At 66.6% G+C, this 115,343-nt stretch carries 94 protein-coding genes, 2 tRNA genes and 1 pseudogene (2 of these 97 running past the window's edge); 30 read left to right on the top strand and 67 right to left on the bottom strand.

Going from position 1 to position 115,343, the window contains the following annotated elements; genetic code table 11:
- On the top strand, nucleotides 1-1,696 hold the 3' portion of the coding sequence (gene recQ / locus IB227_RS10795) for a DNA helicase RecQ (RefSeq protein ID WP_192287417.1). It extends 107 nt beyond the left edge of the window; 1,696 of the gene's 1,803 nt are visible here — the last part of the coding sequence; the start codon falls outside the window, past its left edge; it ends in the stop codon at nucleotides 1,694-1,696.
- A 4-nt stretch (nucleotides 1,697-1,700) separates the two neighbouring features.
- Here the strand turns inward: recQ and IB227_RS10800 are convergent, their stop codons facing one another.
- Both IB227_RS10800 and IB227_RS10805 read right to left on the bottom strand, forming a co-directional pair.
- Nucleotides 1,701-4,445, bottom strand: coding sequence for a serine/threonine-protein kinase (locus IB227_RS10800; RefSeq protein ID WP_192287418.1), 2,745 nt, complete (start codon nucleotides 4,443-4,445; stop codon nucleotides 1,701-1,703).
- Between the two features lie 22 nt (nucleotides 4,446-4,467).
- On the bottom strand, nucleotides 4,468-5,019 hold the full coding sequence (locus tag IB227_RS10805) for an ECF-type sigma factor (protein WP_165931196.1): 552 nt from the start codon (nucleotides 5,017-5,019) through the stop codon (nucleotides 4,468-4,470).
- A 292-nt stretch (nucleotides 5,020-5,311) separates the two neighbouring features.
- On the opposite strand from IB227_RS10805, the gene IB227_RS10810 reads away from it, so the two are divergent.
- Nucleotides 5,312-6,385: a DUF5694 domain-containing protein gene (locus tag IB227_RS10810; RefSeq protein WP_192287419.1), complete on the top strand. Its 1,074-nt coding sequence runs from the start codon at nucleotides 5,312-5,314 to the stop codon at nucleotides 6,383-6,385.
- 177 nt (nucleotides 6,386-6,562) lie between these two features.
- Here the strand turns inward: IB227_RS10810 and IB227_RS10815 are convergent.
- The 18 genes from IB227_RS10815 to aspS form a co-directional block, all read right to left on the bottom strand.
- Nucleotides 6,563-6,638 (bottom strand) — tRNA-Lys (locus tag IB227_RS10815).
- A gap of 61 nt (nucleotides 6,639-6,699) precedes the next feature.
- A complete protein-coding gene (queC, locus tag IB227_RS10820; RefSeq protein ID WP_192287420.1) occupies nucleotides 6,700-7,368 on the bottom strand; it encodes a 7-cyano-7-deazaguanine synthase QueC in 669 nt (222 codons plus the stop codon).
- Between the two features lie 76 nt (nucleotides 7,369-7,444).
- Complete coding sequence (queE, locus tag IB227_RS10825; protein WP_132865326.1) at nucleotides 7,445-8,134, bottom strand: 7-carboxy-7-deazaguanine synthase QueE; 690 nt, start codon at nucleotides 8,132-8,134, stop codon at nucleotides 7,445-7,447.
- 41 nt (nucleotides 8,135-8,175) lie between these two features.
- Nucleotides 8,176-8,991, bottom strand: coding sequence for a tol-pal system protein YbgF (ybgF, locus tag IB227_RS10830; protein WP_192287421.1), 816 nt, complete (start codon nucleotides 8,989-8,991; stop codon nucleotides 8,176-8,178).
- Between the two features lie 3 nt (nucleotides 8,992-8,994).
- Entirely contained in the window at nucleotides 8,995-9,513 is a 519-nt protein-coding gene (gene pal / locus IB227_RS10835; RefSeq protein ID WP_132865328.1) for a peptidoglycan-associated lipoprotein Pal, read from the bottom strand.
- Nucleotides 9,514-9,576: 63 nt separating this feature from the next.
- Nucleotides 9,577-10,896, bottom strand: a complete 1,320-nt coding sequence (gene tolB / locus IB227_RS10840; protein WP_192287422.1) for a Tol-Pal system beta propeller repeat protein TolB — start codon at nucleotides 10,894-10,896, stop codon at nucleotides 9,577-9,579.
- A gap of 162 nt (nucleotides 10,897-11,058) precedes the next feature.
- The gene (tolA, locus tag IB227_RS10845) at nucleotides 11,059-12,135 is read right to left on the bottom strand and encodes a cell envelope integrity protein TolA (RefSeq protein WP_192287423.1); all 1,077 of its coding nucleotides are present in this window, start codon (nucleotides 12,133-12,135) and stop codon (nucleotides 11,059-11,061) included.
- Nucleotides 12,125-12,553, bottom strand: a complete 429-nt coding sequence (gene tolR / locus IB227_RS10850; RefSeq protein ID WP_132865331.1) for a protein TolR — start codon at nucleotides 12,551-12,553, stop codon at nucleotides 12,125-12,127. The genes tolA and tolR overlap by 11 nt, the downstream gene beginning before the upstream one ends.
- A gap of 41 nt (nucleotides 12,554-12,594) precedes the next feature.
- Nucleotides 12,595-13,374, bottom strand: a complete 780-nt coding sequence (gene tolQ, locus IB227_RS10855) for a protein TolQ (RefSeq protein WP_192287424.1) — start codon at nucleotides 13,372-13,374, stop codon at nucleotides 12,595-12,597.
- A 20-nt stretch (nucleotides 13,375-13,394) separates the two neighbouring features.
- A complete protein-coding gene (gene ybgC, locus IB227_RS10860; RefSeq protein WP_192287425.1) occupies nucleotides 13,395-13,817 on the bottom strand; it encodes a tol-pal system-associated acyl-CoA thioesterase in 423 nt (140 codons plus the stop codon).
- Nucleotides 13,810-14,847 carry a Holliday junction branch migration DNA helicase RuvB gene (ruvB, locus tag IB227_RS10865; protein WP_192287426.1) on the bottom strand — a complete coding sequence of 346 codons (1,038 nt, stop codon included), beginning with the start codon at nucleotides 14,845-14,847 and terminating at the stop codon, nucleotides 13,810-13,812. The genes ybgC and ruvB overlap by 8 nt, the downstream gene beginning before the upstream one ends.
- Before the next feature lie 102 nt (nucleotides 14,848-14,949).
- Nucleotides 14,950-16,866 (bottom strand): potassium transporter Kup, encoded by a 1,917-nt coding sequence (locus IB227_RS10870; protein WP_132865335.1) that lies wholly within the window; start codon nucleotides 16,864-16,866, stop codon nucleotides 14,950-14,952.
- Nucleotides 16,867-16,907: 41 nt separating this feature from the next.
- The gene (gene ruvA / locus IB227_RS10875) at nucleotides 16,908-17,495 is read right to left on the bottom strand and encodes a Holliday junction branch migration protein RuvA (protein WP_192287427.1); all 588 of its coding nucleotides are present in this window, start codon (nucleotides 17,493-17,495) and stop codon (nucleotides 16,908-16,910) included.
- 136 nt (nucleotides 17,496-17,631) lie between these two features.
- Nucleotides 17,632-18,153, bottom strand: coding sequence for a crossover junction endodeoxyribonuclease RuvC (gene ruvC / locus IB227_RS10880; protein ID WP_132865337.1), 522 nt, complete (start codon nucleotides 18,151-18,153; stop codon nucleotides 17,632-17,634).
- Nucleotides 18,154-18,220: 67 nt separating this feature from the next.
- Nucleotides 18,221-18,949, bottom strand: a complete 729-nt coding sequence (locus IB227_RS10885; RefSeq protein WP_132865338.1) for a YebC/PmpR family DNA-binding transcriptional regulator — start codon at nucleotides 18,947-18,949, stop codon at nucleotides 18,221-18,223.
- 64 nt (nucleotides 18,950-19,013) lie between these two features.
- Nucleotides 19,014-19,664 carry an alpha/beta fold hydrolase gene (locus tag IB227_RS10890; protein WP_192287428.1) on the bottom strand — a complete coding sequence of 217 codons (651 nt, stop codon included), beginning with the start codon at nucleotides 19,662-19,664 and terminating at the stop codon, nucleotides 19,014-19,016.
- Between the two features lie 93 nt (nucleotides 19,665-19,757).
- A complete protein-coding gene (locus tag IB227_RS10895) occupies nucleotides 19,758-20,273 on the bottom strand; it encodes a GNAT family N-acetyltransferase (protein ID WP_192287916.1) in 516 nt (171 codons plus the stop codon).
- A 118-nt stretch (nucleotides 20,274-20,391) separates the two neighbouring features.
- Complete coding sequence (gene aspS, locus IB227_RS10900) at nucleotides 20,392-22,146, bottom strand: aspartate--tRNA ligase (protein WP_192287429.1); 1,755 nt, start codon at nucleotides 22,144-22,146, stop codon at nucleotides 20,392-20,394.
- Nucleotides 22,147-22,304: 158 nt separating this feature from the next.
- On the opposite strand from aspS, the gene IB227_RS10905 reads away from it, so the two are divergent.
- Complete coding sequence (locus tag IB227_RS10905) at nucleotides 22,305-23,288, top strand: DUF3011 domain-containing protein (RefSeq protein ID WP_192287430.1); 984 nt, start codon at nucleotides 22,305-22,307, stop codon at nucleotides 23,286-23,288.
- Between the two features lie 40 nt (nucleotides 23,289-23,328).
- Here the strand turns inward: IB227_RS10905 and IB227_RS10910 are convergent, their stop codons facing one another.
- From IB227_RS10910 to bla, 5 genes are all read right to left on the bottom strand, one after another.
- Nucleotides 23,329-23,961, bottom strand: coding sequence for a hypothetical protein (locus tag IB227_RS10910; RefSeq protein WP_192287431.1), 633 nt, complete (start codon nucleotides 23,959-23,961; stop codon nucleotides 23,329-23,331).
- Nucleotides 23,962-24,004: 43 nt separating this feature from the next.
- Complete coding sequence (locus IB227_RS10915; protein ID WP_192287432.1) at nucleotides 24,005-24,628, bottom strand: hypothetical protein; 624 nt, start codon at nucleotides 24,626-24,628, stop codon at nucleotides 24,005-24,007.
- Between the two features lie 96 nt (nucleotides 24,629-24,724).
- Nucleotides 24,725-27,481 (bottom strand): protein kinase, encoded by a 2,757-nt coding sequence (locus tag IB227_RS10920; RefSeq protein ID WP_192287433.1) that lies wholly within the window; start codon nucleotides 27,479-27,481, stop codon nucleotides 24,725-24,727.
- Between the two features lie 74 nt (nucleotides 27,482-27,555).
- A complete protein-coding gene (locus tag IB227_RS10925) occupies nucleotides 27,556-28,791 on the bottom strand; it encodes a cation:proton antiporter (RefSeq protein WP_192287434.1) in 1,236 nt (411 codons plus the stop codon).
- A 67-nt stretch (nucleotides 28,792-28,858) separates the two neighbouring features.
- Nucleotides 28,859-29,749: a class A beta-lactamase gene (gene bla, locus IB227_RS10930; protein ID WP_192287435.1), complete on the bottom strand. Its 891-nt coding sequence runs from the start codon at nucleotides 29,747-29,749 to the stop codon at nucleotides 28,859-28,861.
- Nucleotides 29,750-29,915: 166 nt separating this feature from the next.
- Between bla and IB227_RS10935 the strand changes: the two genes are divergently transcribed.
- A complete protein-coding gene (locus IB227_RS10935) occupies nucleotides 29,916-30,785 on the top strand; it encodes a LysR family transcriptional regulator (RefSeq protein WP_192287436.1) in 870 nt (289 codons plus the stop codon).
- Between the two features lie 298 nt (nucleotides 30,786-31,083).
- On the opposite strand, the gene IB227_RS10940 is transcribed toward IB227_RS10935, so the two are convergent.
- A complete protein-coding gene (locus IB227_RS10940) occupies nucleotides 31,084-32,961 on the bottom strand; it encodes an ATP-binding cassette domain-containing protein (RefSeq protein ID WP_132865349.1) in 1,878 nt (625 codons plus the stop codon).
- A gap of 314 nt (nucleotides 32,962-33,275) precedes the next feature.
- Here IB227_RS10940 and IB227_RS10945 point away from each other — a divergent pair, with 314 nt between their 5' ends.
- Nucleotides 33,276-35,681 carry a TonB-dependent receptor gene (locus tag IB227_RS10945; protein ID WP_192287437.1) on the top strand — a complete coding sequence of 802 codons (2,406 nt, stop codon included), beginning with the start codon at nucleotides 33,276-33,278 and terminating at the stop codon, nucleotides 35,679-35,681.
- Between the two features lie 184 nt (nucleotides 35,682-35,865).
- On the top strand, nucleotides 35,866-37,572 hold the full coding sequence (ybaL, locus tag IB227_RS10950; RefSeq protein WP_192287438.1) for a YbaL family putative K(+) efflux transporter: 1,707 nt from the start codon (nucleotides 35,866-35,868) through the stop codon (nucleotides 37,570-37,572).
- 201 nt (nucleotides 37,573-37,773) lie between these two features.
- Here ybaL and IB227_RS10955 read toward each other — a convergent pair whose 3' ends face one another.
- Nucleotides 37,774-38,655, bottom strand: a complete 882-nt coding sequence (locus IB227_RS10955) for a GyrI-like domain-containing protein (RefSeq protein WP_132865352.1) — start codon at nucleotides 38,653-38,655, stop codon at nucleotides 37,774-37,776.
- A 42-nt stretch (nucleotides 38,656-38,697) separates the two neighbouring features.
- Entirely contained in the window at nucleotides 38,698-39,621 is a 924-nt protein-coding gene (locus tag IB227_RS10960) for a LysR family transcriptional regulator (protein ID WP_192287439.1), read from the bottom strand.
- Between the two features lie 124 nt (nucleotides 39,622-39,745).
- Between IB227_RS10960 and IB227_RS10965 the strand changes: the two genes are divergently transcribed.
- Nucleotides 39,746-40,396 (top strand): NAD(P)H-binding protein, encoded by a 651-nt coding sequence (locus IB227_RS10965; RefSeq protein WP_192287440.1) that lies wholly within the window; start codon nucleotides 39,746-39,748, stop codon nucleotides 40,394-40,396.
- Between the two features lie 168 nt (nucleotides 40,397-40,564).
- Here IB227_RS10965 and IB227_RS10970 read toward each other — a convergent pair whose 3' ends face one another.
- From IB227_RS10970 to IB227_RS11000, 7 genes are all read right to left on the bottom strand, one after another.
- On the bottom strand, nucleotides 40,565-41,323 hold the full coding sequence (locus IB227_RS10970; RefSeq protein WP_192287441.1) for a hypothetical protein: 759 nt from the start codon (nucleotides 41,321-41,323) through the stop codon (nucleotides 40,565-40,567).
- Between the two features lie 238 nt (nucleotides 41,324-41,561).
- Entirely contained in the window at nucleotides 41,562-42,848 is a 1,287-nt protein-coding gene (locus IB227_RS10975; RefSeq protein WP_192287442.1) for an aminotransferase class I/II-fold pyridoxal phosphate-dependent enzyme, read from the bottom strand.
- Nucleotides 42,849-43,108: 260 nt separating this feature from the next.
- Nucleotides 43,109-45,697 carry an ATP-dependent chaperone ClpB gene (gene clpB, locus IB227_RS10980; protein WP_132865357.1) on the bottom strand — a complete coding sequence of 863 codons (2,589 nt, stop codon included), beginning with the start codon at nucleotides 45,695-45,697 and terminating at the stop codon, nucleotides 43,109-43,111.
- A gap of 175 nt (nucleotides 45,698-45,872) precedes the next feature.
- Nucleotides 45,873-46,700, bottom strand: a complete 828-nt coding sequence (locus tag IB227_RS10985) for a DUF3014 domain-containing protein (protein ID WP_192287443.1) — start codon at nucleotides 46,698-46,700, stop codon at nucleotides 45,873-45,875.
- A 76-nt stretch (nucleotides 46,701-46,776) separates the two neighbouring features.
- Complete coding sequence (locus IB227_RS10990; RefSeq protein WP_192287444.1) at nucleotides 46,777-48,357, bottom strand: hypothetical protein; 1,581 nt, start codon at nucleotides 48,355-48,357, stop codon at nucleotides 46,777-46,779.
- A gap of 64 nt (nucleotides 48,358-48,421) precedes the next feature.
- Nucleotides 48,422-49,309 carry an SH3 domain-containing protein gene (locus IB227_RS10995; RefSeq protein WP_192287445.1) on the bottom strand — a complete coding sequence of 296 codons (888 nt, stop codon included), beginning with the start codon at nucleotides 49,307-49,309 and terminating at the stop codon, nucleotides 48,422-48,424.
- A gap of 54 nt (nucleotides 49,310-49,363) precedes the next feature.
- Nucleotides 49,364-49,834, bottom strand: coding sequence for a DUF3574 domain-containing protein (locus IB227_RS11000; protein WP_192287446.1), 471 nt, complete (start codon nucleotides 49,832-49,834; stop codon nucleotides 49,364-49,366).
- 185 nt (nucleotides 49,835-50,019) lie between these two features.
- Between IB227_RS11000 and IB227_RS11005 the strand changes: the two genes are divergently transcribed.
- The 4 genes from IB227_RS11005 to otsA all read left to right on the top strand — a co-directional run bounded on the left by IB227_RS11005 (nucleotide 50,020) and on the right by otsA (nucleotide 56,622).
- Nucleotides 50,020-52,458, top strand: coding sequence for a TonB-dependent receptor (locus IB227_RS11005; RefSeq protein WP_192287447.1), 2,439 nt, complete (start codon nucleotides 50,020-50,022; stop codon nucleotides 52,456-52,458).
- A gap of 167 nt (nucleotides 52,459-52,625) precedes the next feature.
- The gene (gene otsB, locus IB227_RS11010) at nucleotides 52,626-53,372 is read left to right on the top strand and encodes a trehalose-phosphatase (protein WP_132865363.1); all 747 of its coding nucleotides are present in this window, start codon (nucleotides 52,626-52,628) and stop codon (nucleotides 53,370-53,372) included.
- Between the two features lie 50 nt (nucleotides 53,373-53,422).
- Nucleotides 53,423-55,204, top strand: a complete 1,782-nt coding sequence (locus tag IB227_RS11015; protein WP_192287448.1) for a glycoside hydrolase family 15 protein — start codon at nucleotides 53,423-53,425, stop codon at nucleotides 55,202-55,204.
- Nucleotides 55,201-56,622 carry an alpha,alpha-trehalose-phosphate synthase (UDP-forming) gene (gene otsA / locus IB227_RS11020; protein WP_192287449.1) on the top strand — a complete coding sequence of 474 codons (1,422 nt, stop codon included), beginning with the start codon at nucleotides 55,201-55,203 and terminating at the stop codon, nucleotides 56,620-56,622. Before IB227_RS11015 ends, otsA begins: the two co-directional genes overlap by 4 nt.
- Nucleotides 56,623-56,659: 37 nt before the next feature.
- Here otsA and IB227_RS11025 read toward each other — a convergent pair whose 3' ends face one another.
- From IB227_RS11025 to rluD, 4 genes are read right to left on the bottom strand one after another with little or no spacing between them, the layout of a single operon-like run.
- Entirely contained in the window at nucleotides 56,660-57,064 is a 405-nt protein-coding gene (locus IB227_RS11025) for a thiol-disulfide oxidoreductase DCC family protein (RefSeq protein WP_192287450.1), read from the bottom strand.
- Nucleotides 57,061-57,600, bottom strand: a complete 540-nt coding sequence (locus IB227_RS11030) for a DUF4166 domain-containing protein (protein WP_192287451.1) — start codon at nucleotides 57,598-57,600, stop codon at nucleotides 57,061-57,063. The genes IB227_RS11025 and IB227_RS11030 overlap by 4 nt, the downstream gene beginning before the upstream one ends.
- Entirely contained in the window at nucleotides 57,597-58,376 is a 780-nt protein-coding gene (gene pgeF / locus IB227_RS11035) for a peptidoglycan editing factor PgeF (protein WP_192287452.1), read from the bottom strand. The genes IB227_RS11030 and pgeF overlap by 4 nt, the downstream gene beginning before the upstream one ends.
- Entirely contained in the window at nucleotides 58,376-59,377 is a 1,002-nt protein-coding gene (rluD, locus tag IB227_RS11040; protein WP_192287917.1) for a 23S rRNA pseudouridine(1911/1915/1917) synthase RluD, read from the bottom strand. The genes pgeF and rluD overlap by 1 nt, the downstream gene beginning before the upstream one ends.
- A 103-nt stretch (nucleotides 59,378-59,480) precedes the next feature.
- Here rluD and IB227_RS11045 point away from each other — a divergent pair, with 103 nt between their 5' ends.
- Entirely contained in the window at nucleotides 59,481-60,365 is an 885-nt protein-coding gene (locus IB227_RS11045; protein WP_132865370.1) for an outer membrane protein assembly factor BamD, read from the top strand.
- 332 nt (nucleotides 60,366-60,697) lie between these two features.
- Here the strand turns inward: IB227_RS11045 and IB227_RS11050 are convergent, their stop codons facing one another.
- The 5 genes and pseudogenes from IB227_RS11050 to sucC all read right to left on the bottom strand — a co-directional run bounded on the left by IB227_RS11050 (nucleotide 60,698) and on the right by sucC (nucleotide 68,133).
- The gene (locus IB227_RS11050) at nucleotides 60,698-63,307 is read right to left on the bottom strand and encodes a TonB-dependent receptor (protein ID WP_192287453.1); all 2,610 of its coding nucleotides are present in this window, start codon (nucleotides 63,305-63,307) and stop codon (nucleotides 60,698-60,700) included.
- Nucleotides 63,308-63,827: 520 nt separating this feature from the next.
- The gene (locus IB227_RS11055; RefSeq protein ID WP_192287454.1) at nucleotides 63,828-65,465 is read right to left on the bottom strand and encodes an NAD+ synthase; all 1,638 of its coding nucleotides are present in this window, start codon (nucleotides 65,463-65,465) and stop codon (nucleotides 63,828-63,830) included.
- A gap of 1 nt (nucleotide 65,466) precedes the next feature.
- Nucleotides 65,467-65,848: pseudogene (locus IB227_RS11060) on the bottom strand (endonuclease domain-containing protein).
- Nucleotides 65,849-66,066: 218 nt separating this feature from the next.
- On the bottom strand, nucleotides 66,067-66,942 hold the full coding sequence (gene sucD / locus IB227_RS11065; protein WP_132865374.1) for a succinate--CoA ligase subunit alpha: 876 nt from the start codon (nucleotides 66,940-66,942) through the stop codon (nucleotides 66,067-66,069).
- A gap of 21 nt (nucleotides 66,943-66,963) precedes the next feature.
- Nucleotides 66,964-68,133, bottom strand: coding sequence for an ADP-forming succinate--CoA ligase subunit beta (gene sucC, locus IB227_RS11070; RefSeq protein WP_132865375.1), 1,170 nt, complete (start codon nucleotides 68,131-68,133; stop codon nucleotides 66,964-66,966).
- A gap of 261 nt (nucleotides 68,134-68,394) precedes the next feature.
- On the opposite strand from sucC, the gene IB227_RS11075 reads away from it, so the two are divergent.
- Both IB227_RS11075 and IB227_RS11080 read left to right on the top strand, forming a co-directional pair.
- Nucleotides 68,395-70,017, top strand: a complete 1,623-nt coding sequence (locus IB227_RS11075) for an ATP-binding protein (protein ID WP_192287455.1) — start codon at nucleotides 68,395-68,397, stop codon at nucleotides 70,015-70,017.
- 63 nt (nucleotides 70,018-70,080) lie between these two features.
- Nucleotides 70,081-71,478 carry a sigma-54 dependent transcriptional regulator gene (locus IB227_RS11080; protein ID WP_192287456.1) on the top strand — a complete coding sequence of 466 codons (1,398 nt, stop codon included), beginning with the start codon at nucleotides 70,081-70,083 and terminating at the stop codon, nucleotides 71,476-71,478.
- A 97-nt stretch (nucleotides 71,479-71,575) separates the two neighbouring features.
- Here the strand turns inward: IB227_RS11080 and pilB are convergent, their stop codons facing one another.
- Nucleotides 71,576-73,306 carry a type IV-A pilus assembly ATPase PilB gene (gene pilB / locus IB227_RS11085; protein WP_132865378.1) on the bottom strand — a complete coding sequence of 577 codons (1,731 nt, stop codon included), beginning with the start codon at nucleotides 73,304-73,306 and terminating at the stop codon, nucleotides 71,576-71,578.
- Nucleotides 73,307-73,474: 168 nt separating this feature from the next.
- On the opposite strand from pilB, the gene IB227_RS11090 reads away from it, so the two are divergent.
- The 3 genes from IB227_RS11090 (at nucleotide 73,475) to IB227_RS18620 (ending at nucleotide 76,683) form a co-directional block, all read left to right on the top strand.
- The gene (locus IB227_RS11090; protein ID WP_192287457.1) at nucleotides 73,475-74,332 is read left to right on the top strand and encodes a glycosyltransferase family 2 protein; all 858 of its coding nucleotides are present in this window, start codon (nucleotides 73,475-73,477) and stop codon (nucleotides 74,330-74,332) included.
- A complete protein-coding gene (locus IB227_RS11095) occupies nucleotides 74,325-75,494 on the top strand; it encodes a glycosyltransferase family 4 protein (RefSeq protein WP_192287458.1) in 1,170 nt (389 codons plus the stop codon). Before IB227_RS11090 ends, IB227_RS11095 begins: the two co-directional genes overlap by 8 nt.
- Nucleotides 75,495-75,582: 88 nt before the next feature.
- A complete protein-coding gene (locus IB227_RS18620; RefSeq protein ID WP_192287459.1) occupies nucleotides 75,583-76,683 on the top strand; it encodes a glycosyltransferase in 1,101 nt (366 codons plus the stop codon).
- Between the two features lie 11 nt (nucleotides 76,684-76,694).
- Here the strand turns inward: IB227_RS18620 and IB227_RS11105 are convergent, their stop codons facing one another.
- The 8 genes from IB227_RS11105 to IB227_RS18630 form a co-directional block, all read right to left on the bottom strand.
- Nucleotides 76,695-78,092 carry a hypothetical protein gene (locus IB227_RS11105; protein ID WP_192287460.1) on the bottom strand — a complete coding sequence of 466 codons (1,398 nt, stop codon included), beginning with the start codon at nucleotides 78,090-78,092 and terminating at the stop codon, nucleotides 76,695-76,697.
- Nucleotides 78,093-78,245: 153 nt separating this feature from the next.
- The gene (locus tag IB227_RS11110; RefSeq protein ID WP_192287461.1) at nucleotides 78,246-78,917 is read right to left on the bottom strand and encodes an NTP transferase domain-containing protein; all 672 of its coding nucleotides are present in this window, start codon (nucleotides 78,915-78,917) and stop codon (nucleotides 78,246-78,248) included.
- Entirely contained in the window at nucleotides 78,893-79,495 is a 603-nt protein-coding gene (locus IB227_RS11115; protein ID WP_132865384.1) for an HAD family phosphatase, read from the bottom strand. The genes IB227_RS11110 and IB227_RS11115 overlap by 25 nt, the downstream gene beginning before the upstream one ends.
- A complete protein-coding gene (locus tag IB227_RS11120) occupies nucleotides 79,492-80,253 on the bottom strand; it encodes a class I SAM-dependent methyltransferase (protein ID WP_192287462.1) in 762 nt (253 codons plus the stop codon). The genes IB227_RS11115 and IB227_RS11120 overlap by 4 nt, the downstream gene beginning before the upstream one ends.
- A gap of 16 nt (nucleotides 80,254-80,269) precedes the next feature.
- Entirely contained in the window at nucleotides 80,270-81,508 is a 1,239-nt protein-coding gene (locus IB227_RS11125) for an oligosaccharide flippase family protein (RefSeq protein ID WP_192287463.1), read from the bottom strand.
- A 233-nt stretch (nucleotides 81,509-81,741) separates the two neighbouring features.
- Nucleotides 81,742-82,104 carry a prepilin-type N-terminal cleavage/methylation domain-containing protein gene (locus IB227_RS18625; RefSeq protein ID WP_192287464.1) on the bottom strand — a complete coding sequence of 121 codons (363 nt, stop codon included), beginning with the start codon at nucleotides 82,102-82,104 and terminating at the stop codon, nucleotides 81,742-81,744.
- Between the two features lie 74 nt (nucleotides 82,105-82,178).
- A complete protein-coding gene (locus IB227_RS11135) occupies nucleotides 82,179-84,044 on the bottom strand; it encodes a hypothetical protein (protein ID WP_192287465.1) in 1,866 nt (621 codons plus the stop codon).
- 117 nt (nucleotides 84,045-84,161) lie between these two features.
- Complete coding sequence (locus IB227_RS18630; protein WP_192287466.1) at nucleotides 84,162-84,524, bottom strand: prepilin-type N-terminal cleavage/methylation domain-containing protein; 363 nt, start codon at nucleotides 84,522-84,524, stop codon at nucleotides 84,162-84,164.
- Nucleotides 84,525-84,934: 410 nt separating this feature from the next.
- Between IB227_RS18630 and IB227_RS11145 the strand changes: the two genes are divergently transcribed.
- The 3 genes from IB227_RS11145 to coaE all read left to right on the top strand — a co-directional run bounded on the left by IB227_RS11145 (nucleotide 84,935) and on the right by coaE (nucleotide 87,693).
- Nucleotides 84,935-86,137: a type II secretion system F family protein gene (locus IB227_RS11145; protein WP_225591845.1), complete on the top strand. Its 1,203-nt coding sequence runs from the start codon at nucleotides 84,935-84,937 to the stop codon at nucleotides 86,135-86,137.
- 7 nt (nucleotides 86,138-86,144) lie between these two features.
- Nucleotides 86,145-87,011 carry an A24 family peptidase gene (locus tag IB227_RS11150; protein ID WP_132865390.1) on the top strand — a complete coding sequence of 289 codons (867 nt, stop codon included), beginning with the start codon at nucleotides 86,145-86,147 and terminating at the stop codon, nucleotides 87,009-87,011.
- A 67-nt stretch (nucleotides 87,012-87,078) separates the two neighbouring features.
- Entirely contained in the window at nucleotides 87,079-87,693 is a 615-nt protein-coding gene (gene coaE / locus IB227_RS11155) for a dephospho-CoA kinase (protein WP_192287467.1), read from the top strand.
- Between the two features lie 18 nt (nucleotides 87,694-87,711).
- Here the strand turns inward: coaE and IB227_RS11160 are convergent, their stop codons facing one another.
- The 6 genes from IB227_RS11160 to IB227_RS11185 all read right to left on the bottom strand — a co-directional run bounded on the left by IB227_RS11160 (nucleotide 87,712) and on the right by IB227_RS11185 (nucleotide 93,502).
- Complete coding sequence (locus IB227_RS11160; protein ID WP_225591796.1) at nucleotides 87,712-89,055, bottom strand: HAMP domain-containing sensor histidine kinase; 1,344 nt, start codon at nucleotides 89,053-89,055, stop codon at nucleotides 87,712-87,714.
- Nucleotides 89,048-89,725 carry a response regulator transcription factor gene (locus IB227_RS11165; RefSeq protein WP_132865393.1) on the bottom strand — a complete coding sequence of 226 codons (678 nt, stop codon included), beginning with the start codon at nucleotides 89,723-89,725 and terminating at the stop codon, nucleotides 89,048-89,050. The genes IB227_RS11160 and IB227_RS11165 overlap by 8 nt, the downstream gene beginning before the upstream one ends.
- Nucleotides 89,726-89,856: 131 nt before the next feature.
- Entirely contained in the window at nucleotides 89,857-90,321 is a 465-nt protein-coding gene (locus tag IB227_RS11170) for a hypothetical protein (RefSeq protein WP_192287469.1), read from the bottom strand.
- A gap of 218 nt (nucleotides 90,322-90,539) precedes the next feature.
- Nucleotides 90,540-91,415: a 30S ribosomal protein S6--L-glutamate ligase gene (gene rimK, locus IB227_RS11175; protein WP_132865395.1), complete on the bottom strand. Its 876-nt coding sequence runs from the start codon at nucleotides 91,413-91,415 to the stop codon at nucleotides 90,540-90,542.
- 79 nt (nucleotides 91,416-91,494) lie between these two features.
- A tRNA-Gly gene (locus IB227_RS11180) sits at nucleotides 91,495-91,568 on the bottom strand.
- 128 nt (nucleotides 91,569-91,696) lie between these two features.
- Nucleotides 91,697-93,502, bottom strand: coding sequence for an autotransporter domain-containing protein (locus IB227_RS11185; protein ID WP_192287918.1), 1,806 nt, complete (start codon nucleotides 93,500-93,502; stop codon nucleotides 91,697-91,699).
- Between the two features lie 167 nt (nucleotides 93,503-93,669).
- Here IB227_RS11185 and thiS point away from each other — a divergent pair, with 167 nt between their 5' ends.
- The 4 genes from thiS to IB227_RS11205 all read left to right on the top strand — a co-directional run bounded on the left by thiS (nucleotide 93,670) and on the right by IB227_RS11205 (nucleotide 97,438).
- A complete protein-coding gene (gene thiS / locus IB227_RS11190) occupies nucleotides 93,670-93,870 on the top strand; it encodes a sulfur carrier protein ThiS (RefSeq protein ID WP_192287470.1) in 201 nt (66 codons plus the stop codon).
- 160 nt (nucleotides 93,871-94,030) lie between these two features.
- A complete protein-coding gene (locus IB227_RS11195) occupies nucleotides 94,031-94,825 on the top strand; it encodes a thiazole synthase (RefSeq protein ID WP_132865398.1) in 795 nt (264 codons plus the stop codon).
- On the top strand, nucleotides 94,825-95,559 hold the full coding sequence (trmB, locus tag IB227_RS11200; RefSeq protein WP_132865399.1) for a tRNA (guanosine(46)-N7)-methyltransferase TrmB: 735 nt from the start codon (nucleotides 94,825-94,827) through the stop codon (nucleotides 95,557-95,559). Before IB227_RS11195 ends, trmB begins: the two co-directional genes overlap by 1 nt.
- 28 nt (nucleotides 95,560-95,587) lie before the next feature.
- Nucleotides 95,588-97,438 (top strand): SLC13 family permease, encoded by a 1,851-nt coding sequence (locus IB227_RS11205; protein WP_132865400.1) that lies wholly within the window; start codon nucleotides 95,588-95,590, stop codon nucleotides 97,436-97,438.
- A gap of 183 nt (nucleotides 97,439-97,621) precedes the next feature.
- On the opposite strand, the gene IB227_RS11210 is transcribed toward IB227_RS11205, so the two are convergent.
- The gene (locus IB227_RS11210) at nucleotides 97,622-97,975 is read right to left on the bottom strand and encodes a Rieske (2Fe-2S) protein (RefSeq protein ID WP_192287471.1); all 354 of its coding nucleotides are present in this window, start codon (nucleotides 97,973-97,975) and stop codon (nucleotides 97,622-97,624) included.
- A 176-nt stretch (nucleotides 97,976-98,151) separates the two neighbouring features.
- Between IB227_RS11210 and IB227_RS11215 the strand changes: the two genes are divergently transcribed.
- The 3 genes from IB227_RS11215 to mscL all read left to right on the top strand — a co-directional run bounded on the left by IB227_RS11215 (nucleotide 98,152) and on the right by mscL (nucleotide 99,693).
- Nucleotides 98,152-98,439 carry a hypothetical protein gene (locus IB227_RS11215; RefSeq protein WP_192287472.1) on the top strand — a complete coding sequence of 96 codons (288 nt, stop codon included), beginning with the start codon at nucleotides 98,152-98,154 and terminating at the stop codon, nucleotides 98,437-98,439.
- A 77-nt stretch (nucleotides 98,440-98,516) separates the two neighbouring features.
- Complete coding sequence (locus IB227_RS11220) at nucleotides 98,517-99,218, top strand: fumarylacetoacetate hydrolase family protein (protein WP_192287473.1); 702 nt, start codon at nucleotides 98,517-98,519, stop codon at nucleotides 99,216-99,218.
- 58 nt (nucleotides 99,219-99,276) lie between these two features.
- The gene (mscL, locus tag IB227_RS11225; protein ID WP_132865404.1) at nucleotides 99,277-99,693 is read left to right on the top strand and encodes a large-conductance mechanosensitive channel protein MscL; all 417 of its coding nucleotides are present in this window, start codon (nucleotides 99,277-99,279) and stop codon (nucleotides 99,691-99,693) included.
- Between the two features lie 65 nt (nucleotides 99,694-99,758).
- Here mscL and IB227_RS11230 read toward each other — a convergent pair whose 3' ends face one another.
- Nucleotides 99,759-100,751: a hypothetical protein gene (locus IB227_RS11230; protein WP_192287474.1), complete on the bottom strand. Its 993-nt coding sequence runs from the start codon at nucleotides 100,749-100,751 to the stop codon at nucleotides 99,759-99,761.
- A 249-nt stretch (nucleotides 100,752-101,000) separates the two neighbouring features.
- Here IB227_RS11230 and IB227_RS11235 point away from each other — a divergent pair, with 249 nt between their 5' ends.
- On the top strand, nucleotides 101,001-102,428 hold the full coding sequence (locus tag IB227_RS11235; RefSeq protein ID WP_132865406.1) for a M28 family peptidase: 1,428 nt from the start codon (nucleotides 101,001-101,003) through the stop codon (nucleotides 102,426-102,428).
- 173 nt (nucleotides 102,429-102,601) lie between these two features.
- Here the strand turns inward: IB227_RS11235 and IB227_RS11240 are convergent, their stop codons facing one another.
- The 6 genes from IB227_RS11240 to cysD form a co-directional block, all read right to left on the bottom strand.
- Complete coding sequence (locus IB227_RS11240; protein ID WP_192287475.1) at nucleotides 102,602-103,447, bottom strand: TrmH family RNA methyltransferase; 846 nt, start codon at nucleotides 103,445-103,447, stop codon at nucleotides 102,602-102,604.
- 15 nt (nucleotides 103,448-103,462) lie between these two features.
- Entirely contained in the window at nucleotides 103,463-104,965 is a 1,503-nt protein-coding gene (locus tag IB227_RS11245) for an alanine/glycine:cation symporter family protein (protein ID WP_192287476.1), read from the bottom strand.
- A gap of 297 nt (nucleotides 104,966-105,262) precedes the next feature.
- Entirely contained in the window at nucleotides 105,263-108,388 is a 3,126-nt protein-coding gene (locus IB227_RS11250) for an efflux RND transporter permease subunit (protein WP_192287477.1), read from the bottom strand.
- Nucleotides 108,385-109,473, bottom strand: a complete 1,089-nt coding sequence (locus IB227_RS11255) for an efflux RND transporter periplasmic adaptor subunit (RefSeq protein ID WP_192287478.1) — start codon at nucleotides 109,471-109,473, stop codon at nucleotides 108,385-108,387. Before IB227_RS11255 ends, IB227_RS11250 begins: the two co-directional genes overlap by 4 nt.
- A gap of 303 nt (nucleotides 109,474-109,776) precedes the next feature.
- Nucleotides 109,777-111,660, bottom strand: a complete 1,884-nt coding sequence (gene cysN / locus IB227_RS11260) for a sulfate adenylyltransferase subunit CysN (RefSeq protein ID WP_192287479.1) — start codon at nucleotides 111,658-111,660, stop codon at nucleotides 109,777-109,779.
- The gene (cysD, locus tag IB227_RS11265) at nucleotides 111,660-112,571 is read right to left on the bottom strand and encodes a sulfate adenylyltransferase subunit CysD (RefSeq protein ID WP_192287480.1); all 912 of its coding nucleotides are present in this window, start codon (nucleotides 112,569-112,571) and stop codon (nucleotides 111,660-111,662) included. The genes cysN and cysD overlap by 1 nt, the downstream gene beginning before the upstream one ends.
- A 197-nt stretch (nucleotides 112,572-112,768) precedes the next feature.
- On the opposite strand from cysD, the gene IB227_RS11270 reads away from it, so the two are divergent.
- Nucleotides 112,769-114,607 (top strand): assimilatory sulfite reductase (NADPH) flavoprotein subunit, encoded by a 1,839-nt coding sequence (locus IB227_RS11270; RefSeq protein ID WP_192287481.1) that lies wholly within the window; start codon nucleotides 112,769-112,771, stop codon nucleotides 114,605-114,607.
- A gap of 79 nt (nucleotides 114,608-114,686) precedes the next feature.
- Nucleotides 114,687-115,343, top strand: partial view of an assimilatory sulfite reductase (NADPH) hemoprotein subunit gene (gene cysI / locus IB227_RS11275; protein WP_192287482.1) — the beginning only. It continues 1,050 nt past the right edge of the window; 657 of the gene's 1,707 nt are visible here — the first part of the coding sequence; the start codon lies at nucleotides 114,687-114,689; its stop codon lies beyond the right edge, outside the window.

Genomic DNA, 115,343 nt, shown 5'->3' on the forward strand with positions numbered 1-115,343 from the left:
GCTGGTGCTGATGCCCACCGGCGGCGGCAAATCCCTCTGTTACCAGATCCCGGCATTGCTGCGTGATGGCTGCGGCATCGTCATTTCACCCCTGATCGCGCTGATGCAGGACCAGGTGGAAGCGCTGCGCCAGGCCGGCGTGCGTGCCGAGTTCCTGAACTCCACGCTGGATGCAGAGACGGCCGCACGGGTCGAGCGCGAACTGCTCGACGGCGAGCTGGAGCTGCTCTACGTCGCCCCCGAACGGCTGCTCACCGGCCGCTTCCTGTCGCTGCTGGGGCGCAGCCGGGTCGCCCTGTTCGCCATCGACGAGGCCCATTGCGTGTCGCAATGGGGCCATGACTTCCGCCCGGAATACCGGCAGCTGACCGTGCTGCACGAGCGTTGGCCGCAGGTGCCGCGCATCGCGCTGACCGCCACCGCTGACCCGCCGACCCAGCGCGAGATCGCCGAACGCCTGGACCTGGCGCAGGCGCGCCACTTCGTCAGTTCCTTCGACCGTCCCAACATCCGCTACACCGTGGTGCAGAAGGACAACGCCAAGCGCCAGCTGCTGGATTTCCTGAAGGCGCACCGCGGCGAAGCCGGCATCGTCTACTGCATGTCCCGGCGCAAGGTCGAGGAAACCGCGCAGTTCCTGTGCAACGAAGGCCTGCAGGCCCTGCCCTACCACGCCGGCATGCCGGCGGAAGTGCGTGCGGCCAACCAGCGCCGCTTCCTGCACGAGGACGGCATCGTGATGTGCGCCACCATCGCCTTCGGCATGGGCATCGACAAGCCGGACGTGCGCTTCGTCGCGCATACCGACCTGCCCAAGTCGATGGAAGGCTATTACCAGGAGACCGGCCGCGCCGGCCGTGACGGTGAGGCCGCCGAGGCGTGGCTGTGCTACGGGCTCGGCGACGTGGTACTGCTCAAGCAGATGATCGAGCAATCCGAGGCCAGCGAGGAGCGCAAGCAGCTCGAGCGCGCCAAGCTCGACCACCTGCTCGGCTACTGCGAATCCATGCAGTGCCGCCGCCAGGTGCTGCTGGCCGGTTTCGGCGAGACCTACCCCAAGCCCTGCGGCAACTGCGACAACTGCCTGACCCCGCCGGCTGCATGGGATGCCACCGTGCCGGCGCAGAAGGCATTGAGCTGCGTGTACCGCAGCGGCCAGCGCTTCGGCGTGGGCCACCTGATCGACATCCTGCGCGGCAGCGACAACGAGCGCATGCGCCAGCTCGGCCACGACAAGCTCAGCACCTACGGGATCGGCAGCGACCTGGATGCGCGCAGCTGGCGCAGCGTGTTCCGCCAGCTGGTCGCGGCCAGCCTGCTGGAAGTCGACCCGGAGGCGCACGGCGGGCTGCGCCTGACCGACGCCAGCCGCGACGTGCTCAAGGGCCGTCGCCAGCTGATGATGCGCCGTGAGAGCCCGGTGGCGCGCGAACGCGAACGTGGCGGCCAGCGCAGCGGCCTGCCGGTGCAGGCCGGGGACCTGGCCCTGTTCAATGCCCTGCGCGGGCTGCGCGCGGAACTGGCGCGCGAGCAGAACGTGCCGGCCTTCGTCATCTTCCACGACAGCACGCTGCGCAACATCGCCGAGCAACGGCCGACCAGCATCGACGCGCTGGGCCGGGTCGGCGGCATCGGTGGCAGCAAGCTGGCCCGTTATGGCCAGCGGTTGGTGGACATCGTGCGCGAGCAGGGCTGAGCCGTCAGCCGCGTCCACCGCGGGCCAGCAACAGCAGCCCTTCGACCTTGCGCCGGTCCGGCGAACCATCGACCTGCATGCGGCTCAGCACCGGGGCCACCTTGTCCAGCTCGGCCAGCGCCTTGCCGGCATGGCCGAACTGCAGCTGCGTTTCCGCCAGTGCGATGCGGTTCTGCAGGGTCTCCATCTTGTCCTGGCCGTACACGCTGATCGACAGTCCCAACGCCGCGTCACGCAGGGCCAGCGCGGATTTCCCTTCACCGCGCCGCGCGGCCAGGTCCGCGCGCACCTGCAGCAACTGCAGCGACAGCGTCGGCGTTGCCTGCGCGCCAATGGGCTCCAGCAACGCGTTGGCCTGCTCCAGTTCGTTCTGGCGGACATGCCAGGCGATGCGGTACAGCCGCACTTCCTGCCGCCCGGGTGCATCGGCCGGCAGCGCGGCGGCCATCCCAAGGTCGGCGTGCTTGAGGTGGGTTCCGGCCGCTTCCATCCGCCCCTGCCGCATCAGCAACCGCCCCAGCCCGCTTTCGGCGCGCATCGTCACCGGCGCCTGCGCCCCGAGCTGGTCGCGGCGGATTTCCCAGGCGCGTTGATACATCTGCTCCGCCGCATCCAGGTCACCGCGCTGCTCGTGCAGGGTGCCGTAGTTGAACAATCCCATCGAGTAGCGCACCGACGCTTCGCCATCGATGATCGCGCTCAGCCGTTGCCGTGCCCGGAACTGCTCCTCGGCCGCGGTGAAGTTGCCCATGTCCTGGTACAGGTCGGCCAGGGCCTCGTGCTGCACCAGCACGAAGCTGTTCTCGGCGCCATACAGTGCGATGGCCTGCTGCATGCCGGCCTGCAGCAATGGCAGTGCCTGCGCGTAGTCGCCCTGCTCGCGCAAGATCTGCGCCAGCCGGGTTTCCGCGGCCAGCGCCAGGCTGGTGCGCCGGCCGTGCAGGCTGTCGATCACCTGCCGGAAGTGACGCGCGGCGTCCTGCGTGCGTCCCCAGCGCAGGTACATCAGGCCGGTGTTGTAGACCAGCTCGTGCAGCTGCGCCTCGTCATCGGTGCCGGACAGCCCCGCATAGGCCGCGCGCGCCTGCTTGAACGCCACCTCCGCACGGTCGAACAACTGCTGGTTGGTATAGGCCAACGCACGCGCCGCCAGCAGGCGTGCCTTCACTTCCGACGTCGCCGCGCCATCGACCAGCGCCAGGCCGCGCTCGGCCAGTTGCTGCCCCTTGGCACCGTCACCTTCACCCGTCTTCAGCGTGGACAGGCTGGCCAGCACCGACGCGGCATCCTCGCGGCGGTTCACATCCGTGCGCATGAACCCTTCGTACGCCCGCTGCAGCAACCGCTCCGCCTGCAGCGGCACCCCCGAGTTCTGGTAGGCCGCACCCAGCACCGCCTGCATCCGCGCACGCTCCACCGGCGCCTCGCGCAGCTCGTTGTCCACCTGCAATGCCGCACGATCCAGCAGCTGGCGTGCGGTCAGTTCCTCCTCCCCCCGCTCGGTGCGCAGGAACGGGTCGGCCGTCTCGAACACGCCCACCATGAACTTGCTGACCTGGCGGGCGACGGCTGCCTCCTCCTGCGCCTGCCGGCGTGTCTGCACCAGGCCGATCACGAACGCCAGCAGCAGCACCAGCAAGCCGCTGGCCGCTGCCACGCCCTGCCAGTTGCGGCGCAACGCCTTGCGCACGCGGTACAGGCGATCAGCACGACGGGCCTGCAGTGGCTGCTGTTCCAGGTAGCGACGCACATCGCCCATCAACGCCTCGGCGGTACGGTAGCGCTCGCCGACATCCAGCGCGCAGGCACGCCGGACGATGGCATCCAGGTCACCGCGCAGGCGCCGGCGCCACGGCAACTCCGCCGGCGCATGCTCGCTGGGCAATGGCACCGGCACGTCCACGTCACCGGGCTCGCGCAGGCAGGGCCGGGTCGATACCAGCTCCAGCAGCATCACGCCCAGGCTGTACACATCACCGGCGGCACCGACCATTTGCCCGCGGATCAACTCCGGGCTGGCATACGACGGCGTGCAATAGCCCGAATCCCGCTCCTGGCGCACCTCGCTGAGCATCCGCGCCAGGCCGAAATCCAGCAGCACCGGCTGCCCGTCGCCCTGCACCAGCACGTTGCTCGGCTTGAGGTCGCAATGCAGCACCAGCCGTTCGTGCGCGGACTGCACGATGCCGCAGATGTCCAGGAACAGCGCCAGCCGCGCAGGGAGGTCCAGTTGCTGTTCGCTGCACCATTGGTCCACCGGCTTGCCGTCGATGTACTCCATCACCAGGTACGGATGGCCATCGGGCGTGGTGCCGCCGTCGTACAGCCGCGCCACGTGCGCCAACTGCAGGTCGGCCAGCACCTGCCGCTCGATCGCCAGCCGCTCCACTTCCATGCCGCCGGGCAAGCCGTGCAGCAGCTTGATCGCGACCACCCGCTGGTACACGCCGTCGGCACGCTCGGCCTTGAACACCGTGCCCATGCCCCCCTGGGCGACGCGCTCGATCAGCCGCCACGGTCCCAGCCGGTCACCGATGCCGAACTCCGGGGCCATCGCCCGGGCCAGCGCGATGTCCAGGCGGTTGCTGACCCGGCTGAGCCCCACCGTCTGCGCACCCAGCAGCTGCAGCACCTCCTCCCGCACCTGCGGGTCATCGCAACGCTCGGCCAACGCGGCGGGCCACTGCTCACGCGGCAGCTCACACACCGCATCGAACAGTTCCCGTACCCGCTGCCAGTGCTCCTTCACCCTGCCCCCGGCGTGCGCGGTTTCAGCGCAGTTCCCGGTTCAACCACGCCCGCGCGAAACGCAGGTCGCGGTCCACCGTCGGCACCGAGACATCCAACACCAATGCGATCTCGTCCCGGCTCATGCCGCCGAAATAGGTCAGCTCGATGGTGCTGGCCGCACGCGGCTCCAGCTCGGCCAGTTTGTTCAGCGCCTGGTGCAGGGCCAGCACGTCATGGCCGATGGTGTCCTCATCGCTCATGTCCTGCGCATGCGAAAGCGTGAGCTGCTCGGCGTTGCCACCGCGCTTGTCGGCAGAGCGCGCGCGCAGGTGGTCGACCAGCACCGAGCGCATCTTCAGCGCGGCAATAGCGATGAAATGGGTACGGTCCTGGTAGTCGGCGTCGCTGCCAAGCAGGCGCATCAGTGACTCGTTGACCAGCGCGGCCGGTTGCAGCGTGCCGTTGGTCTGGTTGGACAGGCGGCTGCGCGCGATCTGCATCAGGTCCGCATACAGCGCCTGGAACAGGTGCTCACGCGCATCCAGGTCGCCTTCGCGCCAGCGATGCAGCAATAGCGTGATCTGTCTGTCCAAACGTGCCCCCGGGCCGCCATCGGTGTCGCCATCCGCCTGCCGTGGGCGCCGGATGCCAAGCCGCATGGTAGGCCGAGCGCCCATCCACTGCCAGCCATCGCCGGCATGGCGATGGCGCGCGTCGTCCCCCAGCGGCAGGTGAGGCCGGCATCCTGCGCTGTCCGTCGATGACCTTGGGCACCGTGAAACATGGCCATTGACAGCCCCTCGGGCAGACAGGAATCCTCGCCAGCTTGCGCCGAGCTGGCGCTTCAACGGCAAAACCACCATGGGCCAGGGAGTGATACAGGGAATGTTGGGACGAAACCTACTGATCGGGACGGCGCTGGCCGGATGCCTGCTGGCAGGCGCAGCACAGGCGCAGGGCTTTGAACCGCGCGCACACAAGGGGCCCCGGCACGGGGTGCCGAACGAGGTCGCGGTACTGGGTACCGCCCATCTGGCAGGGCTGCCGGACACGTTCGACCCCGCATCGCTCGCCGGCCTGCTCGACCGCTTGGCCAACTGGCAGCCACGGGCCATCGCCATCGAGGCCGTCTCGGGCCTGCAGTGCGACATGCTGAGCCGCCAGCCCTCCCGCTACGCGCTGACGATGCACGACTATTGCCCTGATGTCTCGGCCGCGGCCAAGGCCACCGGGCTCGACATACCGGCCGCGAACGCGGCGGCGGAAACCCTGCTGGCCACATGGCCCGCGCAGCCCACGGCAATGCAGCGCCGCCGCTTGGCGGCCACGTTCCTGGCTGCCGGCGAGCGCGATTCCGCGCTCGTCCAGTGGCTGCGGCTTCCCGCCGCCGAACGGCACGCCGGCGACGGCCTGGACGAGGAACTGGTGAACGCACTGGAAGCCCTGCGTGCCAGCCGCAATGAAAACACGGTCATTGCCGCCACACTCGCCGCACGCCTGGGCCACGAGCGGCTCTGGCCGATGGATGACCACAGTTCCGACCGCTACGGGCCCGATCCCAAGGCCTATGCGGCAGCCATCCGCAAGGCCTGGGACAACCCCGCCAACGCGCGCCGGTCGGCGATGTTCGGGGGCATCGAAGCGCAGATCGACACACCGGAAAAGGCGCTGGCGCTGTATCGCCACTACAACGGTCCGGAGATGGCGCCGATCGCCTTCGAGGGCGACTACGGCGCTGCCCTGGAGGAACCCTCGCCGCAAGGCTATGGCCGCCTCTACGTGACCTCGTGGGAAACCCGCAACCTGCGCATGGCGGCCAACATCCGCGACCTGATGGGACCGACGCCGGGCATGCGCACGCTGGTGATCGTCGGCGCCTCGCACAAGGCCTACCTGGACACCTACCTGGACCAGATGCACGACGTGCGCATCGTCGATGTGCCGACGCTGCTGAAGTAACCGCGCATCCAACGCCGCCTCACCGCCGGGATGGCGGACAGGTGGGCAGGTACCGAACGGAAAAGGCACCGCCATGCGGTGCCTTTTCCGTAACCCGAACGAATTCACCTGCCGAGCAGCGTTCATTCAGCGGCCCACAAAAAAGGGCTCCGGAATCTCCGGAACCCTTGGCAATGCTGGTGGGCCGTGAAGGATTCGAACCTTCGACCAAAAGATTAAAAGTCTTCTGCTCTACCGACTGAGCTAACGGCCCAAACAAAGACCCGGCCGTAGCCGGGGTGCGCATTCTAGCGCAAGAAGCAGCAAACCGGAAATCAGGCGTAGTGCGTGGGATCGGCCAGGCCGGCGGCGGCGAAGCCGTCCGCACGCAGGCGGCAGGCGTCGCAATGGCCGCAGGCTCGGCCGTTCATGTCGGCCTGGTAGCAGGACACGGTCAGCCCGAAGTCCACGCCCAGGCGCTGTCCTTCGGCGGCGATCTGCGCCTTGCTCAGGTACTGAAGCGGCGCGTGCACGACGATGCCCGCCCCTTCCACGCCGGCCTTGGTGGCCAGGTTGGCAAGCGCCTGGAAGGCGTCCACGAACTCGGGCCGGCAGTCCGGGTAGCCGGAGTAATCCACGGCGTTCACGCCGCAGAAGATGTCGTTGGCGCCCAGCACCTCGGCCCAGCCAAGCGCCAGCGACAGCATGATGGTGTTGCGCGCCGGCACGTAGGTCACCGGGATGCCGGCACCGCCGGCCTCGGGGACGTCGATGTCGTCGGTCAGCGCCGAACCGCCGATGCTGCGCAGGTCGACGTCGACCACCTTGTGCCCGGCCACGCCCAGCGCGGCCGAGACCCGCTTGGCCGCTTCCAGTTCCGAGGTATGCCGCTGGCCATAGCGCACGCTCAGCGCGTACACCTCGAAGCCCTGTTCCTTGGCGATGGCGACGACGGCGGCCGAGTCCATGCCGCCGGAAAGAAGCACGACTGCTTTCTTCTTCATGTGTTGATCCGGTTGGGGGAGGAATGCCAGCACGCTGTCCCGCGCCGGGGTTGAAGCCATGAACGACGTGCGGGCCTCAGCGCCCGGGCTCGTCGTTCCAGAGGATCTTGTGCAACTGCATCTGGAAACGCACCGGCAGGCGGTCGGCGACGATCCAGTCGGCCAGCTCGCGGGCGCTGACCTGCGACTTGCTGGGCGAGAAGAACACCGTGCAGCGCGCCGGCAGGCCATGCTCGGCCACCATCGCACGCGCCCATTCGTAGTCGCCGCGGCTGCAGATCACGAACTTGAGCTGGTCGCGCGCGGTCAGCAGCGGCAGGTTTTCCAGCCGGTTGCGCGCCACCTCGCCCGAATCCGGGGTCTTCAGGTCGACCACGCGCGACACCCGCGCATCCACCGCGGCGATGTCCAGCGCGCCGGAGGTTTCCAGCGAGACATCCAGCCCGGCGTCGCACAGCTTCTGCAGCAGGATCAGGCAGCGCTTCTGCGCCAGCGGCTCGCCGCCGGTCACGCAGACGTGGCGCACGCCCTGCTGGAGCACCTCGGCGACGATGGCGTCGATGTCCCACCACTCGCCGCCATGGAAGGCGTATTCGGTGTCGCAGTACAGGCAGCGCAGTGGGCAGCCGGTCAGGCGCACGAACACCGTCGGCCAGCCGGCGGTATCGGCTTCGCCCTGGAGGGACAGGAAGATTTCAGTGATCTTCAATCGCGGCAACGGCGACTGCACGATCTCGCTGGGGACAGCGGCGGCGGGAGAATTCATGGCTGCTCAACCGCCCCGCGATGACGCGGTGGCGGCTCCAATCAACGCAGTTGCTGGCCGAGCCGGATCGACTGCAGACGATCCTGGGCGGTGCGGGCCGCATCACTGCCGGGAAAACGGGAAATCACCTGCTCCAGCGTCTGCTGCGCCTGGGCGGCATTTCCCTGACCGTATTGCGAAAGACCCAGCTTCAGCAGGCCACCGGCGGCCTTGTCGTGGGTCGGATAGCGGGCCACGAGATCATTGAACTCGGACTCGGCCATCTTGAAATTGCGGGTGGCGTAATAGCTCTCGCCCAGCCAGTACAGCGCGTTGGGCGTGTAGGCCGCATTCGGGTACAGCTCCAGGAAGCTCTGGAACAGCTGCGCCGAATCGTCGTAGTTGCCGGCCTTCAGGGCATCGAATGCCACGTTGTAGGCGGCGCGCTCATCGCCTGCAGCCGCCAGGCTGCTGGCATCGCCGCGCACGGTCGGCGCACGTTCGCCGCCGGTTGCCGCTGCCGGTTTGGTGACCGGAGCGGCCGGGACTGCCGAGACCGGCTCCGCACCCGTGGCCGCCGGTGCACCGCCCTCAAGGCGGTTCAACCGACCATCGAGGTCGAGGTACTGGTCGCGGTTGCGCTGCTTCAGCTGTTCGTTCTCGTGCTGGAGCTGCTCGATCGTGCCCTGCAGTGCCTGCATCTCCGTGCGGAGCTGCTGCAGCTGGTTGAGCATGTCGGTGTTGGCCTGGCTGTTGTTGACCTGCTGCTCGAGCACGCCGACGCGGTCAGCCAGACTTGCACGCTGCGCGTACGCGGGCGCGGCAGCCACGAGGGCTGCCGCAACCGCGAGCATCAGTCGATTGATGCCGATACGCATCGATTACTGCGCGGTGTAGACGATTTCAACGCGACGGTTCTGCGACCAGCAGGACTCGTTCGACTCGGTGCAGACCGGACGCTCTTCACCGTAGGACACGACGGTCAGCTGCGAAGCCGAGCCACCGTTGGCCTGCAGCGCCGAGTTGACGGCGTTGCCACGACGCTCACCCAGGGCCTGGTTGTAGGCGCGGCTGCCGCGTTCGTCGGTGTTGCCCTGCAGGGTGATGCGCGAGGACGGACGGTCACGCAGGTACTTGGCGTGGCAAGCCATGATCTGCTGGAACTCCGACTTCACTTCTTCCTTGTCCAGGTCGAAGTAGACAACGCGCTGACGCAGGCAGGCATCGGTGTCCAGATCGCCCGGGCCGTACAGGCCGGAGGTGGACGGAGCGGTCGGCTGGGTCACACCCGCGCCGTTGTCGACCGGCGGAGCCGGCTGTTCCTTGACCTTCTTCGAGCAGCCGGCAAGCGCGGCTACGGACAGCAGCGAAACGAGCAAAACGCGAGTGGACTTGTTCATGGCGATACCTGGAGGCTCCTGGGCCAATGTTGGGTTTAATGCGAGTGGGATATTAACATTTTATCAACGGGCGGTGCGGTATGGCCCCCAAGCCGGCTCACGAACATCACCGTCGGCCAGGACCAGCCGCTGGCGGACGCGGCCGTCAGCGGACACCTCGTACAGAACACCTCGGCCACCCTCACGGGCGGCGTACAGCACCATGCTCGCGTTGGGCGCGAAGCTGGGAGATTCATCCAGCGAGCCCACCGACAGCGTGCTCCAGCGCGCAGCGCCCAGGCTGCTGTCCATCAGGGCGATCTTGTAGCTGCTGCCACTGCCCTGGGCGGTGACGATCTTCTTGCCATCGTAGGACACGCTGGCCTTGGCGTTGTAGTTGCCCTGGAAGGTCACGCGGCTGGCGCTGCCGCCACTGGCCGAGACCTGGTAGATCTGCGGGCGGCCACCACGGTCGGAAGTGAAGTAGACCGAGCTGCCGTCGGCCGCCCAGGTCGGCTCGGTGTCGATGCCGAAATGGTTGGTGAGCTGGGTCAGCTGCTTGCTGCCCAGGTCCATCACGTAGATCTCCGGGTTGCCGCTGCGCGACAGCGACAGCGCCAGACGGCGGCCATCGGGGGAGAACGACGGGGCGCTGTTGATGCCGCGGAAGCTGGTCAGCAGCTCACGCGCACCGGTGGCGATGTCCTGCACGTAGATCGAGGAGTTGCCGCGCTCGAAGCTCACGTAGGCCAGCTTGCGGCCGTCCGGGCTCCAGCTCGGCGACAGCAGCGGCTCGGCCGAACGCACGATGGTCTGCGGGTTGAAGCCGTCCGAGTCGGCCACCATCAGCGCGTAGCGCATGTTCGCGCCGCTGCCGCTGGCGGTGATGTAGGCGATGCGGGTCCAGAACGCGCCGCGCACGCCGGTGATCTTCTCGTAGATGGCGTCGGCCATCTGGTGGGCGACGTCGCGCATGGCATTAGAACGGGCGGTCATCGCCAGGCCGAGCGTGCGCTCGCCCTTGGCCACGTCGAACAGCTCGTACTCCACGCGGTAGGCACCGGCGCCGGCGTCCAGCACGCGGCCGACCACCAGGTAGTCCTGCTTGAGCGCGCGCCAGGTCGGGTACTGGACTTCGCTGCCGCGGGTCGGGTGCTCCACGATCTGCGCCTCCGGCAGGCTGCGGAACTGGCCGGAGCGGTCCAGGTCGGCGCGCACCACGGCCGCGACGTCGGTCGACGGCGCGCCGGCCGTGCCCTGGTACGGCATCGGCACCACGGTGATCGGCGTGGCCGACGGATTGCCGCCGACGATATTGATTTCCAGTGCCCCCTGCTGGGCCATTGCCACGAACGGCAACAACAGGACAGTAAGGGCGACCAGCCAGCGTGAGGGTTTCTTCATGAGGCGCTCAGCAGTACGGAAAGGCAGGAGGGATAGCAGCAAGCGGATGAACAGTTTCGCAATCATTAACGAAGATAGTGTGAAGCGCCCTTGAATCTGAATGGCATGACGGTTTCATCCGAAATCATGCCCGGAAACAACGGGCGCGCACGTTCGTCGCGCTCAGTCCTGTGCGGTGAAGGTGAACATCAGCTCACGCCGGAACACCGACTCGAAACCACGGAACGGGAGCGGCTGGGCGCGCAGCACGGCACGCTCGATCGAGTCGCGCGCGGCCGCATCCATCGAGCAACCCGACTGTACCTGGGCACTGACCACCTCCCCGCCCGGCAGCTGCCGGATCAGGATGCGGCAGCGGGTACCGTTGGGCACGTTGTCCGGCTTGTTCCATTGGGTGACGACGGCCTGCTGGATGGCGGCGGCGTACTTGGCGGTCAGGTCATCGCTGGTGCCGCCCTGCCCCGGCGTCGCCGGCGTCTGGCCGCCGGTGTTGCTGGAGGCCGCCGGCGCACTGGTAGCGGCGCGGGCACGGGCATCGGCCACCTGGCGCAGGCGCTGTTCGGCCTGCCGGGCCTCGCGCTCGGCCTGCTCGCGCCGGCGCCGCAACTCGGCGATCTTCTGCTGGCGCTCCTGCTCGGCCTGGGTCTCGTTGGCGCGGCGCTGCTCGTCGGCCAGCTTCTTCTGGCGGTCGGCCTCTTCCTGCTGGCGGGCCAGGCGCGCCTTCTGCTCGGCCTCTTCCACGCGCTTGCGCTCGGTCAGGTCGATCTGTTCCTGGCGACGCTTGGCTTCCTGCTCCTGACGGGCCTTTTCTTCGGAGATGGCCAGCGCGCTGACCCGCTCCTGGTCCACCTTGTCAGGCTGGGCCACGCGCTCCTGCGCATTGTGCTGCTGCGGGCTGAGCGCATCCTGCGGCCGGGGCTCGGGAAGCGGCTGCGGCGGGGTCACGGTGTCTTCCGGCACCGGCTCCGGGGGCACTTCCTCGACCGGCTCGGGCAGGTCGGGCAGCTTTTCCGAGGCGCGCAGCGCCTGCCGAGCGGCGGTGGCCTCGGCGGCGGACAGCTCCAGGCTGGCTTCCACCGCCGGATCCCCGGCGGCAGCCTCGGTGTCGCGCGAGGGCGACCACAGCCAGGCGACGATGAACACCGCCGCCACCAGCAGGTGGACCAGCAGCGCCAGCGCGACCGCCCGGCCCCAGTCGTCGCGGTGATCGTGCGGCGGTGGCAGTGCGTCAGCGTGCATCGGTCGCCAGACCCACCTTCTCGATCTTCGCGGCCTTGATCACGTCCATCGCGGCCACGACCTTTTCATAGGCCACGGTCTTGTCGGCGGCCACGATCACGCGCAGGTTCTTGTCCTGCGAGGCCAGCGCGCCGAGCTGTGCCTGCAGCGCACCACTGTCCATCGCCTGCGGCTCCTTGGCCTCGGGCAGCTTGAGGCTGAGCTGGCCGTCGGCACGGACCGAGACGATCACCGGGTCCTGCTTGCTTTCCAGTGCCTTGGCGGTGGAACTGGGCAGGTCGACTTCGAAACTGAGCGTCAGCAGCGGCGCGGTCACCATGAAGATGATCAGCAGCACGAGCATCACGTCGATGTACGGCACGACGTTGATCTCGGACTTGAGCTTGCGGCGCTTGCGGCGGGGAATGGCGGCAGTCATGTATGGGTGCTCCTGCGGGTCAGAGTGAAGTGCGGGCGCACTTACTCGTCACCGCCGGCCTGGCGCTGCAGGATCGAGCTGAACTCTTCGGCGAAGGTTTCATAACGCACCGACAGCCGTTCGACGCGGGTGGTGAAGCGGTTGTAGGCCCACACCGCCGGGATCGCCACGAACAGGCCGATGGCGGTGGCGAACAGCGCTTCGGAGATGCCCGGGGCGACCGAGGCGATGCCGGCCTGCTCACCGCTGCTGATCATGTCGTGCATGGTCACCATGATGCCGAACACCGTGCCGACCAGGCCCACGTACGGGGCGGTCGAGCCGATGTTGGCGAGCAGTTCCAGGTTGCGTTCCAGGCCGTCCACTTCGCGGGCGAAGGTGGTGCGCATGGCGCGCTGGGCGCCTTCCAGCTGGGTGCGGCCGTCCAGGCCACGGCGGCCGTGCAGGCGGGTGTACTCGCGGAAGCCGGATTCGAAGATCGACTCCAGGCCGTCCACCTGGCGGTTGCGGTCGGTGGCCGAGGCATACAGCTTGCCCAGGTCGGCGCCGGACCAGAAACGGTTCTCGAAATCGTCGGCCGAGCGGTCGGCTGCCTTGAACACGCGCGCCTTGCGGAAAATGATCACCCAGCTGATGAACGAGCCGGCCAGCAGCAGCAACACGATCAGCTTGACCGGGATGCTGGCCTTGATCATCAGGTCCAGGTAATTGATGCCACCGCCATGGCTGGCCTGTGCCACGGTCTGCGCGGCAGCGGCACTTACATCGGCCGGCAACGCCTCGGTCACGGTGGCCTGCAGGGCCAGAAGCAAAGCGATCATCCGATCTTCCTCAGTCTTACTTACGCGTGTTTGGTTTGTAGGGGGTGGAGCGTTGCGTACAGCGTGTCATCAATGGCTTGTGGCTTGAAATCGCGGGCGCCAACCGCTGCCAGGCGGACCTGCGAGGTGACCAGCACCTCCTCGCCCCGCATCACCGACTGTTCCATCAGCAGGCTGGCCCGACGGCATTGCACCAGTTCCACCGTGACGGACAGGGCATCGTCAAGCTTGGCCGGCTTGAGGAAATCCAGCGTCATGGCGCGGACCACGAACACCTGGCCGTCACCGCTGCGCATGGCTTCCTGGCCGTAGCCCAGGGCGCGCATCCATTCGGTGCGTGCCCGTTCCATGAAGGCCACGTAGCGGGCGTGGTACACCACGCCACCGGCGTCGGTATCTTCCCAGTAAATGCGTGTCGGCCAACTGAACCGGGCCTCACTCATCGGATTGCTCCGCGAACAGGTCAGCCGGCGCGGCCTTCGGCTTGAGCCCCATGTGCCGGTACGCCTTGTGCGTGGCCATGCGGCCGCGCGCGGTGCGCACCAGGAAGCCCTGCTGGATCAGGTAGGGCTCGACCACGTCCTCCAGCGTGCCCCGCTCCTCGGACAACGCCGCGGCCAACGACTCGATGCCGACCGGGCCACCGTCGAAGTACTCCACCATGGTGCGCAGCAGGCGCCGGTCGAGCTCGTCGAAGCCTTCCGGGTCGACCTTGAGCATCTGCATCGCGGCCTGTGCCACGGCATGGTCGATGTGGCCGTCGGCCTTGACCTGGGCATAGTCGCGCACGCGTCGCAGCAGGCGGTTGGCGATGCGCGGGGTGCCGCGCGAGCGGCGGGCGATCTCACCGGCGCCTTCGGCGTCGCAGTCGATGCCCAGGATGCCGGCCGAACGCCGCACGATGCGGGTCAGCTCCTCGGCCGAGTAGAACTCCAGCCGTTGCACGATGCCGAAGCGGTCGCGCAGCGGCGCGGTCAGCAGGCCGGCGCGGGTGGTGGCGCCGATCAGGGTGAACGGCGGCAGGTCGAGCTTGATCGAGCGGGCCGCGGGGCCTTCGCCGATCATGATGTCGATCTGGAAATCCTCCATCGCCGGGTACAGCACTTCCTCGACCACGGGCGAGAGGCGGTGGATCTCGTCGATGAACAACACGTCGTGCGGCTGCAGGTTGGTCAGCAGCGCGGCCAGGTCACCGGCCTTCTCGATCACCGGGCCGGAAGTCACCCGCAGGCTGACCCCCAGTTCGTTGGCGATGACATGGCTGAGCGTGGTCTTGCCCAGGCCCGGCGGCCCGAAGATCAGTACGTGGTCCAGCGCCTCGCGGCGTGACTTGGCGGCCTGGATGTAGATGTCCAGCTGCTCGCGCACCGGTGCCTGGCCGAGATAGTCGGCCAGGCTGCGGGGACGGATGCTGGCGTCGGCCGCCTCGTCCTCACGGGTGGCGCCGGCGCCGATGATGCGGTCGTCAGTCATCGGACTATGGTACGTCCTGAAACGCCTGAATAGGAACGAAAAGCTGGCGAAAACGCCGCCCGGCGCCGGCCACCCGCCGGCCGGGCGGCGTTGCCCAGGCGGTCAGATCTCAACCTGCGCCCCCAGCTCCACCAGCCGGTTGCCCGGGATCCGGAAGAAGCCGGTGGCCGGGGCGGCATTGCGGTGCATGAAGGCGAACAGCTTGTCGCGCCAGATCGGCATGCCGCGGTTGGCGCTGGCCACGATGGTCTCGCGGCTGGCGAAGAAGGTGGTGTCCATCGGGTCGAAGTAGATGCCGCCGTGGTCACACGAGCGCATCAGCGCCAGTGGCACGTCCGGGGTCTCCATGAAGCCGAAGCGGATGTAGATGCGGTGGAAGTCATCGCCGACCGATTCGATCTTCAGGCGCTGGCCTTCCTGTGCGTACGGCACCGGCAGGGTTTCCACGTGCAGGAACACGTTGCGCTCGTGCAGCACCTTGTTGTGCTTGAGGTTGTGCATCAGCGCATGCGGCACCACGGCCGGGTCGGCGGTGAGGAAGATCGCCGTGCCCGGCACCCGCACCGGTGGGGCCAGCATCAAGCCCGGCAGGAAGCTGTCCAGGCGGATGCCGTCCTTGCGGATCTCGTCGCGCAGCAGTTCACGTCCACGGCGCCAGGTGCGCATCATGGTGAACAGCACCAGGCCAAGCACCACCGGGAACCATGCGCCCTGCAGCAGCTTGGCGCCGTTGGCGACCACGAAGCACAGGTCGATGATGAAGAACACCACGCACAGGGCGAGGATGCCATGGTGCGCGCGCGGCCACAGCGCGCGCGCGACCAGCGCCAGCAGCAGGGTATCGATCAGCATGGTGGCCGACACCGAGATGCCGTAGGCCACGGCCAGGTTGCTGGAACTCTGGAAGGCCAGCACCAGCCCGAACACCAGCGCCGCCAGGCCCCAGTTGATGCCCGGGATGTAGATCTGGCCGATGGTGTCGTGCGAGGTATGCAGGATGCGCATGCGCGGGATGTAGCCCAGCTGCATGGCCTGGCGCGACACCGAGAACGCACCGGTGATCACCGACTGGCTGGCGATCACCGCCGCCATCGTGGCCAGGATGATCATCGGGTACAGCGCCCACTGCGGCACCGCCTCGAAGAACGGGTTGGCCACCGCGTCCGGGCGCTCCAACACCAGCGCGCCCTGCCCCAGGTAGTTCAGCACCAGGCACGGCAGCACGAAGAAATACCAGGCATGGCGGATCGGCGGCACGCCGAAATGGCCCATGTCCGCATACAGCGCCTCGCCACCGGTGACCGCCAGCACCACCGCGCCGAAGATGAAGATGCCGTGCCAGCCATGCTCCATGAAGAAGCGGGCGGCCCACATCGGATTGAACGCCTTGAGCACCTCCGGCGTGCCGATCACGTTGTAGATGCCGATGGCCGCCAGCGCCAGGAACCAGATGATCATCACCGGCCCGAACACCTTGCCGACCTTCTCCGTGCCGAAACGCTGCGCGGCGAACACCGCCGCCAGCACCACCAGGGTGATCGGCACCACGAAGTGGCCCAGCCCCGGCGCGGCCACCTTCAGGCCCTCCACCGCGCCCAGCACCGAGATGGCCGGGGTGATCACGCCGTCGCCGAAGAACAGCGAGGCGCCGAAGATGCCGAGGATGCCGACCACGTAGGCCGTGCGCGAGCCATTGCGCAGGGTGCGCTGGGCCAGCGCCATCAGCGCCATGATGCCGCCCTCGCCGTCGTTGTCGGCGCGCATGATGATGGTCACGTACTTGAGCGTGACCACCATGTTCAGCGCCCAGAACGCCAGCGACAGCACGCCCAGCACGGTGTCGTGGTCACTGTTGAGCCCGTAGTGCGGCGAGAACGCCTCCTTCAGGGTGTACAGCGGGCTGGTGCCGATGTCGCCGAACACCACGCCGATGGCACCGATGACCAGTGCCAGGCCACCGGCGGCGCCGTGGCCGCCCGTGTGAGCGTGGGATTCAGACGGGGAAGAAGCGTGGGACATGGCGTTCTCGATATGGCGTCATGCGGCCGTGGATGAAGGGTTCAGCGCAACGCCGATTGCAGCGCCTTGCGGATCACCGTGGCGACATCGTCGCCCTCGGCTGCCGCATCGCGCGCCATCTTGGCCGCCTCGGCCGGTTTATAGCCCAGTTGCTGCAAAGCCACCGTCGCCTCGGAGACCGGGTCGGCGGCCAGCTGGCCGGCGATGGGCACACCGCCGCCGGAAAAGTGGGCGGCACGGTCGCGCAGCTCCACCACCATGCGCTCGGCGGTCTTCTTGCCGATGCCGGGGATGCGGGTCAGCGCGGTGATGTCGCCGGCCTGGATCAGCCGCGCGAACTCGTCCACGCTCACCCCGGACAGCACCGCCAGCGCGATCTTGGCGCCGATGCCGGTGACCTTCTGCACGTCGCGGAACAGCCGCCGCTCGCCCTCGCGCAGGAAGCCGTACAGCGACACGCTGTCCTCCTTCTGCGCGTAATGGGTGTACAGCACGACCTCGCGGCCCACGTCGGGCAGGTCGTAGAAGGTGCTCATCGGCGCTTCCAGCTCATAGCCGACGCCGTTGACGTCGATCATCAGCCACGGCGGTGCCTTGTAGGCCAGGATGCCGCGCAGTCGTCCGATCATGGGGCAGCCCTCCGGGCGGGAAAACGGGAAACAGGCAACGGCGCATGATGGACCACGGCGTCGACGGCGATGTGATAACCGGAACCGGAAGCACCGTCACTGCCGGCGCCCCGCTCCCCCTGCCCTGTTTTCAGATTCACTTTCGACTCCAAGCCTTGCGCACGTCCACGCCCAGCCGGTTGGCGGTGGCGCGCACATGCGCGTGGGTGATGGCCACCGCCAGCGCATCGGCGGCGTCGGCCTGCAATTTGGTGTGCAGGTTGAGCATCAACCCGACCATGTGCTGTACCTGCTGCTTCTCCGCGCCACCGCGGCCGACCACGGCCAGCTTGATCTCGGTGGCGGCGTACTCGCTGACCGGCAGGTCGCGCATCACCACCGCGCACAGCGCCGCGCCGCGTGCCTGGCCGAGCTTGAGCGCCGAGTCGGCGTTCTTGGCCATGAACACGCGCTCGATCGCCACTTCCTGTGGCTGGTACTCCTCGATCAGCGCGTGCAGCCCCTGCACCAGCAGCTTGAGCCGCTGCGGGAAGTCGGCCGCGCCCAGCAGCACCAGCGGGCAATGGTGGACATGCCGCGCCTTGCCGCTGGCATCGATGTCGATGATGCCGACGCCGGTACGTTGCGAGCCGGGGTCGATGCCGAGGATGCGGGTCATGGGGATGCCTGTGGAAGAAAGACGGCGCGCAGCATCGCAGGGCGCCGTCTCACCTGCCGGGACCGAATCAGCCTTCCAGGCTGGCCTGGTCCACGTTGGAGTACACGTCCTGCACGTCGTCCAGGTCTTCCAGCATGTCCAGCAGCTTCTTGACCTGCAGCACCGTGTCGCCTTCCACGGCGATGTCGTTCTCGGCGCGGAAGGTGATCTCGGCGTGGTCGGGCACCAGCCCGGCCGCTTCCATCGCTTCCTTCACCGCCTGGAACGATTCCGGCGCGGTGATGACGTCGATGGAGCCGTCGTCCGGGTAGACCACGATGTCGTCGGCACCGGCCTCGATGGCCGACTCGGTGGTCTTTTCCTCGTCGGCGCCCGGCGCATAGGTCAGCACGCCCAGGCGCTTGAACATGAAGGCCACCGAGCCTTCCGTGCCCAGGTTGCCGCCGCACTTGCTGAAGGCATGGCGTACGTCGGCCACGGTGCGCACACGGTTGTCGGTCAGGCAGTCGACGATGACCGCCACGCCGCCCGGGGCATAGCCTTCGTAGCGGATTTCCTCGTACTCGACGCCTTCCAGCTCACCGGTGGCCTTCTTGATGGCGCGCTCGATCACGTCCTTGGACATGTTGGCGGCCAGGCCCTTGTCCATGGCCACGCGCAGCCGCGGGTTGTTGTTGGGGTCGCCTCCACCGCCGCGAGCGGCAACGCCGATCTCACGGATGATCTTGGTGAAAATCTTGCCGCGCTTCGCGTCAGACGCGTTTTTGCGGGCTTCGATGGAAGGACCTCTACCCATGGGATTTACCGTACATCTGTCAGGAACAGGGGGCGAATTCTACCTGATACCCTCGCCGCGGCCGTCATCCGGCGTAACGCGCCGCCTCGCTGGGGAAGCGCCCCTGGCGCAGGAAGGCCGCCGTCATGGCCACCACCTCGGCCGAGAGCACCATCCCGGTGTGGCTGACCGGCACCACGCAATGGTCGGTCAGGCCCGGCAGGCGGGTTTCCTCCAGCCCGACGGTCCCGTCCGAGTCACCGTGCAGGGCGCCCATCAGGGTGCCCAGGCCGTGGGCGACGTTGCCGGCGACCAGGCCCACTTCCGCGCGGCCATGCCATTCCGGCAGGCCATGCAGCAGCAGGCTGCCGCTGCGGCCCAATGCCTTGGACCAGCCATGCTCGGCCAGCGCGCGGGCGGTGCCGCTGCCGCACAGCGGCGAGCCCAGGCAGACCACGCGGGGAACGTCGAGATCGGGCGCCTGGCGCAGCGCCTCCAGCGCCACCAACCCGCCCAGGCTGTGCCCGACCAGGTGGATCGGGCCGCTGCCCCGCAGCCGCTCCACCAGCGACGGCACCGCGATGTCGGGGCCGCCGAAGACGCTGGGATAGCCGAACAGGTCAACCCGGAAGCCCTGCTGGCGCAGGCGCAGCGCCAAGGGCATCAGCCAGGATCGGGGGTTCCAGATGCCATGCAGCAACAGCACACGCGGCTGGCGCGAAGAAGAATGCGACATGGAGGGAGTCTGGACGAAGTTCCGGGGAGCGCCAAGCGGTGGTGGTTGCCGGTGAGGATGGGCGGGGCCTGCTTCTGGCCAATCCCGATGCGTTCAGCCCAACGTGCGGCGCAGGATGAACTCCTTGTCGCGCACCTGGCCCACCGGGAACTCGTAACTGCCCACCGGCACGAACCCCTGCCGGCCGTAGAAGCGCTGCGCGCCGAGGTTCTCCGACCACACGCCGATCCACAGCGCCTGCCCGCCCCGCGCCTGCAGCCATTGCAGTGCTTCGGCGAACAACTGCCCGCCGCGGCCACCGTTCTGGTGCTCGCGCAGCACGTACAGGCGTTTCAACTCGCCGTCACCGGGCTGCACGTCGGCGTGCGGCAGGCCACAGGGGCCGGCGAAGGCAAAGCCCACCGCTTGCCCGTCCACTTCCAGCAACCAGGCTGCGTAGTCGCCCGATGCCAGCTGCTGGCGCTGCCCGTCCACCGGATAGGCAGTGGCCAGGTAATCGGCCAGGTCCTGCGGCGGGTACAGGTGGCCGAAGGTCTCCACGAAGGTACGTTCGGCCAGCGCGCACAACAGCGCGGCATCGTCGGGGGTGGCGCGGCGGATGTTCATCAGGTCAGGAGTGGAAAAGATAGGAGGAGGAACCACTGCACGGCGCCCTCATCCGCCCTCCGGGCACCTTCTCCCGCGAACGGGAGAAGGGAGCGGTATTCTCGCGCCTCGTTGATCCGACTCAGTCCTTGGTCTTTGGGCGGACCTGGATGTGCACTTCGGCCAGCTGCACGTCGGCGATCGGCGACGGGGCGTCGGTCATCAGGCACTGCGCGCCGGTGGTCTTCGGGAACGGGATCACGTCACGGATGGACTCGGTGCCGGCCATCAGCGCGGCGATGCGGTCGATGCCGAAGGCGATGCCGCCGTGCGGCGGCGCGCCGTAGTTCAGCGCGTCGAGCAGGAAGCCGAACTTGGCGCGGGCCTCTTCGGCACCGATGCCCAGCAGCTCGAACACCGCGCTCTGCATCTCCGGGCGGTGGATACGGATCGAGCCGCCACCGATCTCGTTGCCGTTGAGCACCATGTCGTAACCGCGCGAGACGGCGGTCCGGGCATTGGCGCGCAGGTCGGCCACGTCGTCCACCGCCGGGGCGGTGAAGGGGTGATGCAGGGCGACGTAACGCTGTTCTTCCTCGTCCCATTCGAACATCGGGAAGTCGGTGACCCACAGCGGGCGCCAGCCCTCGGCCACGCGGCCGAAGTCCTTGCCGGCCTTCAGGCGCAGCGCGCCCATGAAGTCGGACACTTTGTTGTAGCCACCGGCGCCGAAGAACACGATGTCACCGTTGCCGGCACCGACGTGCTTGAGCAGCGCGGCGAAGGCGTCCTCGGCGAAGAACTTCTGGATCGGCGAGCTGACCTCGCCGTTGTCGGCGATCTTGATGTAGGCCAGGCCCTTGGCGCCGTACTTGGCGGCGTGGGCGGCGTAGTCGTCGATCTGCTTGCGGCTGAGCGTGGCACCACCGGGGATGCGCAGCGCGGCCACGCGGCCGTCGGCGTCATTGGCCGCGGCGGTGAACACGGCGAACTCGCTGCCCTTGACCAGCTCGGCCACGTCGACCAGCTCCAGGTCGATGCGCAGGTCCGGCTTGTCCGAGCCGTAGCGGCGCATCGCCTCGGCCCAGGTCATGCGCGGGAACTGGGCGTCGAGCTCGACGTCGACCACTTCCTTGAAGATCGAGCGGATCATGTCCTCGACGAAGTCCTGCACGTCGCGCTCGCGCACGAAGGCGAACTCCATGTCCAGCTGGGTGAACTCCAGCTGGCGGTCGGCACGCAGGGCCTCGTCACGGAAGCAGCGGGCGATCTGGTAGTAGCGGTCGAAGCCGGCCACCATCAGGATCTGCTTGAACAGCTGCGGGCTCTGCGGCAGGGCGTAGAACTCGCCCGGATGCATGCGCGCCGGCACCAGGAAGTCGCGTGCGCCTTCCGGGGTGGCCTTGGTCAGGATCGGGGTCTCGATGTCCTGGAAGCCGCGCACGTCCAGGTGGCGGCGCAGCGCCTGCACCAGCTTGATGCGGGTGCGCTGCATGCGCTGCATTTCCGGGCGGCGCAGGTCCAGGTAGCGGTACTTCAGGCGGGTGTCCTCGCCCGGATTCTCATGGGCGTGGAACGGCAGCGGCGCGGCCTTGTTGAGGACGGTGATGGCGGTGGCGATCACCTCCACCTTGCCGGTGCGCATCTTGTCGTTGACCGCATGACGGGCGCGCACCACGCCTTCGACCTGCAGCACGTCCTCGTAGCCCAGCGACGCGGCCACGGCGAACACCTCGGCGTTGTCGATCTCCACCGTCACCTGCACGATGCCCTCGTGATCGCGAAGATCGATGAAGCAGACGCCGCCCTGGTTACGGGCCACGTCGGTCCAGCCGGCGAGGGTCACGGTTTGGCCGATCAGGGTCTCATCGACCAGGCCGCAGAAATGGGTACGCATGGAAAACTCCGCAGGGGGACGCCGGCGCGGAAGCGCGCCGGTCAGCCCCGTATTTTGCGGCCGACGGCAGGCCGGGGCAAATCCGCCATTCAGTCACATGGGCTTAAGCGGGCTTGCCCCTATAGTTCCGCCACCTAAACCTGAACAGGGATGACGCCATGCATCGCCACCTTCTGCTCACCAGCCTGACCGCCCTGATGCCCCTGGCACTGCTCGCCGCGCCGGCCCACGCCCAGTCCTATGGCTACGACGGCGACACCATCCGCTGCGAGAGCAACAGCAACCGCCAACGGACCTGCGTGACCGGCTGGCGCGGCGCCACCGTGGTCCGCCAGCTCTCCGACACGCGCTGCGTCGAGGGCCGCAACTGGGGCATCAACAACGGCACCATCTGGGTCAGCGGCGGTTGCCGCGCCGAATTCGCCGAAAGCCGCGGCAACTGGGGCGGCGGCGGTGGCTGGGGCGGTGGTGGCAACCCCGGCAACAGCGGCACCATCCGCTGCGACAGCAATGACAACCGCCAGCGCGTCTGCAACACCGGCTGGCGCCGCAGCGTGCTGGTCCGCCAGCTGTCCAAGAGCCAGTGCGTGGAAGGCCGCAGCTGGGGCAGCAGCAACGGCAACGTGTGGGTGAGCAATGGCTGCCGGGCCGAGTTCGCCGAGGGCCGTGGCGGCAACTGGGGCAACTGGGGCGGCGGTGGTGGCGGTGGCGGCAACTGGGAAGGCAACGCCGGCACGATCCGCTGCGAAAGCAACTCCAGCCGCCAGCAGGTCTGCCGCACCGGCTGGCGCAGCGCCACGCTGGTGCGCCAGCTCTCCGATACCCGCTGCATCGAAGGCCGCAACTGGGGCAGCAACAACGGTTCGATCTGGGTCAACGGCGGCTGCCGCGCCGAGTTCGCCGAAGGCCGTGGTGGCGGTTGGGGCGGCGGCGGTGGCTGGGGCGGTGGCAGCAACTACGTCGTCGAATGCGCCAGCGATGGCAACCGCATGCGCTCGTGCGCATGGGAGCGCCGCGCCGGCCGGCCGGTGGTGGTCCAGCAGTTGTCCAGCTCGCCCTGCATCGAAGGTCGCAGCTGGGGCTACAACGGCAACAGCCTGTGGGTGAACAACGGCTGCCGGGCCCGCTTCGGCGCCCGCTGAACCCGCGCCTGCCGCGGACGGAAACATGGAAAGGGCGCCGTCAGGCGCCCTTTTCCGTCGTGTCGCTGCCCCACGGCGGTGGCGGCGGCGTGATCGGACGACTCAGGTCGAATTCAACCTGGAACAGGCGTCCGTCCGGCCGTGACAGCTCGTAGAGGAAGCGGCGGCCGGGCTCGATCTCCATCGCCCAGGTGTTCTGCAGCGATGCGGCCATGCCCTCGGCGCTGAACATCGCCACCGATGCGGCATCCACCGGGAACTGCTGGCGCACGGCGGTGCCGGCGGCGACCGTGTCGCCGCCATAGTGGGTCACCGCATCCGGCGTGCCGTCTTCGTGGCGATGGTCGTGCTTCAGGCGCAGGCCGTCCCGCTGGCGGGTCAGCACCCAGGTCCGCGAGCGGTCCCCGCCGACATGGAACGGCAGCCGCAGTTCGCTGGCCGGCGCATCGCAGCCCCGCACGTGCATGACCAGCGCCTTGCCTTCGAACGGATCCGGGGTGGCTGACGCCGGCACGTTGCGGACCACGCGCCCGGCAAAGGCCTGGCCGCAATGCGTGGCCACGGCGGCCATGAAGCGGTCGGCGGGGGCGGCATCGTCCGCCAGGGCAGGCTGGACGGGAAGCGCTGCAACCAGCAGCAGGCAGGAAAGGAGACGACGGGATGGACGGTTCATGCCCCGACCCTAGCCGTTGCCCCCCTGCCCCGGCAAGCCGCGGTCAGGGCGCCTGCGCCGGCAAGCCCCACGGCGGCGGTGGCAACGCCACCGGCCGGCGCAGATCGAACTCCACCCGGAACACCCGCCCGTCCGGCCGCGACAACTGGTAGCTGAAGCGTTGCCCCGGCTGCACGTCCACCGTCCAGTGGTTCTCCAGCGACGCCGGCAGGCCGATCCGCCGGAACATCGCGATCGACGGCGCGTCCACCGCGAACGCCTGCCGCCGCGCGCTCCCCGGCGGCAACGACAGGCCGCCGAAGTCACTGACCTCATCCGGGCTGCCATCCGCGCGCCACTGGTAGTGACGCAGCCTTAGGCCCTGTGCGACGCGGGTGAACACCCAGGTCCGGGAATGGTCATCGCCCACGTGCAGGGGCAAGCGCACCTCCTGCCCACCACGCGTGCATTCGGCAACATGCAGCACCGGTGGCTTGCCCTCGAAGGGGTCGGGCACGCTGGACGCCGGCTCGTTGACCGTCACCCGCCCGGCGAAGGCCTGCCCGCAATGGCTCGCCAACGCCTTCATGAAGGCGTCGGCGGAGCGCGAGTCCTCGACACGGGCCGTGCAGGCGCTCGTCAGCAGCACTACTGCGCCCAGCGCTACGAACAGGGGGTTCCGTTGCATGCCCGCGACCCTAGCCACGCACGCGGCACCCGGCAATCGGACTGCAGCGCGATCATGGGGCACACCCGCGCAGGAGGCCAGTTGGACTGGCCAATCCTAGCCGGCCGCGCACCCCGACCCCGCCAGCAGCGACTGTGCACGCCGGCGAAGCGTGCTGGCCGGCAGCAACTCGCCTTCCACCGCCGTCCAGGCGATGCGCGCCTGTTCCTGTGCCGCCCTGCACTGCCCCGCTGCGGCCTGCGCGTCGGCCAGACGGACCCGCTGCTGCGCCGTCTCCACCGAATCGCGGCCGACCTGGCTTTCATACAGGCCCACCAGTTGCTGCAGGGTCTGCGCCGCGGCAGCGGCATCACCGGCCTTGCGTTGCCGCTCGGCCAGCACCGACAGGTAGCGCCGCTCCACGCGGATGTCATTGCCCTGCAGCTGTGCCTTGATCGCCGCCAGCGATTGATCGGCGCCGGCAAGGTCACCTTCGGCCACCAGCAACTGCACCCAGATCGCCTCGGCCAGCAACCGGCGCGGATGCTCGGCCGCCACCTGCCGTGCCCAGCCCGCGCGTGCATGGGCGATCAATGGCCGCGCCTGCTGCAGCTGCCCTTCCTCGACCAGCAGGCGTGCCAGGTTGGCCTCCACGATCCACACCGGCGGCACGTCATCGCCCACGATCGCGCGGCGGATGGCCAGGCTGCGCCGGAACAGCGCATCGGCGCTGGCCGCGTCACCGCGCGCCTGCTCCAGCCCGGCCAGATTGTTGAGCGTGACCCCAGCATCCATGGTCTGCGCCACGTCCAGCCGCACGTACTGGTCCAGGCCCTGCCGGTACTCGGCGGCGGCCTCGGCGTAACGCCCCAGGTCCTGCAGCGAGGCGGCGCGTTCGTTGTGGATCGAAGCAACGTTGTCGTTGACCTCGCCGAACAGGTGCCGGGCCAGCCCCAGCACTTCACCGCTGACGTCGAAGGCCTCCTGGTAACGGCCCTGGGCGGCGATGGCGCGCATCAGCACGTACTGCCCCGACCACCACTCAAAGGTCCGCGTGCCCCACGGGCGGCGCAGCTCGGCCGCATGGCGCAGCATCTTCTCGGCCGGCACGTAGTCGCCCTTCTCGATGTACATCAGCGCCTTGTTCTGGTTCACCGTGGCGATCCGCAGCGGGCTGCTCCCCAGCGCGTGGTGCATGGTCAATGCCTGGTCGAACGCCTGCTCGGATTCATCGAAGCGACGTTGTATGTTCAACGCCAGCCCCAGCGAGTTGTAGGCCTGCGCGATGCGCAGCTGGCCGGGACGCGGGGCATCCAGTGCCAGCGACTGGCGGGCGAACTGCTCGGATTCCTTGCCGCGCTGCGCGTTGGCCAGCAAGGTGGACAGCTCGTTGAGCGACACGGCGGTGATGTCGCGGCTGCTCGCCCCCGCCGCGGCGAGTACCGGGATGGCATCCCGGTACAACGCTTCGGCGCGCTTGACCTGGCCGATGTTCTGGAAGGCCTGGGCCAGCACTGACTGCAGCCGGGCCTTGATCACCGGCGAGGTCCATTGCTGCTGGTCGATGCGTGCCTGGCTGGCCTCGAGCACCTCGCGCGCGGTGACGTCATTGCTGCCCCGCAGCTCTCCCTTGCGGGGGTTGGCGGCGTCGAACGAGGAGACCAGGAAGTCGCTGACCTCCTGGGCGACGCGCGCCTCCTGCTCGGCGCGCGCACGCGCCTGGTCCAGCCGCCAGACGAACCAGGCAACCAGCAGCAACACCACCAGCAGCATGCCGGCGCCTTTCCAGTAGCGCCGGAACCAGCGCCCGGTGCGATACAACCGCCCGCCATTGCGCGCCTGCACCGGCCGATGCTGCTGGTAACGGGTGATGTCGGCGGCCATCGCTTCCACCGACGGATAGCGCAGCTCGGGCGACACCGCGCCGGCGCGGACGACGATGGCGTCCAGGTCACCACGCAGCGCCTTCGGCCACGGGCAATCGGCACCGGCGACCCGGCTGGGGGAGGCCACCGCCTGGCCGGCGTCGAGCGCGCCGCGTCGCCCGCCCTTGCCGGCCAGCAGCTCCAGCAACAGGCAGCCGAGGCTGAACACATCACCGGCCACCCCGACCGACTGCCCGGACTGCAGCTCCGGTGCCGCGTAGGCCGGGGTGAAGAACTGCCCGCGGCCTGCATCCTGTTCCTCCTCCAACAGGCGCGAGACACCGAAGTCCAGCAGCACCGGCTCGCCGTCGGCGCGCACTAGGATGTTGGCGGGCTTGAGGTCGCAATGCAGTACCAGGCGCGCATGCGCGGCCTGCACGGCGCTGCAGATCTTCAGGAACAGGGTCAGGCGCTGCTGCAGGTCCAGTTGCTTCCGGTTGCAGTACACGTCCAGCGGCTCGCCGCGCACGTACTCCATCACCAGGTAGGGCTGGCCCGCCGGCGTGCTGCCACCGTCGTACAAGCGCGCGATGTTGGGATGCTGCAGGCTGGCCAGGATGCGCCGCTCCGCTGCCAGCCGCTCGGCCACGCGCGCACCCGGCGCGCCCTGCAGGAACTTGATCGCCACTTCCTGGACGTACAACTCATCGGCGCGCTCGGCGCGGAACACAATGCCCATGCCACCGCTGGCCAGCCGCTCGCGCAGGCGCCAGGGGCCGATGCGGTCACCTTCGGCCAGCTCCGACGCGATCACCGCACCGAGCAACTGCTCCAGTGGCTCGCGTGCGCTGCTCAACTCGCGCGTCTGCGCGTGCAGCAATTCCAGCGCCTCGGCGATCACTTCCGGATCGCCACTCAGGCGCGCGAGTTCAGCCCGCCACTGCGACGGTTCCATCTCGCACACCGCATCGAACAACGCCCGCACCTGCTGCCAGCTGTTCCGTTCCATCGCCATCCCCCAGGGCTGCGTCGTCCGGGCGACGAGGCATGCCGGCAGCGATCATAACGGGACGTTCGGCGTGATCAGGCGTCTCTTACGGCGGCCTGTTCGGTTCCGGGCATTGCGTCGGGGTCTCTTACGGCGTCGTCGTGCAACGTGTGATCGGCGCTGGGGTCGGACTCGTTCTGCAGCGGATCCACGTCCAGCGGGCGGCGGAATACCAACGACGGCAGCAGCGTGGTCAGCGCCGCGTACAGCAGCAGTGCACCAAACAATACCGCCGGAATGGCGAAGCGCTCGCGCATGATCGCGGCCAGCACCAGGGTGAAGATCAACGTCGGCGACAGTGCCAACGCCACCCGCAGGCTGGAACGGAAACTCTCGCCGAACATCAGCCGGCGCTGCAGCCAGACCACGCCGATGCGCAACGGCAGCACCACCAGCGTGATCACCAGCCCCAGCCCCAGCGCCTCGAAGCTCAGGGCTTCGCTCGGCACCTTGGTGCCGGCATTGAAGAAGTAGAACGGCACGAAGAACGAGGCGAACAGGCGCAACGCATGCAGGTTGTCATGCGAGGCCAGCGAAGGCATGCGCTGCTGCAGCAGGCGCGCCACCAGCCCGGCGATGAAGGCGCCCACCAGGTAATACACGCCCAGCGAATAGGTGATGTAGGCCGCGAGCATGCCCACCATCACCAGCAGCGAGAACTCCGAGCCGGGTGCATGCGGCGCCACCCAGCGGCCCAGGGCGATGAACAGCAACGGCAGGCCGACCATCATCGCGATCAGGGCCAGGCTGGACAGCCCCATGTGCAGCGGATCCCCGGCCTGCAGCACGACGAACAGCGCCGCCAGCGCCAGCAGTTCACCGGCAATGGCCTTGCTGCTCACCCAGAACCGTTCGGCCTCGTCCAGCCCGAGCTGCGACAGCGAATCCATGATGAAGCCGGTCGACGGCGTCAGCAGCGCCAGCGCCAGCAGGGCCGCGGCCTGCCACGGGAGGCCGGCGTAATGCCAGGCCAGCCAGGCCACGCCGGTGAGCGTGGCGCTGCGGATCACCAGATGCGCCAACAGCGGCCACATGCCCTTGCGCAGGTCCGCCAGGTCGACCTCCAGGCCGGCGAACAGGAACAGCGAGGAGATGCCCAGCGTGGCCAGCAGGCCGACCACCGGGTCGTGTGCGCTGTTGCCCAGCCACAGCATCGCGGCGATGCCGAACACCAGGCAGCTCAGCGGGGCGGGAATGCTGAAACGCTGCAGCGCGCGCGGGATCACCAGCAACGCGAAGATCAACAGCAGGTAGATGAGTTCCTTGCTCATGGGAGCCTTTTGATTGCGACCGGATGCGCGGGTTGCGCGCACCGGCCACTGCCCCGCGACGAACCCGTCAGCGCAGGCGGGCGCCAGCAAGCTCCCCCACGCGACGCAGGATGCCATTGCGGCCGTCATCGTCCAGTGCAGAACCCTGCAGGTAGCTGGCCAGGATCCACGGTGAACCGCCCGCGGTTGGCCACAGCACGGCGATGTCGTTGGTGGTGTCCCTGCCGTTGCTGCCGGTCTTGTCACCGACCCGCCAGCCTTCGGGCAGGCCGGCCCGCAGGCGGGCATCGCCGGTTTCGTTGTCGATCAGCCAGTCCGCCAGCTGCTGGCGCGCAGCGGCGCCGAGCGCATCACCGAGCACGAACCGCTGCAGGTTGGCGGCCATCGCCGCCGGGCTGGTGGTGTCACGCGGATCGTCCGGTGCGAAGCGATTGGCTTCCGGCTCGTAGCGTGCGGTGACGGTCACCGCATCGCCCTGCGCGCGCAGGAACGCGGTCAGCCCGGCCGGCTCGCCGACCAGCGGCAGCAACAGGTTGGCCGCCGCGTTGTCGCTGACGATCATCGTGGTCCGGCACAGGTCACGCACGGTCATGTCCTTGCCGACATGGCGCTCGGTGCCCGGCGAGTTGCTGAGGATGTCCTGCGCGCGTACCGGCACGCGCCGGTCCAGCGACAGCTGCCCCTGGTCGGCGGCATGCAGCACCGCTGCCGACAACAGGAACTTGAAGGTGCTGCACATCGGGAAGCGCTCCTCCATGCGGTGACCGATGCGCACGCCGCTGTCCGGATTCCACAGGCATACGCCGAGCCGACCGCCACTGAGCGCTTCCAGCGCCGCGAAGTCATCGCCCGCCGGCGTCGCGCCGGCGCCCGCCCCAAGGCGCGCCAGCGCAGGCATGGCCACGCTGCTGAGCAGGGCGGCACCTCCGAACTTCAGGAATTGGCGGCGGGCAAGCATGCGGACGCTCCTTGGCAATGAGTGGGCGTGAGTATTGGAAACCCGCCCCCTCGCCACCAGCGCGAATAATCAGCAGGAGCCATTAGATAAATTTGTGGCAATCACCCAAAACGGATCGCGGGAAGCGGAATAATGCCCCCGTCCATCATCACGCGTTATGGCTGCCATGATCCGCCCCCAGCTCCCGCTCAATGCCCTGCGTGCCTTCGAGGCGGCGGCCCGGCACCTCAACTTCACCCGTGCGGCGCTGGAACTGTGCGTCAGCCAGGCCGCGCTGAGCCACCAGATCCGGACACTGGAGGACCGCCTGCAGGTCAGCCTGTTCCATCGCCTGCCGCGTGGGGTGGCACTGACCGACGAGGGTGCGGCGCTGTACCCGGTGCTGACCGAGGCCTTCGACCGCATGGCGATCGCACTGGACCGCTTCGTCGGTGGTCGCTTCCGCGAAGTACTGACGGTGGGCGTGGTCGGCACCTTCGCCACCGGCTGGCTGCTGCCGCGGCTGGTCGATTTCGAGGCCGCGCATCCGGACATCGAACTGCGCGTGCAGACCCACAACAACCGCATCGATCTGGCTGGCGAAGGCCTGGATTTCGCGATCCGCTTCGGCGACGGCGACTGGCAGGGCCAGGACTGCACGGCCATCGTCGATGCCCCGTTCGCACCGGCCTGCGCCCCGGCGCTGGCGCGCCGGCTCAAGCGTGCGCGCGACCTGGCCAACGTACCGTTGCTGCGTTCGTACCGCGGCGATGAGTGGCCGCGCTGGTTGCAGGCGGCCGGTGTCAGTGGCGTGGAAGCCCGCGGGCCGATGTTCGACTCTTCGCTGACGCTGGCCAGCGCGGCCGCGGCGGGGACCGGCGTGGCCTTGCTGCCGCTGCGCATGTTCGAGCAGGAACTGGCCGAGGGGCGGCTGGTGCAACCGTTCGCGCAGACACTGGCGCTCGGGCGTTATTGGTTGACGCGGCTGCGCTCGCGCGAGGAGCGGGAGGCGATGAAGCGGTTCCGGTTGTGGTTGGTGGGGCAGGAAGGGGGTTAGGCCGGTGGCTGGCCTTGGGTGACGTGACGGGAGCAAAGGCAGGAAGCGGGGAACGAGAGCAGAAGCTACCCCTCCCCAGCCCTCCCCTTGGCTGCGCCAAAGGGAGGGGGCAAGAGCGGGCTTGGCGGCGCGCTGCCAGATCGCATGAACCGCCCCCTCCCTTTGGCGCAGCCAAGGGGAGGGCTGGGGAGGGGTCGGCTTTGGCTTTGGCTTTGGCTTTGGCTTTGGCTGTTGCAGTTGCCGGGAATGCCTTTATTCCAGCGCTCTCGGCGTCGCGGCCCAGCCCGCACCTGCCGCGTCAGTCGCCCAGCAGTTCCATCCAGGCGGCCTCGGCTTGTTCGAGCTGCTGCGCCAACACCTCGCGTTCGCCGCCGAGCTTGCCCATCTTCGCCGCGTCGGCATAGTTGGCCGGGTCGGCGAGCTGGCGGTCGATGTCGGCCAACGATGCGCCCAGCTGCTCCACCTTCTTCTCGGCCGCTTCCAGCTTGTGCGGGTTGACCGGCTTCTTCGCCGTCGCCGGCTTGGCCGGGGCTACCTGCTGCACCGGGGCCGGTGCGGGTGCCTTCTCGACGCGGTCGGACTTGTTGCGTGAGCCCTGCGCGCTGGCACGGGTACGCAGCCATGCGGCGTACTCGTCCAGGTCACCGGCGAACGGCTCGACCACGCCGTCGGCCACGCGCCAGAAGGTGTCGCAGACCAGGCCGATCAGGTGGCGGTCGTGCGAGACCATCACGATCGCGCCTTCGAAAATGCTCAGCGCTTCGGCCAGGGCTTCGCGCATTTCCAGGTCCAGGTGGTTGGTCGGCTCGTCGAGCAGCAGCACGTTGGGCTGCTGCCAGGCGATCAGCGCCAGCGCCAGGCGTGCACGTTCACCGCCGGAGAACCCGTCCACCGGCTCGAACGCGCGGTCACCCGGGAAATTCCACTTGCCCAGGAAGTCGCGGAAGTTCTGGTTCACGCCGTCCGGGTCGATATCGCGGAAGTGGTCCATCGGCGTGGCCCCTTCGCGCAGCGACTCGACCGTGTGCTGGGCGAAGTAGCCGATCTTCATGTCCGGGTGCGCGCTGCGCTCGCCGGCCAGCGGCGACAGGTCGCCCACCAGGGTCTTCACCAGCGTGGTCTTGCCGGCGCCGTTCGGCCCGAGCAGGCCCACGCGCTGGCCGGCCTCCAGGCCGAAACCCACGTCCTTCAGGATCACCGCATCGTCGCCATAGCCGGCGTTGACGTGGTTCAGGCGGATCAGCGAGAACGGCAGCTTGGCCGGCTCGGAGAACTCGATGCGGAACTCGCGCTCGGCGCGCACCGCTTCGGTGCCAGCCATCTTGGCCAGGCGCTTCATGCGGCTCTGCGCCTGGGTGGCCTTGCTGGCCTGCGCCTTGAAGCGGTCGATGAAGCTCTGCAGGTGGGCCCGCTCGGCCTGTTCCTTCTCGTGCGCGATCTGCTGCTGGCGCAGGTGCTCGGCGCGCTGGCGCTCGAAGTCGGTGTAACCGCCCACGTACAGCTTGGCGCTGCCGCCATGCAGGTGCAGGGTGTGGGTGGCCACGTTGTCCAGGAACTCGCGGTCATGCGAGATCAGCAGCAGCGTGCCCGGGTACTTGAGCAGCCACTGCTCCAGCCAGTACACCGCGTCCAGGTCCAGGTGGTTGGTGGGTTCGTCGAGCAGCAGCAGGTCGCTGGGCATCATCAGCGCGCGGGCCAGGTTCAGGCGTGCGCGCCAGCCACCGGAGAACGCCGCCACCGGACGGTTGTGGGTCTCGGCCGGGAAGCCCAGGCCGTGCAGCAGCTTGCCGGCGCGTGCCTCGGCGTCATAGGCGCCCAGCTCGGCCATCTTCTGGTGGGCATTGGCCACCGCTTCCCAGTCCTCGCGCTCGGCGGCGGCCGCTTCCTCGGCTAGCACCGCGGCCACCACGTCATCGCCACCCAGCACGAAGTCGATGGCCCGATCGGGCAGCGCGGGGGTTTCCTGCGCCACGTCGGCGATGCGGATCTTGCCCGGCAGCGACACGTCGCCCTTGTCGGCTTCCAGCTCGCCGCGCACGGCGGCAAACAGGCTGGATTTGCCGGCACCGTTGCGGCCCACCACACCGACGCGGTAGCCGGCATGCAGGGTGAGGTCGACGTTGGACAACAGCAGGCGCTCGCCCCGGCGGAGGGCGAAATTACGAAGGGCAATCATGAGGGGGTCCGTTATAACGAAAAGGAATGTAGACGTAAGGAACATTCCTGCGACGCGATTCTAGCGTTAACGAATACTTGACTCACTTCCCATTGCCGCATTGCACCCTTCCGCGCGCATGGGAAACCGGTACTTGCCCGGTCAGATGTCTGTCACCCGATCCAATATTGCTTTCAAAAGCAACGATTTAGACGCGGCGAAACGGTTTGACACGAGGTAAATTTTTGGTTAATCCGTTAATGGCGCACCGCAGAGATCCGCGAAACGCATCACCTTTCGCCCGGCGCCGCCCCCACAATCGGAGCTGCAATCTGATGAATCGCAAGTCCAGTACGCTCGCCATCGCCGTCGCAATCGCCCTGTCCACCCCGGCCCTGCCCGCCCTCGCCCAGTCCGGTGCCCAGACCCTGGACACCGTGATCGTCACCGGTACCCGCGTGGCCGACCGCACCGTCGCCGAGTCGCAATCGCCCATCGACATCATCACCCCCGAGGCCCTGCAGTCCACCGGCACCTCGGAGCTGGCCACCGCGCTGTCGCGCGCCCTGCCCTCGCTGAACTTCCCGCGCCCGGCGCTGACCGACGGCACCAGCGGCATCCGCCCGGCGCAGCTGCGTGGCCTGTCCCCGGACCAGGTGCTGGTGCTGGTCAACGGCAAGCGCCGCCACACCTCGGCGCAGATCAACGTCAACGGCACCATCGGCCGTGGTTCCTCGGCGGTGGACATCAACGCCATCCCGATCGCCGCCATCGAGCGCGTGGAAGTGCTGCGTGACGGCGCCTCGGCCCAGTATGGCTCCGACGCCATCGCCGGCGTGGTCAACATCGTGCTCAAGGGCAGTGGCAGCGGCGGCAGTCTGGCGGTGGACTACGGCCAGTATTCGGCCGGCGATGGCAACAAGTACCAGCTCTCCGGCGACGCCGGCATCGGCTTCGCCGACGACCGCGGCAGCCTGCACGTGGCCGGCCAGGTCAGCCAGCAGGACGAGAGCAACCGCGCCGGCCCGTACCAGGGCACCTCGCCGAACACCGGCAACTTCCCGGACATCGGCGAGAAGACCTTCGTCGTCGGCGACCCCCGCGTGGATGCCACCGCGGTGTCGGCCAACCTCACCTTCAATTTCAGTGACAACGTCACCGGCTACGCCAACGCGCTGCTGAGCAACCGCGACATCACCTCCTTCGCGTTCTACCGCTCGCCCAACCACAACAACCAGGGCGCGCTGCTGGCGCAGGTGTACCCGAACGGCTTCACGCCGCAGATCAACCAGTACTCCCGGGACCGCTCGATCGTGGCCGGCGTCAAGGGCAGCACCGAAGGCGGCTTCAGCTGGGACGTGAGCGCCAACCATGGCGAGAACACGCTGGATTTCCACACCCGCAACAGCATCAACTACACCTACGGCCCGGGCAGCCAGACCAGCTTCTACGACGGCCGCCTGGAGTACAGCCAGGACATCCTCAACGCCGACTTCACCCAGGCGCTGGACTGGGGCCTGGCGTACCCGGTGACGCTGTCCTTCGGCGCTGAGTACCGCAAGGAAAAGTGGAAGCAGCTGCCGGGCGAGGCGGCGTCCTACAACGACGGTGGTCTGGGCATCCCGGGCTCGCTGTTCGGCGCGCAGGGCTTCGGCGGCTTCACGCCGAACAACGAAGTGGACGCCGACCGCCACAACTACGCGGTCTACGCGGGCCTTGAAGCCGACCTCACCGACAAGTTCTCCGCCGGCCTGACCGGCCGCTACGAGGACTACTCCGACTTCGGCGACAAGTTCTCCGGCAAGCTGTCCGCGCGCTATGCCTTCACCGACAAGGTCGCGCTGCGCGCCACCGCCTCCACCGGTTTCCGCGCGCCGTCGCTGGCCCAGCAGAGCTACCAGGCGGTGACCAGCTCGATCACCGACGGCGTGTTCTACGAGAAGGGCACGTTCCCGGCCAACAGCGCCGCGGCGCGGGCGCTGGGCTCGGCGCCGTTGAAGGCCGAGTCGTCCACGTCCTACAGCGCCGGCCTGGTGCTGCAGCCGGTGGACCGCCTGTACGTGACCGTCGATGCCTACCAGATCGACATCGACGACCGCATCATCCTGTCCTCCAACATCAACAGCACCCCGGCCGCGCAGGCGCTGCTGTCCGGCCTGGGCCTGCCGCAGGTCACCCAGTTCGCCTACTTCACCAACGGCCTGGACACCCGCACCCGCGGCGTGGACGTCGTCTCCAGCTATACCGTGCCGTTCAGCGCCAGCAGCCTGGAGCTCACCGCCGCCTACAGCTACAACGAGACCGAGGTGAAGAAGTTCGCCGCCTCGCCGGCCGCCTTCGCGGCGCTGGGCATCACCCAGTCACTGATCGGCCGCGACGAGATCGGTCGCATCGAGGACAGCTTCCCGCGTGACAAGGCGATCCTGAGCGGCACCTGGCGCTCGGACCGCTGGGAGCTGGGCCTGGCAGCCACCCGCCACGGCAGCTTCACGGTGCGCAACTCGGCCAGTGCCGCCCGCGACCAGACCTACGATGCCAAGTGGATCGTGGACGCCTCGGCCAGCTTCAAGCCGAGCGAGAACTGGAAGCTCACCGTCGGCGCGGACAACCTGCTGGACGAGTACCCGGACCGCGTCGAGAACCTGGTGAACTCCACCTACGGAATGATGCCGTACAGCAACTACTCGCCGTTCGGCTTCAACGGCGCCTATGTCTACGGCCGCATCAGCTACCGCTGGTAAGGACGCCCCCGCGTCGTGAAAGGAAGGTGCCCCGGGAGACCGGGGCATTTTCCTTTGTGGGCGACGGGGCTCACCCTTCCACCCGCGCAACAAAGAAAATCCAGATTTTTCATCCACTTTGCCGCATGAAAAGCAATGCGGCCTTTAGAATCGAGGCATCCCCCACCCAACCCCGCGAGCCCTGATGCACCATGACACCGCCCTGATCAACATGATTGCCATCGGCCTGGGCCTCGCCTTCGTGCTCGGCGCCCTGGCCAACAAGGTGCGGCTGTCGCCGCTGGTTGGCTATCTGATCGCAGGTGTCATCGTCGGCCCGTTCACCCCCGGCTTCGTCGCCGACCAGGCGCTGGCCAACCAGCTGGCCGAGATCGGCGTGATGCTGCTGATGTTCGGGGTGGGCCTGCACTTCTCGCTGAAGGACCTGATGGAGGTCAAGACGATCGCCATCCCCGGTGCGATCGGCCAGATCCTGGTCGCCACCCTGCTCGGCTGGGGCGTGGCCACGCTGATGGGCTGGCCGGTGCTGCACGGGGTGATCTTCGGCTTCTCGCTGGCCACTGCCTCCACCGTGGTACTGCTGCGCGCCATGGAGGAACGCCGCCTGCTGGAAACCACGCGCGGCAAGATCGCGGTGGGCTGGCTGATCGTGGAAGACCTGGCCTGCGTGCTGGCCCTGGTGATGATGCCGGTGATCGCCGAGGTGTTCGGCCCGGAGGCCAGCGGCAAGAGCCCCTCGCTGATGGGGCTGCTCGGCTCGATCGGCTGGACGTTCGTGCAGTTGGGCCTGTTCGTGGTGGTGATGCTGGTGGTCGGGCGCCGGGTCATCCCGTGGGTGCTGGAGAAGGTCGCCGGCACCGGTTCGCGCGAACTGTTCACCCTGAGCGTGCTGGCCATCGCGCTGGGCGTGGCCTTCGGTGCCGCGGCGCTGTTCGGCGTGTCGTTCGCGCTGGGCGCGTTCTTCGCCGGCATGATGCTCAACGAGTCCGAGCTCAGCCACAAGGCCGCGCACGACTCGCTGCCGTTGCGCGACGCCTTCGCGGTGCTGTTCTTCATCTCGGTGGGCATGCTGTTCAACCCGATGATCATCGTCGAGCACCCGTGGCAGGTGTTGGCCACCGTGCTGATCATCATGTTCGGCAAGTCGGCCGCCGCCTTCTTCATCGTGCGCGCGTTCGGCCATTCCAAGGGCACCGCGCTGACCATTTCCGCCTCGCTGGCGCAGATCGGCGAGTTCGCCTTCATCATCGCCGGCCTGGGCGTGGCGCTGAAGATCCTGCCGCCGGAAGGCCAATCGCTGGTACTGGCCGGCGCGCTGGTCTCGATCATGCTCAACCCGCTGGTGTTCGGCCTGCTCGACCGCTGGCAGGCACGCCACAAGGAAACCACGCCGGTGCCGGAAGTACCGGACATCCCGCCGGGCCCGTCGCTGGACCTGCACGACCATGCCATCGTCATCGGCTATGGCCGCGTCGGCAGCGAGCTGGCGCAGGTGCTGCGCGACCGCGGCGTGCCGGTGCTGGTGATCGACGACAACCGCGAGCACGTCGAGCGCGCGCATGCGGCCGGCATCCCCGGCATCCGTGGCAGTGCAGCGGCCGACCGCGTGCTGGCCGAAGCCCATCCCGAGCGCGCCAAGATCGCCGTGCTGGCGATCCCGCAGCCGCTGGAATCGGGCGAGGCACTGGCCAAGCTGCGCGCGATCAACCCCAACCTGACCCTGCTGGCACGCGCGCACAGCGACGCCGAAGTCCGCCACCTGCTCGAGCACGGCGCCGATGGCACGGTGATGGCCGAGCGCGAGCTGGCCTACTCGCTGGCGGAGATGATCCTGTCCACCCCGCCCTATCGCAGCCTGCGCCCCGGCGCGGCGGCCACGCTCGGCGCCTGACCCAGCGCCAGCAGGGCGATGGAACGTCGGTGTATCGGGTGAGCCCGGGCCTGCGTTCACGACCCAAGCCGTAGGAGACACAAGCGACCTCGGTCGCGAAGCTGGCTGCCCATACTGCGATGGAAGCGCTGCAACTGCAGCCACGCGGCGGCCCGTTGCATCCTCGGCTTCGCGGCCAAGGCCGCTCCTGCCTCCGCGCTTTCAACCCACCAGCGGCAGGTGGATGTCGGCGCGCAGGATCGCCTCGGGAGTGTGCTCCGGGTCATCCAGAAAGTGGTAATGCAGCGGCACATCGCGCAGCGCATGACCACTGGCCGGCAACCACTCCGCCAGCAACCGGTCGGTTGCCTCCTCAAGCCCGGAATAGCTGCCGACATGGCGCAGTCGCGCCCATTGACCACCGCCCATGCGTCGCAGCTGCAGCGGCTCGGGCAGGGCGGGGATCGTCGCGTCCAGGGCAAGCGCGCAGTCGAAGCGCAACGCTTCGGCCGGCAGTTCGCGATGGTCGTCCACCGGGATACCAATCAGCTGCTGCAGCTGCTCGACCAGCCCCTGCTCCGCCGCCCAGCCGAACAGCAGGCCGAACGCACCGTCCAGGTCGTCGAACGCCCCCTGTGCACGCATCGCAACCACTTCGAACGGCTCCAGCGTCACCACCTCCACGCTCAGCGGTGCCGCCGCTGCGGTGGATCCGCTGGCGGGCCGGGAGAGCCCGGCGACATGCCGCTCCAGCAGGCCCGGGTCAGCACGCAGTTCGGTGGGGCTGGCATTCAACGTTTCGCGCAGCACCCGCGCCAGTGCCTGCGGGGTGTCATAACCGGCCAGCAATGCGATCTCGGTGACGCTGGCATCGCTTCGGCCAAGACGCTGCAGGGTCTTGAGCAGGCGTAGCCGCTGCACCGTGCGACCGATGGTCTCACCGGTCAGCGCCCGGTAGACGCGGTGGAAATGGAACGGCGAGTAATGCGCCACCGCCGCCAGCGCTTCCAGGTCCGGCAGCGGGCCACCGTCGTTGACCGCCTGCTGCAGGCAGGCAACCACGCGATCGAGCCGGGGCAAATGGGAGACGGCCTGCGTTTTCATGATCGAACTCCGTTGAAGGTGGTCCCATTCCAGCAGCCGTGCTCAGCGCCGGCGTTTCCGATCTTGCGCAATCGGCACCGCCCCCGGGATACCGGCCAGGTGCGCCTCCAGCAACGCGATGGCCTGCTTCACCTTGGCCGGCTGGCATTGACGATGGGGGGTAACCGCCCACACCGGCAGCGACGGCACCTCCCACCCCGGCAACAGGCGCTGCAGCGTGCCATTGGCCAACTGCGCGCTCACATCCAGGCAGGTCAGCACCGCCACGCCCAGGCCGGCCATGCACAACTGGCGGACCGCCGGCTGGTTCTGGCTGACGATGCGCGGATGCGCCGGCACCAGGCGCTCCTGGCCGCTGGCCGGATGCCGCCAGACCAGCCCCGGCACCTGCGCCAACCCCAGCCAATCACCGGCCGGCACCTGCAGTGGATCGGTCGGCATGCCATGGGCCTGCAACCATTGCGGCGCGGCGCAGGGCCAGCGCTGCAGGGTGCCGATGCGCTGCGCCATCCAGTCGCTGTCCGGCAGCTGGCCGAAGCGCAGGGCCACGTCGATGCGCGCCTGCAGCAGGTCGGTCCAGCCATCGTCGAAGTACAGGTGCACGCGCAGCTGCGGGTTGTCGTGCAACCACTGGCCCAGCGCCGGGCCAATCTGGTCGGCCATGCCCAGCGGCGCGGACACCCGCAGTTCGCCGACCGGCTCCTGCCGGGCCGCCGACAATTCCGCCTCGGCCTCGCCGGCCGCATCCAGCAGGCGCGCGCAGGCCGCGTAATAGCGGCTGCCGACATCGGTCAGCGCCAACCGCCGCGTGGAGCGGTGAAGCAGCGGTACCCCGGCTTCACGCTCAAGCACGCGCAACTGCTGGCTGACCGCCGAGGTACTCATCCCCAGCGAGCGCGCCGCCGCACTCAACGAACCGTGCTGCACCACCCGGGCGAACAGGGCCATGCGTTTCAAACTGTCCATCGGCCACCTCCTTGCCGCCCATTGTGAAGCATGGCTTCAAGGTGGTTGTGGATTTTTGCGACTGCCACCGGCCCGGCTCCGGGAGGACACTGTCGCCAGACCCACACAACACCAGGTACCCACCATGAAAGTCGCATTGATCGGCGCCACCGGTTTCGTCGGCCAGGCCCTGCTGGAAGAACTGCTGGCCCGTGGCCATGACGTCACCGCACTGGCCCGCCATCCCGAGAAGCTGGCCGCCCACCCGCACCTGCGCACGGTCAAGGCCGACGCCCAGGACGCCGCCCAAGTCCAGGCTGCGGTGGCCGGCAACGATGCCGTCATCAGCGCCTTCAACGCCGGCTGGAGCAACCCGGACATCTACCGGGATTTCATGAGCGGCACCCGCGCCATCGTCGCCGGCACCAAGGCCGCCGGCGTGAAGCGCTACATCGTGATCGGTGGCGCCGGCAGCCTGTACGCACCGGACGGTACGCAGCTGGTGGATTCGCCGAACTTCCCGGCCGCGATCTTCGATGGCGCCAACGCCGCGCGCGATGCGCTCAACGAGCTGCAGCAGGAAACCACGCTGGACTGGACCCAGCTCAGCCCGCCGGTAGCCTTCCACGGCGGCGGCCCGACCGAGCGCACTGGCCGTTATCGCGTCGGCGGCGACACCCCGCTGAACACCGGCGACGGCGTCGGCACCATCAGCCCCGCCGACCTGGCCCTGGCGGTGGTTGACGAACTGGAGACACCGAAGCACGTGGGCAAGCGGTTCACGATTGCGTGGTGATTGCGTCGCCAAAGCGGCCCTCACCCCAACCCCTCTCCCGCTGGCGGGAGAGGGGCCAGCGCACTGCAAGGCCCCACAATCCGAGCCCCTCTCCCGCCAGCGGGAGAGGGGTTGGGGTGGGGGAGAACCTGGAAGACACGTCCACACCCGGCCCGCGTCGCGGGCACGTCAGGGCTTGGAGGGCGCTCTCCGCCCCTGTTCGACGAATGCCTTGAAGCCCGGCCGAACCTCGCCTTCCTGACCGCCGGTCGGCCGAATCCGTCGCCACAGGTCTTCCTCGATCAGGCTCGCCCGGAACCGTTGCTCGTCGGAGAGCACCACATCGACCATGTAGGCCTGCGTCAATCCTGCCTGATCGCCGGCCCGCGCCTGTAGCCCGTAATAGGCGCGAGCCAACGCCATGTCACGCTGATCCCTCATCGTGAAGGCAATGTCGCCGGCCATCTTCAGCGCGTACACCGAGCCCGACGCCGCGCTGGCATCGAGCATGGCAAACACCTGCTCGCGCGGTGCGCCCCTGCGTGCCAGATGATAGGCATAGAAGGCAAGTGCTGCTGGATCGCCGCGCTCGGACAACTCCTGCAACGTTACCAAGGGGAGGCCGAGCAGATGGCGTTCGACATCCGGCCCGGGAAAGCCACGTGCGCCCAACCAACGCGCATCCTCTGCACTGGCAGCCACACCGGGATCCTGGGGATTCCAGCGGAAGCCGTACTCGCGCGAATCAAAGCCAGCCGATGGCAGGGCACGCGGCACGGTCGGCACGGCCTCCACCGGCGGCACACGCAGTGACGACGCATCATCAACCGCGACAGCCGACGCGCCTGACGGTGCGCGCGCATCCAGCACGCCCGCCGGACCAGGTACGGCAGACCTGCGAACCAGATGAAATGCCACGGCCACCAGGACCGACACCAACACGAACATCGCCGCCTTGCCCGCCGGATTCCTCATCCTGGAGATACCCCCCGTCGCTTTCGATCAGCAGATAGCACCGGACGGCCAAATCAGTCAAATCAATCACCACCCTGCGGGGAAGCGGCTACGTTCCACGCACCTGCACCGATGTTTGCCAAGCAACGGGCGCTCCGTCCGCGTTCACGGGCAAGACCTGTCTTGTCGCAGGCGGACGACGCCAGTGCGCCGCCCGCCCTCACACCCCACCTTACGCTTGGGCCAACGCCTGCTCCAGGTCAGCCAACAGGTCGTCGATGTGCTCGATGCCGATCGACAGCCGCACCGTATCCAGGGTCACGCCGGCCTTCTCCAGCTCGGCTTCGTCCAATTGACGGTGGGTGGTCGAGGCCGGATGGGTCGCCAGCGACTTGGCGTCGCCCAGGTTCACCAGGCGGGTGAACAACTGCAGCGCGTCGAGGAACCGGGCCCCCGCCTCGCGGCCTCCCGGCAGACTGAAGGTCAGCACGCCTGAGCCATGGCCGCGCAGGTACTTCTGCACCAGCGCATGCTCCGGGTGATCCGGCAGCGCGGCGTAGTTCACCCAGGCCACCTTGGCGTGCTTCTGCAGATAGGCCGCCACTGCCAGCGCATTGCTGTTGATGCGGTCCATGCGCAGCGCCAGCGTCTCGATGCCCTGCAGGATCTGGAACGCATTGAACGGCGAGATCGCCGCACCGGTGTTGCGCAGCGGCACCACGCGGGCGCGGCCGATGTAGGCCGCCGGCCCCAGCGCTTCGGTATAGACCACGCCGTGGTAGCTCACGTCCGGCGTGTTGAGCCGGGGGAAACGCTGCTTGTGCTCGGCCCACGGGAAGCGGCCTGAATCCACGATCGCGCCACCCAGACTGGTGCCATGCCCGCCAAGGTATTTGGTCAGCGAATGCACCACGATGTCCGCGCCGAAATCGAACGAACGCTGCAGGTACGGCGTGGCCACGGTGTTGTCGACGATCACCGGCACGCCGTGCGCGTGCGCGATCTTCGCGATAGCCTCGATGTCGGTGATGTTGCCGCGCGGGTTGCCGATCGATTCGACGAACACCGCCTTGGTGCGCGCGTCGATCAGTGCCGCGAAGGCCTGCGGATCTCGGTAGTCGGCGAAGCGGGTCTGGATGCCGAACTGCGGCAGCGTGTGCGCGAACAGGTTGTAGGTGCCGCCGTACAGCGCGCTGGAGGCCAGGATGTTGTCACCGGCCTCGGCGATGGTCTGGATCGCATAGGTGATGGCGGCCTGGCCGGAAGCCAGCGCCAGCGCTCCCACGCCCCCTTCCAGCGCAGCGATGCGCTTTTCCAGCACATCGGTGGTGGGGTTCATGATGCGGGTGTAGATGTTGCCCGCGACCTTCAGGTCGAACAGGTCGGCACCGTGCTGGGTGTCGTCGAAGGCGTAGGCCACCGTCTGGTAGATCGGCACCGCCACCGCGCGGGTGGTCGGGTCGGGCGAATAACCGCCATGCACGGCGATGGTTTCAGGCTTCCACTGCGGGTCGGTCATCGGGGCGCTCACACCGGGAGAGGGCCGCTGACAGTAGCCCAACACCGCTGCGCAGGCGGCGACGGTTGCAGTGGTTACTTGTGCCGCGATGGCATGAGCTGATGCGCTTTGCTTTTAATGCCGCCCTCACCCCAACCCCTCTCCCGCACGCGGGAGAGGGTCTCGTTTACGGCGAGATGAAACGCTGCCTGCAATCACGCTTTCAAAGCCCCTCTCCCGCCCGCGGGAGAGGGGCTGGGGTGAGGGGCAGCACTTCACACTCAGCCCTTGCGGAACTGCAGCTGCCCCGCCCCGCCGGCTTCCACCTCGATGGTGTCGCCGCTGGCGAACTCGCCGGCCAGGATCTTCTGCGCCAACGGATTCTCCAACTGCGCCTGGATCGCACGCTTGAGCGGACGCGCACCATAGATCGGGTCGAAACCCACGTTGCCCAGCAGGTCGAACGCCGAATCGGAGACTTCCAGCCTCAGGCCACGCTCGGCCAGGCGCTTCTCCAGGCCACGCATCTGGATGCGCGCGATCTGCTTGATCTGCTGCTTGTCCAGCGGGTGGAACACCACGATGTCATCCAGGCGATTGATGAACTCCGGACGGAAGTGTGCCTGCACCACGCCCATCACCGCCGCCTTCATCTGCGTATAGGCCTCCGGGCTGTCGTCGCCGCTCATGTCCTGGATCTGGTGCGAGCCCAGGTTCGAGGTCATCACGATGACGGTGTTGCGGAAGTCCACGGTGCGGCCCTGGCCGTCGGTCAAACGGCCATCGTCCAGCACCTGCAGCAGGATGTTGAACACATCCGGGTGCGCCTTCTCCACCTCGTCCAGCAGGATCACGCTGTACGGGCGCCTGCGCACCGCTTCGGTCAGGTAGCCACCTTCCTCGTAGCCGACGTAACCCGGGGGCGCACCGATCAGGCGCGACACGCTGTGCTTCTCCATGAACTCGCTCATGTCGATGCGCACCATCGCGTCGGATGAATCGAACAGGAAGTCGGCCAGCGCCTTGGTCAGCTCGGTCTTGCCCACGCCGGTCGGGCCCAGGAACAGGAACGAACCACTCGGGCGGTTCGGATCGGACAGCCCCGCGCGCGAACGACGCACCGCGTCGGACACCACGCGGATCGCCTCTTCCTGGCCGACCACGCGGTTGTGCAGCATGTCTTCCATGCGCAGCAGCTTGTCGCGCTCGCCCTCCAGCATCTTGCTGACCGGAATGCCGGTCCAGCGCGAGACCACCTCGGCGATCTCCTCGTCGGTGACCTTGTCCTGCACCAGCTTGAAGTCCTTGCGCTCCATTTCCTGCGCGGCCTGCAGCTGCTTTTCCAGGTTGGGCAGCACGCCGTACTGGATCTCGCTCATCTTGGCGAAATCCTGCCGGCGCTGTGCGGCCTCCAGGTCGAGCTTGGCCTTCTCCACCTGCTCCTTGATCTTGGTCGCGCCCTGCAATGCGGCCTTCTCCGACTTCCAGATTTCATTGAGGTCGGAGAACTCGCGTTCCAGCGTGTCGATGTCGGTTTCCAGGTCGGCCAGCCGCTTGCGCGAAGCGTCGTCCTTCTCCTTCTTCAGCATCTCGCGCTGGATCTTGAGCTGGATCAGGCGCCGCTCCAGGCGGTCCAGCTCCTCCGGCTTGGAATCGATCTCCATGCGGATGCGCGAGGCCGCCTCGTCCATCAGGTCGATGGCCTTGTCCGGCAGCTGGCGGTCGGTGATGTAACGGTTGGACAGCGTGGCCGCGGCAACGATGGCCGGGTCGGTGATCTCCACGCCATGGTGCACGGCGTAGCGCTCCTTCAGGCCGCGCAGGATGGCGATGGTGTCCTCGACCGTGGGCTCGCCCACCAGCACCTTCTGGAAGCGGCGCTCCAGCGCGGCGTCCTTCTCGATGTACTGGCGGTACTCGTCCAGCGTGGTCGCGCCGATGCAATGCAGCTCGCCGCGCGCCAGCGCCGGCTTGAGCATGTTGCCCGCATCCATCGCGCCATCGGCCTTGCCGGCACCGACCATGGTATGCAGCTCGTCGATGAACAGGATGATCTGGCCTTCGTTCTTGGCCAGGTCGTTGAGCACGCCCTTCAGGCGCTCCTCGAATTCACCGCGGAACTTGGCACCGGCGATCAGCGCACCCATGTCCAGCGACAGCACGCGCTTGCCGCGCAGGCCTTCGGGCACTTCGTCATTGATGATGCGCTGGGCCAGGCCTTCGACGATGGCGGTCTTGCCCACGCCGGGCTCGCCGATCAGCACCGGGTTGTTCTTGGTCCGGCGCTGCAGCACCTGGATGGTGCGGCGGATTTCCTCGTCGCGGCCGATCACCGGGTCGAGCTTGCCGCTCTCCGCGCGCGCGGTCAGGTCGATGGTGTACTTCTCCAGCGCCTGGCGCTGTTCCTCGGCGTTCTCGCTCTGCACGGTCTCGCCGCCGCGCAGCTTGTCGATGGCGGCCTCGATCTTCTTCTTGTCGGCACCGGCCGCGCGCAGCGCCATGCCGGCCGCGCCACCGTCGTCGACGGCGGCCAGCAGGAACCACTCGCTGGCGATGAACTGGTCGTTGTGCTGCTGGGCCAGCTTGTCCGTGGTGTTGAGCAGGCGGCTCAGGTCATTGCCCATCGACAGGTTGCCGGCCTGGCCGGACACCTTGGGCAGCGCCTCCAGCGACTCGGCCAGCCGCTCGCGCAGTACCGGCACGTTGACGCCAGCCTGGGCCAGCAACGGACGGCTGCTGCCGCCGGGCTGGTCGAGCAGCGCGCTGAGCACGTGCACCGGTTCGATGATGTTGTTGTCGCGACCGACCGCCAGGGACTGCGCGTCGGACAGCGCCTTCTGGAAGTTGGAGGTGAGCTTGTCCATCCGCATGGGTCTTCTTCCTCGAATAAAGGGGGCCAGCGTCGCTGGCGATACTGGTTCAGATGCGGTTGCAACGGTGTGATTCAAGGGTGACGACTACCCCCTGTTCAGCCTTTGCCTGCTTCCCATCCAGTATCGCCAGCCGATCTGGCCCGACCTTGATCCAGCGCAAACCCGGCATGGCTCAGCCGCGCGTGACCGCCACGCGGATGGCCTGCAGCTGTTGCTTCACCGCCTTGCGCTGGCCGGCATCCAGCCGCAGCAGCGCTTTCTGCCCAACCGACAGCGACTGCAGCGCCGGGTCGACGAAGCGGTATTTGCCCTTGCCATCCGGCGCCACCGCCAGCGGGCCCGAGGGCTCGGGGGTCTGCAGCAGGTGGTCGATCACCGCCACCAGACGGTCGTTGAAGTGCCCATCGGGATGCCCGATGTCGCGGTAGGCCTGCTGCACCAGCGGATAGAAGCGTACGTAGGCCGTCGCCAGGGACTGCGCATCGGCCTGGGTGAAAGCCTTCACCCAGGGCGCGTAACGCTCGGCGTTGGCCGCAGCCAATTGCTCGACACCGTCGCTGCCCTGTGCCACCTGCAGGCTGCCCGGCATCGGTTGCAGGGCCATCGCCGAGGCCGGCAGGCTGGGCTGGGTGAGGTTGTCCACGTGCACCACCCACCGCTGGATCAGGTGCTCGCGCAGCAGCACCGCCAGTACATCGGCGGGAAACACCCCTGCCAGCGCCTGCCAGGCGCCGGCATCGCTGTCCGCCAGGGCCGGCAGGGCGGGATCGGCCGCCACGTCGGTATCCAGCGGATAACGGGGCGACGTCGGCCCCGTGGCGGGAGCAGGTGACGACACCGACGAGGGGCCAGCGGGTCCATCCAGCGGTGGGGGTGCCGTGGCGGCGGGCGCTGCCGGCCGCAAACGGGCCAGGTCATCCTTGAACAGCCAACCGCCGACACCACCGATCGCCACCACGCCCAACACCACCCAGGGCCACACCGCACTGCGCTTTTCCATCACATCCACCTTGCTTGCATGTGAAGGTGTGACCGGCGCAACGCCGGTGGGTTCCCCCCGGCGCCACCGCGCGTGTTCAGCGCGGCTTCTGCAGCGACATCAAGCCGATCACCGTGGCCAGCACCGCGTAGGCGGCGGCGACCTGCAGGGTGATCGCCTGGCGCAGCCCTTCCAGCTGCCATGGCAGGTAGATGCCGCCGCGCGGATCGGTGGAATGGATCACCCCGAACGCACTGAGCACCGCGGCCACCAGCAGCAGCGTCACCGCCACGCCCGGGCGACGCTCGATCAAGGCCACCAAGGCCGCCGCCCACAGCATCGCGGTGATGATGAAACCGTTGCCCAGCACCTGCAGCGTGGCCACGTCCGACAGCCCATGCCCGTCCACCGCCGCATACAGCGCGGCGGCGGCCTCCGGCGCCACCCAGGTGCCGAACTTGATGTTGATCAGGTACGCGATGGCCGGCAGGAACGCCAGCGCCACCGCGATCGCATGCTCGCGCTTGGTCTGCTGGAAGGCCTGCACGGTGATGTCCAGGCCGACGAACACGATGATCGGCGCCAGCACCGCCACCGGCAGCCACTGCACCAGCCCGGCGACCACGCCGAGCATGCCGCCGATGCCGATGAACAACCCGGTCAGCAGCGTGTAACCACTGCGCGCGCCCAGCCGCTTGTAGGCCGGCTGGCCGATGTAGGGCGTGGTCTGCGCCACGCCGCCGCAGACGCCGGCCACCAGCGTGGCAATCGCCTCGACCAGCAGCACGTCGCGGGTGCGGTAGTCGTCACCGGCCGCGCGAGCGCTCTCGGCGACGTTGATGCCGCCCACCACCATCAACAGGCCGAACGGTAGCAGCAGCGACAGGTACGGCACGGTCAGCGGCAGGCCATCGACGAAGCCCAGCGACGGCAGCGGCAGCGCCACCGCCAGCGAGATCGCCGGCGGCCACTGGAAGCCGGTCAGCACACCGGCCGAACCCAGCCCGTAGTACAGCACCACGCCGACCAGCAGCGCGAACAGCACCCCCGGCAGGCGCAGCGGCACCACGCCGCGGGCGACCAGCACGTACAGCAGCACGCCCAGCGTGACCAGGCCGACCAGCGGCTGGCGCAGGCTTTCGATCAGCGGCAGGAAGCCAAGCAGGGTCAGCGCGGCGCCACCGATCGAACCGAGCAGGGCCGCCCGTGGCACGTGCCGGGTCACCGCATCACCAACGAAGGACAGCACCAGCTTGAGCAGGCCCATCACCACCAGCGAGGCCATGCCCAGCTTCCAGGTCAGCAGGGCCGCCGCGGTCGGGTCCAGGCCCTGCTGCTTGAAGCCGGCGAAGGCCGGGCCCAGCACCAGCAGCGCCATGCCGATGCTGGTCGGTGCATCCAGGCCCAGCGGCATCGCGGTGACGTCATCGCGGCCGCTGCGCGCAGCCAGCCGGTGCGCCATCAGCGTGTACATCAGGTTGCCGATCAGCACGCCCAGTGCGGTGCCCGGGAACATGCGGCCGAACACCACCTCGGCGGGGAACTGGAAGATGCCAACCAGCGCCATCGCGATGAAGCCGAGGATGGACAGGTTGTCGACCACCAGGCCGAAGAAGCCGTTGAGGTCGCCGGGCACGAACCAGCGGGCACGTGCGGTGGGGGAATGCGGGGAATTCATGCGGGAGTTCGTCAGCAGGGCCGGCCTGGATCAGCCGGCGGAAGGGGGAAAGGAAACACGTGGCTCATTCCGGGTCGGGCACTTTCACCCAGCCCAGGATCGGACCGCGCGCGGGATTGATGTAGCGCACCTGCAACCAGCCATCGGCCTCGTCCAGCAACTCGACGCGGTCGCCCTTGACCAGGTAGCGCCGGGTGGCGGTGTCACCGGCGCGGCGGTAGAGCGGCAGGCGGGCCGGCACCACCGAGGCACCCCAGCCTTTCATCGGCACGTCGGCCAGCGGCGGGTCGAACGCGTTCCACAGCGCGCGCTCCAGGCGCTTGCCCGAGGCATCCCAGGTACTCCAGACCACCAGGATGCCCATATCTTCCGCACTGTCCAGGGACAGCACCCGGGACATGCCACTGGTCTCGACCAGCGCGCCGCGCATCGAGCGGTACAGGTAAAGCCGGTCACCCTGGTAACGGTATACGTCGCTGTACCACATCGGCCCGCTGCGACAACTGCTGCTCAGCGTGCGCGAGGCCGGATCCGGTGACAGCGTCCACAGGCCTTCGCAGCTGATCTCCGGCCCGGTGGGTGCGGCCAGCGCGCGGAACCTGCCACTGTCCGGCTGGTACAGGTACACGGTGAAGGACTCATTGACCTGGCCCAGCGTCGCGCTGGTGGCCAGGTCCTGGTAGCCGTCGAAGTTGTAGTCCGCATGGCCCAACCGCGTGCCCCCGTCTTCCTCATCGGTGGCCGCCGGCAGCAATTGCCGCGCCGATGAACGGTCGGTACCGACCTCGACGGTGCCCTCCCCTGTCAGCCGCGCATGGGCAATCACGCCGGCGGTGACCTCGAAGCGGATCTCGCTGTCATCGGCCAGCGCCGGCGGCGCCAGCAGCATCCCTGCGGCAATCAGCATGCCGTAGGCGGCGCAGCGGCGGGAGGCGGGGGTATGTGGCGTCATCAGGTGACTCGTCGAAAGGCGGACCAGCGCGCAGGCTAGCCGATCCGGCACCGATCAGAACGACACCTCGACCGGCTGCCGTGCCCACAGCACCGACTGGTGGTGGGTGGCCTGCTTCCACGCCAGGCGGATGGCCTCGATGTCGTTGCGCCGCTGCGGGGTGTCCTCGTGCAGGATCACCAGCACCTTGGTGCTCAGCCGGTTCGGCTCCGCCGCCCCGCGGAACAGCCACTGGCCATAGGCGTCGAACACGGTCAGGCCATCGGGGAATCGCGGCGTCACTTCCTTGTCCAGGAACGCGCGCCATTGTGCCTGGCTGATCACGTCGGTCTGCTCCCGCCGGGACGGGCCGGTTTCCTCGCCCACCCCGAAATACAGCTCGCTGCGTAGCCAACCGCCGGCCTCGGCCGGGCGCTGTGCATCGCCATGCAGCGCGGCGGTGGCCGGCTCGGTGACCGGCGGTGCGGCGATGGCGCTGGTGGCAAGGCCCAGCAACAGGGGGAGAACAACGGCGTGCAACTTCATGGAAAACCTCCGGACAGGGCAACACGGTGGCATCCATCGCACCGCAGGGGATATCACGGACGGTCATCAGCTCATGGCATCCAGGGCTTGCAACCGGCCGCGCGTTAACGCCAAGATAATATATCGCTTCATCCGGATGGATGTAAGTACAAAACCTCTCCCCCTTCGTTCTGCCCGGAGTTTCCATGTCCCGCCCCACCTCGGCCCCGCTCGGCCTGGCCATCGCGCTGGCGCTGTCTTCCCCCGCCTTTGCCCAGGAAGCCGCGCCGAACAGCGCCACCACCCTGGACACGGTGATCGTCACCGGTACCCGCGCGGTGGACCGCACCGTGCTCGAATCCACCTCGCCGGTGGACGTGCTCAGCGCCGAGGACATCCGCAAGGCCGGCGTGGTCAATGGCGAGCTGGGCAGCGCACTGCAGGCGCTGCTGCCGTCGTTCAACTTCCCGCGCCAGTCCAACTCCGGCGGTGCCGACCACGTGCGCGCCGCGCAGTTGCGCGGCTTGTCGCCGGACCAGGTGCTGGTGCTGGTCAACGGCAAGCGCCGCCACAACTCGGCGCTGGTCAACACCGACAGCAAGATCGGCAAGGGCACCACCCCGGTGGATTTCAACGCGATCCCGGTCAGCGCGATCAAGCGCATCGAGGTGCTGCGTGACGGCGCCGGCGCGCTGTACGGCTCGGACGCGGTGGCCGGTGTGATCAACGTGATCCTGGACGACGCTCCGGAAGGCGGCGCCATCGAAGCCAGATTCGGTGCGCACCACACCGACCTCAAGCCGATCAACCGCACCCTGACCGACGGCCAGGCCAGCTTCATCAGCGCCAAGGTCGGCACCGCACTGACCGATGACGGTGGCTTTCTGCGCGTGGGCCTGGAGTACAAGAACCGCGAAGCCACCAACCGCGCCGGCTTCGACCAGATCCCGCCGTGGGAAGCACAGACCCCGGACAACCTGGCCCTGGTCGGCAAGCGCAACTACGCGCTGGGCGACGGCGCCAGCAAGGACATCAACGCCTGGTTCAATACCGAGATCCCGTTCGGCGAGACCTCCAAGGCCTATGCCTTCGGCACCTACAACCAGCGCGATACCGAAGGCGCCAACTACTTCCGCTATCCGGACGGCGAGGCCAACTGGAAGGCGCTCTACCCGAACGGCTACCGCCCGGTCTCCGAAGGCGAGAACCTGGACGTGCAGCTGGTCGGTGGCGCCCGTGGCCAATGGGGCGAGTGGAACTACGACGCCAGCCTGGACCACGGCCGCAACGAGTTCACCTACCGCCTGCGCGATTCGCTCAACGCCTCGCTCGGCCCGACCAGCCCGACCCGCTTCAAGACCGGCGACTTCAGCTTCGGGCAGACCGTGGCCAACCTGGACCTAGGCCGCATCTTCGTGCGCGAGAACGACAGCCACAGCCTCGGCTTCGGCATCGAAGGCCGCCACGAGCGCTACGAGACCGGCGCCGGCGACCCGGCCAGCTATGCGGCCGGCCCGTACACCGACCGCCCCACCGGCTCGCAGGCCGGCGGCGGGCTGACCCCGCAGGACGAAGCCAACCTGTCGCGCGACGTGTTCAGCGCCTACACCAGCCTGTCCTCCACCTTCGGCGAGAAGTTCTCCACCGACATCGCCGCCCGCTACGAGCACTACCAGGACTTCGGCGGCGAACTGACCGGCAAGCTCGGTGCGCGTTACGCGTTCGCCCCGGCGTTCGCGCTGCGCGGTGCCATCTCCAACAACTTCCACGCGCCGTCGCTGAGCCAGATCGGCTACGAGTCCACCTCCACCGGTTACACCGCCGGCGGCCAGCTGGTGCAGGGCCGCCTGCTGTCGGTCAACAACCCGATCGCCCGCGCGCTCGGCGCCACCGACCTGAAGCCGGAGAAGTCGATCAACTACAGCCTGGGCTTCACCAGCCAGATCGGCAGCCACTTCGACCTGTCGCTGGACCTGTTCCAGATCGACATCGACGACCGCATCGCGCTGTCGGAGAGCATCACCGGTGACGCGTTGACCACCTTCGTGCAGCAGCAGTTCGGCATCAACGGACTGGAAAGCGCGCATTACTTCGTCAATGCCGCCGACACCCGCACGCGCGGCGCCGAGTTCGTCGCCAACTGGCGGCAATCGCTGGGCGATGGCGAGCTGCTGCTGACCGGCACCTGGAGCTACGCCAAGACCGAGCTGAAGAACGTGGTGGCCACGCCGTCGCAGCTGCTCGCGCTGGACCCGGACTACGTGCTGTTCGGCGTGGAGGAAAGCAACACGCTGACCGACGCCGCCCCGCGCACCCGCGCGCAGCTGGCCGGCAGCTGGGCCAATGACCGCTGGTCGCTGAGCAGCCGCGTGAGCCGGCACGGCAGCGCCACGCGCGTGTTCGACTTCGGGGGCGGCTACGAGCCGACGCAGACCTATCGCGCCGAATGGCAGCTGGATGCGGAAGTGGAATACCGCATCACCCCGAAGTGGAGCGTGGCCATCGGCGGGCAGAACCTGACCGACAACTACCCGGACAAGTCCAACCAGGACATCTACTACTTCGGCAACCTGCCCTACGACGTGCTCTCGCCGATCGGCAGCAATGGCGCGTACTACTACGGCCGCGTGCGGTACACGTTCTGACCCACGAACGCAGGCGGGGATTGCGTCCCCGCCTGCGTCCGGCCGTGCGGTGTGCGCTGCCTGATCGTCGGGCCGGGGCACCTTTGGCAGGTTGGGGTGAAATTCCAGCCCCTCGGGCTGCACACCTGATTACCTCCCCCTAACATCCGTTGCGGCATAGTGGCCGCATGCTCGAAGAACTCCAGCGACCGGCCCCACCGGCGCTGACGGACAACGACGCGCTGTTCCTCGATGTCGACGGCACCCTGGTCGCCTTTGCCGACCATCCTGAAAAGGTGGTGCCCGCCGACGACCTCCCGCACCTGCTCGCCGTGAACGCACAACGCCTGCACGGCGCGGTGGCACTGGTCAGCGGCCGCCCCATCGCACAGCTGGACCAGCTGCTGTCCCCGTTGCGCCTGCCCGCCGCCGGCCTGCACGGCACACAGCTGCGCTCCACCGCCGATGCCGAAGTTGTCGGCGGCGACACCGCGCAATGGCTGCATGCCCTGCACCAGCAGGCGATGCGGCTGGCCCATCAACACCCCGGCATGCTGGTCGAACACAAGGGCAGCGCGCTGGCCCTGCATTGGCGTACCGCGCCACAGGCTGCCGGCGCCATCGTCGCCTTTGCCCAGGCGCAGGTGGCGCAGCTGCCAGGCGTCCGCCTGCAGCCTGGCAACCAGGTCATCGAGTTCGTCAGCGCCGACCACGACAAGGGTGGAGCGGTGCTCGCGTTGATGCGCACCCCGACGTTCGAAGGACGTCGCCCGATCTTCGTCGGCGACGATCTCACCGACGAAGCCGGCTTCGCCGCCGCCATGCGCCAAGGCGGGCATGGCGTGCTGGTCGGCAACCGCACCGCCAGCCACGCACGCTACGGGCTGGCCGACGTCGCCGCCGTGCACGAGTGGTTGCGCGGCGCCCTGCCGTAGATCCTGCGGCCCCCATGGCGCCTGGGCGCCATCCACAACAGGAGCAAGTCATGCAACGGGCCGATCTGGACCTGGCCGTCATTGGCAACGGAAGTTTTGGCGCGCTGATCGACAAGCGGGCGCGCATCGTCTGGAGCTGCCTGCCCGCCTTCGATGGCGACCCCGCGTTCTGTGCGCTGCTCAGCCCGCGCGACCATGACGGCGGCGACTTCGCGGTGGAGCTGGAAGACTTCGCCGACAGCGAACAACACTACTTCACCAACACCGCCATCCTGCGCACGGTGTTGCGCGACACCCTGGGAGGGGCGATCGAGGTGATCGACTTCGCGCCACGCTGGAAACGCCATGGTCGCCTGTACCGCCCCCCCAGCGTGATCCGGCGCATCCGCCCGCTGTCCGGCAGCCCGCGCATCCGCATCCGGGCGCGTCCCTTGGCCGATTGGGGCGCACGCACGCCCGAATCCACCTGGGGCAGCAACCACCTGCGCTGGCTGTTGCCCGGCTTCACCCTGCGCCTGACCACCGATGTGCCGGTGCGCTTCATCCGCGAAGGCACCGCGTTCGCGCTGACCCAGCCGGTGGACCTGGTGCTGGGCGTAGATGAAACCCTGCAGCGCAGCCTGGCCGGTTACGCGCAGGATGCCTTCCAGCGCACGGCCGAGTACTGGCGTGAATGGGTGCGCTACCTCTCCGTCCCGCTGGAATGGCAGGACGCGGTGATCCGCAGCGCCATCACCCTGAAACTGTGCCAGTACGAGGACAGCGGCGCGATCATCGCGGCCATGACCACCTCGATCCCGGAGGCGCCCGGCAGCGCGCGCAACTGGGACTACCGCTACTGCTGGCTGCGCGATGCCGCCTTCGTGGTGCGCGCGCTCAACCGGCTGGGTGCCACCCGCACGATGGAGGGCTTCCTGCACTACATCTTCAACCTGGCCACCAGCGACGGCAGCCTGCAGCCGTTGTACGGCATCGGCATGGAAGAGAAGCTCGACGAGAGCGAGGTGCCCTCGCTGGCCGGCTACCGCGGCATGGGGCCGGTGCGCCGCGGCAACCTGGCCTGGGTGCAGAAACAGCACGACGTGTATGGCTCGGTGGTCCTGGCCTCCACCCAGCTGTTCTTCGACCAGCGCCTGGAAGCCCCCGGCGATGCGGACACCTTTGCCCGCCTGGAACCGCTCGGCGAGCGCGCTTATGCCCTGCACGACGTCCCCGACGCCGGGCTGTGGGAGTTCCGTGGCAGGACCTCGGTGCACACCTACACCTCGGCGATGTGCTGGGCCGCCTGCGACCGCCTGGCCAAGATCGCCTCGCGCGTGCAGTTGCCCGAACGCGCCCTGCTCTGGCGCCAGCGGGCCGATGCGATCCACCAGCGCGTCATCGAACGTGGCTGGAACGCGCGCCTTGGGCATTTCACCGATGCCTGGGACGGCCAGCACCTGGATGCCTCGCTGCTGCTGTTGGCCGACATCGGCTTCATCGATGCCCTGGACCCGCGCTACGTCGCCACCGTCGAGGCCATCGGCCGCGAGCTGCGCCATGGCAACGCGCTGTACCGCTACATCGCCCCGGATGACTTCGGTGCACCGGAGACCAGTTTCACCATCTGCACGTTCTGGTACATCGACGCACTGGCCGCGATCGGCCGCGTGGCCGAGGCGCGCGACCTGTTCGAAAGCGTGCTGGCGCGCCGCAACCACGTCGGCCTGCTGTCCGAGGACCTGGCCTTCGACGACGGCGAGCAATGGGGCAACTTCCCGCAGACGTATTCGCACGTTGGCCTGATCACCGCCGCCATGCGCCTGTCGCGACCGTGGCAGGACGCGTCGTGAGCCGCCTGGTGGTGGTGTCCAACCGGGTGGCGATGCCCGGCGAATCCCGTGCCGGCGGGCTGGCCGTCGGCCTGCTGGCCGCGTTGAAGGAACGCGGCGGCATGTGGTTCGGCTGGAGCGGGCGCAGCGTCAACGAGGACAGCGGCACCCTGCGCGAGCAAAGCGAGGGCAACATCCGCTTCGTGACGATGGACCTGTCCAGACCCGACCTGGACAACTACTACAACGGCTTCTCCAACCGCGCCCTGTGGCCGCTGCTGCACTTCCGCCTGGACCTGGTGGACTACGACCGCCGCAAGCGCGAAGGCTACTGGAAGGTCAACGCCTTGTTCGCCGACAAACTCGCGCCACTGCTGCGCGAGGACGACACCGTGTGGATCCATGACTACCACCTGATCCCGTTGGCGGCGATGCTGCGCGAACGCGGCATCGGTTGCCGCATCGGCTTCTTCCTGCACGTGCCGGTGCCCTCGGCGGACCTGATCCAGGCCCTGCCCGACCACCGCAACCTGTTCTCCACGCTGTACGCCTACGACCTGCTGGGCTTCCAGACCCGCCGCGACGTCGACCGCTTCCAGTCCTATGCGCGCCTGTTCGGCGGCGGCACGCTGGTGGACAGCGAGTGGATCCAGGCGCCGGACGGGCGGCGCATCCGCACCTCGGCATTCCCGATCGGCATCGATACCGCCCATATCGCGCGACAGGCGCACGGCGCCACCCGCAACAACGCGGTGCGCGCCCTGCGCCGCAGCCTGCAGTTCCGCAAGCTGGCCATCGGCGTAGACCGCCTGGACTACTCCAAGGGGTTGCCCGAGCGCTTCCATGGCTTCGAGCACTACCTGGACCGCTACCCGCAGCAGAAAGGCTCGATGACTTTCCTGCAGATCGCACCGGTCTCGCGCGGCAGCGTCACCGAGTACCGCAAGCTGCGCACCGACCTGGAGCGCCTGGCCGGCCACATCAATGGCAGCCACGCCGAAGCCGACTGGACCCCGCTGCGCTACGTCAACCAGAACTACGCGCACAGCACGCTGACCGGCTTCTATCGCGAGGCCGCGGTGGGATTGGTGACCCCCCTGCGCGACGGCATGAACCTGGTGGCCAAGGAGTACGTGGCATCGCAGGACCCGGAGAATCCCGGCGTGCTGGTGCTGTCACTGCTGGCGGGCGCGGCGGACGAGCTCAAGCAGGCACTGCTGGTCAACCCGCATGACCTGGACGGCGTGGCCGATGCGATCGCCGCAGCCGCCAACATGCCATTGGCCGAACGCATCGAGCGTTGGCAGCTGATGATGCAGCACCTGCGTGAGTACGACATCAATCGCTGGCGCCGCGACTACCTGCAGGCACTGGAAACACCGCCTTCACTCCAACCCCTCTCCCGCATGCGGGAGAGGGGTTGGGGTGAGGGGCAGTGAGGGCAAAGCGCTGGCATCAGCCACCGCATCCCCGGCCTCAATCCAGGAACCGCGCCCGCTGCTGCGGCGTCGGCAGGTAACAGCTGTCATGCCGCCCGAACCAGCGGTAGCGGTTGCGCGCCAACCACCGGTAGGCACGGTCCCGCAAGGATCCGGGCAGCCAGCGCGCGATCCCCGCGAGCTTCCACACGCCGCCAAGGCCGCTGACCACGCGCACGATCGCATCGGTATCCGTGTAGGCCATGCCGTCCTCCACCAGCAGGAACGACAGCGGGTCATCCGGGTCCAGCCCGTGCGCCAGCAACAGCGCACGGCCCTGCACCCCCTGCATCGCCGCGAAGCGGTATCGCCCCCGACGGTCGAAGCGCAGCAGGAAGCGCACCCAGCGGCTGCACAGCGCGCACACCCCGTCGAACACGATCACCGGCGCATCGCCGCTCATGCCACCCCGTCCTCCGGCAGCAACCAGCCTTCGTAGCGGATCAACCGCCCGATCAGCGGCATCGAGACATCCACCAGGAACTCATAACGCCCGTGCCGCTCGCGTTCACGGCAATACACCTGGCCGAACCAGCGGGTGGGCAGGGGCAACAGGCCAAACGCCCAGGCGCGCTCGGCCCGCCACAGGATCTGGCCCTCCTCCTCGCGCAGGCCGAAGCGGAACCGCACCGCCCCCAGCTGCTCGAACAGCCCCCCAGCCTGTTGCCACAGGCGCGATTCCATCCGGGCGGGCCCGAACCGCCGGTTCCAGCGTTCCCCGGCCGCATCCACCACGAACTCCACGCTGACCGGCACGCTGGCACTGGGCGGAAGGCGCGCCAGCCAGGCGCAGGGCGCCACCAGCCAATGGGTGCCGCGCAGCACCTCGCCTTGCCCGCTCCAGCGTTGCCGGCCGCGCACCGAATGCAGCGCGCGTACCTGCGGGGGCAGCTGTCCGAACCCAGGGCCAAGCACCTGCTCGAACAGCGGCGTGCTCATGGGTCCATCCACACCAGGGTGGCGATGCGGCCGCTGCGGCGGTCGCGCCGGTGCGAGAACCAGCGTTGCGGGTCGGCGATGGTGCACTGGTCACCGCCATGGATATCGGCCGGGTCCATGCCCGCGGCCTGCAGCCGCTGGCGCGCCAGTGCGTACAGGTCCACCCGCCAATGCCCGGGACGGGTCGGCGTGAACGCCGCTTCGGCCGCGGCCGAATGGGCGAGGAAGGCCTCGCGCACATCCGCCCCGATCTCGTAATGGGCCGGCCCGGCGGCCGGCCCCAACCAGGCGATGACCGCGCTGGCCGGGGTCCGCATCGCCGCCAGGGTGTTCTCCAGCATGCCGTCGGCCAACCCGCGCCACCCCGCATGGGCGGCGGCCACCTCGCCCCCGGCCCGCGCGGTGAACACCACCGGCAGGCAGTCCGCGGTCAGGATCGCCAGCACCACGCCGGGGACCGAGGTCACCGCGGCATCGGCCACCGGTTCGGCATCAATGCCCTGTGCCTGCGGCGGCGCCTGGAAACGCAGCACGCCGGTGCCGTGCACCTGGCGCAGCCAGTGCGGCGCCGAGGGCAGACCCGCCAGTTGCTGCAACTGGTCACGGTTGCGCTGCACCTGGGCCGGGTCGTCGCCCTCGGCGGCGCTGCGGTTGCCCAGGTTGAAGTGGTCGAACGGCGGCTGCGAGCCCCCCGCGCCGTGGCGCCGGGTGGTAAAGGCATGCACCCCGGCCGGGGCCGGCCAGTCGGCGGCCAGGGCAGGCAGCGCGTCGTTCATCACCAGCGGTCCCGCTCGCGTTCGGCGAAGGCCTTGGAGTCCTCGCGCAGCGCCTTCATCAGCGCCAGCAGGTCCGCCGGCACCGGGGCGGTGTTGCTGATCGTCTCGCCGGTGATCGGGTGCTGGAACTCCAGCGTTTCGGCGTGCAGGGCCTGGCGCTTGAAGCCGCGCAGCTGGGCGACCAGTTCGTCGCTGGCGCCCTTGGGCAGCTTCAGCGACCCGCCGTACAGCGGGTCACCGACGATGGCGTGCTTGATGTGCGCCATGTGCACGCGGATCTGGTGGGTGCGGCCGGTCTCCAGGCGGCACTCCAGCGCGGTATGGGCCCGGAAGCGCTCGCGCAGGCGGTAATGGGTGACCGCGTCCTTGCCATCCTCGCGCACGCCCATGCGCAGGCGGTCGCGCGGGTGGCGGTCGATCGCCGCGTCCACGGTGCCGCCGGCGACCAGCGCCCCGACCACCACGGCCAGGTACTGGCGGTGGACCTCGCGGGCGGACAGCTGTTCCACCAGCGCGGTCTGCGCCTGCACGGTACGGGCCACCATCATGATGCCGCTGGTGTCCTTGTCCAGGCGGTGGACCACGCCGGCACGCGGCACCTTGGCGATCTCCGGGTCGCGGAACAGCAGCGCGTTGACCAGGGTGCCGGTCGGGTTGCCGGCGCCCGGGTGGACCACCAGCCCGGCCGGCTTGTCGATCACGTAGACATGCTCGTCCTCGTACAGGATCGACAGCGGGATGTCCTCCGGCTGCGCGTTGACCTCGGTGTCGAGCACCGCATTCAGGGAAACCGACTCCCCGCCCCGGACCGGGTCGCGGGGCCGGGCCGGCTCCCCGTCCATCAGCACCGCACCGGTCTTGATCCACTCGGTCAGGCGGGAACGGGAGAATTCGGGGAAAAGCTCGGCCACCACGGCGTCGAAGCGGCGGCCGGCGGCGGTATCGGGCACCAGCGCCTGGCGCTGGGTCGGGGAGGTGTTCTCGGACATGTCAAAGGCCAACTGAAAGACGAAATCGGGGGTCCTGACAGCAACAGTCATTCGCAGGACAGGCCACTAGGCTATCATCGACACCTCGTATTCCTGCCGCGTCCCGCCCTGACCCATGATCCGACGCTCTTTGCTGTCCGCGCCCGTCCGCCTCACCGCCCTGCTGCTGGTCCTGGTTTTCGTCGCCACCGGCTGCCACCGCGGCGACAAGAAGAAGGACGCCGATGAAGGCGCGCCTGTCGAGCAGCTCTACGAAAAGAGCCACAAGCTGATGGAAGGCGGCAACTGGTCCGGCGCCGAAACCAGCTTCAAGCGCCTGATCGCCCAGTACCCGTACGGCCCGTACACCGAGCAGGCGATGATCGAAAGCGCCTATGCCCAGTACAAGGCCGGCAAGAACGATGACGCCGTGTCGAGCATCGACCGCTTCATCCGCACCTACCCGACCCACCGCAACATCGCCTACCTGTACTACCTGCGCGGCCTGGCCAACGGCAACCGCGACACGGTGTTCCTGCGCCGCGTGTGGTCGCTGGACCCGAGCCGCCGTGACCTGTCCACCCCGCGCCAGGCCTACGCCGACTTCACCATCGTCACCGAGCGCTACCCGAACAGCCGCTATGCGGCCGATGCGCGCCAGCGCATGATCGAGCTGCGCGACGTGTTCGCCCAGCACGAGCTGGACAATGCCCTGTACTACGCCCGCCGCGGCGCTTGGGTCTCGGCCGCCGGCCGTGCCAACTACCTGCTGGAAACCTACCCGCAGAGCGCCTTCCAGTACGACGCCGTGGCGGTGCTGGGCGAGTCCTATACCCACATCGGCAACAAGACCCTGGCCGACGACGCCCGCCGCGTGCTGGAGCTGAACCAGCCCGACCACCCGTGGCTGACCGGCGACTGGCCGAAGTACCCGTGGATGATCCGCAAGCTCAACCCGTTCGCCGGCGAGAAGTCGGTGGCCACCGGCCAGAGCAATGCGACGATGAGCCGCCGCAAGTAAGCAGCCAGCGCATGCGAATACGGAAAGGGGCCTTCGGGCCCCTTTCCCGTTGGGGGCCAACGACGCCCCTGCCCTGCCGAGGCCCGGATGACGCGATGCCCGGGATGTACGTGACCTGGGCAGATTCCATGCCGCAAGCCGTAGCAGCCCCGGCGATTCCCCCATTTCCCAACGCGCAGGCGGGGAGGCAATCCCAGCCCGTCCCGCAACACCCCCTGCTCCGGCACGGGCGAACACGGCTTCGGCCACGCACCGCCCTGCATGTTCCGGTCGACAAAAAAGGCGGCCCCGTCACCGGGACCGCCCACATTGCACCCTCAGTCGCGCCGACCTCAGAAGTTCTGCGTGTAACGCACGTACAGCTGGCGGCCGTAGCCGTTGTACAGATAGTTGTTGAAGTTGGTCGGCGAGTACGCCACGTCGTACACCGGCGCCTTGTTGGTCAGGTTGCGGGCACCCAGCGAGATCGTCGCATTCCACGGGGCCTGGTAGTTGAGCTGCAGGTCATGGGTGATGTAAGCGCCGCTGCAGCGCTTCACGTAGCCCTCGCTCTTCAACTCCGAGCAGCTGTAGTCACCTTCGTAGTAGTCGACGTAGTAGCCCGGCTCATAGCCGATCATGTTCATGGTCCACGCCACGCTCCAGTCGCCGCGCTCCCAGCGGGTGTTGAGGTTGGCACGCCACTCCGGGTAACCGCTGGTGCCGACGTACTCGTCCGAGCCGTAGCGGCTGTCGACCTTGTAGCTGTGGGTCCAGGAACCCTGCAGGGTCGAGGTCAGCCTGCCCCAGTCGTCCAGGTCGAACTGGGTGCGGATGTTCAGGTCGATGCCGTCGGTCTTGACCAACCCTTCATTGCCATAGCCGGCATACACCGCCTGGATCGAACCGTCGCTGTTGCGCACGACCGACAGGTTGTCCGGCAGGTACTGGCCAAGGGCGGTGCGGTTGATCACCGTCTGCGCGGAGTACCACTTGATCTGGTTCTTGATCTCGGTGTTCCAGTAATCCAGCGTGATGTTGGCCCACGAGAACGGGTCGTACACCACGCCGAAGCTGAATTGCTTGGAGGTCTCGGCCTTCAGGTCCGGATTGGCCACGTGGTAGCCATTGATCTGGATCGAACTGGACGCGGCCAGGCCATAGGCCAGTGCCGTGGCCTCGTCGGTCACCGAGTCGGCCGAGAACGCATCCTGCTGGTTCAGCGCCTGCAGCGTCGGCGCGCGGAAACCCTTGCCATACGAGGTGCGGAAGGTCAGGTTGTGCAGCGGCTGGAAGCGCAGCGACAGCTTCGGCGAGGTGGAATCACCGAAGTCGGAGTAGTGGTCGTAGCGAACGGCCAGGTCTGCCGAGAAGTTGTCGAAGATCGGCAGGCTCCACTCGGCGAAGCCCGAGGTCAGGTTGCGCTCGCCCCATGCCGAATTGCCGGACGAACCGCCCACGTTGCCGGCCGCCGACTGCTGGTCGTAGATGTCCGCATAGTCATGCTTGCTGTACTCACCGCCCACCGCCAGCGAGGAAACCCCGCCCGGCAGCGTGAACAGGTCGGTGGTCAACTGCGCGTTGAACTCCTTCTGCTTGTAGAAGGTGTTGCGGCCGATCGTGGTGCTGATGGCATCGAGCACCTCCTGGGAGTTGGCGTACGGGTCGAAGGCGTTGTATTGCCCGCTTTCGAAGTACTGCTCGGCCACCGGGATGTTGACGTAGTTGTAGCCGGTCACGGTCGCGCGCGCCTCATTGCTGCGCACGCCGAAGTCGACGCTGGTGCTGTCGGTCAGCTGGCCGTGCAGGCTCAGGTTGACGTCGTAGCTGTTCTCGTCGGTGTAGGTATAGCGTTTGTCCAAGGCGGCAAAGCGGTGCTTGATGTAGGCATCCTGCCCGGTGGTGTTGTTCGGGCTGTCGGCGCTGACGAAGATGCTTTCGGGCACCGGCGCGTAGACGCTGGTGCTGTTCTTGCGGTTCACGTAGATGTCGGCGTTGATGGTCCAGGCATCGCTGAGCGCGTACTCCGAGCGCAGGAACAGGTTCTTGTTCTTGATGCTGGCGGTGTCGGCCATGTCGCCGACATAGTTGTACAGGCAGCTGGTGCGGCCGGTGCTGCTGGTGCTCTCGTAGAAGTTGGTGCCCGAGCAGCCGCCCGGCACCACGCTGCTGCCGTTGGTATAGAGGTTCGAGCCGGCAACCCGGTTGCCATTGGCATCGGTCAGCACGTTGAGATAGTTGTTCGAGTACGACGAACCGGCGACCGTGTCGGACCACGGGTAGTCGGATACATAGCTGATCTTCTGGTCGGTGTAGGAAATGCCGCCCATCACCGAGCCACGCTCACCCGCCGCGCCGAACAGCACCGAGGCCTCGGATGCATCGCCACCGTACTTGTTGTCGGTCGCGCCGGCGCTGACCTGGAAGCCTTCATAGTTCTTGCGGGTGATGACATTGACCACGCCGCCGATCGCGTCGGCACCGTAGATGGCCGAGGCGCCATCGGTCAGGATCTCGATGCGCTCCACTGCCGCGGCCGGGATCGAGCTCAAGTCCTGGCCCTCACCGGTCAGCGGCGACACCGCGGCACGCCGGCCATCGATCAGGATCAGCGTGCGGCCTTCGCCCAGGCCGCGCAGGCTCAGGCCGGCGAACGACTGGGCGGAGCTGCCGGAACTGGGCACGAAGGAGCCGAAGGAGTTGAAGCTGGAGTTCTGCAGGATGTCGGCCACCGTTGCCCTGCCGCTCACCTCGATGTCCTGGCGGCCGATCACGGTTACCGGCAATGCACCTTCCACATCTGCACGCTTGATGCGCGAGCCGGTGATCTCGATGCGATCCAGGGTGGTCGCATTCGTACTACTGCTGGCTGCCTCCTGCGCCGCGACCGTACCGCTGAGGGACAAGCCAATGGCGACAACCAGCGCACCACGGCGAAGACCGGAGTTTGTCTTGATATTCATTATTTACGTGTTCCAGATGAAGAAGGACACGTCCTGATCGCTCAGAACCGTTTTGATCGGCCCGTGCATGACAGCGTCATTGCACCGGCCTGACGGAAAATTAACGATCCGATATCGCTGCTGTTTTTCAATTGATGGCAGTGCCGTGCCAGCTTCGTGTCATGCAGTGCGCCGACGGGCCATCACCCGACACGGCCCGTCGTCCCGCGTCATCACTGACACGCTTCGCCATGCCTCCCCGGCAGGCCAGGCGCACCTTCAGATGACGCAAAAAAAAAGTTCGCCACCGCGCGGGGCGGTGGCAAAGGAGAGAGATGACTTGATGTTTTCTTGTGGGCCTAGGGTGCCAATCCAGGATGCCAACGGTTTGACGCGAGATCGCACCGACCGGCACGCCCCACGGCGGGCGACATCCAACGCCCACGAAGTCGACACACATCGACACGCATCGACATTTCCGTCTCCACGGAAACAGCAAAGGGGCCTTTCGGCCCCTTTGCTGTTCGTGCAACACCTTGCCTCAGCCGCGATACCCGTTGGTGATCGGGTAGCGCCGCTCACGGCCAAAGGCACGTCGCGACACCTTCGGCCCCGGCGCGGCCTGGTGCCGCTTCCATTCGCTGATGCGCACCAGCCTGAGCACCCGCTCCACCACCTCGGGCGCATACCCGGCGGCGATGATGTCCTGGCGCGACTGCTCCTGGTCGATGTAGCGGTACAGGATGCCGTCCAGCACGTCATAGGCCGGCAACGAATCCTGGTCGGTCTGGTTCTCGCGCAGTTCGGCCGAGGGCGCGCGGGCGATGACCGCCGGGGGGATCACCGGCGCACCGCCGACGGTGTTGCGCCACTTGGACAGGCCGTAGACCTCGGTCTTGTACAGGTCCTTCAGCGGCGCGTAGCCGCCGCACATGTCGCCGTAGATGGTGGCGTAGCCCACCGCGTACTCGCTCTTGTTGCCGGTGGTCAGCAGCAGGCCCCCAAACTTGTTGGACAGCGCCATCAGGATCACGCCACGGCTGCGCGACTGCAGGTTCTCCTCGGTGACATCGGCTGCCTGCCCTTCGAACATCGCCGACAGCGACTGCATCAACCCCTGGAATGCCGGCTCGATCGGCACCGTCTCCAGCTTCACGCCCAGCGCACGGCACTGCTCCACCGCCAGGTCGTTGGACAGATCGGCCGTGTAGCGCGACGGCAGGCTGACCGCGGTGACGTTGTCCGCGCCCAGCGCGTCCACCGCCATCGCCAGCACCAGCGCCGAGTCGATGCCGCCGGACAGGCCCAGCCACACCTTGCCGAAGCCATTCTTGCGGCAGTAGTCCTGGATGCCACGCGTCACCGCCCGCCACGCCAGCGCATCCATGCTTTCATCGCCGTCGTCGATCCAGCGCAACGGCATGAAGCTGCGCGCCTGGACGTTGTACTCGACCACCAGCATTTCCTCGGCGAACGCCACCGCCGCCGGATGCACCGTGCCGTCACCGTCGGCGACCACCGAGGCACCGTCGAACACCACCGCGTCCTGGCCACCAATGGTGTTGAGGTAGGCGATGCCCACGCCCGATGCCGCGCAGCGCTCGGCCAGCAGCGCATCGCGCTGGGCATGCTTGCCGCGCTCGTACGGCGAGGCATTGGGCACCAGCACCAGCTGGGCACCGGCGGCCACCGTGCCGGCCAGCGGCTCGGGGAACCACAGGTCCTCGCAGATCACCAGGCCGACCTGCACACCGTTGACCTGCACCACGCAGTTGCCGCCATCCGGATCGACATCGAAGTAGCGACGCTCATCGAACACCGCGTAGTTGGGCAGCTCACGCTTGCGGTAGGTGGTCTCCACGGCACCGTCGCGCAGCACGCTGGCCGCGTTGTAGACCACTGCGCCGGCGCTCTGCGGCCAACCGACCACCGCCACGACGCCGGTCGCCTCGGTGGCGATGCGGGCGATGGCCTGCTCGCAGTCATCCAGGAAGCCGGGGCGCAGCAGCAGGTCTTCCGGCGGATAGCCGCTGACCGCCAACTCGGGGAACAACACCACGTCCGCGCCGTATTCGTCACGCGCCTCGTGCATCAGCTCGATGATGCGGCCGGTATTGCCGGCCACGTCGCCGACCGGGAAGTCGAACTGGGCCAGGGCGATGCGTAGCGATTGGGACATATCAACAACCTTCTGCTTGGCCCCGCACCCTGCGGGGGCTTGGTTCGATCGACAACGCCTGCAGGATGCTCTCGCAGACCGCGGCGGTGTTGCTCAGGGCTTCATTATTCCAGAACCGCAGCACGCGGTAGCCGTGCCCCCCTCAGGAAGGCTTCACGTGCCGGATCGCTGGGATCACCGGCATGCTGTCCGCCATCCAGTTCAATGACCAGCCGCCGCGCCAGGCAGGCGAAGTCGACCACGTAGGGGCCGATGGGATGCTGGCGACGGAACTTGAAGCCGGCCAGGCGATCGGCACGCAGGTGGTACCAGAGTCGTTGCTCGGCGTCGGTCATCCGTTGCCGCAAGGCCCTGGCGCAGCCGGTCTTGGCACCTTTTCGCATGTCCTTCGCTCCTTCCATTGGAAGGAGGAAGGTCCCGCGCGGGGACGGCGGGGAAAATCAGGCATATGGGCGGGTAAGGCTCGGAAAGCTGCCCTCACCCCTACCCCTCTCCCGCAGGCGGGAGAGGGGTAGGGGTGAGGGCAGCTCTTCAAGCTCGGCACAAAAGAAAAGGCCGCCCCAAGGGGCGGCCTTCTCGACACATCACCGGCGGTCAGCGCTTACTTGACCAGCTTGGCGATGGCAGCGCCCAGGTCGCCCGGCGAACGCACGGTGACGACGCCAGCCGCTTCCATTGCGGCGAACTTGCCTTCCGCAGTGCCCTTGCCGCCCGAGGCGATCGCACCGGCATGGCCCATGCGCTTGCCGGCCGGCGCCGAGGCGCCGGCGATGAAGCCAACAACCGGCTTCTTCACGTGGGCCTTGATGTATTCCGCACCGGCTTCTTCGGCGTCGCCGCCGATTTCGCCAACCATGATGATGCCTTCGGTCTGCGGGTCTTCGTTGAACAGCTTCAGGCAGTCGACGAAGTTCAGGCCGTTGATCGGGTCACCACCGATGCCGATGCAGGTGGACTGGCCCAGGCCGACTTCGGTGGTCTGCTTGACCGCTTCATAGGTCAGGGTGCCCGAACGCGACACGATGCCGATCTTGCCCGGCTTGTGGATGTGGCCCGGCATGATGCCGATCTTGCACTCACCCGGGGTGATGACGCCCGGGCAGTTCGGCCCGATCAGCACGGTATCCGGGTGCGAGCCCTTCAGCACGTTGTCCACGCGCAGCATGTCCAGCACCGGGATGCCCTCGGTGATGCAGACGATGACCTTGATGCCGGCAGCAGCGGCTTCCAGGATGGCGTCGGCAGCGAACGGCGGCGGGACGTAGATGACCGACGCGTCAGCGCCGGTGGCCTGCACGGCATCGGCCACGGTGTTGAACACCGGCAGGTCGATGTGGGTGGTGCCGCCCTTGCCCGGGGTGACGCCGCCGACGACCTGGGTGCCGTACTCGATCATCTGGGTGGCGTGGAAGGTACCCTGCTGGCCGGTGAAGCCCTGCACGATCACCTTGGTGTTCTTGTTAATCAAAACAGACATGGGAATTCCTTGGTGTCGGGATCAGGCGGCGTTCTTGACAGCTTCAACGACCTTCTTGGCGCCGTCGTTGATGTTGTCAGCCGGGATGATGGCCATGCCGCTGTCACGCAGCAGCTGCTTGCCTTCTTCCACGTTGGTGCCTTCCAGGCGCACCACGACCGGAACCTTGACGCCCACTTCCTTCACCGCGGCGATGATGCCCTCGGCGATCATGTCGCAGCGGACGATGCCACCGAAGATGTTGACGAAGATGCCTTCGACCTTGTCCGAGGACAGGATCAGCTTGAACGCCTCGATCACGCGCTGCTTGTTGGCGCCGCCGCCCACGTCCAGGAAGTTCGCCGGCTCGCCGCCGTTGAGCTTGATGACGTCCATGGTGGCCATGGCCAGGCCGGCGCCGTTCACCATGCAGCCGATGTTGCCGTCCATGGTGACGTAGTTGATGTCCAGCTCCGAAGCGGTCACTTCGGTTTCGTCTTCCTGGGACTTGTCGCGCATGGCGACCAGTTCCTTGTGACGGAAGGCAGCGTTGTCGTCGCTGTTGAACTTGCCGTCCAGCGCGTACAGGTTGCCGTCGTCTAGGATGGCCAGCGGGTTGATCTCAACCAGCGCCAGGTCCTTTTCGTTGAAGATGCGGTACAGGTTCACCATGATGCTGGCGAACTGGCCGGCCTGCTTGGCGGTCAGGCCCATCTTGAAGCCGATGTCACGGCCGTGGTAACCCTGCACGCCCTCGACGAAGTCCACGTTCAGGGTGTGGATCTTGTCCGGGGTTTCAGCGGCAACCTGCTCGATCTCCATGCCGCCTTCCGAGGAAGCAATGAAGCTGATGGTGCGGGTGCCACGATCGACCAGCACCGACAGGTACAGTTCCTTGACGATCTCACCGGCGGTGGTCACCAGCACCAGGTTGATCGGCAGCTCGACGCCGGCGGTCTGGTAGGTGGCCATCTTGGTGCCGAGCATCTTGGCTGCAGCGGCCTTCACGTCTTCGACGGTCTTGCAGAACTTGACGCCGCCGGCCTTGCCGCGGCCGCCTGCGTGGATCTGCGCCTTGACCATCCAGGGGCCCTGGCCCAGCGACTGGGCGACGGCAACCGCCTCGTCCGGGGTAGCCGCGACTTTGCCGGCCGGAACCGGGATACCGTATTCGGCAAGCAGCTGTTTTGACTGGTACTCGTGGAAATTCATGCGTCACCGTGGGAATAGGAACGACCGCACGCATCTCCTCGGGCCCCACGGAGGGGCGCCAGCATGGACCGCGGCGGGCCCACTATTGTGGCCGAGCCAGCGCCGGGGCGCAAAGAAGTCTGTACAAATCGCCAAGACCGGCACGCTTTCCCATGCATTTTCAGCCACTTGCCGCAACTGTCCGGCGCCTGTGAAAACGCCCGGAACCGGCCCGCCGGCACCTATACTTGCCCGAGCCCGTCTGCAGATAGGAGTTCCGGCTTGGCCCCCAGCCCTTCGCTGATCGACCGCATCGAGTCGATCCCGCGCCGCGAACTGTACTTCTTCGCCCTGTACCGCCTGCTGGTCGCCTCGCTGCTGTGCGCCCTGGTGTTCAGCCCGCTGAGCATGATGGTCGGGCAGGCCCACCATGTCGGGCTGGCCCAATGGGTTTCGACCAGTTACCTGCTGATATCGGCCGGGCTGCTGTTCTGGGGCCGCAACGAGCGCTGGCTGCAGACCATCGTGTTCTGGAGCGTGCTGGCCGACATCGTCGCGGCGGTGCTGCTCAGCCATGCCCTGCCCGGCTCCAGCGCCGGCATCTCGATGTCGCTGCTGTTCAACATCGCCGCCGCCGGCCTGCTGCTGCCGCTGTCACGCGCGATGCTGGTGGCCCTGCTGGCCAGCGGCGCCAGCGTGCTGGAGTTCGGCTGGACCTACCTGGAAAACGTCGACAACAGCCGTACCCTGGCCGAACTGGCCATGTTCGTGACCAGCTACCTGTCGCTGGCCTTCATCTGCTACCAGATCGGCAACCGCACCCGGCGCACCCAGCAACTGGCCGACCAGCGCGGCGCGGAGGTAGCCAACCTGTTCGAGGTCAACGAGCTGATCATCCGGCGCATGCGCACCGGCGTGCTGGTGGTCGACATCGATGGTCGCATCACCCTGGCCAACGAGGCGGCCACCGCCCTGCTTGGCGACCTGGAAGGCACCTTGGCCACCGAACGCGTCACCCTGGCCAGCGCCTCGCCGGAACTGGCCCGGCGCCTGCAGCGCTGGCGCGGCGGTTGGCAGGAAGAAGAGGTGGCCCTGCAACTGGCACCGGAACAGGCCGAAGTCCTGCCCCGCTTCGCCCGGCTGCTGGCCGACAGCGACATGACCCTGGTGTTCCTGGATGACACCTCGGTCGTCTCCAAGCGTGCCGAATCGCTCACCCTGTCCACGCTGGGCCGGTTCTCCGCCAGCCTGGCCCACGAGATCCGCAACCCGTTGGCGGCCATCAACTACGCTACCCAGCTGCTGGAGGAATCCAACGACCTGGGCGATGCCGACCGCCGCCTGCTGCAGATCATCCACCAGCAATGCCAGCGCACCAACGGCATCGTGGAAAGCGTGCTCGCCCTGGCCCGGCGCGAACGGGCCAACCCGGAAAACCTGGACCTGGTCACCTTTGTCCGGCGCTTCGTGCTGGAGTACCGGCAGAGCCTGTCGCTGGAAACCGACAGCCTGGAGGCGGTGATCCGCGAGCCCAGCGTGCCGGCGCTGATGGACTCGCGCCACCTGCACCAGGTACTGACCGCGCTGGTCCACAATGCGCTCAAGTATGGTCGCATGGCCGAGGAGCCCGCCCGCGTCCGCATCCGCGTGGCCTCCGGCGAGCGACACGCGGTGATCGACGTCATGGACCGCGGCCCCGGGATTCCCGACGCCATCGCCGCCCAGCTGTTCCGCCCCTTCTATACAACCTCCGAGCACGGCACCGGCCTGGGCCTGTACATCGCGCGCGAGCTGTGCCGGGCCAACCAGGCCCAGCTGGACTATGTCTCCGTCCCCGCGGGCGGGGCCTGCTTCCGCCTGACCCTGTCCGTCCCCAAGGCCGCATTCAATCGCGACCTGGGTTGAAAATGCGCAAACCGTGCGTCGAATGTTTGGCGCAGGCCCCTCGCCTCGGCTATCGTTTCGCCCATGAATGCGACACATAGCGCCCTGATCGTCGATGACGAACGCGACATCCGCGAACTGCTGGTTCTGACCCTGGGCCGGATGGGCCTGCGCATCAGTACCGCGGCCAACCTGGCCGAAGCGCGGGAGCTGCTGGCCAGCAATCCGTTCGACCTGTGCCTGACCGACATGCGCCTGCCCGACGGCAACGGCATCGAGCTGGTCGCCGAGATCACCCGTGATTACCCGCGCACCCCGGTCGCCATGATCACCGCCTTCGGCAGCATGGACCTGGCGGTGGAAGCGCTGAAGGCCGGCGCCTTCGACTTCGTCAGCAAGCCGGTGGACATCAACGTGCTGCGCGGGCTGGTCCGCCATGCGATCGAACTGAACAATGCCGCCCGGCCGAGCACGCCGCCGCCGCCGGAGAACGCCACGCGCCTGCTCGGTGGCTCCGCTGCCATGGACGAGCTGCGCGCCACCATCGCCAAGGTCGCGCGCAGCCAGGCGCCGGTCTACATCCTCGGTGAATCCGGCGTCGGCAAGGAGCTGGTGGCCCGCACCATCCACGACCAGGGCGCGCGCGCGGCCGGCCCGTTCATCCCCGTCAACTGTGGCGCCATCCCCGGCGAGCTGATGGAGAGCGAGTTCTTCGGCCATCGCAAGGGCAGCTTCACCGGCGCCCATGCCGACAAGCCCGGCCTGTTCCAGGCGGCCAATGGCGGCACCCTGTTCCTGGACGAAGTGGCCGAACTACCGCTGCAGATGCAGGTCAAGCTGCTGCGCGCCATCCAGGAGAAGTCGGTCCGCCCGGTGGGTGCCTCCACCGAAGTTCCGGTGGACGTGCGCATCCTGTCGGCCACCCACAAGGACCTCGGGGCGCTGGTGCAGGATGGCCGCTTCCGCCATGACCTGTACTACCGCATCAACGTGATCGAGCTGCGGGTACCACCGCTGCGCGAGCGGCGCGGTGACCTGCCGCAGCTGGCCGGCGCGATCCTCGACCGGCTGGCCCGTTCCCAGAACCAGAAGCCACCGGTGCTGTCGCCCTCGGCGCTGGATGCCCTGGCCGGCTACTCCTTCCCCGGCAACGTACGCGAGCTGGAAAACATCCTCGAGCGCGCCCTGGCCCTGGCCGACGGCGACACCATCGACGCCAGCGACCTGCGCCTGCCCGCGCCCAAGCCGGCCAGCGTGCTGCAGCCCGAAGGCCCTGGCGCGGGCGCCGCGGTCACGGAAGAGGCGGTCATCGACATCGATCCCTCGGGTGCCGCCCTGCCCTCCTACATCGAGCAGATGGAGCGCGCGGCGATCCAGAAGGCACTGGAAGAGAACCGCTGGAACAAGACCAAGACCGCCGCCCAGCTCGGCATCACCTTCCGTGCCCTGCGTTACAAGCTGAAGAAGCTGGGCATGGAGTAAGCATGCTCCGTGCCGGGCAGCGACCGGCACCACCGACAGCAGAACGCCGGGCACTGCCCGGCGTTCTGCTGTACGACAGGCAGCAAGCAGCCGCCGATCAATCCTTGGTGACGCGGTTGATCTCGGCCAGGCTGGTCACACCCTGCGCGGCCTTGAGCAAAGCCGACTGGCGCAGGTCGTTGACCCCGATCTTCTGTGCAGCGTCGGCGATGTCCATGGCGTTGCCACCCTGCAGCACGATCGCGGCGATCTCGTCGGTCATCGGCATCACCTGATAGATACCGGTACGGCCCTTGTAACCTTCCGTGCACTCATCGCAGCCCACCGGCTCGAACAGCTGGATGCCCTCGTCCAACTGCTTCTGGGTGAAGCCTTCGGCCAACAGCGCGTTCTCCGGCAGGTGCGCCGGACGCTTGCAGTTGGAGCACAACCGGCGGGCCAGGCGCTGGGCGATGACCAACGTCACCGACGAGGTGATGTTGTATGGCGCGATGCCCATGTTCATCAGGCGCGCGATGGTCTGCGGGGCATCGTTGGTATGCAGCGTGGACAGCACCATGTGGCCGGTCTGCGCGGCCTTGATGGCGATCTCCGCGGTTTCAAGGTCACGGATTTCGCCCACCATGATGATGTCCGGGTCCTGTCGCAGGAACGAGCGCAGCGCCGCGGCGAAGGTCATGCCGCGCTTGTTGTTCTGCTGCACCTGGTTCACGCCAGGCAGGCGGATTTCCACCGGATCCTCGGCGGTGGAGATGTTGCGGGTATCGTCATTGAGGATGCCCAGCGCGGTGTACAACGACACCGTCTTGCCCGAGCCGGTCGGGCCGGTGACCAGCACCATGCCATACGGTTTGTGGATGGCCTCCATGAACAACTGTTGCTGGACCGGCTCGTAGCCCAGTTTGTCGATGCCCAGCTTGGCGGCGCTGCCGTCCAGGATACGCAGCACGATCTTTTCGCCGAACAGGGTCGGCAGCGTGCTGACACGGAAGTCGATCTGCTTGGTCTTGGACAGGTTGAGCTTGATACGGCCGTCCTGCGGCACCCGCTTTTCGGCGATGTCCAGCTGCGACATCACCTTCAGGCGTGCCGCGATGCGCTGGTTCAACTTCACCGGCGCCTTGGCCACGGTCTTGAGCAGGCCATCGATGCGCAGGCGGACGCGATAGTCATCTTCGTAAGGCTCGAAGTGAATGTCTGACGCCCCCTTCCGGATCGCATCGACGAGCACCTTGTTGACGAACTTCACCACCGGCGTGTCGTCGCCCTTGGCATCGATGCCAGCATCACCGCCTGCACTACCCTCCTCGTCCCCGACGGCGACATCGAGGTCGCCAATGGCCTCGTCGTCCCCTCCCAGACTGTCCCCAAGCGACTCATTACTGGCCAGCCACAGGTCCAGGGTACGGCGAATCTGCTCCTCGTCAACGAGGATCGGCTCCACCACCAGATTGGTATGGAACTTGATCTCATCCAGCGACTGGGTCGGGTTGCTGGTACCCAGGAACAGCTTGCCGCCACGCCTGAACAGCGGCAGCACCTGGTGCTTGCGCAGCAATTCCTCGCTGACCAGCTTCATCGCGTTCTGGCTGGGATCGAATACCGACACGTCCAGCAGCGGCATCCCGAATTCCATGGCATTGGCGGCGGCCATGTTCGCCGCGCTCACCAGCTTCTTCTCCGCCAACCATTGGCTCAGCGGCATCTTGGCCTCGGCCGCCTGGGCCATGGCCGTGCGGGCGGTGGCTTCCTCCAACGCCCCATCCTGAACCAGCCGACGGGCGATGCCCGTGATTCCGACGAGATTGGCAGTGACTGCAGCGTTCATGAGCTTCCCCTGGGCCGGACCCTAACCTTGGCAATTGTACGCATGCCGGCGCCCCAGGCCAGCGTCCGCATCAGGCCGATACTGGCCCGGCCCCCGGCGTTCCTGACCTCCCCCCTTCCTCACCAACCCGGCTACTATTGCCGCGGGGAGAACTACCGGTAAACGCACGTGCCAGAACTGAGCATCATCCTGCCCGCCAAGAACGAGGCCGAGGGGCTGCGACGCACCCTGCCCGCACTGCAGGCAGCGTATCCAACGGCAGAGATCATCGTGGTCAACGATGGCTCCACCGACGAGACCGCGATCATCGGCACCCAACTCGGTGCAAAAGTGCTGACCAGCCCCTACTCGATGGGCAACGGTGCCGCGATCAAGCGCGGCGCGCGCGCTGCCACCGGGGGGATCCTGGTGTTCATGGATGCCGACGGCCAACACAGCGCCGAACACATCGCGCGATTGTTGGCCAAGCTGGACGAAGGCTATGACATGGTCGTGGGCGCCCGCGACAGCGACGGCCAGGCCAACTTCCACCGAGGTCTGGCCAACGCGTTCTACAACAAGCTGGCCAGCCATATGACCGGGCATCGGATCGATGACCTGACATCCGGCTTCCGCGCAGTCCGCGCCGAACGCTTCCGCGAGTTCCTGCACCTGTTGCCCAATGGCTTCAGCTACCCGACCACCAGCACGATGGCCTTTTTCCGTAGCGCCTACCCGGTGGCCTACGTGCCGATCCCGGTCGCCAAGCGCGTAGGCAACGGCAGCCACATCCGACCGGTCAAGGATGGCATTCGCTTCCTGTTGATTATTTTCAAGATCGCGACGCTGTACTCACCGATGAAGTTGTTTGGGCCAGTTGCTCTTGGCTTCTTCATGGTCGGCTTGGGTTATTACGCCTACACCTTCGCGACGATGCATAGATTCACGAACATGAGCACATTGTTGTTCAGTGCTTCGGTAATTATTTTCCTGATCGGCCTGGTCTCCGAACAGATCACCAATCTGACGTATCGACGCGATGCCTGAAGGACGCCGCCTGCGCATTCTGGTGATCACCCGCAACCTTCCACCTCTGATCGGCGGCATGGAACGGCTCAACTGGCATCTGCTTGATGAACTATCGGCAGACGCAGATGTAAAGGTCATCGCCCCCAACGGAGCGGCGCAGCTGGCTCCGCGAAAGGTGATCGCGACGACCGAGGTTCCACTGCGTCCCTTGTGGCGCTTCCTTGCCAGCTCCATTTGGCAGGCCGCGCAACAAGCCCGCCATTGGCAACCAGACGTCGTCATCGCTGGCAGCGGATTGACTGCCCCCATTGCCCTGCTCGCGGCCAGCGCCTGCAGGGCAAAATCATGCGCCTATGTCCACGGGCTTGATCTCACGGCCAAACACCCGGTCTATCGAGCATTCTGGTTGCCAGCCATCAGATCGCTCGATCTTCTTGTTGCCAACAGCCGTCCAACCGCCGAGATCTGCCGCCGTGTTGGTGTTGACGAGTCGCGCATCAAGGTGATTCATCCGGGGGTGGATCCACCGCTGGAAGAGACCTGCAGACCGAAAGATGATCAGATCAACGCCTTTCGTGAGAAGCATCGCCTCAAGGACAGCAGAATCATTCTTTCGGTTGGCCGTCTCTCCGCGCGCAAAGGCTTGCGGGAATTCACTGCGCTGTCGCTGCCCCAGATCGTGCAAGCCATTCCAGATGCCCTACTCCTCATCATCGGCGATTCACCGAACAACGCCTTGCACGCAGAGCCACAGTCGATGGAGTCCATCCAAGCTGCCGCCGATGCGGCCGGAGTGGGGAACAACATCCGATTCACCGGTGTTGTCGCCGAAAGCGAACTCAATATCGCTTACGGAATCGCGACCGTCCATGCCTTTCCGGTTCGCAACATCCCCGGAGACCTGGAAGGATTTGGCATGGTCGCGGTCGAGGCGGCCGCACATGGGCTACCCACCATCGCATTCGCCAACGGCGGCGTCATCGACTCGGTTGCCGAGGGATACTCCGGCCATTTGATCACCGCCGAAGACTATGCCGCCTTCGCCACAGCAATCATACAAACGCTGCGATCCCCACAAATCAGCTGCGAGAACTGCATGGAATTCGCCGGCAGGTTCGCGTGGCCGGAGTTTGGAAAGCAGCTGGGATCCGCAATTCGCTCCGTCCAATCGAACAAGTAAGGCCAACCCATCCGGCCGAAGGTGAACCGAATCGCGGCCACCTGGCACCGCGTCCACCTGATGATCAGAACGCCCCCAAGAGGAAAAGGTGAAGATCCTATTCATTGGCAAACGATTCTATACGAATCGCGATGCCGTCCAGGAACAGTATGGCCGCATTTACCAGCTGCCTAGCTTCTGGGCCAAGGCAGGGATGCAGACATCGCTCTGGCTCATCGACTATCACTCCAAGGACGTCGTCAATCGAACGGAGGGACAACTCCGGCTGAAATCCACTCCGATCTTCAGTCGCGCCTCCCTGAGCGAATGGCATGAGATTAGAAGCTCCAGCAAACAGGTCCAGTTCGACATTGTTGTCGCAAGCGGTGACTGTTACATCGGATTGATGGCATATCGCTTGGCGCGGCGCATCGGCGCCAAATTCGTTTTCGACGTTTACGACAAGTACGATGAGTTCCGGGCATACCGGAACCTGCCTGGCTTCAATCTTTTCAAGCACCTGCTCGATCGCGCGGACGGGCGCATCTTTGCCAGCCGACCGCTCATGGCGCAGTTGCAACGCGCGACTCACAATCACCTGACCCTGAATGGAATTGATGAGGCACTGTTCACACCAAGTGACATGTCCGCTAGCAGGGGGGCGCTCGGACTACCCACGACCGGCATCCTGGTTGGCTATTTCGGTAGCATGACTGCGGACCGGGGCGTCACCGACCTGATCGCTTCGGCCAAGATCCTGCGTGACAAAGGGCATCCCGTCGAACTGATTCTGGCTGGCCGGAAGGAGCATGCCCTCGACACATCCATTGAAGGTGTTACCTATCTGGGCAACCTCCCTGTGTCGCAGGTGCCGTTGGCGATGTCTTCCTGCGACCTCCTTGCCCTTCCCTATCGAAGCTCGCCCTACCTCGACATGGCATCCTCCTGCAAGATTACGGAGTACATCGCCATGCGAAAGCCAGTCGTAGCCACCCTCACACCCAACTTCTCCGGCAATTTCCCGTTGCAGGCCCGGCAACTGGATGGCCTGCTGGCCAGCCCGGGTGACCCCGCCAGCATTGCCGAGGTAATTCTGAAGCAACTCGAATCAGCCACGTTGCTCCAAATGCCGGAGGGCGCTACGTGGCAGGAAATATCCGCCGACACCTTGGAATTCCTGGCAACCTTACCTCCACCAAGAGGGGCATAAAGCGAACGTGCTCAACGCTTCCCGAGACGCCGAGCAAGATCCATCAAGCCAGGATGTCTCTTGACCCCCTCGCCAAGACTGACCCGCAATCCGTTGAGTCGACGGCGCACGGCCTTTTCCCATCCCGGTTGCTCTGCTTTCTCGGCGCGCAGGGATCTCAGCCCAACCATCAACTTGTCCAACACTGGCGGGATGCATGTCGGCGAATTTGTACTCCCCGGTTTCATCCGGACATCGCTGAGCTTGCGATCCACCTTCATTGCCCCCCTTTTTGTTCGGGACGGCCGAGCCGAAGAGGAAACCTCTCCGCAAAGCTCGAGCATCAACTGCGCGACCCGCTGGCCAGCGAATCCATCCAGCATCGGAAGGTGATCTGCCAATGCGTGCTCAAGACCCGTTACATCTACGGCCCCGCTCTGGACCAGGTGGATGAAGCCTGCAACTTCAGCTGATGTGCTCGCCCGCGCGTAGTGCGCGACCAACCGGGACGCTTCCTCATTGAAGGGCTCCCCTTCAACATTCACCAGGGAAAGAATTGGCTTTCCCGTCGCCAGATACTCCAATAGGAACGACCCGACGTCGGTAAGCAGAGCATCCGAAGCGTTGAAAGCATCCGCATGATCAGCCGATTCATCAAGGGCAATGCCTAGCGCCGCCAGCTCCTCGCGTAGCGTCGAAACTTCATCCTGATCCAGCAAACCCTCTGCAACGATTGCGGGAAACAACCCTGGATGAGGTCGCCATATCAGGCATAGTTGCTCGCGTCGCGAAATCGCGAGCTCAAGCAACTCCGGCCCCAGCAGATCGAACGTCGAGAAATTGCCCCCGTGGGAGCAGGACTTTCCGAAACTGAAATGCGAATTCCAAAGAATCGCGCATCGCCCGCCAATGGCATCCGACAACCAACCCGGCACAGGCCGCGACAGCGCTTCCATCAGGTGGTCGAAACGGGGCTGGCCCAATACGTGAACATGCCCGTCGCCACGCGGGCAATGTCTGCGATAGAGCGATTTCTCGTGCTCCGATCTTGCAATAACCGCTGTCGCTTGAATCTGCGTTGGTTGTGAGAACTGCAGCTTCAGATTCTTCCGCCCACCCGCCATCACCAATCCATAAGGGATGTAGAGCATGATGGGAATCACCTGCTTCAGCCGATCGACCCACAGCTGCCTCGGCCGATCCCGGTCATAGGGGTGATTCAGAACCACCACGTCGAACTGGTCCGGCGAAACAACTTCACCTTGCGCCCATTCATGAAATGGAATCCCGTCGCTGGCGAGCACAGCCCGCATCAGGGGCAATTTCTGCTGCGAAACAGCCGGATTTTCGATGCTGTAAGGCAGCACCCACACCTCTGAACTGAAAGCATTTCCATCACGCATCGCCAACCACAGCGATGCGAGATTCACCCACGCTTCCGGCCGCTGAACCAACAAGAGCACGCGTAAAGGAGCACCAGGATGCCGTCCCGGCTCGCCAACGGCGCGAGTGGCTTTATCCTGACTCACACACACCTTCTACCCGCGACATCGACGAATGCCACTTGACGCGACGCCAGATCATCACTCACGTCGCGCTCGCTTACTCATGAATTCCTCCGCAGCCATAAGATCCCCCGGCGTATCTACTTCGTGCAGGTCCAACAGGCAGGCCGGCAAAGGCAACTGAGATTCAAGCGCCTGATAGACATATCCCGACGCTTCCTCCAGCCGCAATGGTGGTCCAGAGAAAACATTGGCCCATTCGTAACTACTGTCCAGCCCTCTGCCGAATGCTGATATCTCCATCTCCCCCTGCATTCGGCTTGAGATCTCAGCAAACACCGCATTCTCGCTTTTGGCCTGAGTCACCCCGACGAGGGTTCGCACACTCGCGGCTTTTTCGACGAATCCGGCCAGCGATAACTCATCGATGATCAGGTCGCCGTCCAGATACAACACTTTTGAAAGAAAGCCTGCGCTTCCCAACGAGATACTGTAGGCGGTATTGGTTTCCCTGAAACGAGGATTCCTGATCAGGATCACGTCGCGATGATGACGGGCGCAATACTCAGCAACCATTTCCTCGCGATAGCCGATGACAACATGGATGCGCGACACCCGTGACTCCAGCGTCTCGATCAGGCGCGAGAGAATGGTCCTTCCGTCCACTTCGATCAAACACTTGGGCAAACCCATCCCCAACCGTGAACCGAGCCCTGCGCAGGCGATTACAGCACCTTCAACAGCTTGCATAACGCCTCCGGCGAATTAATGAGCATCGTAGCCGCAGCCGCCGTCGCCGGCACCGGGGAGTGCACTGCACCGTACGCGATGCCGATATCAGCTTCTTTCAACATGGGAACATCATTGGCACCGTCCCCAACGGCAACATACCGCCGATGCCCCCCGAGGGCGCGCAATGCACGCATGGCCGCACCTTTATCGAGAATATCCTCAAGCCGTAAGCGCCCTTCATCCTGCCTTGCCCTGGAACATATCCAACGACACTTCAGACGACTCATGAGAGGCCTCAACCAAACATCAAGATTTCCAGTGACAATGAAACAGTCATCGACACGCTCATTGATGAATTCAACTAGCGAGGGCTCAAGCGTGACCGACTCGACGATCGCATGCACCCTCGCTACCGGCACCTGCCCCAGGATAAGGCAGCGCAATCGCATGGAATCAGAGAAAGGGATGTAGCCTTCCATCGTCAATCGCGTGAGTGTCGCCATCTCATCGGCAACATCAAGTTCCGAGGCGATACATGGCAGCAGCTCGGTAGTTGTAATCGTGCCATCAAGATCAAAGCAGAAAGCAGTACTCACGAAATCCGCTCCATGAGGAACCACATCTGCCGGGTATCGCTTCGATTATTGAGCCAGGGCTCGTCGTACACACCCCCCGAACCGACCAGCTTGAAGCGCACACCTGGCATCTCCTGCTGAATCAATCGCTCGAGCTCTTCATGAGTCCGGTAGATGGCACTGTACTGCTGTTCCATCTCTTCCGAATAGTGTTCCGAGATTGTCAGCCGCATCCCCACCCCCATCGGCTCACGAAACATCACAAGGCCGCCCGGCGCAAGTATGGCTGCCATGTTCCTGATTGCCCGACGCACTTCCGCATCGTTGAGGTAGATCAGCACACCCGCGCACAGCACCCTGTCAAAAGGCCCAGTCTCATCCAGTGCATCCAGCGAGAAATCATCGGCTGCCATGACGCTGAAGCGGCAATTGGAGGAATCCGAAAACTGCTCACGCGCATAGTCCACGAGCCCAGCACAAGCATCGATCCCGTGATACCAAGCACTCCTTTGTACTAGTTCACTGGCCCAGCGCCCCGTTCCACACCCGACGTCCAATACACGCTGAGCCCCATCAAGACGTAGCAGCGGAAGCAACTTGGCCTTTTCAGCGATATCCCTGCCCTGCGCCAACTCGGCGTTCTTCTCTTGATAGATCACCGCGTGCAGGGGGCCGATCGATGAAATCTTTCCGGCGCGCTCCTCGAAGAAACGCGTTACTGCCTTCGTATTGATGGCGGGGCTGCCAGGACACCCCGACTCGGAATAGGATCTCGTCATTTACTCGGACTCGCTTTCATTTCATTCCCCTTCTTGGCATCACGACACGAACGACCAGCACCGAACCGATGACCGCCATTGTCCACTCAGCGGATATTACGGCCAACGGCAATCCCAATGCCCCAAATCGCTGAGTCAACACCACCCCGGCAAGCCCAAGGATCACCAGGCCTCCCATCTCGAAGCCGACACGCATCCACCGCTCGCCGAAGGCCATCAGCGAATTCCCGACTACCTGCCTTATCGCCATTCCGGGAACCGCAAGACATAACCAGCGAACAACTTCGCCGACACCTGCGTACTGCACACCGAAAAAAACATCCAGCAACGGGGCCGCGAGCCACAGTGCCACAGCGAGCACAAGGCTGTACATGAATGCGCATGCGTACATCCATATGAAAAGACGGCGAGTGGGTCCAGAACCACGATCCTCACGAAACAATCTCGGCAATGCGGAAAGCACCATTGCGGAAACTGGCAACGTCGCCGCCCCGACCACCCTTGCCGCAGCGGCATACATGCCGGCAGCTCCCAGCGGCAACAGCTTTAGCGACAAGGCCTTATCAAGCTCACCTGGAGCAGCACGTGTGATGTTGATTACGGCATAACTGAATGCCTCCCCCCATCCACCTCTATCTGGCAAGCGCCATTCATCCACCTTCGGCCAGCGCCCTGGGAGAACACAGGCACCACAGAGCAGGGCCACAACGGAGGCAAGCAGGTAGCCTGCCCCATATACATCCAGAGGCAGCTCCGGCTGCACGATGAGGGTCAAGCCAGCGGCGAGAAGCCGCAGCAACATGGGCAGCAGCTGCAACAATTGCGCACCGGCAATACGCCCAAGCGCATGGTGCTCAGTTGTCATCAATGCAAAGAGGGGCTGCACCAAAAGCTCGGCAATGCCGATCATGGCAAGGACGTGGAAGGGCATGACCCGACCGAACAGATGGATAGTTGAAACGAGATAGACCGTCAACAAAGCACCGCCACACAACAGCGTGCAAGGGATCGCGCTACGAAGCACGATGAGACGGCGCTCAGGAGCCTTGGCAACCTCGCCCAGCAGCACCAACTGCATTCCAAAGGAAGACAACGCCCCCAGAATGACAGCCAATGCAGCAACACCGGCAAGCGCACCAAATTCCCGCGGACCAAGCAGTCGTGCAACCAGCAACAACGTCGCCGACTGCACCAGCAAACGCAATCCGAACACGACACTGGTGCGGATGGTACCTAACGCTATCGGGCCTTTCACGACTGTCCTGGTGCGACGGAAGAAGCTGGACTAGCCAGAGCCGCTGCTCCCCCTGAGCACGGCACCGGACTGGCGAAGGGCACCATCCGGGCACGCCCAAGCGCCTCCAGTATACGCAAACTCAACGCCTGCCCCGTCGTACGAGCGCCACTCCACGCCGTTTTCGGCAGACATCGATCTCCCGGATCACTGTCCGCACCGCAGCCCCTCCCCAGGTCCATCGAGCCCAGCGGCTAGTTTTGTAACGCGCACTGCCCACTACCCGTGTTGCAGTCCACGTCCCTCTTGATGGGTGCATTCCCACGCGTCAGGGAGTTGAATGTCACAGTACGCGGCGTTGCAAAATCACCGGTCGTCAATCCCAAGCTGGTGCTGGTATCACAGGCCTTGGCCTCATAAGCCGGCGGCAACTTGTAATCAGCCAATTCGATAACCGCCGTACTCATGTAAGCCCGCGCCTCAGCCAAGCAGCCAGCGTTCGCCGACCGCTGCGTGTAGTTTCGATACTGCGGCAGTGCGATGGCTGCGAGAATCGCAATGATGGCTACAACAATCATCAACTCGATAAGCGTAAAGCCGCTTTCATTCTTAGACATTTCCCTACTCCCCCAAAAAACACATACCCTTCACAAGCACAGAGCGTGCCAACCTTCGGAGACCACTCCGCCCGTCAGTTGGCGCCTCTCTTTGCAGGGATCAATTCGGAGGCACGTGCAACGACCTCCAACTGCGAGGCCCAGTCTGCCCGCCCCGCCTCCCTCAGCTGCTGCAGCATCCGTTCCACACCAGGGTCACCCACCCGGGAAAGCTCCACCGCACGGCGCAAGTACGCAAGCGCCAACTCAGGATGTTTGGTTTCATTGTGGATGTATGCGCCCACGCGCAGATTCTGCTCGGAAGTCAATTTGGATCGCGCGGATACGATCTCGATCAGCTCGATCATCCCATCAGGGTCCAGGCCGATACCCTTGTCAGTGTTTCCAAGCATTACCCAGAGAACGTTCTTGTTCTGCACACTCATGGGGGCTTTCCGCAATCGATCCAGCAGCCTCTCCCAATCATGGCTCGCGTCATCCCCACGCATCGTCTTGAAAATGACAATGTTCGAAAGCAGGGCTGCGGAATCCGTAGCCTCCACCCCTTTCTCGCTTAGCGCCAGCGCTCGGCCGAAGTCCGGACTGGCCGGATCAAGACCACTCCGTTTCGCATATACGCCGCTGAGCAACAGCCACGCACGCTCCGAGCGTGGCGCGAGCTCCACGCTCCTCTCGGCAAAGCGCAGCGGCTCTCCCCATTCGTACGACCTTGAAACCGTCGCCCCGACGAGCACCAACCCGACTATCGCCAGAGCCCAGAAAGCCACCTTGCTTCCTGCATGAGCAGCTCCTTCGCGACGCTCAAGCATACCCACGCAGGAGACCCCGATCGCGAGCACCAACCCGACCAGTGGAAAATTATTGCGGTGCTCGAACACCATCTCCAGATTCAGGACATTGCTCGAAATGAAATGCCCTGCAAAAAACAGGAGAACACCGAAGCAGACCAATGGCGCGCGGCGACGGAAACACCAGGCCAACGCTACCAATGCAACGATGAAAGCGAGGGCCAGGATCGTCGAAATTGGGGAAAATAGCCCACGCGAAATGACGAGATCATCGTAGTAAAAAGGCATCATGGAAGGCAGGGGAAGCACTATCTGCCCGCAGTACATCGCTAGCACGCGCCCTTGCGTCAACAATCGCTCCAGGCTGGAAAAGTCCCTTCCGGGATACACCCCCCAATGCCAGTAGTGCGGGACAACCACGCATAAATAGACCCCAGCACCGAGCAATGCGGCAATCCAATACCCTCTGCGCAGCATATCCTGCAAGCCCGACTGTGCAGCACGAAACTGCAGCACCGTGACTTCAAGCAGGAACGTAAACAAGGGCAACAGCGCAGAGTCTTCCTTGCTTGCGAATGCCAGAGCCCATAGCAACACCACAAGAACGCCGTAGTGTCGACTTGGCCTCCCCTCGATCTGCGCTTTACGCATCCCCAGGTACGCCCATAGCGCCAGTACAAGGAACAGCGTCCCCAACATCTGCATGCGCTGCACCACATACAACACCGTGGATACCTGCAGCGGATGGACGCCCCAAACCACCGCAAGCAACAGCGCCACACCGCCTGCCTTACGCGGCCCCCAGTTCGCCAGCAGAAACAACTGGCGCAGGAACAATGCCAGCGCAAGCACCGTCAATGCATGAATCAGGAGATTGGTGGCCTTGAAACTCCCCGCATTGAGACCAGCACGCCAGAAATCCAAGGCAAAACTGAGCATCGCCAGCGGCCGCGAGCCATTCCCGGGCTCGAAGCTGTAGGCCGCATTGAGCAGCCGATCAACAGAAAGATCCGACACATGGATCGCCACGTTCTCGACGATGTTCGGGTTGTCATCGAACAGGAACCCACCGCCCAAGCCAGGAATGAACACTCCAGCAGCGAGCAGGGAGAGCAGTACTGCAAGCAGGTGGTAGTGCCGTGCGGAACTCATCTATCCCCCTGCAAAACGCCATGACCACAACGGGATCCAGCATCCAGCGCGGAACCCGTCCTTTCGACAAACGAAAAGCGCCTTTCGGCGCTTTTCGATCTCCTCATCACCGGAGATTTACGGCTGCAGTTCGCACTGACCGCTGCCAACATTGCAATCGGTATCCTTCTTGATCTGCGCATTGCCCTTCGTTGCAGCCGCGAAGGTCACCGTCGTGCCGCCGTTGTAGGCAGCCTCATCGACAGTCGGAACGGTACCGGCCGGGTCACAACCCTTCGGAGTGTAGGGCGGAGCGGTGCGACCATCGGCCAGATTGGCAACGGCCGCGCCCATGAAGGCCTTGGCTTCAGCCAGGCAGGCACCGTTGGCCGAACGCTGGGTGTAGTTGCGGTACTGCGGCAGCGCGATGGCGGCCAGGATGGCGATGATCGCCACGACGATCATCAGTTCGATGAGGGTAAAGCCCTGCTGCTTCTTCATAAGTACATCCCCTAGAGGTGGAATTGTGAACATGGTTGCAGGCGAATGCCCGCCCCGCATGGGGTTACAAAGCAGGTTGCGTGCCAACTAGCCCAGCACCCCCTACTCCCCGCAGCAATGATGGCAGCATCCTGAAATAAGTGAAGCCCCCCGGCATCAATTTCGAGACTGGCACTCCAACATGACGAAAAACGTCACAATGTGACGCAGCCCTCCACCCTTTGGCCAGCGCCCTGTCCCGGCCAAGTGTGACCCAACGCGTCAAAGGCCGGATGAGGGCGTGCCGGAAGCCAAGCGAACCGCTACCATGCAGACCATTGTTCCGGGTGGGGATGCCCGGACGGGGAGAAGAAATGGCCGTTACCCGAAGTGCAGCAAGCAAAGAGTCGGCGGGTCGCAACACCAGCCAGATGCAGCCGTTTGTCTGGGAGGGGACCGACAAGCGCGGCACCAAGATGAAGGGCGAGCAGGACGCCAAGAACGCCAACCTGCTCAAGGCCGAGCTTCGCCGCCTGGGGATCACCCCCACCGTGGTGAAACCCAAGCCCAAACCGCTGTTCGGCGCCACCGGCAAGCCCATCAAGCCCAAGGACATCGCCTTCTTCAGCCGCCAGATGGCGACCATGATGAAGTCCGGCGTGCCCATCGTGACGGCGCTGGAGATCATCGGCAGCGGGCACAAGAACCCCCGCATGGCCAAGATGGTGGGGCAGATCCGCGCTGACCTGGAAGGCGGTTCCTCGCTGTACGAGGCCATCGGCAGGCACCCCGTGCAGTTCGATGAGCTGTACCGCAACCTGGTCCGCGCCGGCGAAGGCGCGGGCGTTCTGGAGACCGTGCTCGAAACCATCGCCAACTATCAGGAGAACCTCGAGTCCCTGAAGGGCAAGATCAAGAAGGCGCTGTTCTATCCCACCATGACCATCGCGGTCGCGCTGCTGGTGAGCTCGATCCTGCTGATCTGGGTGGTTCCGCAATTCGAGGAGGTGTTTGCCGGCTTCGGCGCGGACCTGCCCGCCTTCACCAAGATGATCGTTGCAGCCTCCAAGCTCATGGTCAGCTGGTGGTGGCTGATACTGTTCATCGTTGCAGGTTCGATCATCGGTTTCATGTTCGCCTACAAGCGATCCATACCGATGCAGCACGCAATGGACAGGCTTGTATTGAAGGTTCCGGTCATCGGCCAGATCCTGCATAACAGCGCCATTGCGCGTTTTGCCCGCACAACGGCGGTCACGTTCAAGGCCGGCGTGCCCCTGGTGGAAGCTCTCAGCATCGTCGCCGGCGCCACCGGCAGCAGTGTCTATGAACAGGCGGTGCTGCGGATGCGCGACGATGTCGCCGTGGGCTACCCGGTCAACATGGCCATGAAGCAGGTCAACCTGTTCCCGCACATGGTGGTGCAGATGACCGCCATCGGCGAGGAAGCAGGCGCCCTGGACTCGATGCTGTTCAAGGTGGCCGAATACTTCGAGCAGGAAGTGAACAACGCCGTCGACGCGCTGAGCAGCCTGATCGAACCCATGATCATGGTGTTCATCGGCGTGGTGGTGGGCGGCATGGTCATCGGCATGTACCTGCCGATCTTCAAGCTGGCCTCGATTGTTGGATAATTGACAGATGGCATTTCTCGACCAGCATCCCGGCCTCGGCTACCCCGCCGCGGTCGGCCTGGGACTGCTGATCGGCAGCTTCCTCAATGTGGTGATCCTGCGCCTGCCCAAGCGGCTGGAGTGGCAGTGGCGGCGTGACGCGCGCGAGATTCTCGAGCAGCCGGACATCTACGAGCCGCCGCCGCCGGGAATCGTGGTCGAGCCGTCGCACTGCCCGCATTGCAAGCACAAGCTGAGCTGGTACGAGAACATCCCGCTGTTCAGCTGGCTGGTCCAGCGTGGCAAGTGCCGCCATTGCCAGGCCCCCATTTCGCTGCAGTATCCGCTGGTGGAGCTGGTCACGGCGCTGCTGGTACTGGCCAGCGTCTGGCAGTTCGGCTTCGGCTGGCAGGGCTTCGGCGCGATCGTGCTGAGCTGCTTCCTGGTGGCGCTGTCCGGCATCGACCTGCGCACGCAACTGCTTCCGGACCAGCTCACCCTGCCCCTGATGTGGCTCGGCCTGATCGGCAGCATGGACAACCTGTACATGCCCGCCAAGCCCGCGCTGATCGGCGCCGCGGTGGGTTACCTGTCGCTCTGGACGGTGTGGTGGCTGTTCAAGCAGCTCACCGGCAAGGAAGGCATGGGCCACGGCGACTTCAAGCTGTTGGCGGCGCTGGGCGCCTGGTGCGGCGTGAAGGGCATCCTGCCGATCATCCTGCTGTCCTCGCTGGTGGGCGCCATCATCGGTTCGATCTGGCTGTATTCCAAGGGCCGTGACAAGGCCACGCCGATTCCGTTTGGCCCCTACCTGGCCATCGCCGGCTGGCTGGTCTTCATGTGGGGCGACCAGTTGATTGGCGGTTACCTGCGACTGTCCGGCCTGCAGCAGTAAGACCACTGTCCATGCGGATGCGGGGACGAAGCCGCGAGGCCACCCCGCTCAACCGAGCCCGTCTGCAATGAGCAATTTCACCATTGGCCTCACCGGCGGGATTGCCTCAGGCAAGAGCGAGGTCAGCCGGCGCTTCGAAGCACTGGGCATCGTCGTCGCCGATGCCGACGTGGCCGCGCGCGAAGTCGTGGCCCCCGGCAACCCCGCCCTGGCACGGATCGTCGGACGTTTCGGCGTCGATATCGTCCAGGCCGACGGCACCCTGGACCGCGCCCTGCTCCGCCAGCGTGTATTTGCCAACGACGATGAGCGGCGTGCGCTCGAAGCCATCACCCACCCCGCCATCCGCCGGCGCATGATGGACATCTGCACTGCCGCACCGGGGCCCTATGTGATCGCTGCCATCCCGTTGCTGACGGAGGTCGGAGGCCGTGCCGCCTATCCGTGGCTGGACCGCATCCTCGTCGTGGACACCCCCGTCGCGCTCCAGCATGCGCGGCTGTTGCGACGTGACAACATCAACGCCGAACTGGCGGATCGCATGATCCAGGCACAGGCCACGCGCGAACAGCGCCTGGCGCTGGCCGATGACGTCATCGTCAATGATGGGCATCCCGATGCGCTGCAGGCGCAGGTCGAGGCGCTGGACCAGCGCTACCGCGATCTAGCCAGCAAACGGTAACGGCCAACCCGCGCCTGATCAGGCGGCGGAGAAACGCAACGTGGCGATCACGCCGCGTTCGCTACCCGGACGGATATCCACCCGCCAACCGTACAACGCGCACAGGCGACTGACGATCGACAGGCCGATGCCCCCACCCTGCGAATGACCGGCATGGGTGCCACGATAACCGCGCTGGAACAGGCTCGCCGCATCCTCCTCGCTCAACCCCGGCCCCGAGTCGATCACCTCCACCGCATCGGCCGCCACCCGTACCAGCACCTGCCCGTCCTGGGTGTACTTCACTGCGTTGCCGATCAGGTTGCCCAGCGCGACCGACAGCGCCGATTCCGGCGCATCGACCACCAGCTCGCGCTCCCCTTCCAGCGCCAGCACCAGCGGTTTGCCACCCAGCTGCGCGCGATGCGCATCCAGCAACTGCTCGGCCACCTTGGCCACATTGCTGTTGCCATGGCCACGCTCGTTGCGTGACAGCAGCAACAGCGAACCGATCAGGTCGGTGCATTGCTGTTCGGCCCGCTGGATGCGCTGCAGGCGTTGCAGCACCTTTTCATCAAGCCCCGGGCGCGCGAGCAGCAACTCGGTTGCACCGCGGATGACCGCCAAAGGGGTACGCAACTCATGGCTGACGTCGGCGTTGAACTCACGGTCGCGCTGGACTACTTCGGTCAATCGCGCCGAATAATCATCCAGGGCCTCGGCCAACTGGCCGACTTCGTCGTCCGGGAAGCGCGGCGCCAACGGCTCGGGATGCTTGTTGTCCCCCCGGTAGGCACGCAGGCGGGCCGCCAGATCCGACACCGGGCGCATGACGCGCGAGGCGGACCACCACCCAAGGACCCACGAAAGCAGGCTGAAGACGATCACCGAAAGAAACAGCGCGCGCTTGAGCTGCTGCTCACCGCGCATCGCCTGTCCCATGTCATAGGCGATGAAAAACCAGGCATCGGGGGTCTTGCGCACACCCACCTTGTAGTAGAACGGCTTGCCGTCGGCATCCTCACCACTGAAGTTATGGATGCCGTCGCGCAGATGCTCCCATTCGGGATACTCCCGACGCAGGGCTTCGAGCCGGTCGGGCTTGTCGGGGCGGATGAGGATGGCGCGAATCTGCTGCACCGGCGCCATCACGTCCTTGCCACCACTGCGGACGTAGCTTTCCCAGGATGCGTCGAGATTGGTGTTCATCACGTCCTCGACCAACTGGTTTTCCACGCGCATCCGCGCCCAGTTCGTCGCAAACGCGAACAGCGTGGTCAGGCAGAAGCCCAACAACACGAATGAAAGGATGATGCGGCTACGCAGGCGGCGGCGATAACGCCCCCGCTTGCGTGTCGGCCCAGGCGCAACGTCCTCAGACATCGGCAACGGCGATGCGGTATCCAATGCCATGGCGGGTCTGGATCATCGGTGCGGCGAACGGCTTGTCCACCACCGCGCGCAGCCCGTGGATATGCACGCGCAGGGAATCCGAATCCGGCAACTCCTCACCCCATACCCGGGTTTCCAGTTCCTGGCGGGTGACCACGGCCGGCGAGGCTTCCATCAATGCCTGCAGGATCTTCAACGCGGTGGGGTTGAGCTGCAGCAGCTTGCCCTGGCGGCGCACTTCCAGCGTGTCCAGGTTGTATTCCAGGTCGCCCACTTCCAGCACGCGCGTGTGCGCGCCCTTGCCACGCCGCGACAAGGCGTTGAGGCGGACTTCGACTTCCTGCAGCGCGAACGGCTTGATCAGGTAGTCATCGGCACCGGAGTCGAACCCGGCCAGCTTGTTGTCCAACGAGTCGCGTGCGGTCAGCATCAGCACCGGCGTCTGCTTGCGCGCGTCGTTGCGCAGCTTGCGGCAGACCTCGATGCCGTCCATGCCCGGCAGGTTGAGATCGAGCACGATCGCGTCGAAATCATGCACCACGGCCAGATGCAGGCCGGTGACGCCATCGGCCGCGAAATCCACCGTATGACCGCGATCTTCCAGGTAGTCACCCAGATTCGCCGCGATGTCGCTGTTATCTTCGATTACGAGAATGCGCACGTGTGCGGGTACCTTTGTCTTGAAAGCACAGGGAGCTTTCCCCGGCAGGAAATGGATTACATCACAGCAAGTATTAACTTCTCACAATGATGGCTTGCTGCCGGTAACAGCCCCCTCCAGACATGCCGGCTTTAGTTGCCTACCTTGACGTCCTTTCCGCCCTGCAGGGATTCCACCGCGCGCCGTGAATCATTCCTGATGCGCTCGCGCTGCGCGACGGTAACGCACTGGGTGGTCGCCATCGTGGAGCCCAGCGTCTTTTCACGCCGGCAGATCTGACGGCTGTCCTCGCGCGCCTTGGCCAGGACGGTGTTGACGAGCTCGTGGTCGCCCAGCACCTGGGCGCGGGCATCGGAAGGCAGCAGGTCGAGGCTTCCCTCACCCACGACCGCAGCGATGCGATCCAGTGCGGCCAGTACCCGTTCCCGATCCGGGGCTGAAATCTCGCTGTATACCTCCCCCGCCTGCAGCTCCTGCCGCACCTTCGCCTGCTGCACCTGGAAGGGCTGCGCCGATTGCAGGGCGGGCTCCTGCTTGGCCGCGGATGCAACGGCGGGCAACGCAAACAGCACCATCAAGATCACGTTCTTCAGCATGTTCATCCTCTCCTTGGTCGCAACACTCTATCGCCGTAGCAACCCCACAACAACAGGAGAAAATACCCAATAAAAACAAGGCCCTGGCGAAAACCGCCAGGGCCTGAAAAATTCCCGATCACCGGACCCACTGAGGAGGGCTGGGTACAGTGGAAGCAGGCTAGAACCAAGCGGATTAAAGGGTTGTTAAAACCATGCAAACAAATTGCAGGTGCCCGTCAGCGCTTGAGATTTGCGACGTAATCGATCATCCGCCCGGCGACATCACCGCCGGAAACCGACTCGATGCCCTCCAGCCCGGGGGTCGAATTGACCTCCAGCACCAGCGGCCCGCGCCTGGAACGGATCAGGTCCACGCCCGCGATGCCGAGCCCCAGCGCCCTGGCCGAGCGCACCGCCACCTGCTGCTCGGCCTTGCTGGCCTGCACCGGCTCGGCGGTGCCACCGGCGTGCAGGTTGGAGCGGAAGTCGCCCTCCTGGGCCTGGCGGCGCATGGTCGCCACGACCTGGTCGCCGACCACCAGGCAGCGCAGGTCCGCGCCCTGCGCTTCGGCGATGAACTCCTGCATCAGGAAGTTGGCATACAGCCCGCGCAGGGCCTCGACCGTGCCCTTGGAGGCGCTGAGCTTCTCGGTGAGGATCACGCCGCGGCCCTGGGTGCCCTCGCTGAGCTTCACCACGTGCGGCGGCGGCCCCAGCATCGACAGCAGGTCGTCGGTATCGTCCGGGTTGTCGCCGAACACCGTCACCGGCATGTCGATGCCCTTGGCGGCCAGCAGCTGATGCGCGCGCAGCTTGTCACGCGCGCGCAGGATGGCGTCGGACGGGTTCGGGGTGCGTGCCCCCATCATCTCGAACTGGCGCAGCACCGCCGTGCCATAGCGGGTGATGGAGGCACCGATGCGCGGGATCACCGCATCGAAGCCTGACAGCGGCTTGCCCTTGTAATGCATGTCGAAGCCGCCGGCGGTGATGCGCATGTAGCAGCGCAGCGGGTCAAGGATGCGGACGGTGTGCCCACGCGCACGCGCAGCCTCGACCAGTCGACGGGTCGAATAGAGCTTGGTGTTGCGGGAGAGGATGGCCAGTTTCATCGCAGGGCCTGCATGGAAGGCGTGGCACTTCCCACCCGCCCTTGCGTGATGCCTCAGGCCCATTGCGGCGCCTGGAAAATGGAGCGGGTGAAGGGAATCGAACCCTCGTCGTAAGCTTGGGAAGCTTCTGCTCTACCATTGAGCTACACCCGCGCGGCGTGGCAAGTCTATGCGCCCCTGCCCTCGCAGCGCAACGGTCAATGCGACACGGGCAGGCCGGCTGGCAAAACAAAGGCGGTGCCGCCGGGGCGACACCGCCTTCCATTCACGGCATCCGTGGATCAGAAGCTGCCGCTGAAGCTGGCGAACATGGTCATGTCACGTGCCGACTTCTGCAGCGTGGTAGTGCTCATGCCGATGTTGCTGTTCAGGCCCCACAGGTTGACCCGGGCACCCAGCACGATGGTGGCGTAATCACGATCAAACGCCAGGCCCGGCACCTTGTAGGTGCCCACGTCGGCCATCGTCTGCAGCCACGCGCTGGCCTGCTTGCCCTTCTCGAACTCGTGGTCGTAGGTAGCCTGCACGTACGGGCGGAAGTTGCCGCCGTCGTAGCGCGCCTGCCAGCCGATGCGGCCGACGGTCGAGTCGGCGTCCTGATCGCCATAGCCCAGCGCGGTGGCGCTGGCGTTGCTTTCGGTGTAACCGTCGAGCTTGACCTTCTGCCAGATCACCGCCGCGACCGGGCCATGACGGAAGCCGCCTTCCTGGCCGAAGTCATAGCCGGCGTTGACCGCTGCCGTCAGGTTGCTGCCGTCCGGCGAACCCTTGTGCTCACGGGTGGCCGGGCCGAGCTGGACCTTGCGGGTCACGTCGTAGCCCAACCAGCTGTAGCTGAGCTGGCCGTTCACCCAGACCTTGTCGCCGTACCAGCCGGCGAACAGGCCCAGCGTGGTGTCGTCCTGGGTGAAGTCGCCCTTGCTGTTGCCGAAATCGGCGTCCATCCGGCCAAAGCCGGCGAAGCCGCCGAGGACGATGCCGTCGCGGGCCCAGTCGACGCCGAACAGGCCGGCCGGTGCCATGCCGTCATACAGGTCGGCGTGTGCATACCGCTGCATGTCGCCACGCAGGTTGCCCCACCAGCTCAGGCCATCGGCCGGGCGACCGGCCAGGTGCGCGCCGACCTGGTCGGCACGGGCACGACCGGTGGTCTGCGCCGAGTGGGTCAGCACCTGCTGCAGGCGCGGGGCTTCGATCACCGAGATGGCGTACTGGCCCATGATCTGGTGGGCGGCGGTGCTCGGATGCACGCCGTCGGCGAACACGTAGGTGTTGGCCGCGTTCGGGGCGACCGTGGTCAGCGGGCTGCAGGTCAGCGACGAGACGGACGTGCAGGCCATGCCGGAGACGTTGGTGAACCCGTAGGTGCCCGGGTCGGCGACGATTTCCTGCAGGATGCTGAAGGTATCCACCGGGATCACCTGCAGGCCGGCCTGCTGGAGCCCACCGAACAGGGCATCGTTGTAGGCCTTGGCCAGCGCGGTGCCCTGTGCCATGCCGACCGGACCGCCCACGCGGGAGGCCGGGGTGAGGCCGATGTCCGGCAGGTTCATCACCATCACGTACTGTGCGCCGGCGGCCTTGAGCGTGCCGACGATGCCGACTTCGTCAGCGACGGCGGCGCCGATGATGGCCTGCGCCTGGGCCGGGGCATCCTGGACGGCGAACAGGTCATTGGCACCGCCCCACACGCTGTACAGGGCGTTCGGATCGGCCTTGCCACCGTTGGCGGCCAGGTAACGGGTCATCTGGCTCTTGAGCGAGGCCACCGGCAGCGCCGGCGTACCCGGGGCCAGGGTGACGCTGCTGTCCACGCCGACGCGCGCGCCACCGATGGCGTAGTTGTCGCCGGTCTGGCCATTGCCGTTGGGGCTGGCATCGGTGCCGAAGTGGTCTGCCACGTAATCCGACCAGACCCAGCCCGGGTTGGTGGTGAAGCGGCCGACGACCGCCGCACTCGGATCCAGTTGCACCAGCACCGGCCGGAAATTGCCGGTATCGGTCAGGCTGTCACCGAAGAACACCGTCTTGGAGAACGGGGACTGCGCCATGGCCGGTGCAGCGGCCAAGGCAATGGCGACGGCGATGGCCGAGCGCAGCGGGCGGGAGAAGAGGTTCATGGAATGCTCCGTACTGGGGGTAAGCGGCGCATACGCTGCCGCACGTTGTTAGTTTTTCATTCCCTCGTAACAGTCTCACGCTGCGCTGCCGCATGCGGCTGGGCTTTTGCGACGGCTCTGGCGAAAATGGCCGCATGAACATCCAGCTCAATGGCCAGGCCCGCCCCCTTTCCCACCCCCTCACCGTGCTCGAACTGCTGGCCGATGAAGGCCTGGCCGAGCGCCGGGTCGCCGTCGAGGTCAACGGCCAGATCGTGCCGCGCAGCCGGCATGGCGAGCACCTCGTGCAGGACGGCGACCTGGTCGAGATCGTTCACGCACTGGGGGGTGGTTGAGCCAGCCGCCCACGGTCAGGAGCGGCCTCGGCCGCGAAGCCGACGACCGCGGGGCCGCCGCCTTCGGGCGGTTCCGCATGCAGCACTCCGCGAGGCCCGGCCATCAGCGGTTTCGCGGCCAAGGCCGCTCCTGCCGGGGCTGATGGGTGATAATTCGGCAATGAACGCAAATGCTCCCTCCGATTCGCTGGTCATCGCCGGCAAGACGTATTCCTCCCGGCTGCTGACCGGCACCGGCAAGTTCAAGGATCTGGAAGAAACCCGCCTGGCCACCGAAGCCGCTGGCGCCCAGATCGTCACCGTGGCCATCCGCCGCACCAACATCGGCCAGAACCCCGGCGAGCCCAACCTGCTCGACGTGCTGCCGCCGGACCGCTACGCCATCCTGCCCAACACCGCCGGCTGCTATACCGCCGAGGACGCCGTGCGTACCTGCCGCCTGGCGCGTGAGCTGCTCGACGGCCACAACCTGACCAAGCTGGAAGTACTGGGCGACCAGAAGACCCTGTACCCGGACGTGATGGCCACCCTCAAGGCGGCCGAGCAACTGGTCAAGGACGGCTTCGACGTGATGGTCTACACCTCCGATGACCCGATCCTGGCCAAGCGCCTGGAGGAGATCGGCTGCGCCGCGGTGATGCCGCTGGCCGCGCCGATCGGTTCGGGGCTGGGCATCCAGAACAAGTACAACCTGATCGAGATCATCGAGAACGCCAAGGTGCCGATCATCGTCGATGCCGGCGTCGGCACCGCGTCCGATGCGGCCATCGCGATGGAACTGGGCTGCGACGGCGTGCTGATGAACACCGCCATTGCCGGCGCCCGCAACCCGGTGCTGATGGCCAGCGCCATGCGCAAGGCCGTGGAAGCCGGCCGCGAGGCCTTCCTGGCCGGGCGCATCCCGCGCAAGCGCTATGCCAGTGCCTCCTCGCCGGTGGAAGGGTTGATCGCCTGATGACCAATCCCTTTGACAGCGCGGGCTCCAAGGCACCGCCCAAGCCCTTCACCGTGACCGAAGGCCGCCGCGAAGTACGCAGCTTCGTGCTGCGCCAGGGCCGCTTCACCCCGGCCCAGCAGCGCGCGTTCGACGAGCGCTGGCCGCGTTTCGGCATCGACTTCAACGGCGAACCGCGTGATCTGGACGCCACTTTCGGCCGCGTCGCGCCCAAGGTGCTGGAAATCGGCTTCGGCAACGGTGCCGCGCTGCGTTACGCCGCGCAGTTCGACCCGTCCAAGGACTACATAGGCATCGAGGTGCACGCCCCCGGCGTGGGCCGCCTGCTCAACGCACTGGCCGACGACGGCGCCGACCACGTCAAGCTCTACCACCACGACGCGGTGGAAGTGCTGGAGAAGGAAATCGCCGACGGCGCGCTGGACGAAATCCGCATCTACTTCCCGGACCCGTGGCACAAGAAGCGCCACAACAAGCGCCGCCTCGTGCAGCCGGCCTTCGCCGCGCTGCTGGTGCGCAAGCTGCGCCCGGGTGGCCTGCTGCACTGTGCCACCGACTGGGCCGACTACGCCGAGCAGATGTGGGACGTGCTCGACGCCACCGAAGGCCTGGCCAACCGCGCCGGCCCGCGCGGCAGCGTGCCGCGCCCGGACTGGCGCCCGCAGACCCACTTCGAGACCCGTGGCCAGAAGCTCGGCCATGGCGTCTGGGATCTGCTCTACGACCGCGCCTGACCGGGACTGCTGAAGGAACCGCCGCCGCATGGATACCGCGCTGACGCTGACGACCGACATGAAGCTCGTGCTCGGGCTGGTCGGCTTCACGATGGCGATGTTCCTGTTCGAGCGCATCCGCGCCGACGTGGTCGCGCTGGTGGTGATGGTGGTGCTCGGCGTGACCGGGTTGATCGCACCGGAAGAAATCTTCGGCGGTTTCTCCGGTAACGCGGTGATGAGCATCATCGCCACCACCATCCTCGGCGCCGGGCTGGACCGCACCGGCGCGTTGAACCGGCTGGCCGGCTGGCTGCTGCGGCGCTCGCACGGCGTCGAGAAACGCCTGCTGCTGCTGACCACCGCCACCGCTGGCCTGAACTCCTCGTTCATGCAGAACCCCTCGGTGATGGCGTTGTACCTGCCGGTGGCCTCGCGGCTGGCATCGCGCACGACGCTGACCCTCAAGCGCCTGCTGTTGCCGATTTCCGCCGCCATCGTGATGGGCGGCGCGCTGACCATGGTCGGCAACTCGCCGCTGATCCTGCTCAACGACCTGTTGATGTCGGCCAACAACAACCTGCCCTCCGGCACCGCGACGATCGAGCCCTTGCGGATGTTCGCGCCGCTGCCGATCGGCGTGGCGCTGGTGATCGCCTCGCTGGCCTATTTCCACTTCTATGGCAGCCGCAAGCTCCGGGAGGAGGAAGGCGGCGAAGGCGACGATGCGCAGGCGCCGGCCCGCACCGAGAGCTACTTCGCCAAGGCCTACGGCATCGAGGGCGACGTGTTCGAGTTGCTGGTCACCGCCGAGAGCCCGCTGGTCGGCATGACCGTCAGCGATGCCGAGAACCTGTTCGATGCACCGTTGCTGCTGGCCCTGAAGACCGGCGACGACACCCGCCTGGCACCACCGGCGGACATGCGCATCTGGGTGGGCAGCGTGATCGGCGCGATGGGGCCGCGGCAGCAGGTATCGGATTTCGCGCAGAACCAGTTCCTGCGCATGTCCTCGCGCCTGAAGCAGCTGGGCGACCTGTTCAACCCGGCGCGCGCCGGCATCTCCGAGGCCGTGGTGCCACCGACCTCGCGGGTGATCGGCAAGACCGCCGGCGAGCTGCGCCTGCGCAAGGAGCGTGGCATCAGCCTGCTGGCGATCAACCGCGACAAGCAGGTCATCCGCGAGGACGTGCGCAACACGCCGTTGCGCGCCGGTGACATGCTGGTCTTCCACAGCATCTGGCAGGACCTCGCCACCGCCGCGGGCAGCCGTGACTTCGTGGTGGTCACCGACTACCCCAAGGGCGAGCAGCGTCCGCACAAGTTCAAGATCGCCATGGCGATCTTCGCCATCACCATCATCATCGCGTTGACCTCGCACCTGCCGGTGGCGTTGACCCTGCTCATGGGCGTGGCCGGCATGCTGCTGACCGGCGTGCTGCGCATGGACGAGGCCTACGCGGCGATCAACTGGAAGACCATCTTCATGATGGCCGGGCTGATCCCGCTGGGCTGGGCGATGGACAGCAGCGGCGCGGCGGCCTGGATCGCCGGCCACACCATCGACAAGCTGCCCACCGGCATCCCGGTCTGGGCGCTGGAACTGGCGCTGGCCCTGCTGACCACCGCGTTCTCGCTGGTGATCAGCCATGTCGGCGCCACCATCGTCATGGTGCCCATCGCGGTCAACCTGGCGTTGGCAGCCGGCGGCAACCCCACTGCGTTCGCGCTGATCGTGGCGTTGTCGGCGTCCAACAACCTGATGACCGCCTCCAACCCGGTGATCTCGATGGCGATGGGCCCGGCCAAGTACACCCCGCGCGAGATGTGGCGCGTCGGCGGCCCGCTGTCGCTGCTCTACACGATCATCGTGGTGGTGATGATCAACCTGATGTTCTGAAGCGACGCGCGGCCGTCCAGGCGCTCCTGGCGGCGAAGCAACCGATGGCTCCGTCCGTAGGAGCGCGGCGGGCGCAGCACGTGCCATCGTCAATCACGATGCTGAACTTGCATTCCTGCCTGCGGGCCAGCAATTCAATACGTGTGTGACAAGCGCCGACGGACTTGGCCACTTACGCCACTTCTACGCACCGGCCAACAGCACCCGTCCGTCACGCACTTCAACGGGTACCGCGCGCAGCGAATCGCCCTTGCACGGGCCGGCCACGCAGAGGCCGCCCTCCAGTTCGAACGAAGCCCCGTGCACGGCGCACACCAGGTGTCCCTCGCGGCTCTTGAGGAACTGCCCCGGCGCCCAGTCCAGCGCGCGACCGGCATGCGGACAGACGTTCAACCAGGCACGCACCTGCGCGCCATCGCGGTACAGCACCAGGGTTTCGGCATCCTCTTGCAGGGTGGCGGTCACCGCGTGGAAGCCGCCATCGGGCAGGTCATCGAGTTTTGCCAATTCAGTTTCGGGCGAGGATACGGAAGACATCTGGAACACCGGCGCGATTCGAACCGCGATTGTCGCACGCAGCCATCCGGACCATGACCAAGCTGACCGGAACCATTGTCCTGATGACATATTCAGGCAAGAATTAACGACAACTTCACGCATTGCCCCGCATCGCCGCCGATACTCGCCGGCAGCCAAACGGTCACACCCCTTTCATGCGCATCCGTTACGTCCAGTTCTCCAAGCTCCGCAACCTGCTCGAGCCGCGCAAGCCGCGCAACCCGCTCGTACGGATTGCACTCGGCCTGCTGGGCCTGGCCATCCTGGCGGTGCTGGTCGTGGCCGGCGTGTTTGTCGGTGCCGCGATGATCCTCGGCGGAATCGCCTGGAAGCTGTTGGCAGCACGCAAGCGCCGCAACGCCGGCAAGGCTGACCCGTCGGTGGTCGACGCCGAGTACCGCGTGGTGCGCAAGGCCGCACTGCCGCACAGCACCGGCGCCTGAGTTCCCGGCCCCCGCTGCAGCGCTTGGCCGGGCACAACTCCGCTAGACTTTCGCGTCGTTTCACCTGGACGCGAACCATGACTGATCTGATCCCCACCCCGACCCTGCCCCGTGTACCGGTGGCCGGCGGCAGTACGTTCCCGGTGCACCGCATCTATTGCGTGGGCCGCAACTTCGCCGACCATGCGCGCGAGATGGGGGCCACGCCCGCCGCACCGAGCGACCGCGGGCAGCCGATGTTCTTCATGAAGCCGGCCGATGCCATCGTCACCGGCGATGCCGAAGTGCCCTATCCGCCCGCCACCGCCGACCTGCACCACGAGGTGGAGCTGGTCGTGGCGCTGGGCAGGGATGCACCGGCCGGCGTGCTGCCGGTCGACGCCGCGCTGGCGCTGGTGGCCGCCTATGGCGTGGGCCTGGACCTGACCCGTCGTGACCTGCAGGCCGCGGCCAAGGCCAAGGGCGGGCCCTGGGACATCGCCAAGGGGTTCGATCATTCGGCGCCGGTCAGCACGCTGGTGCCGGCCGACCAGGTGGGCCCGCTGGAAGCGGTGCGCCTGTCGCTGGAGATCAACGGCCAGCTGCGCCAGCAATCCACCCTGGACCAGATGATCTGGAACGTCCCGGAGATCCTGCACGAGCTGTCCAAGCTGTACGCACTGCGTGCCGGCGACCTGGTGTTCATGGGTACGCCGGCCGGCGTGGCGGCACTGCACAAGGGCGACCGCTTCGATGCACGGCTGGGTGACATCGCCCGCTGCCAGGGCGTGATCGCCTGACGACATCCGATGGAGTAGGCTGCGCCAGCTCCCCCATCCGTACGAACAGGAGAACTTCATGGGAATGATTAGCGAGTTCAAGGAATTCGCCATGCGCGGCAACGTCATCGACCTGGCGGTCGGTGTCGTGATCGGCGGCGCGTTCGGCAAGATCGTCACCTCGCTGGTGGACAAGGTGATCATGCCGCCGATCGGCTGGCTGATCGGCAACGTCGACTTCTCGGCGCTGGCCTGGACCCTGGCCCCCGCCAAGATCGGTGCCGACGGCAAGGAGATCCCGGCGGTGGTGATCGGCTACGGTGATTTCATCAACACCCTGATCCAGTTCATCATCGTCGCCTTCGCCATCTTCATGCTGGTCAAGGTGGTCAACCGGCTCTCGCGCAAGAAGGAAGAGGCCCCGGCGGCACCGGCCGAGCCGTCCGAGGAAGTGCTGTTGCTGCGCGAGATCCGCGACAGCCTCAACAAGCGCTGAGGCACCCCGGGGCGTTGATGCAACGGCCGGAAGGACTTCCTTCCGGCCGTTTTCGTCTGCGCCGATCAGAAGGTCAGCATCGCCGAGAACTGGGGGCTGACGAACGACGCGCTGTTGCGCCCACCTGGCAGCGACAGCTCGGCTCCGAGCAGGAAGCCCACCCGATCGCTGTGGATGTACTCGATTGCCGGTGCCGCGCTGAAACTGCGGCTGCGTGGGTCGGCGCGACGCTGCCCCTGGACGCAGCGCCCCTGCGCAGGGGCATGGCACCCCTGCAACACCGCGCGCCCGTCGCGTGAGGCGGTGACGTCCAACGCAAGTGCCCAATCCGGGCTGAGGCTGTATTCGAACCCCACCGCGGCGCTGGTGTTGCTGCCGTGGTGCATCGCGCCGCGGAAGGCATGCCCGGCACCAAACACACTGGTTCCCTCCACGTCGACGCGGCCAGGCGACGGACTCCAGCCCACCTGCCAGCGCCACCGCAGCGTGTGGCCGCTGGACATCGGCAACCATTGCTGGCCCACCAGGGAAAGAGCGGTGCGCCTTGCGCCGTTGCCACGCCCATTGAGCGCATTGCCGCCAAGCTCGTCGTAACTGCCCGTGACCAGCGTCTGGCTCACCTGGGTACTGATGACCATGTCACCCGTCGAAGCCGCCCGTGGGCGCAGCACGTAGTTGAGCTTGAGCGTGCTGTCGCCGAAGCGCAGGCCATCAGCGCGCTGCTGGCCGATGCGTGCCCGTCCGGCACTGAGCGAGAGCTGCCCGGTGAGCCGCTCACTGATGCCATAACCGGCCAGCAGGCTCAGCTGCAGGTCGCTGCCGTGCTCGCCCAACCCGAAGCGATTGCCCTGACCGTCGTAGTACCCGCGCTGGCGCGTGTTGATCAGATAGGGCTGCAGATAGAAATGCCCGGGCGTGTAGGCCGCCGGGTTGGAGGTGATCAGTGGCCCGGTGAAACGGGCCGGGTGGACCTCCTGCCGTGACTCCTCGGCCAGCGCCATCGCCGGTATCAGTGCCATCGAAAACAACGGGGCTGCCATCCTGTGCTGCCACTTCATGCTTGCTCCAGCTACGCGCTTATCCACCCCATCGGTGGTCGCGTAGGCTCGCCCGCGGACATGGCGCGGCGCAGCGGGAAAACTCCTGAAGTCAGGGTCGTCCGCATCTGCATGCCGGACATTCCGGGCAGCGGTTCACATCGTGATGCTCCAGGTGCACCAGGCAGCGCGGCCATCCCCCCAACCGGCACATTCGGTGGCCGGATCACGCTGCTAAAGTCAGTGATTCTTTACTTCGGAGCGGAACCCATGCGTCGCACTGCCCTCGCCCTTGCCACCTTGCTGTTGTGCGCCACGGCCGGCGCGACGAACGCACCCGCGCCGACCCGCATCCCCGATGCGGCGATCAGCACCGCCGCGCAGCTGCGCGAACAGGCGCTGGCCGACACCACCGGCTGGCAGGTGGTGGAGTCGTTGACCACCGAAGTCGGGCCGCGCATGGCCGGCAGCGAAGCCGATGCGCGTGCCGTGGAATGGGCCAAGGCCAAGTTCAAGGCATTGGGTTTCGACAAGGTCTGGACCGAGCCGGTCACCTTCCCGAAGTGGGAGCGTCGCAGTGAACACGCCTCGGTACTCGGCGCGCATCCGCAACCGCTGACCATCACCGCCCTGGGCGGCAGCCCGGCCGGAACGGTCGAAGCCGAAGTGGTGCGCTTCGAGGGCCTGGATGCCCTGAAGGCTGCACCGGAAGGTTCGCTGGCGGGCAAGATCGCCTACGTCGACTTCACCATGAACCGCAGCCGCAGTGGCGAGGACTACGGCATCGGCGGCACCGTGCGCAGCCGCGGCCCGTCCGAGGCCATCCGCAAGGGCGCGATCGGCTACATCATGCGTTCGGCAGGCACCGATTCGCACCGCATGCCGCATACCGGCATCACCCGCTTCGATGAAGGCCTGACGCCGGTACCGTCGGCCGCGCTGTCCGGCCCGGATGCAGACCAGCTCAACCGGCTGGTCGCGCGCGGTGCCACCCGCATCCGCATCGCGCTGGATTGCGGCTGGGATGGCAGCTACACCTCGCAAAACGTGATCGGCGAGATCACCGGCCGCAGCCTGCCCAAGGAAGTGGTGGTGATCGGCGGTCACCTGGATTCGTGGGACCTGGGCACCGGCGCGATCGATGACGGCGCAGGCGTAGGCATCACCATGGCGGCGGGCCACCTGATCGGCCAGCTCAAGCAGGCGCCCAAGCGCACCATCCGCGTCATCGCCTTCGCCAACGAGGAACAGGGGCTGCACGGCGGCAAGGCCTACGCTGCCGCGCGCGTGCAGGCCGGCGAGATCGTGCAGCAGCACATCGCGGCCGAAAGCGACTTCGGCGCGGGCCGCATCTATGCGTTCAACACCGGCTCGGGCAATGCCGAGGGTTCGCGCGAGGCGACCCGCCAGATCGCCGAAGCGCTGGCACCGCTGGGCATCGAGTACCAGCCGGGCAAGGGCGGTCCGGGCCCGGATGTCGGCCCGCTGGCGGCCAAGGGCGGCGCCTGGGCCTGGTTGGCGCAGGACGGGACCGACTATTTCGACCTGCACCACACCCCGGACGACACCCTGGACAAGATCGACCCGAAGGCGCTGGCGCAGAACGTGGCCGCATACACCGTGTTCGCCTACCTGGCCGCCGAATCGGAAGGCAGCTTCGGCAGCGAGGCCAAGGACGTGGTGCCGCCGCGCGAGTGATCGCCCGGGCCGTGACCGGAAAGGCGCCGCAAGGCGCCTTTCCGTTGCACGTGGTGCCGAGCCGCGCCCGGTGGGGCTAATTCCCGCATGGCCTCAGTGGAGCGTGATTCCGCTCTACCGTGAACGACAAAGGCGCCGACGGCGCCTTTGTCGTTCAACACGCATCGAACCGATCACGCCTTGGCGTGACGGCTGCACCAGCTGGACAGGAACACTGCGGTAGCCGAGGCCACGTTGAGGCTTTCCACCGCGCCGGTGCCGGGGATGGACAGGCGCAGGTCACAGCCCTGCGCGAAATCGCGGTCCATGCCTTCGCCTTCGGCACCCATCACGTAGACCATGCGCGCCGGCAGCGCCGTGGTGAACAGGTTCTCGCCCCCCTCGACCAGCGTGGCCGCCAACCCGAAACCGGCGCCACGCAGCTGCGCCAGCGCCTGCGGCAGGGCCGGCAGGCGGACCAGCTGCACCGCCTCGGCGCCGCCTTCGGCAACGCGTGCCGCCGCTCCGGACAACGCCAGCGTGGATTCGGCCGGCAGCAGGATCGCCGACACACCGAAATGCGCCGCCGAACGCAGGATCGCGCCAAAGTTGTGCGGGTTGCCCACGCCATCCAACCACAGGGCCAGTGCCGGGCCGTCGGCCAACGTGCCCAGCCACGCCGCCAGCGCAAGCGGCTCCTGCCGCACCACGTCGGCGACGACGCCTTCGTGGTGGGTGGTGGCGGCGAGCTTGTTCAGGTCACCATCGCCCACCACGCGGTAGCCGACGCGGTTGGCCACACACCATTTCAGCACCGGCTGCAGCCGCGGGATCATGTCCTCGGCCAGGTACAGCTTGCGCAACGCCTGCGGACGGCGGGCGAACATGGCCTGCACGGCGTTGAAGCCATACAGGCGCAGCTCGTCGCTGCCACGCACCGGCGGGCCACCGGCCCCTGCGCCATCGCGCGGGCTGGCCGGCAACGGGGTCGCGCGCGGCGGGCGGGAGGACGGGCGTCGGTTGTTCCAGGGGTTGCTCACTGCTTGAGTACTCGCTTACTTGTTGGTGCGCCAGAAGTCGGCGTTCTTGATGCCCAGTGCATCCGGGTTGAAGACCGGGTCCAGGCCCTGCTTCTTCTGCCGCTCGTAGTCGGTCAGCGCCAGCATCGCCGGCTTCTGCAGGATCAGGATCGCGATCACGTTCAACCAGGCCATCAGGCCGACGCCGATGTCGCCCAGCGCCCACGCCATCTTGGCGTTGTGGAAGGCGCCGAACACCACCATGCCCATGATGCCCAGGCGCAGCACCAGCGTGGCCGCCGGATGGGTGCGGTTGCTGCCGGCCAGGTAGGTCAGGTTGGTTTCGGCCATGTAGTAGTAGGCCATGATGGTGGTGAAGGCGAAGAAGAACAGCGCCAGCGCCACGAAACCCGCGCCCCAGCCCGGCATCACCGACTCCACCGCGGCCTGGGTGAACAAGGCACCTTCGGACGGGGCCACGCCGGGCACACCGGTGACGATGGCCTCCAGCTTCTGCACCCCGTCGACGGTGACTTCGCGGAACACGTTGTACATGCCGGTGGACAGCACCAGGAACGCGGTCGAGGTGCACACCAGCATGGTGTCGAAATAGATGGCGAAGGCCTGCACGTAACCCTGCTTGGCCGGGTGCGAGACCTCGGCGGCGGCGGCGGCGTGCGGGCCGGTGCCCTGGCCGGCCTCATTGGCGTAGATGCCGCGCTTGACGCCCCAGGCGATGGCCTGGCCGATGATGCCGCCGAACGCCGCGTGCGCACCGAAGGCGCTGGAGAAGATGTCGGCGAACATCGCCGGCACCTTGCTGGCGTTGAGCATCATCACCACGATGGCCATCAGGATGAAGCCCAGCGCCATGAACGGCACCACCACCTCGGCGAAGCTGGCGATGCGCTTGACGCCACCGAAGATGATCACGCCCAGCAGCACCGCCACGGCGATGCCGATCCACAGTTTCATGCTGCCGGTGCCGCCCATCGAAGCACAGGCATCGGCCCCGGAGCACATCACCGCCACCGCGCTGTCGGCGATGGCATTGGCCTGCACGCCCGGCAGCAGGAAGCCCGCGGCGACGACCGTGGCCAGCGCGAAGGCGGCCGCGTACCACTTCAGGCCCATGGCCTTCTCGATGTAATACGCCGGGCCGCCACGGTAGCGGCCTTCGCCGTCCTTGACCTTGTAGATCTGGGCCAGCGTCGACTCGACGTAGGAGGTGGAGGCGCCCAGGAAGCCCATCACCCACATCCAGAAGATCGCGCCGGGACCGCCGTAGGCGATGGCGGTGGCCACGCCGGCGATGTTGCCGATGCCCATGCGCCCGGCCATCGACATGGCCAGCGCCTGGAAGGAGGACACGCCGGCTTCGGACTTCTGGCCGCGCACGGTCAGCCGGCACATTTCCGCGAAGCCGCGGATCTGCATGAAACGGGTACGGAGGGTGAACCACAGACCTGCGCCCAGACACATGAAGATCAGGGCGTTGCTCCAGATGATGCCGTTGATGTATTCGACGATGGATTCCACGTATTTCCCCGGAAAGCTGAAAGTGATCAAGCCCCGGGCCCCGGGACCGACCGATTCTTCCACGATTGAGCCGTGCTGTGCACGCCTATCGGGCCAATTGCGGCAAACTCCCAAGCCGGGAGCCGCAACGCATGTCATACCGCTGGCCATCCCTGGACACCGATCGACGGTCGGTGCCGTACTCGACGCATCCCTGCTTGAACATCCCCCAGGCTGCGGCAGCCCCCTTGCCGCCGCGGCCCGGATCATCATCGGGCGGTGCGGACACCGCCCCATTCATGCCTGACGCCGCTCGGCTCAGGCATGCCCGCCCACCGGCGGGGTCTGGCGCTCCTGCCGTTCCAGCTCGTTGGCCACGGTCTCCGGCGACTGCGTGTACGGGGCCAGCAGCGCGTAGAACGCCGGCACCACGAACAGCGACAGGAACGTGGACACGGTGACACCGAAGATGACCACGATGCCGATGGTGGCGCGGCTGGCCGAGCCCGGCCCGCCGGCGAGCACCAGCGGGATGGCACCGACCACGGTGGCGATGGAGGTCATCAGGATCGGGCGCAGGCGCACCACCGACGATTCAACGATGGCCTGATGCACGTTGCGTCCCTCGTCGCGCAGCTGGTTGGCGAACTCCACGATCAGGATGCCGTTCTTGGCCGCCAGTCCCACCAGCATCACGATGCCGATCTGGCTGAACAGGTTGAGCGTGCCGCCGCTGATGTACAGGCCCAGGAACGCGCCGAGCACGCCCAGCGGCACGGTCAGCATGATCACCAGCGGGTGGATGAAGCTCTCGAACTGCGCGGCCAGCACCAGGTACACCACCAGCAAGGCCATGCCGAAGGTCAGCAGCACCGCACTGCCGGTGCTCTGGTACTCGCGCGACTCGCCCTTCCAGTCGATCTGCGCGTACTCCGGCAGTTCCTCGCGCGCCACGTCCTGTACCCAGGCGATGGTCTCGCCCAGCGTGTGGCCCGGGGCGACGTTGGCGCTGATGGTGATCGCGCGCAGGCGGTTGAAGCGGTTGAGGCTGCCGGCCTCGGCCACTTCGCTGAGCGTGACCAGGTTGGACAGCGGCACCAGTTCGCCGGAGCGTGCCCGCACCTGGATGGCCGACAGGTCCGCCGGCGAGGTACGTCCCTCGCGGCCAGCCTGCACCAGCACGTCGTACTCCTCGCCGTTGTCCACGAACGTGGTGACGCGGCGCGAGCCCATCATGGTTTCCAGCGCGCGGCCGATGGCGGTGACCGAGATGCCCAGGTCGGCCGCACGCTGGCGGTCGATGTTCACGCGCATCTGCGGGCGGGTTTCCTTGTAGTCGGAGTCGGCACCGACCAGCCCGGGGTAATCGGCCATGCGCGCCAGCAGGCGGTCACGCCACTGCGCGATCTCCGCGTACTCCGGGCCGCCAAGCACGATCTGGAACGGCTGGCCCATGCTGCGCACCAGGCCGCCGCCGACCATCGTGCGCACGCGCACGCCGCTCAGGCCATTGAGTTCCTTCTGCAGGTCATTGGCCACGTCGCTGGTGGCCTCGTGGCGGTCGCGCCACGGCTGCAGGAACACGCTGATGCGGCCGGTGTGCATTTCCTCGCTGTTGCCCCAGCCGCCGGGCACGCGCGGGTTGGCGCGCACGATGGGCTCTTCCGGGCCGACAAAGCGCGAGACGATCTGCTCCACCTGCTGCACCTGGCCGACGGTGTAGTCGTAGCCGGCGCCTTCCGGGCCGTCGATCATGATCTGGAACGAGCCGCGGTCCTCGGCCGGCGCCAGCTCCGAGGGCAACAGCTTGAACAGGCCCCAGCTGGCACCCAGCGCGGTCAGCATCACCACGCCGAAGATCCAGGTGCGCTGCACGTGGCGATCCAGCACCCGGCCATACGCGGCCGAGACGCGCTCCAGCTCGCGGTTGACGAAGCGGTTGATGCGGCCGGGCTTCTGCTCGCTGTGCGGCTTGAGCAGCTTGGAGGCCATCATCGGCGTCAGCGTCAGCGCGACGAAGGCCGACAACGCCACCGCCGCGGCCAGCGCCACCGCCAGTTCGCGGAACAGGCGGCCGGTGTTGCCTTCCAGGAAGCCCACCGGCAGGAACACCGCCACCAGCACCGCAGTGGTGGCGATCACCGCGAACGCCACCTGCGCGGTGCCACGCCGTGCGGCCACCAGCGGCGGCTCACCCAGGTCGATGCGGCGCTGCACGTTCTCCACCACCACGATGGCGTCATCGACCACCAGGCCGATGCACAGCACCAGCGCCAGCAGGGTGAACAGGTTGATCGAGAAGCCGAACGCGAACAACGCGATGAACGCCGCCACCAGGCAGACCGGCACGGTCACCGCGGGAATCAGGGCCGCGCGCAGGCTGCCGAGGAACAGCCAGATCACCGCCAGCACCAGCAGCATCGCCTCGACCAGCGTCCAGTACACGCGCTCGACCGCCGCCTCGATGAAGGTGGTGTTGTCGAAGGCGACGAAGATCTGGGTGCCCTTGGGCAGGGTCTGGGCGATGCGCTCGGCCTCGGCACGGGTGGCGCGGGCCACGTCCAGCGCGTTGGCGGTGGAGGTCTTGACGATGCCCAGGCCGATGCCCGGCTCGCCATTGCTGCGGTAGTACGCGCGGCGCTCGGACGAGGCCAGCTCGACCTTGGCCACGTCGCCCAGGCGCACCACGTAGCCATCGTTGCCCTTGCCCAGCGGGATGCTGGCGAAATCGGCCGGCGCGACATAGCTGCGCTCCACGCGCAGGGTGAAGTCGCGGTCGGCCGACTCGATGCGGCCGGCCGGCAGTTCGACGTTCTCGTTGCGCAGCGCGGTTTCCACCTCGTTGACGGTCAGCCCGCGCGCGGCCAACTGGTCGCGGTCCAGCCAGATCCGCATCGCATAGCGCTGGCGGCCACCGATGCGCACCTGCGCCACGCCGTCGATGCTGGAGAAGCGGTCCACCACGTAGCGCTCGGCGTAGTCGCTGAGCTCCAGCGTATCCATCGCCGAGGAGGCCATGTTGAACCAGATGATGGGGTCGGCGTCGCTCTCGACCTTGGCGATCTCCGGCGGGCGCGCTTCCTCGGGCATGCGGTCGGCGACCCGGCTGACCGCGTCGCGTACGTCGTTGGCGGCGGCCTCGATGTCGCGGTTGGCGGTGAACTCGATGCTGACCGAGGCACGCCCGTTGGTGCTGCGTGCATTGATCGTATCGATGCCTTCGATGCCGGCCAGCGCGTCTTCCAGCACCTGGGTGACACGACTTTCGATCACCGCCGCCGAGGCGCCGGTGTAGTCCACCGACACCGACACGATGGGCGGGTCGATGGCCGGCAACTCGCGCAGGGTCAGGCGGTTGAACGACATCACGCCCAGCACCACCAACAGCAGGCTCATCACCACGGCCAGCACCGGCCGCTTGATCGAAAGATCGGAAAGCTTCATCCGGCCTTCGCCCCGGTGGCCGCGGCCGGCGCCGCCTTGGCCGGCCGCCGGGCATCCTCCACCCGGATGCCCGGACGCAGCTTGCCGGTGCCATCGACGACGATGCGCTCGCCGGCCTTCAGGCCCTCGGTGATCTCGACCACGCCGGCGCGGCGGGTGCCGGTCCGCACGTCAACCCGCTCGACGCTGGCATCATCCTTGACCCGGTACACGAACGAATCCCGCCCGACCTGCACCACCGCGATCTCGGGAATGACCAGCGCCTGCCGCTCGGGGCGGAACACCCGCACGTCCAGCAGCATGCCCGGCCGCAGCGCGTGGTCGGCGTTGACGAAATCGGCACGCACGGTGACCGCGCGGCTGCCCGGATCCACGCGCGCATCGACGGTACTCACCTCGCCATCGAAGCTGCGCCCCGGGTAGGCGACGCTGCTGCCGGTGACCTTGTCGCCCGGCTGGAGCGACGCCAGTTCGGCCTCCGGGACCTGGAAATCGACGTGCACGCGCGAGATGTCATCCAGCGTGGCGATGGCGGTGGTCGGGGTGACCAGCGAGCCCGGGCTGACCTGGCGGATGCCCAGTACCCCGGCGAATGGCGCCCGTACCTGGCGGTCGGTGATGTCCGCGCGCATCTGCCGCACGCGCGCCTCGGCAGCGTCACGGATGGACTTCTGGGTGTCCAGGGTGGAATGCGCGACCAGCTGCTGGGCGGCCAGCTCACGCTGGCGCAGGTACAGCCGGTCGGCTTCGGCGAAGGTCGCCTGGGCCTGGGCCAGCGCTGCCTGCTGGGCATCGCCGCGCAGGGTGACCAGCGGGGTACCGGTCGTCACCTGCTGGCCGCTTTCGAAATGCACCTTGTCGATGATCTCGCTGACCTTGGCGGTGACGATGATCGACTCGCGCGCCTTGGCGGTGCCGATGGCCTGCAGCGTGTCATTCCAGGCCGAAGGCTGCACCACCTGGAGGGTGACCGGCACGGCGTCGCCGGCCTGGCGTGGCGTTTCAGCGCCCTTGCGGTTACAACCGGCCAGGGCCAGTGCCAGGACAGTGGCCCCAGCCACGGTGAAGGCAGAACGCCGCAACATACACGATCCCGTCATTTACACGATCCAGCAGTCTAGCGGCCGCCGGTTGCGGTGATATGTGCCGTTAGGGGGGGAACGGGGGCTTTGGCTTTGGCTTTGGCTGTTGCTGTTGCTGTTGCTGTTCCCTTCTCCCGTCCACGGGTGAAGGTGGTGCGCAGCACCGGATGAGGGCGGCCTTTCACCTTCCCCCGAAAGGCCAACGGGCACCCGCCCTCCTCCGCCCTTCGGCCGGTTTCCCCATGAATGGGAGAAGGCACGGCAGGCAGCCCTACCTGCCTGCCCGCGCCCTGTTGAGCCGCCGCCTCATCCCTGCTCCAGCGCCTTCAACACCTGCTCGACCATGGACGGCACGCTCTCACGGTCCGCCCGCAGATGCAGCTCCGGCGCCACCGGCGCTTCATAGGGCGAATCGATGCCGGTGAAGTTGGGGATCTGCCCGGCACGCGCCTTGCGGTACAGGCCCTTCACGTCACGTGCTTCGGCCACTTCCAGCGGTACGTCGACGAACACCTCGATGAACTCGCCCGGCTCGAAACGCTCGCGCGCCATCTGCCGCTCGGCCCGGAACGGGGAGATGAAGCTGACCAGCACCACCAGCCCGGCATCGGCCATCAGCCGCGCCACCTCGGCCACCCGGCGGATGTTCTCCACGCGGTCCTCGTCGGTGAAGCCCAGGTCGCGGTTGAGCCCGTGGCGGACGTTGTCGCCATCGAGCAGGAAGGTATGCCGGCCCTGCGCGTGCAGGCGCTTCTCCACCTGGTTGGCGACGGTGGACTTGCCGGCCCCGGACAGGCCGGTGAACCACAGCACCTTGGGCTGCTGGCCCTTGATGCGGGCCCGCGCGGCCTTGTCCACGTCCAGGTGCTGCCAGTGCACGTTGCCGGCGCGGCGCAGCGCGAAGTCCAGCGTACCGGCGGCCACGGTCGCATTGCTCTGCCGGTCGATCAGGATGAAGCCGCCCAGCGCGCGGTTCTGCGCGTAGGCCGCGAAAGCCACCGGCTCATCCAGCGACAGGTTGCAGAAGCCCACCTCGTTGAGCTCCAGCCGCTTGGCGGCCAGGTGCTCCTGCGTGTTCACGTCCACGCGGTGCTTGATCTCGCTGATGCTGGCGACCACGGTGCGGCTGCCGATCTGCAGCCAGTACGGGCGACCCGGCAGCAACGCGGCATCATCCATCCACAGCACGTGGGCGGCGAACTGGTCGGCCACCTCCGGCGGATCGTCGGCGGCGGCGATCACGTCGCCACGACTGACATCCACCTCGTCGGTCAACGTCAGCGTCACCGCCTGCCCGGCCGTGGCGACGTCGAGCGGACCGTCCGGGCCAAGCACCTGCCGGACCGTGGAGCGGCGCGCCGATGGCAACACCACCACCGCGTCGCCCGCACGTACCTGCCCGGCGGCCACGGTGCCGGCAAAGCCGCGGAAATCCTGATTTGGCCGGTTGACCCACTGCACCGGCAGGCGCAGCCCACTGGCGGCATCACGGTCTTCCAGCACGAGCGTGTCCAGGTGCTCCAGCAGGCTCGGGCCGTCGTACCACGGCGTCAGCGCCGAACGCACGGACAGGTTCTGCCCTTCCAGCGCCGACAGCGGGATGGCCTGCACGTGGGCGATGCCCAGCTGCGCGGCCAGTGCCTGGTAGTCCTGGACGATGCGCGCGAACACGTCCGCGTCGTAGTCCACCAGGTCCATCTTGTTGACCGCCAGCACCACATGGGCGATGCCGAGCAGCGAGATGATGTAGCTGTGCCGGCGGGTCTGCGCCAGCAGGCCCTTGCGCGCATCCACCAGCACCACCGCCACGTCGGCGGTGGACGCACCGGTGGCCATGTTGCGGGTGTACTGCTCATGCCCCGGGCAGTCGGCGACGATGTACTTCCGGGCGTCGGTATCGAAATAGCGGTAGGCCACGTCGATGGTGATGCCCTGCTCGCGCTCGGCAGCCAGGCCATCGAGCAGCAGCGCGTAATCGATGCGCTCGCCCTGGGTGCCATGGCGCCGGCTGTCGGCTTCCAGCGCGGCCAGCTGGTCATCGAACAGGCGCTTGCTTTCGTACAGCAGGCGACCGATCAGCGTGCTCTTGCCGTCGTCGACGCTGCCGCAGGTGATGAAGCGCAGCAACGGCTTGGATTCGTGCTGTTGCAGGTACGTGGAGATATCGGAAGAAGTGGTGACCGTGCTCATCAGAAATAGCCCTCCAGCTTCTTCTTCTCCATCGAGGCAGACTGGTCGTGGTCGATCAGGCGCCCTTGTCGTTCGGAGCTGGTGGACACCAGCATCTCGGCGATGATCTTTTCCAGCGTGTCCGCTTCCGACTCGATCGCACCAGTCAGCGGATAGCAGCCCAGCGTGCGGAAACGCACCTTGCGCAGCTGTGGCACTTCACCCGGCTGCAATGGCAGGCGGTCGTCGTCGACCATGATCAGGCTGCCGTCGCGCTCGACCACCGGCCGTTCGGCAGCCAGGTACAACGGCACCACCGGGATGTTCTCGCGGTAGATGTAGAGCCAGATGTCCAGCTCGGTCCAGTTCGACAGCGGGAACACGCGCACGCTCTCGCCCGGGTGGATGCGGGCGTTGTACAGGTTCCACAACTCCGGGCGCTGGTTCTTCGGGTCCCAGCGGTGGCGGTCGTTGCGGAAGGAGAACACGCGCTCCTTGGCACGCGACTTCTCCTCGTCGCGGCGGGCGCCGCCGATGGCCGCGTCGAACTTCCACTTGTCCAGCGCCTGCTTCAGGCCCTGGGTCTTCATCACATCGGTATGCACGCCGGGCCCGTGCGTCACCGGTCCGATGTCCTGGGCGATGCCGTCGGGGTTGATATGCACCCGCAGCTCGGTGCCGGTCTCGGCCACGCGCCGGTCGCGGAAGGCGATCATCTCGCGGAACTTCCAGCGGGTGTCCACGTGCAGCAGCGGGATCGGCGGCACGCCGGGCGCGAACGCCTTCATCAGCAGGTGCAGCAGCACCGAGCTGTCCTTGCCCACCGAGTACAGCAGCACCGGGCTGTCGAAGGCCGCGGCGACTTCCCGCAGGATGTGGATGCTCTCGGCTTCCAGCCGATCGAGGTGGGACAGGGATCTGTTGGCGGTCATCACGAGGTGGTCGGCAGAGGCAACGCCCGGTCTGGGCTACACAGTACCCGGACAGGGCCCGGGCTGGATGGCGAGTGTGGGGCCCGACTCACATACGACTGAAATAAACGCAGGGCATGAAGCGATAACCGCTCATCCTTTCTGGCAAACGAAACATTTACCTAGCATCGGTCATCCCATATCAGACCGGACTGGACATGACCGCCGCCGCCATCGTGCCTCCCAGCCCCTTGCCCGAAGACCGCAGGGTCCTGCTGACGCGACTGGTGGAGGGGCTGGATGGCAACAGCCTGTGGTGGCTGTCCGGCTTCGCCGCCGGGCTGGCCCAGGGCCACCCGCCGCCGTCGCTGGCGGTGATCCCCGGCGGACAACCCGCCGCTCATCCGGCAACAGCACGCCTGACGGTGGTCTATGGCAGCCAGACCGGCAATGCGCGCCGCGCCGCCGAGCAACTGGCGGCCGAGGTCGAGGCCGCCGGCCTACCGGTGCGCCTGCTGCGTGCCGACGCCTACCCCACCCGCGAACTGGCCAACGAGCGCCTGCTCTACATCGTCATCAGCACCCAGGGCGAAGGCGACCCGCCGGACGATGCGATCGGCCTGGTCGAATTCATCGCCGGCAAGCGCGCACCCAGGCTGCCCGAACTCAAGTACGCGGTCCTGGGCCTGGGCGACTCCAGCTACGCCGAGTTCTGCGGCATCGCCCGCAAGCTGGACAACCGCCTGGCCGAACTCGGCGCCCAACGCCTGCAACCGGCCGGTGAAGCCGACCTGGACATCGACGCGGTGGCCACGCCCTGGCGTGTCCAGGCCCTGGCCGATGCCCGCACCACCCTCGGTGAAGCCGCCAGCCCGGCACCGAGCAACGTTACCCCGCTGCGCCATGCCAGCGCCTACAATGCACAACACCCGTTCAGCGCCGAGCTGCTGGCGCGCCAGATCATCAGCGGTCGTGATTTCAAGGGGCCGGCCTATGCCCGCTACGGCAGCGCCGACAAGCGCGTGCATCACGTCGAACTGTCGCTGGAAGGCAGCGGCCTGCACTACGAGCCCGGCGACGCGCTGGGCATCGTCCACCGCAATCCGCAGGCACTGGTCCAGGACGTGCTGGCCGCCACCGGCCTGGACGGCGACACGGCCGTGGCCCTTGACGGCCAGGCCCGTCCGCTGTCGCAGTGGCTGGCCGAACACCGTGAGCTGACCCGCATCTCGCGTCCGCTGCTGGCCACCGTGGCCGAGCGCAATGCGCACCCGGAGCTGGGGCGGCTGCTCGAACCTGAGCACAAGGCCGAACTGGCGCGCGTGTTCGACGACCACCAACTGGTCGACGTGCTGCGTCGTTGGCCGGCGGACTGGAGCGCCGAGGCGCTGGTCGGCACCCTGCGCCCGGCCGCGCATCGCCTGTACTCGATCGCCTCCAGCCGCAAGCGGGTGGGCGAGGAAGTGCATCTCACCGTCGACGAACTGCGCTACGACGCCCATGGCGCGGCGCACGTGGGCGCGGCCAGCAGCTTCCTGGCCGCACTGGAGGAAGGCGCGCAGGTACCGGTCTTCGTCGAGGCCAATGAACGCTTCCGCGTCCCGGCCGACAGCAGCCGCGACATCATCATGATCGGCCCGGGCACCGGCGTGGCGCCATTCCGTGCCTTCGTGCAGGAGCGCGCCGAGGTCGGCGCCGGCGGCCGCAACTGGCTGTTCTTCGGTGCCCGCCACTTCAACACCGACTTCCTCTACCAGGCCGAGTGGCAGGACGCGCTGCGCCGCAAGGAACTGCATCGCCTGGACCTGGCCTTCTCGCGCGACCAGGCCGACAAGGTCTACGTGCAGCAGCGCCTGCGCACCCGCGGCCGCGACCTGTACGACTGGCTGCAGAACGGCGCGCACCTGTACGTGTGCGGTGCGATCGGCATGGGCAAGGACGTGCACGCCGCGCTGCTGGACGTGGTCCGCGAACACGGCGGGCTGGATGAAGACGGCGCGCGCGAATACCTCACGCAACTGCACACGGAAGGACGCTATGGCCGGGATGTGTACTGACGGTTGAGCCGCGATGCGCGGCGATGCGGATTTCGCGCCGGAAGGCGCCCCACCCCCTGTTCTGGCATAGCGAAAGAAGATGAGCACCCATTCCGTCGAATCGATCAAGGCCGAAAGCAACCGCCTGCGCGGCTCCCTGCTGGAAAGCCTGGCCGACCCGGTCACCGGCGCCTTGCGCGAGGACGACCAGACCCTGATCAAGTACCACGGCAGCTACCAGCAGGACGACCGTGACGTGCGCGAGGAGCGCCGCCGGCAGAAGCTGGAGCCGGCCTATCAGTTCATGATCCGCACCCGCACCCCGGGCGGGGTGATCACCCCGGCGCAATGGCTCAAGCTCGACGCCATCGCCACCCGCTTCGGCAATCACTCGCTGCGCATCACCACCCGCCAGGCGTTCCAGTTCCATGGCGTGATCAAGCGCGAGCTCAAGGCCACCATGCAGGCCATCAACGCGGCGTTGATCGACACCCTGGCCGCCTGCGGTGACGTCAACCGCAACGTGCTGGTCGCCGCCAACCCGCTGCTGTCCAGCGCGCACGCCACCCTGTACGCCGATGCCGCGCGCACATCCGAACACCTGCTGCCCAACACCCGTGCCTACTACGAGATCTGGCTGGACGAGGAACGCGTGGCGGGCAGCGGCAGCGAGGAGGAGCCGATCTACGGCGAGCGGTACCTGCCGCGCAAGTTCAAGATCGGCTTCGCCCTGCCACCGGTCAACGACGTGGACGTG

It is taken from the genome of Stenotrophomonas sp. STM01, assembly GCF_014852135.1.
Taxonomy (GTDB): Bacteria; Pseudomonadota; Gammaproteobacteria; order Xanthomonadales; family Xanthomonadaceae; genus Stenotrophomonas; species Stenotrophomonas capsici.

Excerpts from the sequence above, each read along its gene's own strand:
- IB227_RS10810 (WP_192287419.1), top strand. The coding sequence starts at position 5,312 with ATGTTGGGACGAAACCTACTGATCGGGACGGCGCTGGCCGGATGCCTG.
- queC (WP_192287420.1), bottom strand. The coding sequence starts at position 7,368 with ATGAAGAAGAAAGCAGTCGTGCTTCTTTCCGGCGGCATGGACTCGGCC.
- queE (WP_132865326.1), bottom strand. The coding sequence starts at position 8,134 with ATGAATTCTCCCGCCGCCGCTGTCCCCAGCGAGATCGTGCAGTCGCCG.
- ybgF (WP_192287421.1), bottom strand. The coding sequence starts at position 8,991 with ATGCGTATCGGCATCAATCGACTGATGCTCGCGGTTGCGGCAGCCCTC.
- pal (WP_132865328.1), bottom strand. The coding sequence starts at position 9,513 with ATGAACAAGTCCACTCGCGTTTTGCTCGTTTCGCTGCTGTCCGTAGCC.
- tolB (WP_192287422.1), bottom strand. The coding sequence starts at position 10,896 with ATGAAGAAACCCTCACGCTGGCTGGTCGCCCTTACTGTCCTGTTGTTG.
- tolA (WP_192287423.1), bottom strand. The coding sequence starts at position 12,135 with ATGCACGCTGACGCACTGCCACCGCCGCACGATCACCGCGACGACTGG.
- tolR (WP_132865331.1), bottom strand. The coding sequence starts at position 12,553 with ATGACTGCCGCCATTCCCCGCCGCAAGCGCCGCAAGCTCAAGTCCGAG.
- tolQ (WP_192287424.1), bottom strand. The coding sequence starts at position 13,374 with ATGATCGCTTTGCTTCTGGCCCTGCAGGCCACCGTGACCGAGGCGTTG.
- ybgC (WP_192287425.1), bottom strand. The coding sequence starts at position 13,817 with ATGAGTGAGGCCCGGTTCAGTTGGCCGACACGCATTTACTGGGAAGAT.
- ruvB (WP_192287426.1), bottom strand. The coding sequence starts at position 14,847 with ATGACTGACGACCGCATCATCGGCGCCGGCGCCACCCGTGAGGACGAG.
- IB227_RS10870 (WP_132865335.1), bottom strand. The coding sequence starts at position 16,866 with ATGTCCCACGCTTCTTCCCCGTCTGAATCCCACGCTCACACGGGCGGC.
- ruvA (WP_192287427.1), bottom strand. The coding sequence starts at position 17,495 with ATGATCGGACGACTGCGCGGCATCCTGGCCTACAAGGCACCGCCGTGG.
- ruvC (WP_132865337.1), bottom strand. The coding sequence starts at position 18,153 with ATGACCCGCATCCTCGGCATCGACCCCGGCTCGCAACGTACCGGCGTC.
- IB227_RS10885 (WP_132865338.1), bottom strand. The coding sequence starts at position 18,949 with ATGGGTAGAGGTCCTTCCATCGAAGCCCGCAAAAACGCGTCTGACGCG.
- IB227_RS10890 (WP_192287428.1), bottom strand. The coding sequence starts at position 19,664 with ATGTCGCATTCTTCTTCGCGCCAGCCGCGTGTGCTGTTGCTGCATGGC.
- aspS (WP_192287429.1), bottom strand. The coding sequence starts at position 22,146 with ATGCGTACCCATTTCTGCGGCCTGGTCGATGAGACCCTGATCGGCCAA.
- IB227_RS10905 (WP_192287430.1), top strand. The coding sequence starts at position 22,305 with ATGCATCGCCACCTTCTGCTCACCAGCCTGACCGCCCTGATGCCCCTG.
- IB227_RS10910 (WP_192287431.1), bottom strand. The coding sequence starts at position 23,961 with ATGAACCGTCCATCCCGTCGTCTCCTTTCCTGCCTGCTGCTGGTTGCA.
- IB227_RS10915 (WP_192287432.1), bottom strand. The coding sequence starts at position 24,628 with ATGCAACGGAACCCCCTGTTCGTAGCGCTGGGCGCAGTAGTGCTGCTG.
- IB227_RS10920 (WP_192287433.1), bottom strand. The coding sequence starts at position 27,481 with ATGGAACGGAACAGCTGGCAGCAGGTGCGGGCGTTGTTCGATGCGGTG.
- IB227_RS10925 (WP_192287434.1), bottom strand. The coding sequence starts at position 28,791 with ATGAGCAAGGAACTCATCTACCTGCTGTTGATCTTCGCGTTGCTGGTG.
- bla (WP_192287435.1), bottom strand. The coding sequence starts at position 29,749 with ATGCTTGCCCGCCGCCAATTCCTGAAGTTCGGAGGTGCCGCCCTGCTC.
- IB227_RS10935 (WP_192287436.1), top strand. The coding sequence starts at position 29,916 with ATGATCCGCCCCCAGCTCCCGCTCAATGCCCTGCGTGCCTTCGAGGCG.
- IB227_RS10940 (WP_132865349.1), bottom strand. The coding sequence starts at position 32,961 with ATGATTGCCCTTCGTAATTTCGCCCTCCGCCGGGGCGAGCGCCTGCTG.
- IB227_RS10945 (WP_192287437.1), top strand. The coding sequence starts at position 33,276 with ATGAATCGCAAGTCCAGTACGCTCGCCATCGCCGTCGCAATCGCCCTG.
- ybaL (WP_192287438.1), top strand. The coding sequence starts at position 35,866 with ATGCACCATGACACCGCCCTGATCAACATGATTGCCATCGGCCTGGGC.
- IB227_RS10955 (WP_132865352.1), bottom strand. The coding sequence starts at position 38,655 with ATGAAAACGCAGGCCGTCTCCCATTTGCCCCGGCTCGATCGCGTGGTT.
- IB227_RS10960 (WP_192287439.1), bottom strand. The coding sequence starts at position 39,621 with ATGGACAGTTTGAAACGCATGGCCCTGTTCGCCCGGGTGGTGCAGCAC.
- IB227_RS10965 (WP_192287440.1), top strand. The coding sequence starts at position 39,746 with ATGAAAGTCGCATTGATCGGCGCCACCGGTTTCGTCGGCCAGGCCCTG.
- IB227_RS10970 (WP_192287441.1), bottom strand. The coding sequence starts at position 41,323 with ATGTTCGTGTTGGTGTCGGTCCTGGTGGCCGTGGCATTTCATCTGGTT.
- IB227_RS10975 (WP_192287442.1), bottom strand. The coding sequence starts at position 42,848 with ATGACCGACCCGCAGTGGAAGCCTGAAACCATCGCCGTGCATGGCGGT.
- clpB (WP_132865357.1), bottom strand. The coding sequence starts at position 45,697 with ATGCGGATGGACAAGCTCACCTCCAACTTCCAGAAGGCGCTGTCCGAC.
- IB227_RS10985 (WP_192287443.1), bottom strand. The coding sequence starts at position 46,700 with ATGGAAAAGCGCAGTGCGGTGTGGCCCTGGGTGGTGTTGGGCGTGGTG.
- IB227_RS10990 (WP_192287444.1), bottom strand. The coding sequence starts at position 48,357 with ATGAATTCCCCGCATTCCCCCACCGCACGTGCCCGCTGGTTCGTGCCC.
- IB227_RS10995 (WP_192287445.1), bottom strand. The coding sequence starts at position 49,309 with ATGACGCCACATACCCCCGCCTCCCGCCGCTGCGCCGCCTACGGCATG.
- IB227_RS11000 (WP_192287446.1), bottom strand. The coding sequence starts at position 49,834 with ATGAAGTTGCACGCCGTTGTTCTCCCCCTGTTGCTGGGCCTTGCCACC.
- IB227_RS11005 (WP_192287447.1), top strand. The coding sequence starts at position 50,020 with ATGTCCCGCCCCACCTCGGCCCCGCTCGGCCTGGCCATCGCGCTGGCG.
- otsB (WP_132865363.1), top strand. The coding sequence starts at position 52,626 with ATGCTCGAAGAACTCCAGCGACCGGCCCCACCGGCGCTGACGGACAAC.
- IB227_RS11015 (WP_192287448.1), top strand. The coding sequence starts at position 53,423 with ATGCAACGGGCCGATCTGGACCTGGCCGTCATTGGCAACGGAAGTTTT.
- IB227_RS11025 (WP_192287450.1), bottom strand. The coding sequence starts at position 57,064 with ATGAGCGGCGATGCGCCGGTGATCGTGTTCGACGGGGTGTGCGCGCTG.
- IB227_RS11030 (WP_192287451.1), bottom strand. The coding sequence starts at position 57,600 with ATGAGCACGCCGCTGTTCGAGCAGGTGCTTGGCCCTGGGTTCGGACAG.
- pgeF (WP_192287452.1), bottom strand. The coding sequence starts at position 58,376 with ATGAACGACGCGCTGCCTGCCCTGGCCGCCGACTGGCCGGCCCCGGCC.
- IB227_RS11045 (WP_132865370.1), top strand. The coding sequence starts at position 59,481 with ATGATCCGACGCTCTTTGCTGTCCGCGCCCGTCCGCCTCACCGCCCTG.
- IB227_RS11050 (WP_192287453.1), bottom strand. The coding sequence starts at position 63,307 with ATGAATATCAAGACAAACTCCGGTCTTCGCCGTGGTGCGCTGGTTGTC.
- IB227_RS11055 (WP_192287454.1), bottom strand. The coding sequence starts at position 65,465 with ATGTCCCAATCGCTACGCATCGCCCTGGCCCAGTTCGACTTCCCGGTC.
- sucD (WP_132865374.1), bottom strand. The coding sequence starts at position 66,942 with ATGTCTGTTTTGATTAACAAGAACACCAAGGTGATCGTGCAGGGCTTC.
- sucC (WP_132865375.1), bottom strand. The coding sequence starts at position 68,133 with ATGAATTTCCACGAGTACCAGTCAAAACAGCTGCTTGCCGAATACGGT.
- IB227_RS11080 (WP_192287456.1), top strand. The coding sequence starts at position 70,081 with ATGAATGCGACACATAGCGCCCTGATCGTCGATGACGAACGCGACATC.
- pilB (WP_132865378.1), bottom strand. The coding sequence starts at position 73,306 with ATGAACGCTGCAGTCACTGCCAATCTCGTCGGAATCACGGGCATCGCC.
- IB227_RS11095 (WP_192287458.1), top strand. The coding sequence starts at position 74,325 with ATGCCTGAAGGACGCCGCCTGCGCATTCTGGTGATCACCCGCAACCTT.
- IB227_RS11110 (WP_192287461.1), bottom strand. The coding sequence starts at position 78,917 with ATGCAAGCTGTTGAAGGTGCTGTAATCGCCTGCGCAGGGCTCGGTTCA.
- IB227_RS11120 (WP_192287462.1), bottom strand. The coding sequence starts at position 80,253 with ATGACGAGATCCTATTCCGAGTCGGGGTGTCCTGGCAGCCCCGCCATC.
- IB227_RS18625 (WP_192287464.1), bottom strand. The coding sequence starts at position 82,104 with ATGTCTAAGAATGAAAGCGGCTTTACGCTTATCGAGTTGATGATTGTT.
- IB227_RS11135 (WP_192287465.1), bottom strand. The coding sequence starts at position 84,044 with ATGAGTTCCGCACGGCACTACCACCTGCTTGCAGTACTGCTCTCCCTG.
- IB227_RS18630 (WP_192287466.1), bottom strand. The coding sequence starts at position 84,524 with ATGAAGAAGCAGCAGGGCTTTACCCTCATCGAACTGATGATCGTCGTG.
- IB227_RS11145 (WP_225591845.1), top strand. The coding sequence starts at position 84,935 with ATGCAGCCGTTTGTCTGGGAGGGGACCGACAAGCGCGGCACCAAGATG.
- IB227_RS11150 (WP_132865390.1), top strand. The coding sequence starts at position 86,145 with ATGGCATTTCTCGACCAGCATCCCGGCCTCGGCTACCCCGCCGCGGTC.
- coaE (WP_192287467.1), top strand. The coding sequence starts at position 87,079 with ATGAGCAATTTCACCATTGGCCTCACCGGCGGGATTGCCTCAGGCAAG.
- IB227_RS11160 (WP_225591796.1), bottom strand. The coding sequence starts at position 89,055 with ATGTCTGAGGACGTTGCGCCTGGGCCGACACGCAAGCGGGGGCGTTAT.
- IB227_RS11170 (WP_192287469.1), bottom strand. The coding sequence starts at position 90,321 with ATGCTGAAGAACGTGATCTTGATGGTGCTGTTTGCGTTGCCCGCCGTT.
- rimK (WP_132865395.1), bottom strand. The coding sequence starts at position 91,415 with ATGAAACTGGCCATCCTCTCCCGCAACACCAAGCTCTATTCGACCCGT.
- thiS (WP_192287470.1), top strand. The coding sequence starts at position 93,670 with ATGAACATCCAGCTCAATGGCCAGGCCCGCCCCCTTTCCCACCCCCTC.
- IB227_RS11195 (WP_132865398.1), top strand. The coding sequence starts at position 94,031 with ATGAACGCAAATGCTCCCTCCGATTCGCTGGTCATCGCCGGCAAGACG.
- trmB (WP_132865399.1), top strand. The coding sequence starts at position 94,825 with ATGACCAATCCCTTTGACAGCGCGGGCTCCAAGGCACCGCCCAAGCCC.
- IB227_RS11205 (WP_132865400.1), top strand. The coding sequence starts at position 95,588 with ATGGATACCGCGCTGACGCTGACGACCGACATGAAGCTCGTGCTCGGG.
- IB227_RS11210 (WP_192287471.1), bottom strand. The coding sequence starts at position 97,975 with ATGTCTTCCGTATCCTCGCCCGAAACTGAATTGGCAAAACTCGATGAC.
- IB227_RS11215 (WP_192287472.1), top strand. The coding sequence starts at position 98,152 with ATGCGCATCCGTTACGTCCAGTTCTCCAAGCTCCGCAACCTGCTCGAG.
- IB227_RS11220 (WP_192287473.1), top strand. The coding sequence starts at position 98,517 with ATGACTGATCTGATCCCCACCCCGACCCTGCCCCGTGTACCGGTGGCC.
- mscL (WP_132865404.1), top strand. The coding sequence starts at position 99,277 with ATGGGAATGATTAGCGAGTTCAAGGAATTCGCCATGCGCGGCAACGTC.
- IB227_RS11230 (WP_192287474.1), bottom strand. The coding sequence starts at position 100,751 with ATGAAGTGGCAGCACAGGATGGCAGCCCCGTTGTTTTCGATGGCACTG.
- IB227_RS11235 (WP_132865406.1), top strand. The coding sequence starts at position 101,001 with ATGCGTCGCACTGCCCTCGCCCTTGCCACCTTGCTGTTGTGCGCCACG.
- IB227_RS11250 (WP_192287477.1), bottom strand. The coding sequence starts at position 108,388 with ATGAAGCTTTCCGATCTTTCGATCAAGCGGCCGGTGCTGGCCGTGGTG.
- IB227_RS11255 (WP_192287478.1), bottom strand. The coding sequence starts at position 109,473 with ATGTTGCGGCGTTCTGCCTTCACCGTGGCTGGGGCCACTGTCCTGGCA.
- cysN (WP_192287479.1), bottom strand. The coding sequence starts at position 111,660 with ATGAGCACGGTCACCACTTCTTCCGATATCTCCACGTACCTGCAACAG.
- cysD (WP_192287480.1), bottom strand. The coding sequence starts at position 112,571 with ATGACCGCCAACAGATCCCTGTCCCACCTCGATCGGCTGGAAGCCGAG.
- IB227_RS11270 (WP_192287481.1), top strand. The coding sequence starts at position 112,769 with ATGACCGCCGCCGCCATCGTGCCTCCCAGCCCCTTGCCCGAAGACCGC.